The 108417-nt window shown below is 67.1% G+C and carries 116 protein-coding genes (2 of these 116 only partly in view); 54 read left to right on the top strand and 62 right to left on the bottom strand.

Annotation, left to right across the window (positions count from 1 at the left end):
* The 5 genes from impA to ACI766_RS02855 all read left to right on the top strand — a co-directional run.
* Positions 1-1998, top strand: partial view of an ImpA family metalloprotease gene (gene impA, locus ACI766_RS02875; protein WP_031628469.1) — the 3' portion only. The gene continues 774 nt to the left of window position 1, outside the view; the window shows 1998 of its 2772 coding nt (coding positions 775-2772); its start codon lies beyond the left edge, outside the window; the stop codon is at positions 1996-1998.
* Between the two features lie 190 nt (positions 1999-2188).
* A complete protein-coding gene (locus ACI766_RS02870) occupies positions 2189-2803 on the top strand; it encodes a DMP19 family protein (protein ID WP_014602422.1) in 615 nt (204 codons plus the stop codon).
* Positions 2793-3140: an SMI1/KNR4 family protein gene (locus tag ACI766_RS02865; protein ID WP_003113222.1), complete on the top strand. Its 348-nt coding sequence runs from the start codon at positions 2793-2795 to the stop codon at positions 3138-3140. The genes ACI766_RS02870 and ACI766_RS02865 overlap by 11 nt, the downstream gene beginning before the upstream one ends.
* A gap of 13 nt (positions 3141-3153) precedes the next feature.
* Entirely contained in the window at positions 3154-3624 is a 471-nt protein-coding gene (locus ACI766_RS02860; protein WP_003099612.1) for a hypothetical protein, read from the top strand.
* A 15-nt stretch (positions 3625-3639) separates the two neighbouring features.
* Positions 3640-4098: a DUF6985 domain-containing protein gene (locus ACI766_RS02855; protein ID WP_003084991.1), complete on the top strand. Its 459-nt coding sequence runs from the start codon at positions 3640-3642 to the stop codon at positions 4096-4098.
* A gap of 9 nt (positions 4099-4107) precedes the next feature.
* Here the strand turns inward: ACI766_RS02855 and ACI766_RS02850 are convergent, their stop codons facing one another.
* On the bottom strand, positions 4108-4266 hold the full coding sequence (locus ACI766_RS02850; protein ID WP_003084988.1) for a YqaE/Pmp3 family membrane protein: 159 nt from the start codon (positions 4264-4266) through the stop codon (positions 4108-4110).
* A 187-nt stretch (positions 4267-4453) separates the two neighbouring features.
* Between ACI766_RS02850 and ACI766_RS02845 the strand changes: the two genes are divergently transcribed.
* Positions 4454-4969 carry a hypothetical protein gene (locus ACI766_RS02845; protein WP_015649720.1) on the top strand — a complete coding sequence of 172 codons (516 nt, stop codon included), beginning with the start codon at positions 4454-4456 and terminating at the stop codon, positions 4967-4969.
* Here ACI766_RS02845 and ACI766_RS02840 read toward each other — a convergent pair.
* Entirely contained in the window at positions 4959-5297 is a 339-nt protein-coding gene (locus ACI766_RS02840) for a carboxymuconolactone decarboxylase family protein (protein ID WP_003084980.1), read from the bottom strand. The genes ACI766_RS02845 and ACI766_RS02840 overlap by 11 nt on opposite strands.
* A 117-nt stretch (positions 5298-5414) precedes the next feature.
* Here ACI766_RS02840 and ACI766_RS02835 point away from each other — a divergent pair, with 117 nt between their 5' ends.
* The 3 genes from ACI766_RS02835 to ACI766_RS02825 all read left to right on the top strand — a co-directional run bounded on the left by ACI766_RS02835 (position 5415) and on the right by ACI766_RS02825 (position 7660).
* Positions 5415-6326: an AraC family transcriptional regulator gene (locus ACI766_RS02835; protein WP_003113225.1), complete on the top strand. Its 912-nt coding sequence runs from the start codon at positions 5415-5417 to the stop codon at positions 6324-6326.
* A 177-nt stretch (positions 6327-6503) separates the two neighbouring features.
* Positions 6504-6857 carry a DUF805 domain-containing protein gene (locus tag ACI766_RS02830; protein ID WP_003084974.1) on the top strand — a complete coding sequence of 118 codons (354 nt, stop codon included), beginning with the start codon at positions 6504-6506 and terminating at the stop codon, positions 6855-6857.
* 128 nt (positions 6858-6985) lie between these two features.
* On the top strand, positions 6986-7660 hold the full coding sequence (locus ACI766_RS02825; RefSeq protein WP_003101612.1) for an HAD family hydrolase: 675 nt from the start codon (positions 6986-6988) through the stop codon (positions 7658-7660).
* Position 7661: 1 nt separating this feature from the next.
* Here ACI766_RS02825 and ACI766_RS02820 read toward each other — a convergent pair whose 3' ends face one another.
* Positions 7662-8816 carry a hypothetical protein gene (locus ACI766_RS02820; RefSeq protein ID WP_003121810.1) on the bottom strand — a complete coding sequence of 385 codons (1155 nt, stop codon included), beginning with the start codon at positions 8814-8816 and terminating at the stop codon, positions 7662-7664.
* A gap of 25 nt (positions 8817-8841) precedes the next feature.
* Positions 8842-9330 (bottom strand): M48 family metallopeptidase, encoded by a 489-nt coding sequence (locus tag ACI766_RS02815; protein ID WP_003084971.1) that lies wholly within the window; start codon positions 9328-9330, stop codon positions 8842-8844.
* Positions 9331-9442: 112 nt separating this feature from the next.
* Between ACI766_RS02815 and ACI766_RS02810 the strand changes: the two genes are divergently transcribed.
* A complete protein-coding gene (locus tag ACI766_RS02810; protein ID WP_033974064.1) occupies positions 9443-10621 on the top strand; it encodes an NAD(P)/FAD-dependent oxidoreductase in 1179 nt (392 codons plus the stop codon).
* On the opposite strand, the gene ACI766_RS02805 is transcribed toward ACI766_RS02810, so the two are convergent.
* Complete coding sequence (locus ACI766_RS02805; RefSeq protein ID WP_003101607.1) at positions 10618-11385, bottom strand: class I SAM-dependent methyltransferase; 768 nt, start codon at positions 11383-11385, stop codon at positions 10618-10620. The two genes, ACI766_RS02810 and ACI766_RS02805, sit on opposite strands and share 4 nt — an antisense overlap.
* Before the next feature lie 229 nt (positions 11386-11614).
* On the opposite strand from ACI766_RS02805, the gene ACI766_RS02800 reads away from it, so the two are divergent.
* A complete protein-coding gene (locus tag ACI766_RS02800; RefSeq protein WP_003101606.1) occupies positions 11615-12040 on the top strand; it encodes a YybH family protein in 426 nt (141 codons plus the stop codon).
* 1 nt (position 12041) lies between these two features.
* On the opposite strand, the gene ACI766_RS02795 is transcribed toward ACI766_RS02800, so the two are convergent.
* The 6 genes from ACI766_RS02795 to epd all read right to left on the bottom strand — a co-directional run bounded on the left by ACI766_RS02795 (position 12042) and on the right by epd (position 16778).
* A complete protein-coding gene (locus ACI766_RS02795) occupies positions 12042-12524 on the bottom strand; it encodes a hypothetical protein (protein ID WP_003113228.1) in 483 nt (160 codons plus the stop codon).
* Positions 12525-12589: 65 nt separating this feature from the next.
* Positions 12590-13654 (bottom strand): class II fructose-bisphosphate aldolase, encoded by a 1065-nt coding sequence (fba, locus tag ACI766_RS02790; protein ID WP_003084964.1) that lies wholly within the window; start codon positions 13652-13654, stop codon positions 12590-12592.
* Positions 13655-13773: 119 nt separating this feature from the next.
* Complete coding sequence (locus tag ACI766_RS02785; RefSeq protein ID WP_003113229.1) at positions 13774-14115, bottom strand: MliC family protein; 342 nt, start codon at positions 14113-14115, stop codon at positions 13774-13776.
* A gap of 159 nt (positions 14116-14274) precedes the next feature.
* On the bottom strand, positions 14275-14475 hold the full coding sequence (locus tag ACI766_RS02780; RefSeq protein ID WP_003084961.1) for a hypothetical protein: 201 nt from the start codon (positions 14473-14475) through the stop codon (positions 14275-14277).
* Between the two features lie 72 nt (positions 14476-14547).
* Positions 14548-15711 carry a phosphoglycerate kinase gene (locus tag ACI766_RS02775; RefSeq protein WP_003101603.1) on the bottom strand — a complete coding sequence of 388 codons (1164 nt, stop codon included), beginning with the start codon at positions 15709-15711 and terminating at the stop codon, positions 14548-14550.
* A 5-nt stretch (positions 15712-15716) separates the two neighbouring features.
* Entirely contained in the window at positions 15717-16778 is a 1062-nt protein-coding gene (gene epd, locus ACI766_RS02770) for an erythrose-4-phosphate dehydrogenase (protein WP_003084958.1), read from the bottom strand.
* Between the two features lie 214 nt (positions 16779-16992).
* Here epd and otnI point away from each other — a divergent pair, with 214 nt between their 5' ends.
* On the top strand, positions 16993-17790 hold the full coding sequence (gene otnI / locus ACI766_RS02765; protein ID WP_023086822.1) for a 2-oxo-tetronate isomerase: 798 nt from the start codon (positions 16993-16995) through the stop codon (positions 17788-17790).
* On the opposite strand, the gene ACI766_RS02760 is transcribed toward otnI, so the two are convergent.
* Together ACI766_RS02760 and tkt are read right to left on the bottom strand one after the other, a co-directional pair.
* Positions 17771-18835 carry a hypothetical protein gene (locus ACI766_RS02760; protein ID WP_003101600.1) on the bottom strand — a complete coding sequence of 355 codons (1065 nt, stop codon included), beginning with the start codon at positions 18833-18835 and terminating at the stop codon, positions 17771-17773. The genes otnI and ACI766_RS02760 overlap by 20 nt on opposite strands.
* A complete protein-coding gene (gene tkt / locus ACI766_RS02755) occupies positions 18835-20832 on the bottom strand; it encodes a transketolase (RefSeq protein WP_003110216.1) in 1998 nt (665 codons plus the stop codon). The genes ACI766_RS02760 and tkt overlap by 1 nt, the downstream gene beginning before the upstream one ends.
* A 246-nt stretch (positions 20833-21078) precedes the next feature.
* On the opposite strand from tkt, the gene ACI766_RS02750 reads away from it, so the two are divergent.
* Together ACI766_RS02750 and metK are read left to right on the top strand one after the other, a co-directional pair.
* The gene (locus ACI766_RS02750) at positions 21079-22080 is read left to right on the top strand and encodes an ArsR/SmtB family transcription factor (RefSeq protein WP_003113231.1); all 1002 of its coding nucleotides are present in this window, start codon (positions 21079-21081) and stop codon (positions 22078-22080) included.
* Between the two features lie 15 nt (positions 22081-22095).
* Complete coding sequence (metK, locus tag ACI766_RS02745) at positions 22096-23286, top strand: methionine adenosyltransferase (protein WP_003084948.1); 1191 nt, start codon at positions 22096-22098, stop codon at positions 23284-23286.
* A gap of 55 nt (positions 23287-23341) precedes the next feature.
* Here the strand turns inward: metK and ACI766_RS02740 are convergent, their stop codons facing one another.
* A complete protein-coding gene (locus tag ACI766_RS02740) occupies positions 23342-24646 on the bottom strand; it encodes a ferric reductase-like transmembrane domain-containing protein (protein WP_023113357.1) in 1305 nt (434 codons plus the stop codon).
* Between the two features lie 204 nt (positions 24647-24850).
* Here ACI766_RS02740 and ACI766_RS02735 point away from each other — a divergent pair, with 204 nt between their 5' ends.
* A complete protein-coding gene (locus ACI766_RS02735; RefSeq protein ID WP_003101593.1) occupies positions 24851-25594 on the top strand; it encodes a metallophosphoesterase in 744 nt (247 codons plus the stop codon).
* 3 nt (positions 25595-25597) lie between these two features.
* Here the strand turns inward: ACI766_RS02735 and ACI766_RS02730 are convergent, their stop codons facing one another.
* The gene (locus tag ACI766_RS02730; RefSeq protein WP_003101591.1) at positions 25598-26566 is read right to left on the bottom strand and encodes an alpha/beta hydrolase family esterase; all 969 of its coding nucleotides are present in this window, start codon (positions 26564-26566) and stop codon (positions 25598-25600) included.
* A gap of 249 nt (positions 26567-26815) precedes the next feature.
* On the opposite strand from ACI766_RS02730, the gene ACI766_RS02725 reads away from it, so the two are divergent.
* Positions 26816-27235 (top strand): DUF1090 domain-containing protein, encoded by a 420-nt coding sequence (locus ACI766_RS02725; RefSeq protein ID WP_003101589.1) that lies wholly within the window; start codon positions 26816-26818, stop codon positions 27233-27235.
* A 191-nt stretch (positions 27236-27426) separates the two neighbouring features.
* On the opposite strand, the gene ACI766_RS02720 is transcribed toward ACI766_RS02725, so the two are convergent.
* The 3 genes from ACI766_RS02720 to ACI766_RS02710 form a co-directional block, all read right to left on the bottom strand.
* Entirely contained in the window at positions 27427-27885 is a 459-nt protein-coding gene (locus ACI766_RS02720; protein ID WP_003110213.1) for a c-type cytochrome, read from the bottom strand.
* 112 nt (positions 27886-27997) lie between these two features.
* Positions 27998-28384 (bottom strand): MAPEG family protein, encoded by a 387-nt coding sequence (locus ACI766_RS02715; RefSeq protein ID WP_003101585.1) that lies wholly within the window; start codon positions 28382-28384, stop codon positions 27998-28000.
* Between the two features lie 69 nt (positions 28385-28453).
* Positions 28454-29284, bottom strand: coding sequence for a DMT family transporter (locus ACI766_RS02710; protein WP_003101583.1), 831 nt, complete (start codon positions 29282-29284; stop codon positions 28454-28456).
* A 228-nt stretch (positions 29285-29512) separates the two neighbouring features.
* On the opposite strand from ACI766_RS02710, the gene ACI766_RS02705 reads away from it, so the two are divergent.
* The 3 genes from ACI766_RS02705 to ACI766_RS02695 all read left to right on the top strand — a co-directional run bounded on the left by ACI766_RS02705 (position 29513) and on the right by ACI766_RS02695 (position 31747).
* The gene (locus tag ACI766_RS02705; RefSeq protein ID WP_003113232.1) at positions 29513-30022 is read left to right on the top strand and encodes a disulfide bond formation protein B; all 510 of its coding nucleotides are present in this window, start codon (positions 29513-29515) and stop codon (positions 30020-30022) included.
* 87 nt (positions 30023-30109) lie between these two features.
* On the top strand, positions 30110-30718 hold the full coding sequence (locus ACI766_RS02700; RefSeq protein WP_003084923.1) for a LemA family protein: 609 nt from the start codon (positions 30110-30112) through the stop codon (positions 30716-30718).
* A gap of 3 nt (positions 30719-30721) precedes the next feature.
* Positions 30722-31747, top strand: a complete 1026-nt coding sequence (locus ACI766_RS02695) for a TPM domain-containing protein (protein ID WP_004352197.1) — start codon at positions 30722-30724, stop codon at positions 31745-31747.
* Between the two features lie 138 nt (positions 31748-31885).
* Here the strand turns inward: ACI766_RS02695 and ACI766_RS02690 are convergent, their stop codons facing one another.
* From ACI766_RS02690 to ACI766_RS02680, 3 genes are all read right to left on the bottom strand, one after another.
* Positions 31886-32440, bottom strand: a complete 555-nt coding sequence (locus ACI766_RS02690; protein ID WP_003084911.1) for a helix-turn-helix domain-containing protein — start codon at positions 32438-32440, stop codon at positions 31886-31888.
* A 17-nt stretch (positions 32441-32457) separates the two neighbouring features.
* Positions 32458-33747 (bottom strand): NAD(P)/FAD-dependent oxidoreductase, encoded by a 1290-nt coding sequence (locus ACI766_RS02685; protein WP_023119542.1) that lies wholly within the window; start codon positions 33745-33747, stop codon positions 32458-32460.
* Positions 33748-34084: 337 nt separating this feature from the next.
* Complete coding sequence (locus ACI766_RS02680) at positions 34085-35575, bottom strand: helix-turn-helix transcriptional regulator (RefSeq protein ID WP_003121801.1); 1491 nt, start codon at positions 35573-35575, stop codon at positions 34085-34087.
* Between the two features lie 285 nt (positions 35576-35860).
* Between ACI766_RS02680 and ACI766_RS02675 the strand changes: the two genes are divergently transcribed.
* The gene (locus tag ACI766_RS02675; protein WP_003084903.1) at positions 35861-36124 is read left to right on the top strand and encodes a hypothetical protein; all 264 of its coding nucleotides are present in this window, start codon (positions 35861-35863) and stop codon (positions 36122-36124) included.
* A gap of 74 nt (positions 36125-36198) precedes the next feature.
* Here ACI766_RS02675 and ACI766_RS02670 read toward each other — a convergent pair whose 3' ends face one another.
* The 4 genes from ACI766_RS02670 to ACI766_RS02655 are packed head-to-tail and all read right to left on the bottom strand — an operon-like array spanning position 36199 to position 39023.
* Positions 36199-36915, bottom strand: a complete 717-nt coding sequence (locus ACI766_RS02670; protein ID WP_003084901.1) for a type 1 glutamine amidotransferase — start codon at positions 36913-36915, stop codon at positions 36199-36201.
* The gene (locus ACI766_RS02665) at positions 36915-38096 is read right to left on the bottom strand and encodes an aspartate aminotransferase family protein (RefSeq protein WP_003459342.1); all 1182 of its coding nucleotides are present in this window, start codon (positions 38094-38096) and stop codon (positions 36915-36917) included. Before ACI766_RS02665 ends, ACI766_RS02670 begins: the two co-directional genes overlap by 1 nt.
* Positions 38089-38325, bottom strand: a complete 237-nt coding sequence (locus ACI766_RS02660) for a hypothetical protein (RefSeq protein ID WP_003113233.1) — start codon at positions 38323-38325, stop codon at positions 38089-38091. Before ACI766_RS02660 ends, ACI766_RS02665 begins: the two co-directional genes overlap by 8 nt.
* Entirely contained in the window at positions 38322-39023 is a 702-nt protein-coding gene (locus tag ACI766_RS02655; protein ID WP_003160865.1) for an MOSC domain-containing protein, read from the bottom strand. The genes ACI766_RS02660 and ACI766_RS02655 overlap by 4 nt, the downstream gene beginning before the upstream one ends.
* Positions 39024-39124: 101 nt before the next feature.
* Between ACI766_RS02655 and ACI766_RS02650 the strand changes: the two genes are divergently transcribed.
* From ACI766_RS02650 to ACI766_RS02640, 3 genes are all read left to right on the top strand, one after another.
* Positions 39125-40003, top strand: coding sequence for a LysR family transcriptional regulator (locus ACI766_RS02650; protein ID WP_003084893.1), 879 nt, complete (start codon positions 39125-39127; stop codon positions 40001-40003).
* Positions 40004-40356: 353 nt separating this feature from the next.
* Positions 40357-41040, top strand: coding sequence for a transcriptional regulator Dnr (dnr, locus tag ACI766_RS02645; protein ID WP_003113234.1), 684 nt, complete (start codon positions 40357-40359; stop codon positions 41038-41040).
* 83 nt (positions 41041-41123) lie between these two features.
* Entirely contained in the window at positions 41124-41318 is a 195-nt protein-coding gene (locus ACI766_RS02640; protein ID WP_003113235.1) for a hypothetical protein, read from the top strand.
* 6 nt (positions 41319-41324) lie between these two features.
* Here ACI766_RS02640 and ACI766_RS02635 read toward each other — a convergent pair whose 3' ends face one another.
* The 6 genes from ACI766_RS02635 to nirQ form a co-directional block, all read right to left on the bottom strand.
* A complete protein-coding gene (locus tag ACI766_RS02635) occupies positions 41325-43163 on the bottom strand; it encodes a nitric oxide reductase activation protein NorD (RefSeq protein WP_014602419.1) in 1839 nt (612 codons plus the stop codon).
* 1 nt (position 43164) lies between these two features.
* Positions 43165-44562, bottom strand: a complete 1398-nt coding sequence (gene norB / locus ACI766_RS02630) for a nitric-oxide reductase subunit NorB (protein ID WP_003084883.1) — start codon at positions 44560-44562, stop codon at positions 43165-43167.
* Positions 44562-45002 (bottom strand): nitric oxide reductase subunit NorC, encoded by a 441-nt coding sequence (gene norC / locus ACI766_RS02625; RefSeq protein WP_003084881.1) that lies wholly within the window; start codon positions 45000-45002, stop codon positions 44562-44564. The genes norB and norC overlap by 1 nt, the downstream gene beginning before the upstream one ends.
* 89 nt (positions 45003-45091) lie before the next feature.
* Positions 45092-45349: a cytochrome C oxidase subunit IV family protein gene (locus ACI766_RS02620; protein WP_023086920.1), complete on the bottom strand. Its 258-nt coding sequence runs from the start codon at positions 45347-45349 to the stop codon at positions 45092-45094.
* A gap of 7 nt (positions 45350-45356) precedes the next feature.
* Positions 45357-45884, bottom strand: a complete 528-nt coding sequence (locus tag ACI766_RS02615; protein ID WP_003118864.1) for a cytochrome c oxidase subunit 3 — start codon at positions 45882-45884, stop codon at positions 45357-45359.
* Positions 45885-45918: 34 nt separating this feature from the next.
* Positions 45919-46701, bottom strand: a complete 783-nt coding sequence (gene nirQ / locus ACI766_RS02610; RefSeq protein ID WP_003113240.1) for a transcriptional regulator NirQ — start codon at positions 46699-46701, stop codon at positions 45919-45921.
* Positions 46702-46916: 215 nt separating this feature from the next.
* Between nirQ and nirS the strand changes: the two genes are divergently transcribed.
* From nirS to nirN, 11 genes are read left to right on the top strand one after another with little or no spacing between them, the layout of a single operon-like run.
* Positions 46917-48623, top strand: coding sequence for a nitrite reductase (nirS, locus tag ACI766_RS02605; protein WP_003111532.1), 1707 nt, complete (start codon positions 46917-46919; stop codon positions 48621-48623).
* A 50-nt stretch (positions 48624-48673) separates the two neighbouring features.
* Complete coding sequence (gene nirM / locus ACI766_RS02600) at positions 48674-48988, top strand: cytochrome C-551 (protein ID WP_003084872.1); 315 nt, start codon at positions 48674-48676, stop codon at positions 48986-48988.
* The gene (nirC, locus tag ACI766_RS02595; RefSeq protein ID WP_003084870.1) at positions 48985-49344 is read left to right on the top strand and encodes a cytochrome c55X; all 360 of its coding nucleotides are present in this window, start codon (positions 48985-48987) and stop codon (positions 49342-49344) included. The genes nirM and nirC overlap by 4 nt, the downstream gene beginning before the upstream one ends.
* Positions 49341-50519: a heme d1 biosynthesis protein NirF gene (nirF, locus tag ACI766_RS02590; RefSeq protein ID WP_003084866.1), complete on the top strand. Its 1179-nt coding sequence runs from the start codon at positions 49341-49343 to the stop codon at positions 50517-50519. Before nirC ends, nirF begins: the two co-directional genes overlap by 4 nt.
* Positions 50520-50527: 8 nt before the next feature.
* Positions 50528-50980 carry an AsnC family transcriptional regulator gene (locus tag ACI766_RS02585; protein ID WP_003084864.1) on the top strand — a complete coding sequence of 151 codons (453 nt, stop codon included), beginning with the start codon at positions 50528-50530 and terminating at the stop codon, positions 50978-50980.
* Positions 50977-51501 (top strand): Lrp/AsnC family transcriptional regulator, encoded by a 525-nt coding sequence (locus tag ACI766_RS02580; RefSeq protein WP_003111534.1) that lies wholly within the window; start codon positions 50977-50979, stop codon positions 51499-51501. The genes ACI766_RS02585 and ACI766_RS02580 overlap by 4 nt, the downstream gene beginning before the upstream one ends.
* Entirely contained in the window at positions 51494-51937 is a 444-nt protein-coding gene (locus ACI766_RS02575; protein WP_003084860.1) for an Lrp/AsnC family transcriptional regulator, read from the top strand. The genes ACI766_RS02580 and ACI766_RS02575 overlap by 8 nt, the downstream gene beginning before the upstream one ends.
* Complete coding sequence (locus tag ACI766_RS02570) at positions 51912-52427, top strand: Lrp/AsnC family transcriptional regulator (protein ID WP_003084858.1); 516 nt, start codon at positions 51912-51914, stop codon at positions 52425-52427. The genes ACI766_RS02575 and ACI766_RS02570 overlap by 26 nt, the downstream gene beginning before the upstream one ends.
* The gene (gene nirJ, locus ACI766_RS02565) at positions 52421-53584 is read left to right on the top strand and encodes a heme d1 biosynthesis radical SAM protein NirJ (RefSeq protein ID WP_003113242.1); all 1164 of its coding nucleotides are present in this window, start codon (positions 52421-52423) and stop codon (positions 53582-53584) included. The genes ACI766_RS02570 and nirJ overlap by 7 nt, the downstream gene beginning before the upstream one ends.
* A 10-nt stretch (positions 53585-53594) precedes the next feature.
* Complete coding sequence (gene cobA / locus ACI766_RS02560; protein ID WP_003113243.1) at positions 53595-54434, top strand: uroporphyrinogen-III C-methyltransferase; 840 nt, start codon at positions 53595-53597, stop codon at positions 54432-54434.
* Entirely contained in the window at positions 54425-55906 is a 1482-nt protein-coding gene (gene nirN / locus ACI766_RS02555) for a dihydro-heme d1 dehydrogenase (protein WP_003113244.1), read from the top strand. The genes cobA and nirN overlap by 10 nt, the downstream gene beginning before the upstream one ends.
* A gap of 330 nt (positions 55907-56236) precedes the next feature.
* Here the strand turns inward: nirN and ACI766_RS02550 are convergent, their stop codons facing one another.
* From ACI766_RS02550 to bioB, 9 genes are all read right to left on the bottom strand, one after another.
* On the bottom strand, positions 56237-58015 hold the full coding sequence (locus tag ACI766_RS02550) for an acyl-CoA dehydrogenase C-terminal domain-containing protein (protein ID WP_003103344.1): 1779 nt from the start codon (positions 58013-58015) through the stop codon (positions 56237-56239).
* A gap of 272 nt (positions 58016-58287) precedes the next feature.
* Entirely contained in the window at positions 58288-60084 is a 1797-nt protein-coding gene (locus ACI766_RS02545; RefSeq protein ID WP_003103343.1) for an acyl-CoA dehydrogenase C-terminal domain-containing protein, read from the bottom strand.
* 212 nt (positions 60085-60296) lie between these two features.
* Complete coding sequence (locus ACI766_RS02540) at positions 60297-62102, bottom strand: phenylacyl-CoA dehydrogenase (protein WP_003103341.1); 1806 nt, start codon at positions 62100-62102, stop codon at positions 60297-60299.
* A 339-nt stretch (positions 62103-62441) separates the two neighbouring features.
* Positions 62442-62672, bottom strand: a complete 231-nt coding sequence (locus ACI766_RS02535) for a hypothetical protein (protein WP_003113246.1) — start codon at positions 62670-62672, stop codon at positions 62442-62444.
* A 108-nt stretch (positions 62673-62780) separates the two neighbouring features.
* A complete protein-coding gene (gene bioD, locus ACI766_RS02530; RefSeq protein WP_023086919.1) occupies positions 62781-63467 on the bottom strand; it encodes a dethiobiotin synthase in 687 nt (228 codons plus the stop codon).
* 3 nt (positions 63468-63470) lie between these two features.
* On the bottom strand, positions 63471-64295 hold the full coding sequence (bioC, locus tag ACI766_RS02525; RefSeq protein ID WP_003113247.1) for a malonyl-ACP O-methyltransferase BioC: 825 nt from the start codon (positions 64293-64295) through the stop codon (positions 63471-63473).
* Positions 64288-65010, bottom strand: coding sequence for an alpha/beta fold hydrolase (locus tag ACI766_RS02520; RefSeq protein ID WP_003117932.1), 723 nt, complete (start codon positions 65008-65010; stop codon positions 64288-64290). Before ACI766_RS02520 ends, bioC begins: the two co-directional genes overlap by 8 nt.
* Positions 65003-66208: an 8-amino-7-oxononanoate synthase gene (gene bioF, locus ACI766_RS02515; RefSeq protein ID WP_003084826.1), complete on the bottom strand. Its 1206-nt coding sequence runs from the start codon at positions 66206-66208 to the stop codon at positions 65003-65005. Before bioF ends, ACI766_RS02520 begins: the two co-directional genes overlap by 8 nt.
* 105 nt (positions 66209-66313) lie before the next feature.
* Positions 66314-67372: a biotin synthase BioB gene (gene bioB / locus ACI766_RS02510; RefSeq protein ID WP_003103330.1), complete on the bottom strand. Its 1059-nt coding sequence runs from the start codon at positions 67370-67372 to the stop codon at positions 66314-66316.
* A 565-nt stretch (positions 67373-67937) separates the two neighbouring features.
* On the opposite strand from bioB, the gene ACI766_RS02505 reads away from it, so the two are divergent.
* The 3 genes from ACI766_RS02505 to ACI766_RS02495 all read left to right on the top strand — a co-directional run bounded on the left by ACI766_RS02505 (position 67938) and on the right by ACI766_RS02495 (position 70741).
* Positions 67938-68639: a molecular chaperone gene (locus tag ACI766_RS02505; RefSeq protein ID WP_003118852.1), complete on the top strand. Its 702-nt coding sequence runs from the start codon at positions 67938-67940 to the stop codon at positions 68637-68639.
* A gap of 15 nt (positions 68640-68654) precedes the next feature.
* Positions 68655-69662, top strand: a complete 1008-nt coding sequence (locus ACI766_RS02500; protein ID WP_003118851.1) for a fimbrial protein — start codon at positions 68655-68657, stop codon at positions 69660-69662.
* Between the two features lie 77 nt (positions 69663-69739).
* On the top strand, positions 69740-70741 hold the full coding sequence (locus ACI766_RS02495; RefSeq protein ID WP_003117930.1) for a fimbrial protein: 1002 nt from the start codon (positions 69740-69742) through the stop codon (positions 70739-70741).
* A gap of 46 nt (positions 70742-70787) precedes the next feature.
* On the opposite strand, the gene ACI766_RS02490 is transcribed toward ACI766_RS02495, so the two are convergent.
* The 5 genes from ACI766_RS02490 to ACI766_RS02470 all read right to left on the bottom strand — a co-directional run bounded on the left by ACI766_RS02490 (position 70788) and on the right by ACI766_RS02470 (position 75105).
* Positions 70788-71765: a biotin-dependent carboxyltransferase family protein gene (locus ACI766_RS02490; RefSeq protein ID WP_003084819.1), complete on the bottom strand. Its 978-nt coding sequence runs from the start codon at positions 71763-71765 to the stop codon at positions 70788-70790.
* Complete coding sequence (locus ACI766_RS02485; protein ID WP_003117928.1) at positions 71755-72633, bottom strand: 5-oxoprolinase subunit B family protein; 879 nt, start codon at positions 72631-72633, stop codon at positions 71755-71757. Before ACI766_RS02485 ends, ACI766_RS02490 begins: the two co-directional genes overlap by 11 nt.
* 1 nt (position 72634) lies before the next feature.
* Positions 72635-74011 (bottom strand): acetyl-CoA carboxylase biotin carboxylase subunit, encoded by a 1377-nt coding sequence (locus tag ACI766_RS02480; RefSeq protein WP_003113254.1) that lies wholly within the window; start codon positions 74009-74011, stop codon positions 72635-72637.
* Between the two features lie 10 nt (positions 74012-74021).
* Positions 74022-74270 carry an acetyl-CoA carboxylase gene (locus ACI766_RS02475; protein WP_003084813.1) on the bottom strand — a complete coding sequence of 83 codons (249 nt, stop codon included), beginning with the start codon at positions 74268-74270 and terminating at the stop codon, positions 74022-74024.
* A gap of 76 nt (positions 74271-74346) precedes the next feature.
* Positions 74347-75105, bottom strand: coding sequence for a 5-oxoprolinase subunit PxpA (locus ACI766_RS02470; RefSeq protein WP_003103315.1), 759 nt, complete (start codon positions 75103-75105; stop codon positions 74347-74349).
* A gap of 117 nt (positions 75106-75222) precedes the next feature.
* On the opposite strand from ACI766_RS02470, the gene ACI766_RS02465 reads away from it, so the two are divergent.
* The 7 genes from ACI766_RS02465 (at position 75223) to rarD (ending at position 80683) form a co-directional block, all read left to right on the top strand.
* Positions 75223-76149: a LysR family transcriptional regulator gene (locus tag ACI766_RS02465; RefSeq protein ID WP_003118849.1), complete on the top strand. Its 927-nt coding sequence runs from the start codon at positions 75223-75225 to the stop codon at positions 76147-76149.
* A gap of 53 nt (positions 76150-76202) precedes the next feature.
* A complete protein-coding gene (locus ACI766_RS02460) occupies positions 76203-76496 on the top strand; it encodes a hypothetical protein (RefSeq protein WP_023086814.1) in 294 nt (97 codons plus the stop codon).
* A gap of 138 nt (positions 76497-76634) precedes the next feature.
* A complete protein-coding gene (locus ACI766_RS02455) occupies positions 76635-77360 on the top strand; it encodes a ComF family protein (RefSeq protein WP_003117927.1) in 726 nt (241 codons plus the stop codon).
* Between the two features lie 41 nt (positions 77361-77401).
* Entirely contained in the window at positions 77402-77722 is a 321-nt protein-coding gene (locus tag ACI766_RS02450) for a YfiM family lipoprotein (protein WP_003103307.1), read from the top strand.
* Between the two features lie 67 nt (positions 77723-77789).
* Positions 77790-78548, top strand: a complete 759-nt coding sequence (locus ACI766_RS02445; RefSeq protein WP_003103305.1) for a TOBE domain-containing protein — start codon at positions 77790-77792, stop codon at positions 78546-78548.
* Between the two features lie 61 nt (positions 78549-78609).
* The gene (locus tag ACI766_RS02440; RefSeq protein ID WP_003084794.1) at positions 78610-79584 is read left to right on the top strand and encodes a serine/threonine protein kinase; all 975 of its coding nucleotides are present in this window, start codon (positions 78610-78612) and stop codon (positions 79582-79584) included.
* 202 nt (positions 79585-79786) lie between these two features.
* Positions 79787-80683, top strand: a complete 897-nt coding sequence (gene rarD, locus ACI766_RS02435; protein WP_003103301.1) for an EamA family transporter RarD — start codon at positions 79787-79789, stop codon at positions 80681-80683.
* 689 nt (positions 80684-81372) lie between these two features.
* On the opposite strand, the gene ACI766_RS02430 is transcribed toward rarD, so the two are convergent.
* Both ACI766_RS02430 and ACI766_RS02425 read right to left on the bottom strand, forming a co-directional pair.
* Positions 81373-81888, bottom strand: a complete 516-nt coding sequence (locus ACI766_RS02430; RefSeq protein WP_003084789.1) for a glycine cleavage system protein R — start codon at positions 81886-81888, stop codon at positions 81373-81375.
* 31 nt (positions 81889-81919) lie between these two features.
* Complete coding sequence (locus ACI766_RS02425) at positions 81920-82363, bottom strand: GNAT family N-acetyltransferase (protein ID WP_003105215.1); 444 nt, start codon at positions 82361-82363, stop codon at positions 81920-81922.
* 305 nt (positions 82364-82668) lie between these two features.
* Between ACI766_RS02425 and ACI766_RS02420 the strand changes: the two genes are divergently transcribed.
* Positions 82669-84846, top strand: a complete 2178-nt coding sequence (locus ACI766_RS02420; RefSeq protein ID WP_003105217.1) for a malate synthase G — start codon at positions 82669-82671, stop codon at positions 84844-84846.
* A 47-nt stretch (positions 84847-84893) separates the two neighbouring features.
* Here ACI766_RS02420 and ACI766_RS02415 read toward each other — a convergent pair whose 3' ends face one another.
* Positions 84894-85337 carry a hypothetical protein gene (locus ACI766_RS02415; protein WP_003105223.1) on the bottom strand — a complete coding sequence of 148 codons (444 nt, stop codon included), beginning with the start codon at positions 85335-85337 and terminating at the stop codon, positions 84894-84896.
* Between the two features lie 42 nt (positions 85338-85379).
* The gene (pcaD, locus tag ACI766_RS02410; protein ID WP_003105224.1) at positions 85380-86177 is read right to left on the bottom strand and encodes a 3-oxoadipate enol-lactonase; all 798 of its coding nucleotides are present in this window, start codon (positions 86175-86177) and stop codon (positions 85380-85382) included.
* Between the two features lie 103 nt (positions 86178-86280).
* Between pcaD and ACI766_RS02405 the strand changes: the two genes are divergently transcribed.
* A complete protein-coding gene (locus tag ACI766_RS02405; protein ID WP_003160882.1) occupies positions 86281-87231 on the top strand; it encodes a LysR family transcriptional regulator in 951 nt (316 codons plus the stop codon).
* 78 nt (positions 87232-87309) lie between these two features.
* Here the strand turns inward: ACI766_RS02405 and ACI766_RS02400 are convergent, their stop codons facing one another.
* On the bottom strand, positions 87310-87786 hold the full coding sequence (locus ACI766_RS02400) for a GNAT family N-acetyltransferase (protein ID WP_003084777.1): 477 nt from the start codon (positions 87784-87786) through the stop codon (positions 87310-87312).
* An 87-nt stretch (positions 87787-87873) separates the two neighbouring features.
* Between ACI766_RS02400 and ACI766_RS02395 the strand changes: the two genes are divergently transcribed.
* The gene (locus ACI766_RS02395; protein WP_003105226.1) at positions 87874-88800 is read left to right on the top strand and encodes a LysR substrate-binding domain-containing protein; all 927 of its coding nucleotides are present in this window, start codon (positions 87874-87876) and stop codon (positions 88798-88800) included.
* 347 nt (positions 88801-89147) lie between these two features.
* A complete protein-coding gene (locus ACI766_RS02390; protein ID WP_015502241.1) occupies positions 89148-90875 on the top strand; it encodes an NCS1 family nucleobase:cation symporter-1 in 1728 nt (575 codons plus the stop codon).
* Between the two features lie 33 nt (positions 90876-90908).
* Here ACI766_RS02390 and ACI766_RS02385 read toward each other — a convergent pair whose 3' ends face one another.
* The 3 genes from ACI766_RS02385 to ACI766_RS02375 all read right to left on the bottom strand — a co-directional run bounded on the left by ACI766_RS02385 (position 90909) and on the right by ACI766_RS02375 (position 92821).
* Positions 90909-91478: a TetR/AcrR family transcriptional regulator gene (locus ACI766_RS02385; RefSeq protein WP_003084771.1), complete on the bottom strand. Its 570-nt coding sequence runs from the start codon at positions 91476-91478 to the stop codon at positions 90909-90911.
* A 49-nt stretch (positions 91479-91527) separates the two neighbouring features.
* The gene (locus ACI766_RS02380) at positions 91528-91932 is read right to left on the bottom strand and encodes a PaaI family thioesterase (protein WP_079278406.1); all 405 of its coding nucleotides are present in this window, start codon (positions 91930-91932) and stop codon (positions 91528-91530) included.
* Positions 91933-92071: 139 nt separating this feature from the next.
* Positions 92072-92821 (bottom strand): glutathione S-transferase family protein, encoded by a 750-nt coding sequence (locus ACI766_RS02375; RefSeq protein ID WP_003121781.1) that lies wholly within the window; start codon positions 92819-92821, stop codon positions 92072-92074.
* Positions 92822-92989: 168 nt separating this feature from the next.
* Between ACI766_RS02375 and ACI766_RS02370 the strand changes: the two genes are divergently transcribed.
* From ACI766_RS02370 to ACI766_RS02360, 3 genes are all read left to right on the top strand, one after another.
* Complete coding sequence (locus tag ACI766_RS02370) at positions 92990-93508, top strand: RNA polymerase sigma factor (protein WP_003084762.1); 519 nt, start codon at positions 92990-92992, stop codon at positions 93506-93508.
* Positions 93505-94476 carry a FecR domain-containing protein gene (locus tag ACI766_RS02365; protein WP_003113263.1) on the top strand — a complete coding sequence of 324 codons (972 nt, stop codon included), beginning with the start codon at positions 93505-93507 and terminating at the stop codon, positions 94474-94476. The genes ACI766_RS02370 and ACI766_RS02365 overlap by 4 nt, the downstream gene beginning before the upstream one ends.
* A gap of 103 nt (positions 94477-94579) precedes the next feature.
* Positions 94580-96994, top strand: a complete 2415-nt coding sequence (locus ACI766_RS02360) for a TonB-dependent siderophore receptor (RefSeq protein WP_412828489.1) — start codon at positions 94580-94582, stop codon at positions 96992-96994.
* A gap of 172 nt (positions 96995-97166) precedes the next feature.
* Here the strand turns inward: ACI766_RS02360 and ACI766_RS02355 are convergent, their stop codons facing one another.
* Positions 97167-98024, bottom strand: coding sequence for a PP2C family serine/threonine-protein phosphatase (locus ACI766_RS02355; protein WP_003121779.1), 858 nt, complete (start codon positions 98022-98024; stop codon positions 97167-97169).
* 85 nt (positions 98025-98109) lie between these two features.
* On the opposite strand from ACI766_RS02355, the gene ACI766_RS02350 reads away from it, so the two are divergent.
* Positions 98110-99060, top strand: coding sequence for a lyase (locus ACI766_RS02350; RefSeq protein WP_034010517.1), 951 nt, complete (start codon positions 98110-98112; stop codon positions 99058-99060).
* 18 nt (positions 99061-99078) lie between these two features.
* Entirely contained in the window at positions 99079-99699 is a 621-nt protein-coding gene (locus ACI766_RS02345) for a glutathione S-transferase (RefSeq protein WP_003113265.1), read from the top strand.
* Here ACI766_RS02345 and ACI766_RS02340 read toward each other — a convergent pair.
* From ACI766_RS02340 to ACI766_RS02315, 6 genes are all read right to left on the bottom strand, one after another.
* The gene (locus tag ACI766_RS02340) at positions 99662-99847 is read right to left on the bottom strand and encodes a hypothetical protein (RefSeq protein ID WP_003084739.1); all 186 of its coding nucleotides are present in this window, start codon (positions 99845-99847) and stop codon (positions 99662-99664) included. The genes ACI766_RS02345 and ACI766_RS02340 overlap by 38 nt on opposite strands.
* On the bottom strand, positions 99844-100146 hold the full coding sequence (locus ACI766_RS02335) for a hypothetical protein (RefSeq protein ID WP_003084737.1): 303 nt from the start codon (positions 100144-100146) through the stop codon (positions 99844-99846). Before ACI766_RS02335 ends, ACI766_RS02340 begins: the two co-directional genes overlap by 4 nt.
* 49 nt (positions 100147-100195) lie before the next feature.
* The gene (gene creD, locus ACI766_RS02330; RefSeq protein ID WP_003099944.1) at positions 100196-101554 is read right to left on the bottom strand and encodes a cell envelope integrity protein CreD; all 1359 of its coding nucleotides are present in this window, start codon (positions 101552-101554) and stop codon (positions 100196-100198) included.
* Between the two features lie 102 nt (positions 101555-101656).
* Complete coding sequence (creC, locus tag ACI766_RS02325) at positions 101657-103081, bottom strand: two-component system sensor histidine kinase CreC (protein WP_003123892.1); 1425 nt, start codon at positions 103079-103081, stop codon at positions 101657-101659.
* On the bottom strand, positions 103081-103770 hold the full coding sequence (gene creB / locus ACI766_RS02320) for a two-component system response regulator CreB (protein ID WP_003084734.1): 690 nt from the start codon (positions 103768-103770) through the stop codon (positions 103081-103083). The genes creC and creB overlap by 1 nt, the downstream gene beginning before the upstream one ends.
* 84 nt (positions 103771-103854) lie before the next feature.
* On the bottom strand, positions 103855-104364 hold the full coding sequence (locus ACI766_RS02315; RefSeq protein WP_003084733.1) for an ATP-dependent zinc protease: 510 nt from the start codon (positions 104362-104364) through the stop codon (positions 103855-103857).
* A gap of 142 nt (positions 104365-104506) precedes the next feature.
* Between ACI766_RS02315 and ACI766_RS02310 the strand changes: the two genes are divergently transcribed.
* Positions 104507-105394 (top strand): acyltransferase, encoded by an 888-nt coding sequence (locus tag ACI766_RS02310; protein WP_003099939.1) that lies wholly within the window; start codon positions 104507-104509, stop codon positions 105392-105394.
* 314 nt (positions 105395-105708) lie between these two features.
* On the opposite strand, the gene ACI766_RS02305 is transcribed toward ACI766_RS02310, so the two are convergent.
* Both ACI766_RS02305 and clpG read right to left on the bottom strand, forming a co-directional pair.
* A complete protein-coding gene (locus ACI766_RS02305; protein WP_003084725.1) occupies positions 105709-106287 on the bottom strand; it encodes a DUF2780 domain-containing protein in 579 nt (192 codons plus the stop codon).
* Between the two features lie 101 nt (positions 106288-106388).
* Positions 106389-108417, bottom strand: partial view of an AAA family protein disaggregase ClpG gene (gene clpG, locus ACI766_RS02300; protein WP_003117917.1) — the 3' portion only. The gene runs 770 nt beyond the window's last position; the window shows 2029 of its 2799 coding nt (coding positions 771-2799); its start codon lies off the right edge, out of view; the stop codon is at positions 106389-106391.

The following is a 108417-nucleotide window of genomic DNA, read 5'->3' as shown; positions in this document are numbered from 1 at the left end:
ACCGGCCAGCAGATCCTCGCCGGCCTGGGCCTGCAGGAAGGCCCCTACGGCGGCAACTACTGGGACAAGGACAGGGTGCCATCCAGCCGCACCCGGACGCGTTCGGTCGAGCTGGGCGGCGCCTATGGCCAGGACCCGGCGCTGGTGCAGCAGATCGTCGACGGTAGCTGGCGCACGGACTACGACTGGTCGAAATGCACCTCCTACGTCGGTCGCACCACCTGCGACGACGTGCCGGGACTGAGCGACTTCAGCAAGCGCGTCGATGTATTGAAAGGCGCCCTCGACGCCTACAACCAGAAGGCGCAGAACCTCTTCGCCCTGCCCGGCACCACCTCGCTGCGGCTCTGGCTGCTGTGGGCCGACGCGGTGCGGCAGAACATCCGCTACCCGATGGACAAGGCCGCCGACACGGCGCGCTTCCAGGAAACCTTCGTCGCCGACGCCATCGTCGGCTACGTGCGCGAGGCCGGCGCGGCGCAGAAGGAACTGGGCAGCTACGCCGGCCAGCGCCAACAGTCGATGCCGGTATCGGGCTCGGAGGAAACCCTGACCCTCACCTTGCCGTCGGCCCAGGGCTTCACCGCCATCGGCCGCATGGCGGCGCCGGGCAAGCGCCTGAGCATTCGCATCGAAGACGCTGGCCAGGCCAGCCTGGCGGTCGGCCTGAACACCCAGCGCATCGGCTCGACGCGGCTGTGGAATACCCGCCAGTATGACCGCCCGCGCTTCCTCAAGAGCCCGGACATCAAGCTCCAGGCAAACCAGTCGGTGGCGCTGGTATCGCCCTACGGCGGCCTGTTGCAACTGGTCTACAGCGGCGCCACGCCGGGTCAGACGGTAACCGTCAAGGTAACCGGCGCGGCCAGCCAGCCGTTCCTCGACATCCAGCCGGGCGAGGACAGCAGCCAGGCGATTGCCGACTTCATCCAGGCGCTGGACGCCGACAAGGCCGACTGGCTGGAGATCCGCAGCGGCTCGGTGGAGGTCCACGCCAAGGTGGAGAAGGTCCGTGGCTCGATCGACAAGGACTATGGCGGCGACGTCCAGCGCTTCATCCGTGAGTTGAACGAGGTGTTCATCGACGACGCCTACACCCTGGCCGGCTTCGCCATTCCCAACCAGGCGAAGACTCCGGCAATCCAGCAGGAATGCGCGGCGCGCGGCTGGGACTGCGACAGCGAGACCCTACACAAGCTGCCCGGCACCCAGCACATCAACGTCGACCAGTACGCCCAGTGCGGCGGCGGTTGCAGCGGCAACCCCTACGACCAGACCTGGGGCCTGAACCCGCGTGGCTGGGGCGAAAGCCATGAGCTGGGCCACAACCTGCAAGTGAATCGACTGAAGGTCTACGGCGGGCGCTCGGGCGAAATCTCCAACCAGATATTCCCGTTGCACAAGGACTGGCGCGTGCTCCGCGAGTTCGGGCAGAACCTCGACGATACGCGGGTCAACTACCGCAACGCCTACAACCTGATCGTCGCCGGACGCGCCGAGGCCGATCCGCTGGCAGGCGTATACAAGCGCCTGTGGGAAGACCCGGGCACCTACGCGCTGAACGGCGAGCGGATGGCCTTCTATACCCAGTGGGTGCACTACTGGGCCGACCTGAAGAACGATCCGCTGCAGGGTTGGGACATCTGGACCCTGCTCTACCTGCACCAGCGCCAGGTGGACAAGTCCGACTGGGACGCCAACAAGGCCGCTCTCGGCTACGGCACCTACGCCCAGCGCCCGGGAAACAGCGGCGATGCCAGCAGCACGGACGGCAACGACAACCTGTTGCTCGGCCTGTCCTGGCTGACCCAGCGCGACCAGCGGCCAACCTTCGCGCTATGGGGCATCCGTACCTCGGCAGCGGCCCAGGCGCAGGTGGCGGCCTACGGTTTCGCCGAGCAGCCGGCGTTCTTCTATGCCAACAACCGGACCAACGAATACAGCACGGTGAAGCTTCTGGACATGAGCCAGGGGTCGCCGGCGTGGCCGTTTCCGTGAGTCGTAGCTGAGGGGGCTGGCGCGGGGTGATGCTTCTCGCTCCGCGCCGGTCCTCATGCCCCTCTCCCCGAAGGGAGAGAGGGTCGGTCATGCCAGCGGGCAATGCCGTGCCAGGCTGGCAAGCCAAACTGTCGTTCAAGCTGAACGATCCTGCGCAATAATGAGCCCCTTCCACCAGCAAGGACCGCTCATGACCGACCGCCTTCCCTGCCGCGCCTGCGGCCATCTCATTCTCCCGACCACGGCGGCGAGAAACGACGGACTGTGCATGCCCTGCAAGGGCGGCTACCGGCAGAACATCGAGGATGGCAAGCACTTCCACGCGGAGCGACGGCGCTACCTGGCGAGTCCGCAGGCGCTGTACTGGAGCGCGCTGGTGAATCGCGTCTACGATGGCCGCGAGGGATTCGCCGGGCTGTCGCCGGCCGAACGGAGCTACTACGCAGTGAGCGTGCTCAGCGGCGAAGTGCACAACGGCGGCTTCGACCAGTACTTCGGCAACTCCTCCGGCGACCAGTACCAGGCGGCGCGCGCGGGTCTTCGCGAATTGGAGGCGGAGGACGCCCTGGCCCTGCTGGAGCGAGCCGCCGCCCTGCTGTTCGGCGACGGTCCGGTGCCAGTCTCCCAGGCCGAACGCCAATTGCGCATGCCGACCTGGGCCGATGAACCCGACCGCGACTGCGAAGCGGCCCTGGATGCGCTGGACACGCGCTTCTACGCCCTGGCCGACGCGCTGGGCGAACGCCTGCTGGCCCATGCCCGCCACCATGCATTGTTCGCCCTGGACGAGCCCGATGAAGCCTGAATTGGATGCCCTAGAGGCCTGGCTCGGACGACCGCTGCCGGCTGCCTTCGTCGCCGCTCTGGAGCAGCACGGCGGCCGCCTCGTCGAGCCGGGCCTGCTGCTCTACGCCGCCGACGAGTTGCTGGAACGCAACCGGGCCTTCGAAACCTCTCTCTACTGCCCCGGCTACCTGGCCATAGGCGACGACAGCGGCGGCCGCGCCGTGGTGATGGCCCTGGACGATCACCGGCAGGCGCTGTTCCTGGTCGACCATGGCGCGATGACGCCGGACTGCTTCGAACCCCTGGCACCCAGCCTGGAGGCCTGGCTGGAAGCCGGGCCCTGCCTGCCCGAATGACGGAGAAACGCCCATGATTCCTTTCGGCCTCAGCCCCGAACAATTCCGCGAGCGCTACCGCCGCGACCTGCAACGCGCCGCGCCGGGCGTGATCCAGCGCCTGCGCGAGCTGCTCCGGCAACCCCTGGAGGAAGGACTGCGCGACGGCGAGATCCAACTGTTCCTCGGCGAGGACGGACGCGACGCAGCGGAAGCGTGGTTGTACCTGAATGGCGCCAGCAACCGGGTGGACGCCAGCGACCCGCGCCTGTTTCCCGGCAAGGCGCTGGACCTGGCGCTCGGCCTGGGACATGCCCCGGATTTCGACGAAGCCTATTTCGCCGACGGCTTCGGCGGCGTCGATCTGCTCGCCGATACGCTGCAAGCCTGGTTCGCCGAGTGCTGGTGGAAGGCCGGCGGCTGGGCCTGGCCGATCCCGCTGTGGCTGCACGTACACGATGGCTTCGGCGACGGCCGTGGCATCGCCCTCACCGAACGCTGCTGAACAGGGAGACCACGCATGGAACTGATCCGCAACCTGGACGATGCGAACATGGGCGAAGTGTATTGGCGCCTGTACCGGCGCTACATCAGCCTGTTCATCGAGAACGAGGCCGACGACGCCTACGCCTGGCGCTGCGCCCGAGCCCTCGACGAACTGGATGACGCCGTGGTCGAGCGGCTTTGTGCCGCCAGCCTGCGCTACCGCGCCGCGCGCCTGGAGCGGCTGGGCGAGTCTGCGGAGGAAGTCGCGCCGGCGCGCGGGGTGCTGGAACGGATCGAGCCGGGCGAGCTGATCGTGCCCGACCCGGAACAGGGCGACGAAGCGGTGATCCACCTGTCGCTGAACTGCGAATGGGACCGCGAACACGGTATGGAATGGATCGTCCGGGGCGGCGAGGTGCTCTATGTCGGCCCCTTCCACGGCGAAGACCCGTGGCGGGACTTCACCGTGAAGGAACCATGGAACTACGCCTGAGCAGGGGCCTCAACGCTTGGCGATGATGTACACCGCGTGGACGATGCCCGGGATGTAGCCGAGCAGGGTGAGCAGGATGTTCAGCCAGAAGGCGCCGCCGAAGCCGACTTGCAGGAACACGCCCAGCGGCGGCAGGAGGATGGCGATGAGGATGCGGATCAGGTCCATGAACGGAACTCCTTGGTCCAGGGTCGATACGGTGTCCGGCGCGTGAGCCGGCGTTTTTTCGCGTCACCCTATGACTGACTCCCGCCATTCGCGGAGGGTTCAACCGCAACGGTACTCGCCGCCTGTCACGCGCAGCGGTACGCTTGAGCCTACGCTCATGCGAGCGGACAACCCGCAAGGAACATCCATGTCCGACCTGCCCCCGCGTCCCGCCTTCTGGCCGTACCTGCCGGGCTACGCCCTGTTGCTGCTTTCGGTGCTGCTCTGCGCCAGCGGCAGCTACCGTTTCGTCACCCCGATGGCGCTCGCCGACGGCGTCGACCTGGTCTACCTCAGCCAGGGCCTGGCGCTGCTACCGCTGGGTACCGGGCTGGTCGGCCTGCTCGCGGGCTTCCTCCTGCATGTCCGCGGGCGCTGGCTCGGCGCGCTGCTGGCGCTGCTGCCGGCGACGCTGATCTGCGCCTGGAACCTGTACAACTATGCCGCCCACGGCGACGAGGCGTTGTCGCCGAGTTTCGCCCAGTACACCCAGGCGCTGCTCGGCCTGCTGTTGCTCGGTGGCATGCTGAGCCTGGTCGACCTGCTCCATGGCAGGCCCTCGACGCTGCTACGCAAGGGCCTGCTGGGGCTGGGCTGGCTGGCCCTGGTGGCCTGGCTGGGGTTGCTGTTCTACCTGCAGCGCCTGTACGGCCTCACTTTTTGAACTGGTCGTAGGCTTCCAGCGCGCGCAGCGAATAGACATAGGCGGCGCCGGCATTCAGGGAGATGGCGGTAGCCAGGGTCTGGGCGATTTCCGCCTCGCTGGCGCCGGCCTTCAGCGCGGCCTCGGTGTGCACGCCGATGCAACCGTCGCAACGGGTGGTAATGGCCACGGCGATGGAGATCAGTTCGCGGGTCTTGGCATCCAGGGCGCCCTCGGCGCTGGCTTCCTCCAGCGCGCCATAGGCGGCGAGCATCTTCGGGTGTTGCTTGCCCAGGGCACCGAAGGCTTTTTTCACGGCGGGGACGAACTCGGTCCAGTTGTTCAGCATGGTGATATTCTCCGTTGCTTTCGCGCCGGGAGTGGCGCGTCGGGTTACCAGTCTCGACCAGTCTGGACCGCGCCGCCTGCCCATGCGTCTCTACTTTCGACCTGATCGGCTCATCCCATGGACCCACTCGACCGGCTCATCCAGCTCGCCAACCTGCAGGGCCGCCTCGACCAGCGCTGCCAGCTACAGGGCAGCTGGGCGCTGGAGCACCCGCAAGCGGTGCCCGGCGAGGCGACCTTCCATATCGTCATGGCCGGCACCTGCTATTGCGAATTCCTCGATGGCGGTCGCCTCGACCTGCATCCCGGCGACCTGATTCTGTTGCCACGCGGCACCCCGCACCTCCTGCGCAGCGACAGCCCGGCGCAACCCTGCGAACCCACCGTAGAGCACCGCGGCAGCATCCCGCTGTACCAGTTGAACGGCCCCGGCGAGGCCCTCGACATGCTTTGCGGCAGCTACCGCTATCACGCCGGTGCCAGCCTGTTCGGCGCGCTACCCGAGCGCCTGCTGGTGCATATGGACGAGTCGACCCAGCAGCCCCTGCGCGCGCTGATCGGGTTGATGCGCGAGGAAGCCGAGAGCACCCGCAGCGGCGCCCGCTCGATCATCGACGCGCTGGCCACCGCGCTGTTCGCCCTGGCCCTGCGCGCCTACCTGGACCGCCAACCGCTGGGCGACGGCCTGTTCGGCCTGCTGGGCGACGCCCGCCTGGGACGAGCCCTGCGGGCCATGCTGGAACGCCCGGAGCATGCCTGGACCCTGGAACAGCTTGCCCAGCAGGCGGCGATGTCGCGGGCCAGTTTCGTCCGCGCCTTCTCCGCCCTCGGCGGAACCTCGCCGTGGAACCTGCTGACCCGCATCCGCATGGAGAAGGCTCGCGGCCTGCTGCGACAAACGCAGAAGAGCCTGCTGGATATCGCCGCCGAGACCGGCTACCAGTCGGAGGCGGCGTTTTCCCGCAATTTCCGCCAGGCCTTCGGCGAATCGCCGGGCCGTTTCCGCCGCCAGGCCGACTCCGCTCGCTGAAAGCGCTACCGGCGCACATTTCGGCGATCCGCTGCTATGCAATGTGAATGATTTTCGCAACATCCTGTACGAATTCACTGACAGTACGGCTACACTGTGCTTTCCCGGCAAGGAGGCGCGGGGGTACTTGTCGCGGCACCCACTCTCCCGCTTTACCAGTACGCCCAGGAGGCAAACATGGAATGGTTTCTGAAATGCGTGAAGGAACACTACTTCGACTTCAACGGGCGTGCCCGTCGCAAGGAATACTGGATGTTCACCCTGGTGAACATCATCATCTCCGTCGCGCTGAGCGTCGTGCTCGGCCTGATCAGTGAAAAGCTCCTGCCGATCGCCAATCTCTACTCGCTCGCCGTGCTGCTGCCGGCCCTGGGCGTCACCGCCCGGCGTCTGCACGACATCAACAAGAGCGGCTGGTGGATGCTGATCGCGCTGATCCCGATCGTCGGCCTGTACCTGATCTACCTGCTGGCCAAGGACAGCGACGCCGGCCAGAACCAGTACGGCCAGAACCCGAAGGGCATCGCCTGATTCCTTCCCGCCGGGCCGCACGGCCCGGCGTTCTCCCTCTCCCTGTTTCCCTTCCCGCCCCTGACCGGGGTTAGAATGCCTCGCTCCCACTCCGGCGCCCTGCGCCAACGCCCGCAGCGAGGTAGCCCATGCCCCACCCCATCGACGCACTGATTTCCGACTGCGACGGCGTCCTGGTCGACAGCGAGGTCATCGCCGAGCGCGTGATGTACGAGGCGCTCAGCGCCTACGCGCCGCTGGAGGAGCTGCAGCGCCTGCTGGAAGGCACCTTCGGCCTGACCAGCCGCGACATCCTCGATCGCGTCGAGAAGCACTTCGGCCTGCGCATCCCCGACAGCTTCAACCGCGAGGTGCGCCAGCGCAGCGAGGAGATGGTCGCCCAGGTCCAACCCATTCCCGGCGCACGCGAGGCGCTGCTGGCCCTGGACCTGCCCGTCGCGGTGGCCTCCAACAGCCGCCGCCACAGCCTGGAGCGCTCGCTGGCGCGCGCCGGGCTCAGCGAACTGATCGGCGAACGCCTGGCCAGCGCCGATATGGTCGCCCTGCCCAAGCCCGCACCCGACGTCTACCTGCACGCCGCCAGCCTGCTCGGCGTCGCCCCCGAGCGTTGCCTGGTGGTGGAAGACAGCAGCACCGGCACCCGCGCCGCCCTCGCCGCGGGGATGCGGGTGATCGGCTTCGTCGGCGCCGGGCACATTCCCGCCGGGCACGCCGAGGTACTGCGCGAGCTGGGCGCCATCGCCATCGTCGAGCACATGCGCGAACTGCCGGAGACGGTGGCGCGCTTGCGCCGGACAGTCTGAGTCAGGGCTGCCCGCAGAGGGTTGCGAACAAGGCTCCCGTTCCCGTCAGCACGAAGAAGGTCCAGTGGAAGGGCACGGCAAGATTCAAGCGCTGGATCGCCGCGACTATCCGGCAAACGCTCCCCAGAACAGCCAAGAGAATCCGCATCAGCGCCTCTCCCAACGTTCTCGCCGAGCAAAAGACTCGGAGCAGGCAATGCAAAAGCGTGCAAAGAAGCAGCGCAAGCAGGGCAACGAGCCACAGCACAAGCTTGCCGATGGCGCTTCTCCACTCCTCGTAGAAGAAATCGACCATGGAGTCGACCGCCCGTAGCACCCTGCTGTTGGCACTGGGATTCGCCGGTTTCACTCCGTCCGCCCAGATGAGCCGCTGGATGAATTGATAGAACAGCTTGTCGCTTGGTTGGGAAATGGACAATGCGTCGATCATTGCGCGCAGTACCAGGCGCGCCTGCATCCCCAGGAAGATCATGTATGGACCGCTGAAGGCAACGATGAAAACGACGCCCCAATACAGTTTCAGATAGGCGGGCAGGTTGTCGACAAACTCGAAATAGCCCTGCCTGTCAGCCCCCAGGGTAATGATGAGCGTGGCGATGACCGCAATGAGCGCAGCCAACAGCGTGACCAGACGAGCAAGATCCCGGGGAGGCAGAAAGAATCGCAGCATCACTGCGCCGTCGATATCCTTCGCGGCCTTCGAATTCACCTCCTTCCAGAGGCGCCAGTTCTCCACCAGATCGCCCGCCAGGCAGCGGAGGTTACTGCCATAGGCCTGGTACCGCAGCCGGAACCATTGCCGTTCGTAGAGGGAAAGCTGGACGTAGCGACTGCTCTCGGCGGAGCGCTCGAAGCCTCCCAGGCTCTCCACATTGCGACAGCGCGTATCGACGACGATATCGCCTATCCGTAGCGCAGCGATCAGAAAGGGGAACAGATAGAAAGGCAGCAGACTCCTGACTTCGTAGAGGTACTGTCCGGAGTGGCAATACAAGTCCCAGAACATCGTGATCAACACGAAGAAGAAATACAGCAGGGGAACCCAGTAGTCCCTGTGTTTCAGCAATTGAAAGAATGGCGCCCGGATAAAGATCCGGTAGTGATCTCCCACGTCCTCATAAAGATCCTGCACCGAACGTTGCGAAGCGCTTCCCATCGAGAATTCATCCTTGTAACAGCCGCTAGAGACTCTTCCAGGTCAGGTACACCCGCAGGTCGAACTCCAGTTGGTGATAGTCCGGCAGCATGTACTGGCAGAGCTGGTAGAACGCCTTGTTGTGCTCGCTTTCCTTCAGGTGGGCGAGTTCGTGGACGACGATCATCCGCAGGAACTCCGGGGCGGCGTCCTTGAACAGGGAAGCCACGCGGATTTCCTTCTTCGCCTTGAGCTTGCCGCCCTGCACCCGCGAGATCGCGGTGTGCAGGCCGAGGGCACGCTGGACCACGTCGAGCTTGTTGTCGTAGAGCACCTTGTCCAGGCCCGGCGCGTTGCGCAGGTGTTCCTGCTTGAGGTTCATGGTGTAGGCGTACAGCGCCTTGTCGCTCTGCACATCGTGACGCCCCGGGTAGCGGCGCTCGAGGTACTCGCCCAGGCGGTTCTCGGCGATCAGCTGGCGGACCTGGTCCTGCAGCGATGCGGGATAGGCCTGGAGGTACTTGAGGGGGATCATGCACGGGTCCGGCGGTTCGCGGAAAACGCCCAGTGTACCGCGTCGGGAGCTCCGGCGGCCGACCGCCGCTTCGGGTAAGATGCGCGCCGTTTCCGATGAGCGGAGTGGGACAGTGGCAAGTACAGATGTGCTGATCGTTGGCGCCGGGGCGGCCGGGCTGATGTGTGCGATGACGGCGGCCGGACGCGGGCGCCGCGTGCGGGTACTCGACCACGCCAACAAGGCCGGCAAGAAGATCCTCATGTCCGGCGGCGGGCGCTGCAATTTCACCAACCTGTACACCGAGCCGGCCAACTTCCTTTCGCGCAATCCGCACTTCTGCAAGTCGGCGCTGGCCCGCTACACCCAGTGGGACTTCATCGGCCTGGTGGCCAAGCACCAGGTGCCGTACCACGAGAAGAAACTCGGCCAGCTGTTCTGCGACAACAAGTCCAGCGACATCCTCGAGATGCTGCTGCGCGAATGCGCCGAGGCCGGAGCGGAAATCCTGCTGGACACCTCGATCGAAGAGATCGCCCGCGACGACGCCGGCTACCACCTGCGTACCAGCGCCGGCGAGATGCGCTGCGAGTCGCTGGTGATCGCCAGCGGCGGCCTGTCGATCCCGACCCTCGGCGCTAGCGGTTTCGGCTACCAGGTGGCGCGCCAGTTCGGCCACGAGGTGCTGCCGACCCGCGCCGGCCTGGTGCCGTTCACCATCACCGACCAGCTGAAGGAGCTGTGCGCCGAGCTTTCCGGCACCTCCGTGGATTGCCGGGTGAGCTGCAACGGCCAAGCGTTCCGCGAGAACCTGCTGTTCACCCATCGCGGCCTCAGCGGCCCGGCGATGTTGCAGATTTCCTCCTACTGGCAACCGGGCGATACCCTGGAAATCGACCTGCTGCCGGACCACGACGCCAGCGAATGGCTGGCGCAGCAACAGCGCGAGCGTCCCAACAGCGAGCTGAAGACCCTGCTCGCCGAGTTGTTCACCAAGAAGCTCGCCGGACTGCTGGCCGACCGCTGGTTCGTCTCCAAGCCGATGAAACAGTACACCCCGACCGAACTGGCGGGTATCGCCGGGCAGCTTTCGGCCTGGCGGGTCACGCCCTCGGGCACCGAGGGCTACCGCACCGCGGAAGTGACCCTGGGCGGGGTGAGCACCGACGAAGTGTCGTCGAAGACCATGGAGTCGCAGCGCTCGCCGGGGCTGTATTTCGTCGGCGAAGTACTGGACGTCAGCGGCCACCTCGGCGGCTTCAACTTCCAGTGGGCCTGGGCCTCGGGTTATGCGGCGGGGCAGTACGCCTAGCGCGCCTCGGCCAGATAGGCCTCGGTGCGATAGGGCAGCGCTACCTGCTCCCTCCCCTTGAGCGCCGGATGGCTGGCGACCAGCTCGCGCAATTGCGCCGCCACGGCGTTCTTTTCCGTCTCCGGCAAGGCGGCGATGAAGCTCACCGAAAGGAAGCGCGAGACGATCACCTGCTCCGGCGGGCCGACATGCTCGTAGGCGAAGGTGGACAAGCGCAGCGGTCCGAAGGGCGCGCGCTCGAACGGCCGACGCCAGTCGCCCTTGTAGAAGCGCGGCGCGTCGCCTTCGTAGGGGGTGATGATGCGAGTGATCTCGGCGACCCAATCCAGCGACTCGTCACGCACGTTCCACACCAGCCCCAGCCTGCCTTCCGCCGTCAGCACGCGGCGCATTTCCTCCAGCGCCTCCACGGTGGCGAACCAATGGAAGGCCTGTGCGCACACCAGGGCGTCGGCGAAGCCGTTGGCCAGCGGAATCGACTGGGCGCTACCGGCCAGCGCCTGGACCTGCGGCAAGGCTTCGGCAAGCTGGGCGCGCATCGCATCCACCGGTTCCACCGCGACCACTCGCGCGCCGGTACGGGCCAGCAGGCGGGTGAACTTGCCGGTGCCGGCGCCGAGGTCCACCGCGACGGTCTGCGGACGCAGGCCAAGGGCATCGCGCAACCAGTCGGAGAGCGCTTCCGGATACTCGGGCCGGCCCTGGGCGTAACGCTGGGCCTCGGCGCTGAAACCTTGCTGGGCGGCGCTGTGTACGGACGACATGAGGGACCTCCTGGGCGGCAGGGAAAGCCCGAGGTATAGCACAGCGGTTTTCCCACGAATTCCAGACGAACGGTTCAAAGCCTTGCGCGGCGTGGCTCGCAGCCATTGGTCAGGGGCTTCGTGGACCTCTCGGGGAAGAGGCTATTGTCGATCCGAAGGCCCACCCGACGACCAGGGTAAAAGCATCCCGGCACACGCCGGCGTCCCCCGCCACAACCAGGAGTCAGCCATGAGCAGCGAAGTCAGCGCCATCCGCCAATTGATCGAAGACTGGCGAGCCGCCGTCCGCGCCAGCGACGTTCCGCGCATCGTCTCGTACTACGCGGAGGACATCGTCGCCTTCGACGCCATCCTGCAATTGCAATTCAAGGGGCGCGACGCCTACCAGAAGCACTGGCAGGCCTGCACCGAGATGTGCAAAGGACCGATGACCTTCGATATCGCCGAACTGCAGATCCATGCCGACCCGCAGGTCGCCTTCGCCCACTACCTCTGCCACTGCGGCGGCACCGGCCCGGACGGCCAGCCGCACTCCTCGTGGATGCGGGTCAGCGCCGGCTACCGCAAGCACGGCGACGGCTGGAAGGTGATCCACGAGCATTTCTCGGCGCCGTTCGACATGGACGGCAAGGCGCTGTTCGACCTGCAGCCCTGACTCAGCGCCGCGCGGCGGTCGCCGCCGGGTCGACGCAGCGTTTCACTGCGCGAGGGCTGAGCAGCGAGCAAGGCTTGCCGACCAGGTAGCTGCGGTAGACCTTCAGCAGCATAGCCTGGCTGTAGCGGCAACCCTTGCCGCTCTTGCGCAGGCAGGGGCTCTCGAACTCGAAGCGACCGTTGACCGGCTCGGCCAGTTGGATGCGCAACGCCGGCCAGGTGGAGCGTTGCGGCGCCGGCGGGGTTTCCAGTTGGCGGCCGTCGCGCACCACCAGTTCGCCGCCGGCCTCTGCATAGTCGAAGACGAACAGCAGGGTGCGCGAAGTCTTGGTCGTGCAGTCGCTGCGCGCCAGGCAATCCTGCGGGTCGGCGGGATCGCGCGCTACGCTCGGCGACGCGGCCTCCTCGACGTCGCGGGACGGCGCGTGCAGGCCAGCGCAACCGGCCAGCAGCAGGAACGGCAGGGTCAGGAGCCAGCGGCGCATCGGATTTCCCCGGGGCGGATGTGCAAGAGCCCCGACCAGCGGGGCTCCCGTTCGAACGAAGGCGCTTAGTTGACCTTCGGATCCAGCTCGCCGCGAGCGTAGCGCTGGAACATGCCTTCCAGGGAGATCGGCTTGATCTTGGAAGCGTTGCCGGCGGTGCCGAAGGCTTCGTAGCGAGCGATGCAGATGTCGCGCATGGCCTCGACGGTCTTGGAGAAGTATTTGCGCGGGTCGAACTCGCTCGGGTTCTGCGCCAGGAAGCGGCGGATGGCACCGGTGGAAGCCAGGCGCAGGTCGGTGTCGATGTTCACCTTGCGCACGCCGTACTTGATGCCCTCGACGATTTCCTCGACCGGCACGCCGTAGGTCTCTTTGATCTCGCCGCCGTACTCGTTGATGATCGCCAGCCAGTCCTGCGGTACCGAGGAAGAGCCGTGCATCACCAGGTGGGTGTCCGGGATGCGCGCGTGGATTTCCTTGATGCGCTGGATCGACAGGGTGTCCCCGGTCGGCGGCTTGGTGAACTTGTAGGCGCCGTGGCTGGTGCCGATGGCGATGGCCAGGGCGTCGACCTTGGTCTTCTTCACGAAGTCGGCGGCTTCTTCCGGATCGGTCAGCAACTGGCTGTGGTCCAGCACGCCTTCCGCGCCGACGCCGTCTTCCTCGCCGGCCATGCCGGTTTCCAGGGAACCCAGGCAGCCCAGCTCGCCTTCCACGGACACGCCGCAGGCATGGGCGAACGCCACGGTCTGCTGGGTCACGCGGACGTTGTAGTCGTAGTCGGCAGGGGTCTTGCCGTCTTCACGCAGGGAGCCGTCCATCATCACCGAGCTGAAGCCCAGCTGGATGGAACGCTGGCAGACGTCGGGACTGGTGCCGTGATCCTGGTGCATGACCACCGGGATGTGCGGGAATTCTTCGATCGCGGCGAGGATCAGGTGGCGCAGGAAGGGCGCGCCGGCGTATTTGCGAGCACCGGCGGAAGCCTGGACGATCACGGGCGAATCGGTCTTGTCGGCCGCTTCCATGATGGCGCGCATCTGCTCGAGGTTGTTGACGTTGAAGGCCGGCACGCCGTAGCCGAATTCGGCGGCGTGATCCAGCATCTGGCGCATGCTGATGAGTGCCATGGTTCTCGTATCTCCCAATCGCGGGGTCGTTCAGTGATTCAGAAGCCTGCCGCAGGGGCAGGCCCGGTTCAAGTTCCTTGCGAGGAGCGGTCGCGGCGCCGCGCCCCTGCCGGCGCGACTCAGCGCGCCTTGCAACCGCGACCGATGAGGTCGTCGGTTTCGACCCAGTACACCAGGCCTTCGTCGTTCTCCAGGTGGAAGCCCAGGCGTCCGTCGCTATAGAAAGCGCCGACGGCCGCAGGTTCCTGCTCCAAGTGGTGGACCACGTCGTCCTCGTCCTTCAGGCGCAGGTCGACGATGTTCTTGCTGCCGTCGATATAGCGCCATTCGATCACCGCCTTGCTGTCGCAGGTCCAGCGGGTCCAGTCCTTGCCGCCCGGCTTGCCGGAGGAAGCGGAGCAGCCGGCCAGCAGCGCCGCGGCGGCGAAGCCGCCGAACAGGGCGATACGCGAGTAGTTCATGTCCATCCTCCATCCGTGCGGAACGCTCCACCGCACCTCGCCGGGCCGCAAGCGGCCCGCGCGGCGGCCGGCTGGCCTTGCCTGTCACAGGAAAGGCGCAATGCTACTGCGTACGCTGGCGAATCCCCAGCCCTTTCCGTAGAAACTGGCAGAAAAGCACTACGGGCATTCCACCGGCTTTTGTCCGGCGGTCGGATCGCCGCTGCTCTGCTGCTCGACCCGCTGGCGGTTCTGCTCGGTCGGCACCATCACGTCCGGCGGACTGATCACCTCGCAGGTGCTCGGGCGTCGACCGCCATCGCCGCTACAGGCGGCCAGGCCCAGGCAGAACATCAGGAGTGGCAAGGTTACGGAACGCATGGGGCACCTCCTTTTTTCGTCGTCCTCAAAGGTGTGACCCCCGAGGACGGCGAATGGTTTGCCCCGTCTGCGTCAGCCCTTGGCGCGCTGCTCCAGGATTTCCACGGCCGGCAGGACCTTGCCCTCGACGAACTCGAGGAACGCGCCGCCACCGGTGGAAATATAGGAGATCCGCTCGGCGATGCCGTACTTGTCGATCGCCGCCAGGGTATCGCCGCCGCCGGCGATGGAGAACGCCGCGCTATCGGCGATGGCATTGGCCAGGGTACGGGTGCCCTCGCCGAACTGGTCGAACTCGAACACCCCGACCGGACCGTTCCACAGGATGGTCTTCGAGGTCTTCAGCAGCTCGGCGAACTGCGCGGCGGTCTGCGGGCCGATGTCGAGGATCATGTCGTCGTCGGCGACCTCGGCGATGGCCTTGACGGTCGCCACGGCGCTCTCGGCGAATTCCTTGGCCACCACCACGTCCACCGGCAGCGGCACCTTGACCTTGGCGGCGATGGCCTTGGCGGTCTCGACCAGGTCGGCCTCGTACAGCGACTTGCCGACCTTGTGTCCGGCCGCGGCGAGGAAGGTGTTGGCGATGCCGCCGCCGACGATCAGCTGGTCGCAGATGCCGGCCAGGCTGTTCAGCACGTCGAGCTTGGTGGAAACCTTGGAGCCGGCGACGATCGCCGCCATCGGCCGCGCCGGGTTGTCCAGCGCCTTGCCCAGCGCGTCCAGTTCGGCGGCCAGCAGCGGGCCGGCGGCGGCGACCTTGGCGAACCTGGCCACGCCGTGGGTCGACCCCTCGGCGCGGTGGGCGGTACCGAAGGCATCCATCACGAACACGTCGCACAGCGCGGCGTACTTCTGCGCCAGCTCGTCAGCGTTCTTCTTCTCGCCCTTGTTGAAGCGCACGTTCTCGAACAGCACCAGGTCGCCCGCCTTGACCTCGACGCCGTCGAGGTAGTCGGCCAGCAGCGGCACTTCGCGGCCCAGGGCCTTGGACAGGTACTCGGCCACCGGCTTCAGGCTGTTCTCGGCGGAGAACTCGCCCTCGGTCGGACGGCCCAGGTGCGAGCAGACCATCACCGCCGCGCCCTTCTCCAGGGCCAGCTTGAGGGTCGGCAGGGCGGCCTTGATCCGTGCATCGCTCTGCACCTGGCCGTCCTTCACGGGCACGTTGAGGTCCTCGCGGATCAGCACGCGCTTACCTTTGAGGTCGAGGTCAGTCATCTTCAACACGGTCATGACAATCAGTCCTTGGGTACTTGTTGATCAGGCACGGCGGCGCGCAGGTAGTGTCCGGCGACGTCGAGCATACGGTTGGCGAATCCCCATTCGTTGTCGAACCAGGCCAGCAAGTTGACCAGGCGAGGCCCGGAAACGCGGGTCTGGCTGCCATCGACGATGGCCGAATGGGGGTCGTGGTTGAAATCGCAACTGGCGTGCGGCAGCTCGGTATAAGCCAGCAGTCCGCGCAGCGGGCCGCTTTCGGCAGCCTCGCGAAGCACCCGGTTGATCTCGGCGGCGGAGGTGTCGCGGGAAGTCTGCAGGGTGATGTCCAGCGCCGAGACGTTCACCGTGGGCACGCGTATGGCTTTGGCCTGGATGCGCCCGGCAAGTTCCGGCAACAGGCGTTCGATGCCGCGCGCCAGACCGGTGGACACCGGGATCACCGACTGGAACGCCGAACGGGTACGGCGCAGGTCCTCATGGTGGTAGGCGTCGATCACCGGCTGGTCGTTCATCGCCGAGTGGATGGTGGTGATCGACACGTATTCCAGGCCGATCGCCTCGTTCAGCAGCTTGAGCAGCGGCACCCCGCAATTGGTCGTGCAGGAGGCGTTGGAGACCAGCGTTTCGCGGCCGCTGAGGTCCTGCTGGTTGACCCCATAGACGATGGTGGCGTCGATGTCCGCCTCGCTCGCCATCGGCTGCGAGAACAGCACCCGCGGCGCGCCGGCGCGGAGGAAACGCTCGGCCTGGGCGCGGTTGGTGTACTGGCCGGAGCACTCCAGCACCAGGTCGACCCGCAGCGCCTGCCAGTCGATGGCCTCCGGAGTCGGGCTGCGCAGCACCTTCACGCAATCGCCGTTGATGTGCAGGCAGTCGCCGTCGACCTTCACTTCGCCGGGAAAGCGGCCATGGGTGGAGTCGAAGCGGGTCAGGTACTCGACGCTGGCCTGGTCGGCCAGGTCGTTCAGCGCGACGATCTCGAAGCCCAGTTGCTCCGGGCGCTCGTGCAGCGCGCGCAGGACGCAGCGGCCGATACGGCCATAGCCATTGAGCGCGACGCGAAAAGGCGGGGTGGACATCGGCAGGGATAGCTCCGGCAAGGGGCCAGTGAAAGGCGCCAATTATGCGGGGGATGGGCCCGCCTGGGAACCGTCCGCGACCCGCGCGGCGCGGCGTGCGCCGCGGCGACGGCTCGCGTGCAGGCGCTGAAACGATTCATGCGACACCTGGCTGGCGCGACCGCGTTCCGTTGTGCAAGGCTCGCCCGCATCCACCGACCGCCAGGAGCGCCAGATGCCCCGCTTCGCCGCCAACCTCAGCATGCTCTACCCCCGCCACGACTTCCTCGAACGCTTCGCCGCCGCCGCCGCGGACGGCTTCGAGGGCGTGGAGTACCTGTTCCCCTATGCCTACCCTGCGGCCGAACTGAAGGCCCGGCTGGACGACCACGGCCTGCGCCAGGTGCTGTTCAATGCCGCACCCGGCGACTGGGACAGGGGCGAGCGCGGCCTGGCCAGCCTGCCGGGGCGCGAGGCCGAATTCCGCCGCGCCATCGCCCAGGCCATCGACTATGCCCAGGTCCTCGGCAACCGCCACATCCATGTCATGGCCGGACTGCTGCCGGCCGGCGCCGACCGCATCCGCCACCGCGAGACCTACCTCGACAACCTCGCCCATGCCGCCCGCGAAGCCGCCGGCGCCGGGCTGACGGTGCTCATAGAGCCGATCAACAACCGCGACATGCCGGGCTTCTTCCTCACCCGCCAGGACGACGCCCAGGCCATCTGCCGCGAGGTCGGCGCGGACAACCTGCAGGTACAGTTCGACTGCTACCACTGCCAGATCGTCGAGGGCGACCTGGCCACCACCCTGCGTCGCGACATCGGCAATATCGGCCACGTCCAGATCGCCGGGGTACCCGACCGCCACGAGCCGGATGACGACAACGAAGTGAACTACCCCTACCTGTTCGAGCTACTCGACCGGCTCGGCTACCAGGGCTGGATCGGCTGCGAGTACCGTCCGCGCGGCGACACCTCGGCAGGCCTGGAATGGCTGCGGCGCTGGCGCGCTACTCGACGCGACGGATGATCGGCTCCAGCGCGTCCAGACGCTCGCGGGCGGCCAGCCAGTCGCGCACTTCCGCGCACCACTGTTCTTCCTTCAGCACCGCGCGGGCACGGGTCAGCACTCGCGGCCAGGGACGGTCGTCGAACAGGCGCAGCAGCACCTGGTTGAGCTGTTCGCTATCCAGCGGCCGGCGTCCACGGCGCACCGGCGCGTCGACCCGCTGCGCCAGCGATTGCAGCACCCGTTCGCGCTGCGCCGTATCCACCGGCATCGGCTGCTCGTCGTAGGCACAGAGCACCAGGATCTCCGGCGCGACGTTCTCCAGCAGGCCGGCGCGCAGCCGGCAGTGGCCATCGAGGATCACGCAGGCATCCAGGCAGTTCAGGCGCAGCGCCAGCACCGGCGGCAGCTCGCCTTCGCGGGCCTTCTTGCGCCACCACTTGACCCGCCCCTCGTCATCCTCGACCCGGCGCAGGGCGATCAGGGCGTCGTTGTCGCGCCCCCACCAGTCGAGCCACTGCACCCAGTCGTCGTCGAGGACCTTCTCCAGGCTGTAGAAGCGCCAGTCCGGCAACAGTGCGTCGCGCCCGACGCTGCGGTAGCGCCAGCGTTCCAGCACCCGTTCGCGCGGATCGTGGCTCTGCGGTGGCTGCCAGGCGGGCACCTGCTCGGCGAGCGACAGGCGCAGCAACCAGCGCCCGGCCTCCAGGCAACTGCCCGGGCTGGTACGCAGGGTCTCGACGAAATAGCGGCTCCAGGCCTTGTAGCGGGCCTCGCCGCGCAGGCCGCGCAACGCTTCCAGGGTCGGCGAGTCGATGGGCGGCACGCTGGCCTGCGCCGGGCTCGCCGCGACCAGGCTCTTCACCAGCCAGATGCCATCGTGGTACGGCAACTGGGTGGCCCAGAGCAGCGGCTGATCGCCACGCATCAGGCGAATGCGGGCCTGGCCGCCGGATTGCAGATGAAGGAAAGAGGGCGCCCGATGGGCGCCCTCCACCTGGACCGCGAGGCCCAGCCATTCGCCATTGGCGGGGCTTTCGAGGTCCCGCCAGTAGAGCGTGTGCATCAGTCTTCCAGCAGCTCCTCGGCCACCGCCAGGACGTTGTCCAGGGTGAAGCCGAAGTGCTCGAACAGCGCCGGGGCCGGCGCCGACTCGCCGAAGCTGGTCATGCCGATGATGCGCCCGTCGAGACCGACGTACTTGTACCAGTAGTCGGCATGGGCGGCCTCGATGGCGATGCGCGCGCCGACTTCCACCGGCAGCACGGACTGCTTGTAGGACTCGTCCTGCTGCTCGTAGACGCTGGTGCATGGCATCGATACCACACGGACCTTGCGGCCCTGCTCGCTGAGCTTGTCGTAGGCCTGCACGGCCAGGCCGACTTCCGAACCGGTGGCGATCAGGATCAGTTCCGGCTCGCCTTCGCAGTCCTTCAGCACGTAGCCGCCGCGGGCGATGTCGGCCACCTGGGCGACGTCGCGCGCCTGGTGCGGCAGGTTCTGGCGGGAGAAGATCAGCGCGGACGGACCGTCGGCACGCTCGATGGCATGCTTCCAGGCCACCGCCGACTCGACCGCGTCGGCCGGGCGCCAGGTGTCCAGGTTCGGGGTCAGGCGCAGGCTGGCCAGTTGTTCGATCGGCTGGTGGGTCGGGCCGTCCTCGCCGAGGCCGATGGAGTCGTGGGTGAACACGTAGAGCACGCGCTGCTTCATCAGTGCGGACATGCGCACGGCGTTGCGCGCGTATTCCATGAAGATCAGGAAGGTCGCACCGTAGGGAATGAAGCCGCCGTGCAGGGCGACGCCATTCATGATCGCGCTCATGCCGAATTCGCGCACGCCGTAGAACACGTAGTTGCCGGCGGCGTCGTCGGCGCTGACGCCCTTGCAGCCCTTCCACAAGGTCAGGTTGGAGCCGGCCAGGTCGGCGGAACCGCCGAGCAGCTCCGGCAGCAGCGGGCCGAAAGCGTTCAGCGCGTTCTGGCTGGCCTTGCGGCTGGCGATGGTCTCACCCTTGTTGGCAACATCGGCGACGTAGGCCGCGGCCTTCTCGGCGAAGTCGGCCGGCAGCTCGCCCTTCAGGCGGCGCAGCAATTCGGCGGCCAGTTCCGGATGGGCAGCCTGGTAGGCGGCGAAACGCTTGTTCCACTCGGCTTCCTGGGCGGCGCCGGTTTCCTTGGCGTCCCACTCGGCGTAGATCTGCGCCGGGATCTCGAACGGAGCGTGCTCCCAGCCCAGCGCGGCGCGGGTCGCGGCGATCTCGTCGGCGCCCAGCGGCGCGCCGTGGCACTCTTCCTTGCCCTGCTTGTTCGGCGAGCCGAAACCGATCACGGTCTTGCAGCAGATCAGGGTCGGCTGGTCGCTCTTGCGCGCGGTATCGATGGCGGTCTTGATCTCGTCGGCGTCATGCCCGTCGACGTTGCGGATCACTTGCCAGCCATAGGCCTCGAAGCGCTTCGGGGTGTCGTCGGTGAACCAGCCGTGGACCTCGCCGTCGATGGAAATGCCGTTGTCGTCGTAGAAGGCGATCAGCTTGTTCAGGCGCAGGGTGCCGGCCAGCGAGGCGACCTCATGGGAAATGCCTTCCATCATGCAGCCGTCGCCGAGGAAGGCGTAGGTGTAGTGGTCGACCACCGCGTGGCCGTCGCGGTTGAACTGGGCGGCCAGGACCTTCTCCGCCAGCGCCATGCCCACCGCATTGGCGATGCCCTGGCCGAGCGGACCGGTGGTGGTCTCGACGCCGGCGGTGTAGCCGTACTCCGGGTGGCCCGGGGTGCGCGAGTTGAGCTGGCGGAAGTTCTTCAGGTCCTCGATGCCGAGGTCGTACCCGGTGAGGTGCAGCAGGGAGTAGATCAGCATCGAGCCGTGGCCGTTGGACAGCACGAAGCGGTCGCGGTTGGCCCACTGCGGGTTGCTCGGGTTGTGCTGCATGTAGTCGCGCCAGAGGACCTCGGCGATATCGGCCATGCCCATCGGGGCGCCCGGGTGGCCGCTGTTGGCTTTCTGCACGGCATCCATGCTCAGTGCACGGATGGCATTGGCTCGCTCACGACGGCTGGGCATCGCAATTCTCCTACGGGGGTTGCTGGTCGGAAGACCAGGAGTGAAAAAAAGGGCGCCATTTTCGCCCACCGAAGGCCCAAGGGGCAATGACAGATCGGCAGGGGGACAGTATGTCGCTGCCGACCGGTTTTGCCAGAAGCCTGGCGCAGCCGGATTGCAATTGCGCGACGGCCACCCGTCATCAATATCAAAAATTTTTGATACAGGCATTGCCGGGGTTCGGACCCGGTACTAGACTGCGCCTCCATGAGCCTTCGCGTGCCTTCGATACGACCAGACGACTACGACCCGCTCGCCGCGCTGTGCAAGGCGGCTGGCGACTCGCTGCGACTGAATGTGTTGCGCGCCCTGGCCAACGATTCGTTCGGCGTGCTGGAGCTGGCGCAGATCTTCGCCATCGGCCAGTCGGGCATGAGCCACCACCTCAAGGTGCTGGCCCAGGCCGGGCTGGTGGCGACGCGCCGCGAGGGCAACGCGATCTTCTACCGACGTTCGCTGCCCCTGGCCGAACGCACCGGCGGCGCGCTGCACGCGGCGCTGCTGGAGGAAGTGGACGAACGGGCGCTACCCGACGACGTGCGGGCGCGGATCGATGCCGTGCACGCCCAGCGCGCGGCGGTCAGCCAGGACTTCTTCGCCCGCGCGGCGGACAAGTTCCAGGCCCAGCAGGACCTGATCGCAGGACTGCCGCAATACCGTGAGAGCGTGTTGGCCTTGCTCGACGCACTGGCCTTCGCCCCCGGCGCCACGGCGCTGGAGGTCGGCCCGGGGGACGGCGGATTCCTGCCGGAACTCGCCAGGCGTTTCCGCCAGGTCACGGCGCTGGACAACAGCGCGGCGATGCTGGAACTGGCGCGCCAGCGCTGCAAGGAAGAAGGATTGGGCAACGTCCGCCTGGAATTGGCCGATGCCCTGCAGGACGCCGCCGAACCGGCCGATTGCGTGGTGCTGAACATGGTCCTGCACCACTTCGCCGCGCCGGCGGAGGCGCTGAAACAGTTGGCCCGCCTGGTCCATCCGGGCGGCAGCCTGCTGGTGACGGACTTGTGCCGGCACAACCAGGGCTGGGCCAGGGAGGCCTGCGGCGACCTCTGGTTGGGTTTCGAACAGGAGGACCTGGCCCAGTGGGCCGACGCCGCAGGGCTCACGCCCGGCGAGAGTCTTTACATTGGTTTACGCAATGGCTTCCAGATCCAGGTCCGGCACTTCGCCAGGGATGCATCCGAAAGCCGCCTCACCCACCGGTAATGTAGGAACCGATTGATGAGCGAATATTCCGTTTTCACCTCCGAGTCCGTGTCCGAAGGCCATCCGGACAAGATCGCGGACCAGATCTCCGACGCGGTGCTGGACGCCATCATCGCCAAGGACAAGTACGCTCGCGTGGCATGCGAAACCCTGGTCAAGACCGGCGTGGCGATCATCGCCGGTGAAGTCACCACCTCCGCCTGGGTCGACCTGGAAGAGCTGGTGCGCAAGGTCATCATCGACATCGGCTACGACAGCTCCGACGTCGGCTTCGATGGCGCCACCTGCGGCGTGCTGAACATCATCGGCAAGCAGTCGGTGGACATCAACCAGGGCGTCGACCGGGCCAAGCCGGAAGACCAGGGCGCCGGCGACCAGGGCCTGATGTTCGGCTACGCCAGCAACGAGACCGACGTGCTGATGCCGGCGCCGATCTGTTTCTCCCACCGCCTGGTCGAGCGCCAGGCCGAGGCGCGCAAGTCCGGCCTGCTGCCATGGCTGCGCCCGGACGCCAAGTCCCAGGTGACCTGCCGCTACGAAGGCGGCAAGGTGGTCGGCATCGATGCGGTGGTGCTGTCCACCCAGCACAACCCGGAAGTCTCCTATAACGACCTGCGCGACGGCGTGATGGAGCTGATCATCAAGCAGGTGCTGCCGGCCGAGCTGCTGCACAAGGACACCCAGTTCCACATCAACCCGACCGGCAACTTCGTGATCGGCGGCCCGGTCGGCGACTGCGGCCTGACCGGACGCAAGATCATCGTCGACTCCTACGGCGGCATGGCCCGCCACGGCGGCGGCGCGTTCTCCGGCAAGGACCCGTCCAAGGTCGACCGCTCCGCCGCCTACGCCGGCCGCTACGTGGCGAAGAACATCGTCGCCGCCGGCCTCGCCGAGCGTTGCGAGATCCAGGTTTCCTACGCCATCGGCGTGGCCCAGCCGACCTCGATCTCGATCAACACCTTCGGCACCGGCAAGGTCAGCGACGAGAAGATCGTGCAACTGGTCCGCGAGCACTTCGACCTGCGCCCGTACGCGATCACCAAGATGCTCGACCTGCTCCACCCGATGTACCAGCCGACCGCGGCCTACGGCCACTTCGGTCGTCATCCGTTCGAGCTGACCGTGGACGGCGATACCTTCACCGCGTTCACCTGGGAGAAGACCGACAAGGCCGCTCTCCTGCGCGACGCCGCCGGCCTCTGAGCGACCGCGCGATAAAAAGCCCCGCTTCGGCGGGGCTTTTTCGTTTCCGGCAGGCTCAGCGCATGCGGAAGGCTTCCTGGTGGAACAGCCGCAGCGGCATGCCCTGCCGGCGCAGATCGCGGCGCAGGCTGTCGGCCAGCCCCTGCGGACCGCAGAACCAGACGCTCGGCCAGCGTCCTTCGGCGTTCTTCAGCACGCCCAGTTGCGCCGCCTGCGGCTTGCCCTGCTCGTCGCTATAGCGGATGTGCAGGGTCACGCTGGGCAGGTGTTCGCAAAGCTCGCGCAAGCGCCCGGCGAACAGCGCTTCCTGGGAATTGCGCACGCAATAGTGCAGCTCCACCGATGGCGCGCTTTCCGGCGCGGCCTGCAGCGACTCCAGCCAGGCGATGAACGGCGTCACGCCGATCCCGGCGGCGACCCAGACCTGCCGCCCGGCCAAGCCACGGCGGAAGTCGAAGCAGCCGTATGGCCCCTCCACCTCGACCCTGGCGCCGACCTCCAGGTTGTCCTGCAGGCGCCGGGTGTAGTCGCCCAACGCCTTGATGCTGAAGCGCACCTCGCCGCAGCCGAGGTCGGCGCTGGCGATGGTGAACGGATGGGCACCCTCCAGGCGGTCGCAGGTGAGAAAGGCGAACTGCCCGGCCCTGTGCGACCAGTCGCCCTGCAGCCGGCAGGTCACCTCGAGCAGGCTTTCGCCGTGCCGCTCGACGGCGGTGACCACGCCCGCATGGCGACGCGTGCGACCGATCCGCCCGCTCAGAGACAACAGTGCGCAGGCCGAACCGAGCAGTGCGCAGGCCGCCACCAGCCAGCCGGCCGGCTGGCTCCAGTAGCTGGCCGGGGCGAGCACCACGGAATGGAAGGCCAGTACCAGGTAGACCAGGGCCAACGCCTTGTGCACATAACGCCAGAGGTGATACGGGAAGCGCTGCCAGAGAGTGACCAGCAGCATCCCGCCGAGAATCCACGCCGACCATTCACCCAACTCCTTGGCCGAGCCACGGAAGACATCGAGGAAGGTTTCCACCCGCGGGCCTTTCACCGGTTTGCCGACGATACCCGCCAGCCAGGGGCCGGCCAACTCCAGCAGGTAGTGCAACAGGCCGAGGACGATGGCCAGGATGCCCGCCCACTTGTGCAGGCGGTACATGCGGTCGAGCCCGTCCAGCGGCTTCTCCAGCCAGACCGGACGCACCGCCAGCAGCATGATCAACGTCATCAGGGCGAAGGACACTACCCCGGTAAGCAGGATCGCCTGCTTGCGCACCACCCAGATGTCCAGGCTCGCCGGCGGATCGACGGCCAGCGTCAGGCCCCAGGCCGCCAGCGCGGCGGCGAGAACTCCCCATAACAGTTTCATTGGCACCACTCCCCGACAGAACGCGCGAATCGCTGGAATGAACCCTGCGCGTCCAGTCTTAATTGTCCCTTAACTTCATGGGGGAATTAGCGAGGCCAGCGAGGTTTTCCCGCACAGCCATGACCTGCGTCAATCGTTGTCGGCCTTCAACCCCGGGGTGGGCGGAGCTATGCTGGTCCGCCGCGCCTACCGCCGAGCCGTGCCATGAAGATCCGCCTGCTGTCCGACCTCCACCACGAACATTTCGACGGGCGACGCCAACTGCCAGAGGTCGAGGCCGACGTGGTGGTGCTGGCCGGCGATATCCACAGCCACCTGGAAGGCCTGCACTGGGCCCGCGAGACCTTCGCCGACAGCGAGATCGTCTACGTCGCCGGCAACCATGAGTTCTACTCCTCGGAAATGACCGACCTGACCCAGGCGATGCGCAATATCGCCCGGGCGCTGGAGATCCACTTCCTGGAAAACGACGAAGCGCGGATCGGCCCGGCGCGCTTCCTCGGCGCCACCCTGTGGACCGACTTCCAGCTCTATGGCGCGGACGGCTATGCACCCGCCCATGAGCTGGCCCTGCAATCGATGCCGGACTTCAGCTGCATCGACTGGTTCGGTGGCGACTTCACCCCCGAGCAGAGCATCGCCCTGCACCAGGCCTCGCGCGACTGGCTCGCCGAACAGCTGGCGCGGCCCCACGACGGCCCGACGCTGGTGGTCAGCCACCACGCGCCCAGTGCCCTGTCGATCCCGCCGCAGTTCGTCGGCAACCCACTGTCGCCAGCCTTCGCTTCCAACCTCGACGAACTGGTGGCGCAGGCCGACTACTGGCTGCACGGTCACGTCCACGACGCCCTCGACTACCGCATCGGCCGGGCACGGGTGCTGGCCAATCCGGGCGGCTATCCCCACGAGAGAGGCGGGTTCCGTCCGGAATTCGTCTTCGAGGTCTGAGCCTCAGCGCGGCAACTGGCTGAAGAAGCGCCAGATTTCCACTGGCGCGTCCAGTTCCGGGTCGCTCTTGCCGAGAATCCGCGGGAAGCGATAGTCCGGCTGCGCCAGCACGTGGCCGCCGCCATGCACGCTGAGCAGCTCCACCGGCGGATGGCCGTCTTCCTGCCAGCGCTGGCGCTCGGTCCAGACCGGGCCGGGACGGGTCAGCGGCGCCACGTCCGGCGGCGCTGCGATGCCGTTCAGGCCGGCCCACCAGCGTGCCGAGTCCAGGGTCGAGCGTACCGCGCCCCGGTCGCCGAAGCCGAACAGGCTGACCTTGCCGCCGAGATAGGGATTGATCGGATCGCGCGTGCCGTTGATCAGCAACGCCGCGGTCGGCCGCTCGACCGGCCGACAGGCATCGTTCCCCGTGGTCGGCAGGCTCGCCGCCACCGCTGCGATCGCCGCCGGCAACCCCGGCGCTTCGGCGGCCAGGCGGAAAGCCATCTGGCCGCCATTGGAGTAGCCGGCGACATATACCCGCTGCGAATCGACGCGGTATTCCTGGGCCAGCCGCGCCACCAGCGCGCGGAGGAAAGCCACGTCATCGACGTCACGCAGCCGCGCCGAATAGCTGGCGGCCTTGCGGCAATCGTTCCAGTGGCCCTCGAAGCCGTCCGGGTAGGCCACCAGGAAACCTTCTTGCGCCGCCAGCCGGTCGAAGCCGTAGCCGCTGATGCGGCGCATCTGCGCGCCGTCGCCCCGTGAGCCGTGCAGCACCACCAGCAACGGCGCTCCCTCGGACACGCCCGGCGGCACGTAGAGCAGGTAATGCCGGCGCAGGCCCGCGACCTTCAGACTCGAGTCCTCGCTGTGGCCGGCCAGCGCGGGGGGGCGCAGGGCCTCGTCCTGCAACCACCACCAGGCGCCGGCGAGCAGCGCCAGGACCAGCAGCAGGATAAGCGTGCGAACCAGGCGGATCAGCGTACGCATCGCGGTTCTCCCGTTCTCGGTGTCTTCGGACAACGTTAGGCCGGGTTGTGCCGGAATGCCCGAACCATGGCCCTTCTCCAGAGACCCCGGGGCGGCGTACTTTGCTCCCGGACAACCACAACCGTGCCGTTTGCTGGCACACTTGCGCCTTTGTCACGCCGGCTGCCGCCTGCCTCATCCGCCTGCCAGGACGCTCGGCCGAGCCGTCGTCCGGCAACCGCACCGGCCGTTCGATCAAGGAGCCAACCGATGTCCATTCGTCCTTCACTGCCGCTGGCCGGGCTGCTGCTCGCCGTCGCCCTGCCGCTCTCTGCCGCCCAGCCGGGCGCCGCCAAAGGCGCCCCACTCAGCGGTTGCGCCGCCAAGCAGGCCGCCATCGAGGCGAAGCTGGAAACGGCCCGCTCGTTCGCCAACGAAGGCCAGGTGGCCGGCTTGGAAAAGGCCCTCTCCGAGGTCAAGGAACACTGCACCGAAGCCGGCCTGCTGAGGGAGAACAAGCAGAAGGTGATCGACAGCGAGCGCGAGGTCAGCGAACGCGAGAAGGATTTGCGCAAGGCCATGGGCAAGGGCGATCCGGAGAAGATCGAGAAACGCAAGGCCAAGCTGGCCGAGGCCCGCGCCGAACTGGAAGAGGCCAAGAAAGGCCTGGAACAGGCCCAGGCGCAGTAGGACACCAGGTACCGCCCTACGCCTCGCGCCTCCCACGCAAGGCGTATGACGCCCATGGTGTTATCCGCCATCCGCGCCGCAGCGGGACACCAGGTGCCGCCCAGCGCTGCCGCAACGGCGGATGAGCGCCAGCGCTCATTCGCCCTACCCCTCGCGCCTTCCAGGCACGGCGTATGACGCCCGGTCCGGCCTCAGAGCGCGCGGAATTTCTTGTGGCAGGCTTCGCAGGCGTCTTCCACCGCGGCGAAGTCCTTGCGTACGCCATCCGGGGTCGGCGTGGCCTGGCGGGTGTTGTCCTGAAGACGGTTCATCGCGTCGATGAAGACCTGGGTGGCGGCCTTGAACTCCTGCTGGCGCTGCCAGACCTCGTCCTTGGCGCGGGTGTCCTCGCCCTCCTCGCCGGCCTTGGGACTGGGGAAGTACTGCCAGGGCTGGTCGGCCAGTTGGTGCAACTTCGCCGATCCGGCGCGGAACTTCTCCGCGTCGAAGGGCAGGCGTCCGCGGAGCATCCCGCCCATGTCCTCGCTGGTCCGTAGCATTTCCTTGAAGATCGCCTGGCGCTTGGCCTCGGGCGAATTGGGATCCATACGGTGACAGCCGCTCAGGGCGACGCCGGCCAGCAGCACGACGAGCAGGGACTTCAGCTTCATGGCAAGGCTCTTTTTTCAGGGTCGATCACGGAAGCCGCGGATTATCCGCCGCCACCGCCGATTGATCCAGAGCCGCGCGCCCGCACTGCGGCCATAGGCCGCAGCGGGCTGCTCAGGCGGAAACCACGAAGAACGCGGCGATGAGCAGCATGCCGACGAACCAGACCAGCGAGCGCAACGGCCCCCAGTCGGCGAGGTAGCAGATGACGTAGAGCAGGCGACTGGTGATCCAGGCAATGGCCAGGCTATCCAGGGTCGCCTGCGAAGCGTTGCCGACCAGATGGGCGATGATCACCGCCGCGGCGAACGCCGGGGTCACTTCGAAAGCGTTCAACTGGGCGTTGTTGGCACGCCGGCGAAAGCCTTCGAGCGAACCGAGGAACGCCCGCGGGTCGGCGTTGGCCCGACCGCCGTAGCCCTCCCCGCCGAACTTGGCGATGGAGGTACAGACGTAAGGCAGGAAGATCGCGATCAGCACGCACCAGAAAGCGATGGTCATGGCAGTTCCTTGTAGTTGTGGAACTGCAACTCAAGCTGGCGCCGCTCGTTCTGTAAAGGCACAGCCCCTTCAGAGCTTCATCAGCAGCATTCCGGCCAGCACCAGGCCGCACGCCAGCAGGCGTGGCAGTCCGAACGGCTCGTTGAGGAAGCGCATGCCGAACAGCACCGCCAGCAGCACGCTGGTCTCGCGCAACGCTGCCGCTTCGGCGATCGACCCCAGCTGCATGGCCCACAGCACCAGGCCGTAGCTGGCCAGCACGCAGACCCCGACCGCCAGGCCGAGCTTCCACTCCAGCGCCCAGAAGCGGGCGAAGGCGCGGGTTCGCGCGCCGACGGCGATCAGCGGGAACGGCAGGCCGGAAAGCAGCGTCAGCCAGACCAGGTAGTCAAGCGCCAACGGCCAGCGCTTCAAGGCGTTGCCGTCGCTCCAGGTGTAGCCGCCGATGCACAGGCCGATCAGCAGCACCACCGGCAGGGTCCGCCAGGGCAGCCGCGAACCGCCGCCGCCCCAGAGCAGGCAAAGCATGCCGAAGGGGATCAACAGGATGCCGAGGATCTGCCGGCCGCTGAGCTGCTCGCCGCCGAACGCCAGGGTCAGGCCCAGCACCACCAGCGGCGACAGCCCGCGCATCAGCGGATAGACCAGGCCCAGGTCGCCGACCTTGTAGGCCTCGATCAACAGTACCCGGTAGAGCAGTTGCAGGACGGTGGCGCCGAGCAGCCAGGGCCAGACTTCGGCCGGCGGCAGGCTGACGAAGGGCAACAGCAGGATGGCGCAGAGCACGCCGACCACGTCCATGCAGGCGACCACCAGCAAGCGGTCGCTGCTGAACTTGACCAGGGTGTTCCAGGTGGCGTGGAGAACGGCGGCGCATAGCACCAGGCTGGTGGCTAGCATGACGGGCCTTATTGGTATAGACCAGTATAGTCTATCCCGGCGGAGGCTCCAAATGCTCGCCTCGTTGCGGCGTTTTTCCCTGAAAGCTCCTACGAAAGCGGAGAAACATGCAGCAGACATCGTTACGTCAAACGGCTTAATCTTCGGACAATCCTGATGGACTACCATCGGCCAGCGCCGCACAGTGCCGGCCCGGCCTCCCTTATCAACGACACAGGAATCCCTGCCTTGAGCGCTCTCCTCAAGCCCCTCGACAATCGCTTGTTCTGGCCCGCGGTCGCCATCGGCGGCCTGCTGATCCTCGCTTTCGTCCTCTACCTCCAGCACGTGCGCGGCTTCGCGCCCTGCTCGCTGTGCATCTTCATTCGCCTGGACGTGCTCGGCCTGGTGCTCGCCGGGATCGTCGGCAGCCTCGCCCCGCGTTCGCGGATCGCCGGCGGCATCGCCGCGCTGGGCATGCTCGCCGCCAGCCTGGGCGGGATCTACCACGCCTGGTCGCTGGTCGCGGAAGAGAAACTGGCTGCCCAGGGCATGGGCAGTTGCAAGATGTTCATGGGCTTCCCCGAATGGATACCGCTGGATACCTGGCTGCCGCAGGTCTTCCAGCCCGAGGGGCTGTGCGGCGAAGTGGTCTGGACCCTGCTCGGCCAGTCCATGGCGGTCTGGTCGCTGGCGCTGTTCGTGTTCTGCCTGCTGGTCCTGGCGGCCAAGCTGGCGTTCGGCCGCCGCACCGCCTGACAGCGCCGATATCCGTGCCGGCACAAGGAACGTGCTGGCCATTGGCTGGTCTACAATCGAGCTTTCTCAACCCGGATGAGTACCACCATGCCTCGATTCCTCAGAAATGCCCTCCTTCCCGTCCTCGCCCTGCTGCTCAGCGGCTGCGGCTACAACGCCATGCAGGCCGGCGACGAACAGGTGAAAGCCGCCTGGTCGGAAGTGCTCAACCAGTACCAGCGGCGCGCCGACCTGGTGCCCAACCTGGTCAGCACGGTGAAGGGCTATGCCTCCCATGAGGCGTCGGTCCTGACCCAGGTCACCGAGGCCCGGGCCAAGGTCGGCAGCGTGCAACTGAACGCCGACCAACTGGACGACGAGCAGGCCGTGCAGCGCTTCCAGAAGGCCCAGGGCGAACTGAGCTCGGCGCTTTCGCGCCTGCTGGTAGTCACCGAGAACTACCCGCAACTGAAGGCCGATGGCCTGTTCAAGGACCTGCTGACCCAACTGGAAGGCACCGAGAACCGCATCGCCGTCGCTCGCGGCCGCTACGTCAAGTCGGTACAGGAATACAACGTGCTGCTGCGCCAGTTCCCCGGCGTGATCACCGCCAAGCTGTTCGGCTACAAGCCCAAGGCGAACTTCAGCGTGGAAAACGAAGCGGCCATCTCCACCGCGCCGAAAGTCGATTTCGGCAACCCGCAACCGGCGCAGTAAGCCATGCGCCGGCTGCTACTGGGCGCCGGGCTGCTGCTCGCCAGCCTGGTCGCCTGGGCCGATGTGCCACCGATACCCGCGTTGACGGCGCGGGTCACCGACCTCACCGCGACCCTTTCCGGCGACCAGCGCCAGCACCTGGAGCAACAGCTCGCCGCCCTGGAAGCCAAGAGCGGCGCGCAGCTCGCGGTGCTGCTGGTCCCGACCACCGGCGACGATTCCATCGAGGAGTACGCGGTGCGTACCTTCGAGAAATGGAAGCTGGGCCAGAAGAAGGTCGACGACGGCGTCCTGCTGCTGGTGGCGAAGAACGACCGCACCCTGCGCATCGAGGTCGGCTACGGCCTGGAAGGGGCCATCACCGACGTCCAGGCCGGACGGATCATCAGCGAGCGGATCACGCCGCAGTTCCGCCAGGGCAATTTCTATGGCGGAATCCAGGCCGGCGTGGACAGCCTGGTGCAACTGATCGATGCCGAGAAGAACCCGGAAAGCGCTACCGCCAGCGCTCCCGTCGACGCCTTGCCGGCAGTTCCCGAGGCCACGCCGCCGCGGGCCCTGCCGCCACCGGTCGACGAGGGTGAGGTGTATGACAGCGCCCCGCCGGAGCCGAAAAAGAAGAGCGGCCTGAGCGGACAGCTCTGGGGCAACCCGGTCTACCTCGGTGTCTATGTGGCGGTCCTGCTCGCCGTGGCCCTACTCGGACGCCTGCTGCCGTTGCAGTGGATGCGGCGGCGCAGCATCGGCCGCTTCCTGCTTTGCAGCGCGGCGGTCGCCGGCCTGGCCTGGCTGTTGAGCATGGGCCTGTGGCAGAACGTCGACCGCGCGGCGGACGACAGTCTCGGCGTACTGGCCCCGACCCTGTTCATCTACGCCCTGTTCCTGCTTCCCGGCGAAGTGCTGATGGCCATCCTCAGCGCCATCCTCAATAGTCGCGGCGGCGGTGGGGGAGGCGGCAGCGGCGGTGGCAGCATCTTCCGCGGTGGCGGCGGCTCCAGCGGCGGCGGCGGCGCCTCCGGACGCTGGTGACGAAAAGCCCGAGGCCTGTGCCTCGGGCTTTTTTCATCGGTCGGCGACGGTTCTCGCCGATGCCGGAAGTCTTCGCGCAACGGGCGACGCCAGCCTTTCCCCGGCGTTATCCGGCAAACGACAGGGTAACTCGCCTCGTCAGGCGTATACCCAGAGCACCCTGACCGGCGCCTGGCTGCGGTTGGCATAGCGGCTGCGCATATGGCTGGGAATCTGGAAACCGTCGCCGGCCTGCAGGCGCAGCTCCTCGTCCTCCAGCCACAGGGTCAGCTCGCCTTCGAGCACGTAGCCGCCCTGCTCCGAGCTGTCCAGCAGGTCGCGCTCGCCGCTGTCGGCACCCGCTTCAAGGCAGGTTTCGAGCATGAAGAAGGCACCGCCAAGACGCGGCGACACCAGGTTGTCGCTGGCGCCACGAGCGTAGGCCAGGGTCCGACGCTCGCCCGGACGGGTCACCCAGGGCGAGGCCTGGGTCTTCGGCGAGCAGAAGAAGTAGGTCGCCGGCACCCCGAGCACCTGGCTGATGGCGACCAGGTCGTCCACCGCCGGCCGCGACAGGCCGCGCTCGACCTGGGAGACGAAGCCCACCGAACGGCGAATGCCGTCGGCCAGCGCCTGCAGGGTGATGCCCTTGCGCTTGCGCAATTCGCGCACCAGGCTGGCGATCTCCGCCAGGTCGTCGGCTACTTCGCTCATCTCGGCTCCGGGCCCTCTCAGAACAGGTCGCGCAAACGGTAATACGCTTTGCCCAGGGCTTCCAGCGGCGCGGCGAAGCGCTGGCCACCGGGAAACTTCGGATTGCGCAGACGCTGGTAGAGCGCCAGGGTCTCGTCGTCGCCGAGCAGCGCGTCGCTGACCGCCCTGGCCGCCGCCAGACTCGGCAGCACGCCGTGGCCGGAGTAGCCTTGCAGCCAGTAGCGGTTGCCCTGCCGGCCGATGTCCGGGGTGCGCCGCATGCTGCAGTCGATATGCCCGCCCCAGGCGTATTCCAGCGCCACCCCGCGCAACTGCGGGAACACCCGTTCGAGATAGGGCCGGGTGGCGGCGCGGATGTCGCTGGGCATGCCGCCCAGGTAGGTGCAGCCGCCGCCGAACAGCAGGCGGTGGTCCGGGGTCAGGCGGAAGTAGTCGAGGACGAACTGGTTGTCGGTCACGCAGCAGTTGCGCGGCAGCAACGACTTCGCCCGTTCCTCGCCGAGCGGCTCAGTGGCGACCTGATAGGTGCCCACCGGCAGCATCCGTTGCGACAGCTCGCTGTCCAGCCCGTCGATGTAGGCGTTGCAGGCCAGCACCAGCGCCGCGCAGCGGATCTCGCCGTGCTCGGTACGGACCCGGTAGCCGTCGCCCTCCTCGCGATAGTTCAGGGCCCGGGTCCGCTCGTGGATACGCCCGCCGGCGCGCTCGATGGCGGCGGCCAGGCCGAACGCCAGCTTGAGCGGATTCAGGTGTGCGGCGTGGGGATCGTAGAGACCGGCAAGGTAGCGCTCGCTGGCGATCCATTCGGGCAACTCGTCCTTCGCCACGAAGCGTAGCCCCTCGTAGCCCCAGCGACGGTTGGCCTCGGCCTGCCAGTCGTAGAGCAGGCCGACCCGGCGCGGCAGGATCGCCGTCCATAGGTGGCCGACCCGGTAGTCGCAGTCGAAGCCATGTCGCTGCGGCAACTCGCGCATCTCGCCGGCCGCCCAGAGCATGCCGTCCCAGAGACGGCGTGCGCCTTCGTAGCCGAGGTCGGCCTCCAGCGGCGGCAGGTCGCTGGACCAGCCGGGCAGCGCCTGCCCGCCGTTGCGCCCGGAGGCCGCCCAGGCGATCCGGCTGGCTTCGATGACGCATACCTGGCTCCCGCCTTCGACCAGCCGCAGCGCCGTGTGCAAGCCGCTGAAACCGGCGCCGACCACCAGCACCTCGCAGTCGAGGTCGCCCTCCAGGGACTGGCGCGGCTGGATCAGTTCGGGATTGACGGCGGCGTAGTAAGTGCCGACATGCTCGTTGGATTGCAGGAACATCGCGACCTCCGTGAAATTATATTGGTTATTTTTCATGAAAAATAACACTTAAAATTTCACGACACCAGTCCCGAGCATTCGCAAACGGCCGGCAGGATGCCGTCGCGCACCAGCAGAGGCAGAGGGGCAAATATTCGAAAGGAGGCGGGAAGCCCCCCGCCAGAGCGAAACTGGCGAGGGGAACAGACGTGCGGACGGCGCGGCTCGCGCCGCGGAGAAAAGGTGCACGACCACGGGCGGGGGCATGCCGGGCGTGCTGCGCCAGTGTCGGCGCCGACGGGAGCGGGCGACAGGTACGAATGCACCAGCCGCCCTGGTGCATTCGTACCCTCTTCGTTTATTTGCGCCCGTTGCCGTTGCGCGGCTCCGGCGCGAATCCGCGTTCGCGTGCCCAGACGATGGCCTCGCCACGGCTGTGGACATCGAGCTTGGCGTAGATGGTCGCCACGTGGTTGCGCACGGTGTTCGGCGCCAGGCCCAGTTCCTTGGCGATCTCCTTGTCCGCCAGGCCCTGGCAGATGAGGTCGAACACCTCGCGCTCGCGCGCAGTCAGGTCGGCCAGTTCGGCGCCGGTGCCCGGCGCGTTGGCGCGGCGAACGTTGGCGAGCTTTTCGATCAGGGTGCGGCTGAACCAGGAAGCGTCCTGCATCACCGTCTCGATGGCGTGCACCAGCTCCATTTCGGTGCGCCGCCGGTCGCTGATGTCCAGCAAGGCCACCAGCACGCAGTCCTGCTCGTTGAGGCTCACCGCCTCGGCCGAGACCAGGCAGTCCAGGCCGTTGCGATCCTTGTGCTGCAGGCGCAGCTGGACGTTGCGCACGCTGCCGCTCTGCGCCAGCAGCTCGCCCAGGCGCTCGGCGCCGCCGTCCTGCCACAGCCCGCAGGCGACGGTGGACTCGCCGAGCAGTTCCTCGGCCTGGTAGCCGAAGGTTTCGCTGAAGGCCTGGTTGATGTCCAGCACCTGCAGGTCGTCGCCGCACAGCACCAGGCTCGGCACCGGTGCCATGCGGAAGGCCTTGGCGAAGCGCTCCTCGCTCTTGCGCAGGGCCTCCTCGGCCTTCTTCCGCGGTTCGAGATCGGTGAAGGTGAAGAGCATGCAGGCCTCCTCGCCGACCTCTATCGGCTGCCCGGCGACCACCACGCACTTGCGTCCGCCCTCCGCCACCCGCAGGCTCGCCTCCATCTGCGGGATGGTCTCGCCGGCGCCCAGACGCTCCACCGCCAGTTCGCGGCGCTCGGCCTGGTCGAGTACGTCCAGCTCGTACACCGAACGGCCGATCACCTGGTCGCGGGCATAGCCGGTCATTTCCAGGAAACCGACATTGACCTTCACGTAGCGGTAGTCGCTGAGCCGGCAGATCACCGCCGGCGCCGGGTTGGCATTGAAGGTCTTCTCGAAGCGCTGCTCGGCGCTGGCCCACTCGGTGGCGTCGTGGAGGATCAGCACCAGGCAGTCGGGCTTGTCCTCGGGGGTGGTCAGCACCAACCCGCGCACGCGGTGCACCCAGCGGGTGTCCTCGTCGGCGGCGGGAAACACTTCCACCACCACGTCGCTGAAGCACTCGCCAGCCACCAGGCGCTCGGCCGGGTACTGCCCCTCCTGCAGCGGATGATTGTTGCGGTAGCGCAGGCGAAAGCGTTCGCGATACTCGCCGGTATCGGCGCCCAGGCCTTCCAGCGAATCGACGCCGTGCATCGCCAGGGCCGCCTCGTTGGCCCAGAGGATGCGCTGGTCCGGCTCGATCAGGATCACCCCTTCGGTAAGGCCGGCGATGATCTGCTGCAACTGGCGGCGGTCGGTCTGGGTACGCAGTACCTGGTCGTTCATGCTGTTCCTCTTGGATGGAGCGATTTTCCGGGGGCAGCAAGGATGCCCGCCCGCCCTGACCGCGCACGCGTGACGATTGCACTAGCGGTGCTAGTGCATTTGCATCGCGAAACGATAGCGGAGGCACCCCTACCCTGGCGATACAGGAAGCAATGTCCGGGCGGGAAGCCCAGACGCCGCGCCGGCCGGGAGGCTACGCCGCCCCTCGGTCCCGAGGTCGTCGACGCATCCACCCGACTCGCCCTGCACGAGAAGAAAGCCCCATCCCCTTGCATGAGCGACGCGATGAGCAAGAACAAGCACCCCGATCTCGGCGAGATCCAGCGCAGCCTGAACCAGGCGCTGGAAGGCTACGACTGCCAGTGCCGGATGCACTACGACGGCACCGTCAGTATCAATGTCGCCGCCCGAGAGCACGACGAAACCTTCACCTTCGTCGGCATCCAGCCCGGCGAGCTGGACAACCCCACCCGCCTGCACCTGTTCGCCGAAAGCCTGCGTCGCGACCTGGCACTACTGGAGCCCTGGTTGGGAAAGCACGCAGCCTAGAATAAAAAAAGCGCCCCACAGGACCAAAACGACGTCCGGAGGCGCATGCGAGGACAGAGGAATCTTTCTGGCGATCAGGCCCGGCGTGCGATCTCCGCCGGCCGATGCGCCAGGTAATCGAGCAACAGGAACAGCACCGGCGCCACCTCGCGGCAATGCGCGACACCCTGGCGGATCCTCCCGGCGCTCTGCACCGCCCCTTCCCGTTGCAGGTCCTGCGGGCAGGCATCGAGCAGCGCCTCGATGCTCTCCGCGGTGCTTTCCAGGTGACATTGCAGGCCGATAGCCTGCTCGTTCCAGATGAAGCCCTGGTTTGCGCAGGCAGCCGAACCATAGAGCGGCACGCTGCCGGCCGGCAGGTCGAAGGTCTCGCCGTGCCAGTGGAACGCCATCAGCCGTTCCGGCAGGCGCTCGCCCAGCGGCGAGCCCAGCGCCTGGCTGTACCTGTGCAGCGGCCACCAGCCGATCTCCGCCTGGCGTCCCGGGCGTACCGCAGCCCCCAGCGCCTGGGCCAGCAGCTGCGCGCCGAGGCAGATGCCGAGGACCTTCTTGCCGGCATCCAGCGCCGCGCGGATCAAACGCTTCTCCGCCACCAGCCAGGGATATTGCGCTTCGTCGTGGACGCTCATCGGCCCGCCCATCACCACCAGCAGGTCGAAGCTGTCCAGCGCAGGCAGGTGGGCGTCGGCGTAGAGGTAGCAGACGTGCTCGTGCTCGCAGTGGCGGCCGATCCAGTCGCCGATCCGCGCGCTGCCTTCGAAGGGAACGTGTTGCAATACCAGGGCGCGCATCAGGCCACCTCCTCGTGTCGGTTGGCGACCCGGGCCAGGGCCCGTTCCAGTCGCCGCAGCATTTCGTCGACGTTGGCCCGGCTCACCGTCAGCGCCGGGGAAAAACGCAGGCAGTGCGGCTGCGGCGCGTTGATCAGCAGGCCTTCGCCGAACGCCGCGCGAACCACCGCCGGCGCGCGCTGGCCGATCAGCGGCAGCCCCCAGAACAGTCCCTGGCCGCGCAGCGGACCATGCCCATAGCGACGCGCGACACGGGCCAGGCCATCGCGCAGGTGAGTGCCCTGCTCGCGCACCTGCTCCAGGAAACCCGGCTCCAGCACGGTATTCAGTACCGCCAGCCCGGCAGCGGTCATCAACGCGTTGCCGTGGTGGGTGCCAAGCTGGTCGCCCGGTTCGAAGCAGCAGGCGTTGCCACGCGCCAGCAGCGCCGACAGCGGCACCCCGGCGCCGAGGCCCTTGCCGAGGGTAACGATGTCGGCGCGTACCCCGTACAGTTCCTCCGCCAGCAGCGCGCCGCAGCGGCCGATGCCGGTCTGCACCTCGTCGAGGATCAACAGGACGCCGCGCTGCCGGCACAGCCGCTCGATGCCACGCAGGTAGTCGAGGGTCGCCGGGATCACCCCGGCATCGCCCTGCACCGGCTCCAGCATCACCGCCACCGTCTCTTCGTCGATGGCCGCGGCCATGGCGTCGAGGTCGTTGAACGGCACCCTGGCAAATCCCTCCAGGCCATGCTGCGCCGGCTTGCCACAAGCCGTCAGGGTGCCCGGGGTGCGTCCATGGATGCTGTTGACAGTGCTGACGATCCGTTGCGCGCCGCCGCGATGCAGGCGGCCCCACTTGCGCGCCAGGGCGATGGCCGCTTCGTTGGCCTCGGCGCCGCTGGTGAGGAAGTAGGCCTGGTCGCTGCCGGTCGCCAGGCACAGGCGCTGCGCCAATGCCAGCACCGGCCGGTTGAGCAGGCAGGGGCCGGCGCTGACCAGCTCCCGCGCCTGCCGGGCCAGGGCCTGGACCAGCACGCTGGGACTGTGGCCAAGGCAGTTCACCGCCAGGCCCTGGGTGAAGTCGAGGAAGGCGCGTCCGTCGCTGTCCCACAGCCACGAGCCCTGGCCACGGACGAACACCTGTTCGGGCCGTTCCTGGGTGCGCATCAGGCGCAGGCTATCCAGCGCATCAGCCATCTTTCAGTTCCTCGGTCATGTACTCCACCGCCAGCAGGCGCACGCCCTGTGGCCCCTGCTCCAGCAGCCGACGCTTTTCCCGGCGCGTTTCGAAGCGCAGTTCGAAGCCGTCGCCGGCGGGGAAGCGCTGGCGCATCAGCTCGCGCACCTCGGCAAAGCGCGCGGCGCTCACCGTCATGCTGGCCAACAGCCGGCCGGACTGGCTCAGGGTGATCAGGTAGTCGCTCAAGAGGCATGCTCCCGGTAATCCGACGGCCCGCGCAGGCGCGGCCCCCAGTCTTCCACCACGCCGCTGGACAGGCGTTTCGCCGCTGTCTTGCGCCAACGCTGGGAGAGCGCGTCGCAGGCCATCATCTGGCGCAACCCGAGAGGCTCCAGGGGATCGCCGAAATACCACTGCAATAGGCGGGCGACGGTCAGTTCGGGGTAATGCCGCTGGACCAGCTTCAGCTGGTCCCCGGGAGTCACCATGCCGCTGCGCAGGACCCGATAGAACCAGCCGCAGCGGCCGCCGCTCTGCAATTCGTCGGGCAGCTCGGGAAGATTCCAGCGCTGGCCCTGGCGATAGCAGGGCGAACGCGGCTGGCTGACTTCCAGCAGGGCATCGCCCCAATGGAACTGGTCGCCGATGCAGACCTCGGCTTCGGTGATGCCGTAGGTCGAGATGTTCTCGCCGAACGCCGGCAGTTGCCAGCGGTTCAGCGGGTGGCGCTTGCGCCAGTAGCGGTAGTGCTCGGCGGGATAGTGATGGAGAGCGCGCTCGAGGCCGCCGTGGTGGCGGATGTCGGCCTGTTCGTCGCCGGGCAGGCCATCGTGGCCCAGCCAGAACTCCTGCTCGACCGGCAGCTTGTCGATCGCGCTGACCAATCCGCCCCAGGTTTCTTCGACTTTACCTATGAAAACACCGTTTACGACTATCTGCTCCATTGCTCCGCGACCACCCGATGTACCGCCAATGCAGCTAGACTAGTGCCTCACGCGGGACCCACTCCATTTCGATTTTCCAGTTTCATCGATAAGAACAGCTTATGGATTTTCGCCAACTCCGCTATTTCGTCGCGCTCTACGAAGAAGGCCACGTCGGCCGCGCCGCCGAACGCCTGGCCCTGTCGCAACCGGCCCTCTCGCAGCAGATCCGCCAGTTGGAGCAGAACCTCGACGTCTCGCTGTTCCAGCGCAGCGGCAAGCGCCTGCTGCCGACCGTCGCCGCCCACACCCTGTACAACCATGCGGTACCGCTGCTGGAGGGATTGGAAAGGGCCCGCGAGGCGATGCGCGTATTCCGCGGGCAGACCCCGCGCAGCCTGGCGATCGGCGTACTGCAGACGGTCAACGCCAGCCTGGTGCCGTACATGGTCGAACGCCTGCATGCCGCGCAGCCGCACCTGCGGGTGCAGATCTACGAACTGTCGGGAATCGACATCGAGCGGCGCCTGCTCACCGGCAACCTGGACATCGGCATCGGTTTCCTGCCGCCGCGCCAGCCGGGCCTGCACAGCGTCGAGCTGTACGAGGACGAATTGCAGCTGGTGATCCCCGAGGAACACCCGTTGAAGGAATTCAGGAAGGTGTCCCTGGCCCAGGCCGCGGAGTTGCCGATGCTGCTGCTCGGCGAGGAGTTCCGTGCGCGCCAGATCTGGCAGGAGCAACTCGCCGCGATCGGCCGGCGGCCGCGGGTGCAGGCGGAACTGAACCACATGAGCGGGATTCTCGACAGCCTGCCGCAGACCCGCTTCGCCACCGTTCTACCGGGCAAGGCACGGCAGATGCACTCGAACCAGCGGCTGCTGTGGAAACCGCTCAGCGAACCGCGCATCCCGCTGAAGGTCGGCCTGGTCTACCGCGACGCGCAACGCCAGCACGCCAGCGTCGAGCTGCTGCGCTCGCTGCTGGAAGGCGTGGTCTGAGCGACGCGGTTTTCCTCGGGCAATAAAAAACCCCGCCTTTTGGGCGGGGTTTTGCAGACCTCTATCCTGACATCCGTGCTACGCCACCATCCATGGTGGATTCCCTGAGTTTCCGTATTGTCTTTGGCGCTTCCTGCGCAATGTCCTGACGGTTTGAAGATTACGCATCTCCGCGAGGGGGAGAAAGCAGCCAAAACCACCGCCGTTTGTAAGCCTTGGCTTACACGCTGTAATAGTTCCGCTCGCCGGACCGACGGCAACACCCAGCCGCCGGGAGCTTGCCGTGCGTCAAGATGATCTGCGCCGGGCCCGCTACAGTGGCCAGTCCCCTCATCATCGCGAGCCTTCCCAGCATGGAATTCCAGCGCGTCCACCAGCAGTTGCTGCAAAGCCACCACCTGTTCGAACCGCTTTCTCCCGTCCAGCTCCAGGAACTGCTCGCCAGCAGCGACCTGGTCAACCTCGACAAGGGCGCCTACGTGTTCCGCCAGGGCGAGCCGGCGCACGCCTTCTACTACCTGATTTCCGGCTGCGTGAAGATCTACCGGCTGACCCCGGAAGGCCAGGAGAAGATTCTCGAAGTGACCAACGAACGCAACACCTTCGCCGAGGCGATGATGTTCATGGACACCCCGAACTACGTGGCCACCGCCCAGGCCGTGGTGCCCAGCCAGCTGTTCCGTTTCTCCAACAAGGCCTACCTGCGCCAGTTGCAGGACAACACCCCGTTGGCCCTGGCCCTGCTGGCCAAGCTCAGCACCCGCCTGCACCAGCGCATCGACGAGATCGAGACGCTTTCCCTGAAGAACGCCACCCACCGCGTGGTGCGCTACCTGCTGACCCTCGCCGCCCACGCGCCGGGGGAGAACTGCCGGGTGGAAATCCCGGTGGCCAAGCAACTGGTGGCCGGTCACCTGTCGATCCAGCCGGAAACCTTCTCGCGAATCATGCACCGCCTCGGCGACGAGGGCATCATCCACCTCGACGGCCGCGAAATCAGCATCCTCGACCGCGAACGCCTGGAGTGCTTCGAGTGAACAGCGCCGCCGCTTGATCGCGGTCAAGCGCGCCACGGCCCGTCCGCCGGCAAGCTGGCGGGGTCGAGCCCGCGAGAACGCCCATGCGCCAATGCCTGTATTGCCTCCATGAAACCGAAGGCGCGGAAAGCGCCTGCGAACAGTGCGGCATGCCGCTGCCCAGCGCTTCCCAGCACCAGCTCCAGGGTCGCCGGCAGCGGCGCTTCGCCTGGTTCTGCGTCGGGCTGGCGCTGTTCTGCCTGGGCATGATGCTCTGGTTGCCGCGCGATGCTCCCTGAGGCATCTCAGCGGCGCAGGCGCCGATAGAGCTGGAGCAGGCGCTCGGGCAACTGCCCGGCGCGCTCGACCAGCGCGAAGCCGTCGGCGCCGAACAGGTAGGGCAGGTAGTCCGCCGCCTCCTTGTCGATGGTGATGCAGAAGGGCACCAGTCCCTGGCTGCGCGCCTCGATCACCGCCTGGCGGGTGTCCTCGATGCCGTAGCGGCCCTCGTAGCGGTCCAGGTCGTTGGGCTTGCCGTCGCTCAACAGCAACAGCAGGCGACGCTTCTGCGGCTGCCCGCCGAGCACCTGGCTGGCCCGGCGGATCGCCGCGCCCATCCGCGTGTAGTAGCCCGGCGAGAGCGCCAGCACGCGACCGCGGACCTCGCCGCCGTAGCCTTCGTCGAAGTCCTTCAGCACCTGCCAGCGCACCTGCTGCCGGCGCACCGAGGAAAACCCGTACAGCGCGAAGGGGTCGCCCAGCGCCTGCAACGCCTCGCCGAACAGCAGCAGGCTGTCGACGATGCTGTCGATCACTCGCCGCTGGTCGTCGAGGTAGGCTTCGGTGGACATCGACAGGTCCGCCAGCAACAGGCAGGCGAGGTCGCGCCGGCGCGGCCGCTGTTCGAGGAACAGGCCTGGCTGGGTGGAACCGCCGCGGCGCCGCTCGACCTGGAAGTCGAGCCAGGCATCGAGGTCGATCTCGTCGCCTTGCGGCTGCTGGCGCAGGCGTTGGCGGCCGTCGCGCAGGCAGGCGAACTGGCGGCGCAGATGCAGCGCGGTCTTCTCCAGGTGCGCCGGCAGGCTGGCGCTGGTCGCGCCGCGCGGCCGCATCGGTTGCAGCAGCACGTGGTCGCTCAGCAGGCGCTGCTGCCGATAGTCCCACTCGGGCAGCTTCAGCCCGGGGCCGAGCGGCAGGTCATCGTAGTCGGCGGCCGGCAGGTCGAGATCCAGGCGCAGGCCGCCGCCCTTCTGCGTGCGCTGGCGCGACAGCGACAGGTAGTCGAGGTCTTCGGCGACGCGCGCGCCGTCCGGGTCGTCCTCGTCGTCGCTACAGCGGTCCAGGGCCAGGTGCTCCGACCAACTGAGCAGGCTTTCCAGGCGGAACAGCAGCAGGTTGCGCTCGCTGTCGCGCTCCTCGACGCGCTCGGCGCGCTTGCGCGCTCCGCTGCGGGCGACCTGGCGCTTGCCGGCGCCGGCGGCCGCTTCCTCGCCGTCCTCCGGGCTGGCGGAAGGCGTCCAGCGCTCGCCGGGATACAGCCACAGCGGCACCGGCCAGGGCGCCCGCTCGACTCGCGGGAAGCGCTCGACGCTGCCCGGCTCGGCAAGCGCGCGGCGCAGGGCGATTTCCAGTTCGGCGTCTGCCGCCGGGCAATCGTCCAGCGACGGGCGCTGGCGCAGATGCGCGGCGACCAGCCGGGCGTAGCGCGGGCGCAGCGCCGGATAGGCATCGAGCAACTGCCGCGCCCAGCGCTGGTTGTCCTGGGCCCAGTGCCGCAGCGGCCCGGCGCTGGCCGCCAGCAGCGCCAGCCAGCGATACAGTTCGCGGTTCAGCTCGGCCTGCGGATAGACCGCGAGGGATTCCGGCAGGCGCAGGCTGTCGCCGTTGAACCAGGACACCGGGGCCTGCTCGCAGGTCCCGGCGACCCGCTGCAACCAGGTGCGGCGTAGCAGCAGGCGGCGCGCCGGGGTCGCCTCGAGGGCTACCCCCGGTGCGCCGCCGAGCGCCCGGAAGAGCATGCCGAGCGGACGCCGCATGCTCTCCAGGGTCACCCGCGCCGCCTCGAACTCGCCGCTGGCATGGCGGGTGATGAAGCGGTGCCAGTGGGCGCCGACCCATTCCTCCAGCTCGACGGCGAAGGCCATCTCAGGCGGCCGCCTTGCCGCGCCGGAAGCTCAGCAGGTAGGCGACCAGGCCGATGAGGAACACCACCCCGGCGCCTTCGCGCAGCCAGTAGAAGATCGCCAGCTGGTCCTGGGTGGCCATGAAGGTCATCGCCGCGCCGTCCGCCGGCATCCGTTGCAGCCAGACCTGCAGCACCCCGGCCGCGGAGAGGAACAGGGTGATGAACACCATCGCCACGGTCATCAGCCAGAAGCCCCACATCTCCAGGACCTGCGAGCGGTTGTCCATCGCCTCGCCGATCCCGCGCAGGCGCGGCATGGCGTAGGAGATGATGGTCATCACGATCATCGCGTAGGCGCCATAGAAGGCCATGTGGCCGTGGGCGGCGGTGAGCTGGGTGCCGTGGGTGTAGTAGTTGACCGGCGCCAGGGTATGCATGAAGCCCCACACTCCCGCGCCGAGGAAGGCCATCACCGTGGTGCCCATGGCCCACAGCGCGACCGCGCGGTTCGGATAGTCGCGGCGGCGGCGGTTGATGGTGTTGAAGGCGAACAGCACCATGGCGAAGAACGGCAGCGGCTCCAGCGCCGAGAATACCGAGCCGAGCCACAGCCAGTAGCCGGGCACGCCGATCCAGAAGTAGTGGTGGCCGGTGCCGATGATGCCGCTGATCAGCGCCATGGCGATGATCACGTAGAGCCACTTCTCGATCACCTCGCGGTCGACCCCGGTGATCTTCACCAGCACGAAGGCGAGGATCGCACCCATGATCAGTTCCCACACGCCTTCCACCCACAGGTGCACCACCCACCACCAGTAGAACTTGTCGCGGGTGAGGTTTTCCGGGTTGTAGAAGGAGAACAGGAACAGCAGGGCGAGGCCGATCAGGCCGGTCATCAGGACCATGCTGATGGCGGTCTTGCGCCCGCGCAGCACGGTCATGCCGACGTTGAACAGGAAGCCCAGGGCGACGATCACGATGCCCGCCTTGCTGATGGTCGGCTGTTCGAGGAACTCGCGGCCCATGGTCGGCCACAGTTCGTTGCCGGTGAGCCTGGCCAGGCCGGCGTAGGGCACCAGCAGGTAGCCGAGGATGGTCAGCACGCCGGCGGCGGCGAATACCCAGAACAGGATCCAGGCCAGCTTCGGGCTGTACAGCTCGCAGTCGCTCTCCTCCGGCACCAGGTAGTAGGCAGCGCCCATGAAGCCGAACAGCAGCCAGACGATCAGCAGGTTGGTGTGCACCATGCGCGCGACGTTGAAGGGGATCGCCGGGAACAGGAAGTCGCCGACCACGTACTGCAGGCCCATGATCAGGCCGAACAGGATCTGCCCGACGAAGAGGATCAGGGCGAACACGAAGTAGGGTTTGGCGACCGCCTGCGAGGCGAATTTCAGGGAGCCATTGGGCGACATCATCAACCCTCCTTGTTCGGCGGCCATTGGTTGGTATCGATCTTCGAGCTCCACTTGAGGAACTCGGCCAGGTCGTCGACCTGGCCCTCGCTGAGATGGAACTGCGGCATGGCGCGGCGGCCCGGCACGTTCAGCGGCTGGATCTTCATCCAGGCCTGGAGGAAGGTGTTGAAGCCCTCCTCGCCGCCACGGCGTCCGACCACGTTGCCCAGCTCCGGCGCGAAGTAGGCGCCCTCGCCGAGCAGGGTGTGGCAGCCGACGCAGTTGTTCTGTTCCCAGACCAGCTTGCCGCGCACCACCGCGGCGCTCATCGCGGCCTCGTTGGTGCGCTCGGGCAGGGTCTTCTCGGTGTGGTAGGTCAGGGCCAGGAACAGCAGGATGAAGAACACACTCCCGCCGAAATAGATGTTCCTGGCCATGCCTTTGGTAAAGGTCTCGGACATGCGGCCTCCTGGAATGGGTGGTGCGGCGATTCTAGGAAGCGGCGGCGGCGAACCCGCTTGATGGCAATCAAGATTCCCGAACGATTTACTCAGTTATTCATCCGCGCCAGGTACAGCGCAGCGCCCACCGCCAGGGCCATCAGCAGCGGCCAGGCCAGCAGCAGGCGGCGCCATAGCGCCGGGGCATGGGCCAGCTCCATGAAGCGCTCGCCGATCAGCCAACCCTTGGCCACCGCGCAGGCCAGCACCGCCGCCAGCAGCCAGGGAGAGTAGCCGGCGCCACCCAGCAGCACACCGGTCACGGCCAGCGCCAGCAACGCCAGCCAGCAGAGGGTCAGGGTTCGCATCGGCACCTCATTGCAGGACGTAGACCAGCGGGAACAGCAGCACCCAGACCAGGTCGACCATGTGCCAGTAGAGCACTCCCGACTCCAGTCCCGAGCAAGCCTGCGGCGTATAACACCGGCGCCAGCAGGCCTGCGCCAGCCAGCCGAGGATCAGCAGGCCGAGCAGGACGTGGAGGAAATGGAAGCCGGTCAGGCACCAGTAGAGGGTGAAGAAAGTGTCGTGCTCGATGTCCAGGCCGAGATCGGCGAGCCGCCCGTACTCGTGCAGCTTCAGGCCGACGTAGACCAGCGCCAGCAGCAGCGCCGCCAGCAACCAGCCGCTCGCCTGGCGCGGCCGTCCGCGGCGCACCGCATGCACCGCCAGCGCGGCGAGCCAGCCGGAGCTGAGCAGGGCCACGGTCAGCAACAGGCCCCAGCGGCTATCCAGTTGCTCCCGGCCGGCACGGAACAGCTCCGGCTGCCAGGCCTGGGCGCCGGCGAACGCCAGCAGCAGCAGGCTGAACACGCTGAGTTCGGCGAGGATGAAGAACCACATCGCCAGGTCGCCGGGCAGGCGCCGCTCGACGGTATCAGGCGACATGGAGATCGACGATGTCCATCAGCGCCGCCACCGTCGCCGGGTCGTCCGAGAGCGGTTCGGCCAGCGCCACCCGGCACGCCTCGCGCGGGTCCATGCCGTCGCCGATGAGGCGCGCGGCGAAGATCAGCAGGCGGGTCGAGGCGACTTCCTCCAGGTCGTGCTGCTCCAGCCGCCGCAGCGCCTGGCCCAACTGCACCAGGCGCTGCGCCAGGGTCTCGGCACAACCGCTCTCGCCGACCAGGATGCGTGCCTCCTGCTGCGCCGCCGGGTAGTCGAAGCGCAACGCGACGAAACGCTGCCGGGTGCTGGGCTTCAGGCCCTTGAGCAGGTTCTGGTAGCCGGGGTTGTAGGACACCACCAGCATGAACGAAGGCGGCGCCTGCAACGTCTCGCCGGTGCGCTCCAGGTACAGCTCGCGGCGGTCGTCGGCCAGCGGGTGGATGGCGACCGTGGTGTCCTGGCGCGCCTCCACCACTTCGTCCAGGTAGCAGATACCGCCTTCGCGCACCGCGCGGGTCAGCGGGCCGTCCTGCCACCAGGTGCCGTCGGCGCCGATCAGATGGCGGCCGAGCAGGTCGGCGGCGCCCAGGTCGTCGTGGCAGGCGACGCTGTACAGCGGCAGTTCCAGGCGCCGCGCCATGTACTGGACGAAGCGGGTCTTGCCGCAACCGGTGGGGCCCTTGAGCAATACCGGCAGGCCGTGCCGCCAGGCGCGCTCGAAGACTTCGATCTCATGGCCGGTGGCCTCGTAGAAGGGTGTCGCGTCCCGCATGTCCTACTCCTGCGCTAGGGATTAGGACCGCACGCTATTCACAGTTGGAAGGTGCCACAAGCGCAAAGCAACGCAATCTTGATTCCGGTCAAGCAAGGGTAAAGACCCTGCTTTCTATGATCCTTTCGCGCCATGAATTCCCGGGAGTTCCCGACGCAGCCACCCCCAAAACACTGCTAAGGGAGCGCCTCGCAGGGCTCCTGAGGAGATAGACCATGCCATTTGGCAAGCCACTGGTGGGCACCTTGCTCGCCTCGCTGACGCTGCTGGGCCTGGCCACCGCTCACGCCAAGGACGACATGAAAGCCGCCGAGCAATACCAGGGTGCCGCTTCCGCCGTCGATCCCGCTCACGTGGTGCGCACCAACGGTGCCCCCGACATGAGTGAAAGCGAGTTCAACGAGGCCAAGCAGATCTACTTCCAACGCTGCGCCGGTTGCCACGGCGTCCTGCGCAAGGGCGCCACCGGCAAGCCGCTGACCCCGGACATCACCCAGCAACGCGGCCAGCAATACCTGGAAGCGCTGATCACCTACGGCACCCCGCTGGGCATGCCGAACTGGGGCAGCTCCGGCGAGCTGAGCAAGGAACAGATCACCCTGATGGCCAAGTACATCCAGCACACCCCGCCGCAACCGCCGGAGTGGGGCATGCCGGAGATGCGCGAATCGTGGAAGGTGCTGGTGAAGCCGGAGGACCGGCCGAAGAAACAGCTCAACGACCTCGACCTGCCCAACCTGTTCTCGGTGACCCTGCGCGACGCCGGGCAGATCGCCCTGGTCGACGGCGACAGCAAAAAGATCGTCAAGGTCATCGATACCGGCTATGCCGTGCATATCTCGCGGATGTCCGCTTCCGGCCGCTACCTGCTGGTGATCGGCCGCGACGCGCGGATCGACATGATCGACCTGTGGGCCAAGGAGCCGACCAAGGTCGCCGAGATCAAGATCGGCATCGAGGCGCGCTCGGTGGAAAGCTCCAAGTTCAAGGGCTACGAGGACCGCTACACCATCGCCGGCGCCTACTGGCCGCCGCAGTTCGCGATCATGGACGGCGAGACCCTGGAACCGAAGCAGATCGTCTCCACCCGCGGCATGACCGTAGACACCCAGACCTACCACCCGGAACCGCGCGTGGCGGCGATCATCGCCTCCCACGAGCACCCCGAGTTCATCGTCAACGTGAAGGAGACCGGCAAGGTCCTGCTGGTCAACTACAAGGATATCGACAACCTCACCGTCACCAGCATCGGTGCGGCGCCGTTCCTCCACGACGGCGGCTGGGACAGCAGCCACCGCTACTTCATGACCGCCGCCAACAACTCCAACAAGGTTGCCGTGATCGACTCCAAGGACCGTCGCCTGTCGGCCCTGGTCGACGTCGGCAAGACCCCGCACCCGGGGCGTGGCGCCAACTTCGTGCATCCCAAGTACGGCCCGGTGTGGAGCACCAGCCACCTGGGCGACGGCAGCATCTCGCTGATCGGCACCGATCCGAAGAACCATCCGCAGTACGCCTGGAAGAAAGTCGCCGAACTACAGGGCCAGGGCGGCGGCTCGCTGTTCATCAAGACCCATCCGAAGTCCTCGCACCTCTACGTCGACACCACCTTCAACCCCGACGCCAGGATCAGCCAGAGCGTCGCGGTGTTCGACCTGAAGAACCTCGACGCCAAGTACCAGGTGCTGCCGATCGCCGAATGGGCCGATCTCGGCGAAGGCGCCAAGCGGGTGGTGCAGCCCGAGTACAACAAGCGCGGCGATGAAGTCTGGTTCTCGGTGTGGAACGGCAAGAACGACAGCTCCGCGCTGGTGGTGGTGGACGACAAGACCCTGAAGCTCAAGGCCGTGGTCAAGGACCCGCGGCTGATCACCCCGACCGGTAAGTTCAACGTCTACAACACCCAGCACGACGTGTACTGAGACCCGCGTGCGGGGCACGCCCCGCACGCTCCCCCCTACGAGGAACCGTGATGAAACCGTACGCACTGCTTTCGCTGCTCGCCACCGGCACCCTGCTCGCCCAGGGCGCCTGGGCCGAAGACCCCGAAGTGCTGTTCAAGAACAAGGGCTGCGTGGCCTGCCATGCCATCGACACCAAGATGGTCGGCCCGGCCTACAAGGACGTCGCCGCCAAGTTCGCCGGCCAGGCCGGCGCCGAAGCGGAACTCGCGCAGCGGATCAAGAACGGCAGCCAGGGCGTCTGGGGCCCGATCCCGATGCCGCCGAACGCGGTCAGCGACGACGAGGCGCAGACCCTGGCGAAGTGGGTCCTGTCGCAGAAATGAACGCCCCTCCGGACTTCCGGCGCGCCGCCAGCCACGCCTTGTGGCTGGCCCTCGCGCTGACGTTCGCCTGTCCTCTTCCGGGCCTGGCCGACGAGCATCCCGATGCCCGTCGCCAGGCCCAGTTGCGTCACCTGCTGTTGCAGGACTGCGGCTCCTGCCACGGCCTGCGCCTGACCGGCGGCCTCGGCCCGGCGCTGACCCCCGAGGCCCTGCGCGGCAAGCCGCGCGAATCGCTGGTCGCCACCGTGCTCATGGGCCGTCCGCAAACCCCGATGCCCCCCTGGGCCGGCCTGCTCAGCGAAGACGACGCCGGCTGGCTGGTGGACCGCCTGATCGAAGGAGAGATCGCCCCATGAACCTGCGTCCCCTCGCGCCGCTTTTCCTCGCCCTGCTCGCCGGCTGTAGCCAGCAGCCGCCCTTGCGCGGCAGCGGCGACCTCGGCGTGCTGATCGAACGCGCCGACGGCAGCGTGCAGATCCTCGACGGCACGGCGAAGACCTCGCTGGCGCGGGTCGAAGGCCTCGGCGACCTGTCCCACGCCTCCCTGGTGTTCTCCCGCGACCAGCGCTACGCCTACGTATTCGGTCGCGACGGCGGCCTGACCAAGCTCGACCTGCTGGCCCAGCGCATCGACAAGCGCCTGATCCAGGGCGGCAACAGCATCGGCGGAGCGATCAGCCAGGACGGTCGGCTGGTCGCGGTATCCAACTACGAGCCGGGCGGGGTCAAGGTGTTCGACAGCCGCACCCTGGAGCTGGTCGCCGAGATTCCCGCCACCCGCCTCCCCGGCCAGGACAGGAACTCCCGGGTGGTCGGCCTGGTCGACGCGCCCGGGCAGCGCTTCGTGTTCAGCCTGTTCGACAGCGGCGAGATCTGGATCGCCGACTTCAGCCAGGGCGACACGCCGCACCTGACCCGCTTCCGCGATATCGGCAAGCAACCCTACGACGCCCTCATCAGCCCCGACGGGCGCTACTACATGGCCGGGCTGTTCGGCGAGGACGGCATGGCCCAGCTCGACCTCTGGCACCCGGAGCGCGGCGTCAGGCGCGTACTCGGCGACTACGGCCGCGGCCAACGCAAGCTGCCGGTGTACAAGATGCCGCACCTGGAGGGCTGGACCATCGCCAGCGACCAGGCCTTCGTCCCGGCGGTCGGCCATCACCAGGTGCTGGTGCTCGACGCGCGCGACTGGAAGCAGACCGACGCCATCGACGTCGCCGGCCAGCCGGTGTTCGTCATGACTCGACCGGACGACCGGCAGATCTGGGTCAACTTCGCCTACCCGGACAACGACAAGGTGCAGGTCATCGACAGCGAGACCCACGAAGTGATCGAAACCCTGCGCCCTGGCCCCGGCGTACTGCACATGGAATTCAGCGGGCGCGGCGACCAGGTCTGGATCTCGGTGCGCGACGCCGACCAGTTGCAGGTCTGGGACCCGTACCGCCTGAAGCGCATCGGCAGCCTTCCGGCCCGCAGCCCGAGCGGCATCTTCTTCAGCCACCGCGCCCAGCACATCGGACTCTAGGAGGCACCATGGACGACCTCTCCCGCCGCCTCCTCGCCCGCTACCAGAAAGGCCTGCCGATCTGCGCGGAACCCTATCGGCGGATGGCCGAGACCCTGGGTTGCAGCGAAGCCGAGGTGCTCGAACGGCTGCGTCGCCTGGAAGCCGACGGCGCGTTGTCGCGGGTCGGCCCGGTGCTCCGCCACCAACGCGCCGGGGCCAGCACCCTGGCTGCCCTGGCGGTGCCCGAGGAGCGTCTGCAACGGGTCGCCGAGCGCATCAGCCAGTACGCCGAGGTCAACCACAACTACCAGCGCGAACACCGCTACAACCTGTGGTTCGTGCTCACCGCCGGCGACCGCGCGCAACTCGACCGGGTACTGGCGGAGATCGCCGCCGACACCGGCCTGCAACCCCTCGACCTGCCGATGCAGGAAGCCTACTGCATCGACCTCGCGTTTCCCCTGGAGGCCAGCCGATGAACCCCGTCGAACCCCTCGCCGCGCCGCAGCGGCAACACCTGCGCTACCTGCTGGAACAGGGCCTGCCGCTGGCCAGCCGGCCCTACCGGGTGCTCGCCGAACGCATCGGCGCCGGCGAAGACGAAGTGCTGGAACAGGTCCGCCGCTGGGACGAAGACGGCCTGTTCCGCCGCTTCGGAGTGATCCTCCACCACCGCGCCCTGGGCTATACCGCCAACGCCATGCTGGTGCTGGACGTCGCCGACGCGGAGGTCGACGCCGTCGGCCGCGCCCTCGCCCACGAAACGATCGTCTCGCTCTGTTACCGCCGCCCGCGTCGCCTGCCGATGTGGCCATACAACCTGTTTTGCATGATCCACGGCCGCGAGCGCGGCGAAGTGGAACGCCAGATCGAGGCCCTGCTGGAGCGCCACGCCCTGCGCCAGACACCGCACCGCTGGCTGTTCAGCCTGCGCGCCTACAAGCAGTGCGGCGGCCGCTACACCGCGCCGCCGGCCGACCTGGAGCGCCGCCATGGATGAGTTCGACCGGCGCCTGCTGAACCGCCTGCAACACGGCCTGCCGCTGGAGCCGCATCCCTACGCGCTGCTCGCCGCCGAGCTGGATTGCCGCGAGGAAGACATCCTGCGCCGCCTGGACGACCTGCTCGACGACGGCACCCTGACCCGCTTCGGTCCGCTGTTCGATATCGAGCCCCTCGGCGGTGCCTTCACCCTGGCCGCCATGAGCGTGCCGGAGGCGCGTTTCGAAGAGATCGCCGCGCTGCTCGCTGGCTGGCCGCAGGTCGCCCACAACTACCGTCGCGAGCACGCCCTGAACATGTGGCTGGTGGTCGCCTGCGACAGCCCGGCGGAGGTCGCCGAGACTCTCGCACGGCTGGAGCGCGAGAGCGGGCTGGCGGTACTCGACCTGCCCAAGGAGGCGACCTACCATGTCGGCCTGCATTTCCCCCTCTGACGCCCTGCTCGCCCGCCGCCTGATCGAACTGACCCAGGCCGGCCTGCCGCTGGTCGCCGACCCTTGGGCGTGGATCGCCGCGCAACTGCGGCTGAGCGAGGCGGAGACCCTGGCGCTGCTGAAGCGCCTGCGCGACGCCGGGGTGATCCGGCGCATCGCCGCGGTGCCCAACCACTATCGCCTTGGCTACCGGCACAACGGCATGACCGTCTGGGACGTCGCCGACGAACGCATCGAACGCCTCGGCCGGCTGGTCGGCGGGCTGTCCTTCGTCAGCCATTGCTACCGGCGCCCGCGCCATCTGCCGCAGTGGCGCTACAACCTGTTCGCCATGGTTCACGGCCGCAGCGAAGCGGAGATCGAAGGCTATCGCCAGCAGATCCGCCTGCTGCTCGGCGAGGACTGTCGCGCCGACGAGATGCTGGTGAGCAGCCGCATCCTGAAGAAGACCGGCCTGCGCCTGGCGCAGAAGGAGGAACGTCCATGCTGAGGATCAGCCATTACCTGCGCAGCCTCACCGAGGACGCGCCGACGCCGCGCCGCGCCGGCGGCAGGCGCGCCCCGGTGGTGATCTGGAACCTGCTGCGGCGCTGCAACCTGACCTGCAAGCACTGTTACTCCACCTCCGCCGACAGCGACTTCCGTGGCGAGCTGGAGACCGCGGAAATCCTTCGCGGCATCGACGACCTGCGCGCCGCCGGAGTGCGCGTGCTGATCCTCTCCGGCGGCGAGCCGCTGATGCACCCGGACCTCTTCGAGATCGCCGCCCATGCGCGCCAGGCCGGGATGTTCGTGGCGCTGTCGAGCAACGGTACGCTGATCGACGAAGGCAACATCCAGCGCGTCGCCGAGGCCCGCTTCGACTACGTCGGCATCAGCCTCGACGGCCTGCGCGAGACCCACGACCGCTTCCGCCAGAAGCAGGGCAGCTTCGACGCCGCGCTGGCGGCCATGCGCCTGTGCCGCGAGGCGGATATCCGCGTCGGCATGCGCACCACCCTGACCGAGGAGAACGCCGCGCAACTACCGGCACTGCTCGACCTGATGCGCGAACTCGACGTGCAGAAGTTCTACCTCTCGCACCTCAACTACAGTGGCCGCGGCCGCCGCAGCCGCGCCCTCGACGCCCACCACCGGCGCACCCGCGAGGCCCTCGCGCTGCTCTTCGAACGGGCCGACCAGGACATCCGGCAGGGGCGCGACAGCGACTTCGTCACCGGCAACAACGACGCCGACGCGATCCTTCTCCTCGACTGGCTCAAGCGCCGCCGCCCGCAGCAACTGGCGCGTCTCTGCGAGCTGCTGCTGGACTGGGGCGGCAACGCCTCGGGCGAGGGCATCGCCAACATCGACAACACCGGCGAGGTGCATCCGGACAGCTACTGGTGGCACCACAGCGTCGGCAACATCCGCCATCAGCGCTTCGCCGACTTCTGGTTCGAGCGCCCCGACCCGCTGCTCCTGCAACTGCGCCAGCGCCCGCGACCGGTGGTCGGGCGCTGCAGCCAATGCCGCTGGCTGGACATCTGCAACGGCAACACCCGCACCCGCGCCTGGGCCGGCGGAGAACTCTGGGGCGAAGACCCCGGCTGCTACCTCAGCGATCAGGAAATCGGCCTCGAGCGCATCGCGCTGCACGCCGTCTAAGGAAAGCCTCATGAACACTACCGTGATTCCGCCGTCCCTCCTCGATGTCGATTTCCCTGCCGGCAGCGTCGCCCTGGTCGGCGCCGGCCCCGGCGATCCGGGCCTGCTCACCCTGCGCGCCTGGGCCCTGCTGCAACAGGCCGAGGTGGTGGTCTACGACCGCCTGGTCGCCCGCGAGCTGATCGCCCTTCTGCCGGAAAGCTGCCAGCGCATCTACGTCGGCAAGCGCTGCGGCCACCACAGCCTGCCGCAGGAAGAAATCAACGAGCTGCTGGTGCGCCTGGCCCGGCAGCAACGCCGGGTGGTCCGCCTGAAAGGCGGCGACCCGTTCATCTTCGGTCGCGGCGCCGAGGAGCTGGAGCGCCTGCTCGAAGCCGGCGTCGACTGCCAGGTGGTCCCCGGCGTCACCGCCGCCTCCGGTTGCAGTACCTACGCCGGCATCCCGCTGACCCACCGCGACCTCGCCCAGTCCTGCACCTTCGTCACCGGCCACCTGCAGAACGACGGCCGCCTCGACCTCGACTGGGCCGGCCTGGCGCGTGGCAAGCAGACCCTGGTGTTCTACATGGGCCTGGGCAACCTCGCCGAGATCGCCGCGCGCCTGGTCGAGCACGGCCTCGCCAGCGACACCCCGGCGGCGCTGGTCAGCCAGGGCACCCAGGCGGGCCAGCAGGTGACCCGCGGCGCCCTTGCCGAGCTGCCGGCGCTGGCGCGACGCTACCAGTTGAAGCCGCCGACGCTGATCGTCGTCGGCCAGGTGGTCGCGCTCTTCGCCGAGCGCGCGATGGCGCATCCGTCATACCTGGGCGCCGGCTCGCCGGTCAGCCGCGAGGCCGTCGCATGCGCCTGATCGGCCTCGCCCTCGGCCTGCTCCTCGGCGCCCTCGCACAGGCCGGCGAAGCGCCGGGGGAAGCGCTCTACCGCCAGCACTGCCAGGCCTGCCACGGCGCCGGGCGGCTCGGCGGCAGCGGCCCGACCCTGCTCCCGGAAAGCCTTTCGCGGCTGAAGCCGGCGCAGGCCCGCGAGGTGATCCTGCACGGTCGTCCGGCAACCCAGATGGCCGGCTTTGCCGGTCAATTGGACGACGCCGCGGCGGACGCCCTGGTCGCCTATCTCTACCAGGCGCCGCCGCGCGAACCGCAGTGGAGCGCCGAGGACATCCGGGCCAGCCAGGTTCAGCCGCATCCCCTCGCCACCCTGCCGTCCAGGCCCCGCTTCGAGGCCGACCCGCTGAACCTGTTCGTGGTGGTGGAGTCCGGCGACCACCACGTGACCATCCTCGACGGCGATCGCTTCGAGCCCATCGCCCGCTTCCCCTCGCGCTACGCCCTGCACGGAGGTCCGAAGTTCTCCCCGGACGGGCGCCTGGTGTACTTCGCCTCGCGCGACGGCTGGGTAACCCTCTACGACCTGTACAACCTGAAGGTGGTCGCCGAGGTCCGCGCCGGCCTCAACACGCGCAACCTGGCGGTCAGCGACGACGGGCGCTGGGTCCTGGTGGGCAACTACCTGCCCGGCAACCTGGTGCTGCTGGACGCCCGCGACCTGTCCCTGGTGCAGGTCATCCCGGCGGCCGACGCCCAGGGCCAGGCCTCGCGGGTCAGCGCGGTATACACGGCACCGCCGCGACACAGCTTCGTGGTCGCCCTGAAGGACGTCCACGAGCTGTGGGAGCTGCCCTATGCCAACGGCAAGCCGGTCGCGCCGAAACGGTTGGCGGTGGCCGACTACCTCGACGACTTCTCCTTCAGCCCCGACTACCGCTACCTGCTGGGCAGCTCGCGGCAGGCCAGGGGCGGCGAGGTGATCGAGCTGGACAGCGGCGCGCGGGTCGCCTCGATCCCGCTGTCGGGCATGCCGCACCTCGGCTCGGGCATCTACTGGAAGCGCGACGGGCGCTGGGTGTTCGCTACGCCGAACATCAGCCGCGGGGTGATCTCGGTGATCGACCTGCAAAACTGGAAGCCGTTGAAGGAAATCGTCACCGACGGCCCCGGCTTCTTCATGCGCAGCCATGCCGACTCGCCCTACGCCTGGACCGATACCTTCCTTGGCAAGAAACACGACGAGATCCTGCTGATCGACAAGCAGACCCTGGAAATCGCCCATCGCCTGCGCCCCAGCCCGGGCAAGGTGGCCGGCCACGTCGAGTTCACCCGCGACGGCCGCTACGCCCTGCTCAGCGTCTGGGACCGCGACGGCGCGCTGGTGGTCTACGACGCGCACAGCCTGGAGGAAGTGAAGCGACTGCCGATGAACAAGCCGTCGGGCAAGTACAACGTCGGCAACAAGATCGGCTATGCGGAGGGAACCTCGCACTGAGGCGGTCGAGACGCCATCAACGGATATCCCCGTATCCTCCGCGACGGACCGCGACAACCCTGTCCCCTCACGGCGCGAGAAAAACCACGGGAATGGCGGATAACCGCAAGCGGTTATTCGCCCTACCGCCCACCCTGCGCGAGGAGCCGTAGGGCGCATAACGCCAACGGCGTTATCCGCCGCTCACCCTGTCCCATCACGGCCCCGAGAAAACCCTGGGAATGGCGGATAGCCGCAAGCGGATATCCCCCCACCCGTCCCGCGCGCCGAGCCCCCGGCGCCCAGAAAAAAGCCCCGCATCGCGGGGCTTTCCGTCTCAGGCGCCAGGCCTCAGAACTGCTCGGCGTCCAGCAGGTACAGCGACTCGCTGCCGGCGCGCACGGAGGCGCTCAGGGAATGGATGCGCGGCAGCAGGCGGGCGAAGTAGAAGCGCGCGGTACCCAGCTTGCTGGCGTAGAAGTCGTCCTCGCCCTGCTTGGCCAGCGCGGTGCGCGCCATCAATGCCCACATGTAGGCATAGGCGGTGTAGCCGAACACATGCAGGTATTCGACCGACGCCGCGCCGATCTCGTTGGGATTGCCCTTGGCGCGGTCGAGCAGCCAGGCGGTCAGCTCTTCCAGGTTCTCCACGGCGGCCGCCAGCGGCTTGCTGAACTCGCCCAGGGCCTCGTCGGCGGAAGCGACGAAGGCCTTGATCTCGTCGGTGAAGTGACGGGAGAAGGCGCCGCCGCTGCCGATCACCTTGCGCCCCACCAGGTCGAGCGCCTGAATGCCATTGGTGCCTTCGTAGATCTGCGTGATGCGACAGTCGCGCACCAGTTGCTCCTGGCCCCATTCGCGGATGAAGCCGTGGCCACCGAAGATCTGCTGGCCATGGATGGTGGTTTCCAGCCCCATGTCGGTGAGGAATGCCTTGGCCACCGGGGTCAGCAGCGCCACCAGCTCTTCCGCGCGCTTGCGGGTGACCGCGTCTTCGCTGTACTTGGCGGTGTCCAGCTGCATCGCGACGTAGCTGGAGAAGGCGCGGCCGCCTTCGTTCAGCGCCTTCATGGTGAGCAGCATGCGACGCACGTCGGGGTGCACGATGATCGGGTCGGCGGCCTTGTCCTTGGCCACCGGGCCGGTCGGCGCGCGGCTCTGGATACGCTCGCGGGCATATTCGATGGCGCTCTGGTAGGAGCGCTCGCCGGTGGCCAGGCCCTGGATGCCGACGCCAAGGCGCTCGTAGTTCATCATGGTGAACATCGCCGCCAGGCCCTTGTTGACCTCGCCCACCAGCCAACCGGTAGCGCCGTCGAAGTTCATCACGCAGGTGGCCGAGGCCTTGATCCCCATCTTGTGCTCGATGGAGCCGCAACCCAGGCTGTTCTTCTCGCCCAGCGAACCGTCGGCGTTGACCAGCACCTTCGGTACCAGGAACAGCGAGATGCCCTTCGGCCCGGCCGGGGCGTCGGGCAGCTTGGCCAGCACCAGGTGGATGATGTTCTCGGTCAGGTCATGCTCGCCGCCGGTGATGAAGATCTTGGTCCCGCTGATCTTGTAGGAGCCGTCGGCCTGCGGCTCGGCCCTGGTGCGGATGATGCCCAGGTCGGTGCCGGCATGCGGCTCGGTCAGGCACATGGAACCGGCCCAGATACCGGCGTACATGTTCGGCAGGTACTTGTCCTTCAGTTCGTCGCTGGCATGGGCATTGAGCGCCAGGCAGGCGCCGGCGGTCAGCATCGGATACAGGCCGAACGACAGGTTGGCCGAGTTGACCAGTTCCTCGACCTGCGCCGAGATCACCTTGGGCATACCCATGCCGCCGTAGGTCGGATCACCGCCGACGCCGACCCAGCCGCCTTCGGCGTAGGTCCGGTAGGCCTCGGGGAAGCCGGCCGGGGTGCTCACCGCGCCAGCGTTCCACTGGCAGCCTTCCTCGTCGCCCGGACGGTTCAGCGGGGCGATGGTACCGGCGGTGACCTTGCCGGCCTCTTCGAGGATCGCCGCGGCGGTCTCGGCGTCGACCACTTCGGCCAGCGCCGGCAGTTGCGCCCAGAGCCGGGAGACCTCGAACACCTCATTGAGGACGAAGCGCATGTCGCGCAGCGGAGCTTTGTAATCAGCCATGTGGGGAATCCTCGATCGTACCGATCGCCGGCCGGGGGCCAGCGGCAACAAAATGGAGGCACGAAAGGCGTGCCGCGGCCGAGTCTACACCACCAACATTTCGGACTTGTAGCGTCACGTCGTGACCTGAAAGTCTATATCGGTCTTCTATGCGACAGGCATGAGAAAGCCCGCTTTTCGCGGGCTCGAGCGAGTTCGCCGGGAGTCCGACGGGCCCGGCGGGTGCGGGAGAAACCGGGGGAAGAAGCGCCGCGCCCCTGCCCCGGCAGCCGCTAGAGCGAAAACTGCTCCGCCGACAGGCTCATCAGGCCCGCCGCGCCGGCCTGGATCGCCGCGGCGTGCGCCGCAGTGCGCGGCAGCAGGCGACTGAAGTAGAAGTCGGCGGTGGCCAGCTTGGCTTCGTAGAACGCGGCCTCGCCGCTGCCGGCATCCAGCTTCTCGCGCGCCACCAGGGCGATGCGCAACCAGAAATAGGCCAGGGTCACGTAGCCGGAGAACATCAGGTAGTCCACCGAGGCGGCGCCCACTTCGTCGGCATTCTTCATCGCCGCCAGGCCCACCTGCTGGGTCAGTTCGCCCCACTGCGCGTTCAGCGCCGCCAGTTGCGCGACCTGTCCCTTCAGTTGCGGATGCTCGGCCTGGGCCTGGCACAACTGGTGGACCAGTTTGGTGAAACCGCGCAACAGCTTGCCCTGGCTGCCCAGTACCTTGCGGCCGAGCAGGTCGAGGGCCTGGATGCCGTTGGTGCCTTCGTAGATCTGTGCGATGCGGCAATCGCGGACCAACTGCTCCATGCCCCACTCGCGGATGTAGCCGTGGCCGCCGTAGACCTGCATGCCGAGGTTGGTCACCTCCTGCCCGGTCTCGGTCATGAAGGCCTTGCAGATCGGTGTCAGGAAGGCCAGCAGGTCGGCGGCCCGCTCGCGCTCGGCGGCGTCCTGCGACAGGTGCTCGGTGTCGAGCAACTGGGCGGTGAAGTAGGCCAGCGCGCGGTTGCCTTCGTTGAACGCCTTCATGGTCAGCAGCATGCGCCGCACGTCGGGGTGCACGATGATCGGGTCGGCCGGCTTGTCCGGCGCCTTCGGCCCGGTCAGCGAGCGCATCTGCAAGCGCTCCCGGGCGTAGCGCACGGCGCCCTGGTAACTGGTCTCGCCAAGGCACAGGCCCTGCATGCCGGTGCCCAGGCGGGCGTGGTTCATCATGGTGAACATGCAGTGCAGGCCCTTGTTCGGCTCGCCGATCAGGTAGCCGGTGGCGCCGTCGAAGTTCATCACACAGGTGGCCGAGGCCTTGATCCCCATCTTGTGCTCGATGGAGCCACAGGAGACCGCATTGCGCGCGCCCACGTTACCTTCGGCGTCGGGAAGGAACTTCGGCACGATGAACAGCGAGATACCCTTGGTCCCGGCCGGCGCATCGGGAAGCTTGGCCAGCACCAGGTGGACGATGTTCTCGCTCAGGTCGTGCTCGCCGGCGGAGATGAAGATCTTCGTCCCGCTGATCGCATGGCTGCCGTCGGCGTTCGGCACCGCGCGGGTCTTGATGATGCCCAGGTCGGTGCCGCAGTGCGGCTCGGTCAGGCACATGGTGCCGGTCCAGGTGCCGGCGGTCATCCGCGCCAGGTAGAGGTCCTTCTGCGCCTGGCTGCCGTGGGCGTGGATCGCCGACATGGCGCCGCGGGTCAGGCCCGGGTACATGCCCCAGGAGACATTGCTGGCGCCGATCATCTCGCTGAGCAGCAGACCCAGCGAGTGCGGCAGGCCCTGGCCGCCGTACGCGGGATCGCTGGCGACACCGTTCCAGCCACCCTCGACGTACTGTGCATAGGCTTCCTTGAAACCCTTGGGCGTGGTCACCACGCCGTTGTCGAAGTGGCAGCCCTCTTCGTCGCCGGAGCGGTTCAGCGGCGCCAGAACCTGTTCGCAGAATTTCGACCCTTCATCGAGGATCGCCGCCACCATGTCCGGGGTCGCGTCGCTGGCGCCGAGCGCCTGGTAGCGCCCATGGAAGTCGAATACCTCATCGATCAGGAAGCGCATGTCGCGCAGCGGAGCCTTGTATTCCGGCATCTCTGTTCTCCTCGGCAGGGGCGCCCCACAGGCGCGAATCCCTCGAAGCTACTGCGCCGGGCGGGCGCCTACAATCACGCTGCGGACGCTGAATGCAACGCCATAACCCCGAGGTCGGAAGGCCAGGATGCAGCGGATCGCAGGCATGAAAAAGCCCGCCGAAGGGCGGGCTCTTTCTCACCTGGGGAACGGGCCGCCAGCGGCCCGTGCCATCAGTAACCGAGGGCGAAATCTTCCTCGGCCATCTCCATCAGGTTGCTGGCGCCGGACAGCATGGCGGCGACGTGGGCGCGGGTACGCGGCAGGATGCGCTGGAAGTAGAAGCGCGCGGTCTGCAGCTTGGCCTTGTAGAAGGCTTCCTCGCCGGTGCCGGCGGCCAGCTTCTCGGCGGCCAGGCGCGCCATGTCGGCCCAGAAGTAGGCCAGGCAGGCGTAGCCGGAGTACATCAGGTAGTCCACCGAAGCGGCGCCGACTTCCTCGCGATCCTTCATGGCGGCCATGCCGACCTTCATGGTCAGGTCGCCCCACTCCTTGTTCAGCTGCGCCAGCGGAGCGACGAATTCCTTGACGGCTTCGTTGGCTTCGTTGGCCTGGCAGAACTTGTGCACGATCTTGGTGAAGCCCTTCAGCGCCTCGCCCTGGGTCATCAGCACCTTGCGACCCAGCAGGTCGAGGGCCTGAACGCCGGTGGTGCCTTCGTACAGCATCGAGATGCGGCTGTCGCGGACGTTCTGCTCCATGCCGTGCTCGGCGATGAAACCGTGGCCACCGAAGATCTGCACGCCGTGGTTGGCGGACTCGAAGCCGACTTCGGTCATGAACGCCTTGGCGATCGGCGTGAGGAAGGCCAGCATCGAGTCGGCGGCTTTCTTCTGCTCTTCGTCCTGGCTGCGCTGGACGATGTCGACCTGCTTGGCGGCGAAGTACAGCATCGCGCGGTTGCCTTCGGCGAAGGCCTTCATGGTCAGCAGCATGCGGCGCACGTCAGGATGCACGATGATCGGGTCGGCGGGCTTCTCGGGCGCCTTCGGACCGGTCAGCGAGCGCATCTGCAGACGCTCGCGAGCATAGGCGATGCCGCCCTGGAAACCGACTTCGGCATGGGCCAGGCCTTGCAGCGCGGTACCCAGGCGAGCGGTGTTCATGAAGGTGAACATGCAGTTCAGGCCCTTGTTCGGCGGGCCGATCAGGAAGCCGGTGGCGGCGTCGAAGTTCATCACGCAGGTGGCGTTGCCGTGGATGCCCATCTTGTGCTCGATGGAACCGCAGGAAACCGCGTTGCGCTCGCCGGCGTTGCCTTCGGCGTTGGGCAGGAACTTCGGCACGATGAACAGCGAGATGCCCTTGGTGCCCTGCGGGGCGTCGGGCAGGCGGGCCAGGACGATATGGACGATGTTGTCGGCCATGTCGTGCTCGCCGGCGGAGATGAAGATCTTGGTGCCGGTGACCTTGTAGCTACCGTCGGCCTGCGGCTCGGCCTTGGTGCGCAGCATGCCCAGGTCGGTGCCGCAGTGCGGCTCGGTCAGGCACATGGTGCCGGTCCACTCGCCGGAGACCAGCTTGGTCAGGTAGGTTGCCTGCTGCTCGGCGGTGCCGTGGGCATGCAGGGTGTTCATGGCGCCGTGGGACAGGCCCGGGTACATGCCCCAGGACCAGTTGGCCTGGCCGACCATCTCGCTGATGGCCAGGCCGAGGGATTCCGGCAGACCCTGGCCGCCGTGCTCGACGTCATGGGCCAGGCTCGGCCAGCCGCCTTCGACGAACTGCTGGTAGGCCTCCTTGAAGCCGGTCGGGGTCTTCACGCCGTCGGCGCTCCAGGTGCAGCCTTCCAGGTCGCCGACGCGGTTCAGCGGAGCGATCACCTGTTCGCAGAACTTCGCACCTTCCTCGAGGATGGCGTTGACCATGTCGGGAGTCGCGTCTTCGGCGCCCGGCAGGCTCTGGTAGTGCGCTTCGTAGCCCAGCAGCTCGTCGCGAACGAAACGGATATCACGCAAGGGGGCCTTGTAATCAGGCATAGCAGTCAACCTCTACGAAGGGTTCTGGTTAATCGGCGACCGGACGGATGTCCAGAGTCTGCGGTCGCAGTGCGGGATCGCTCCCGGTCGCCTTGCCGGACGCACTCATGCGTCCCGGCTCTCAAACAGGCGTTTGAAACATACGTTTACGCCAATCCCTTGTCAAGCATCCGAACCGACCGCTCGGTCATGCCCGAAATCACTGGCAGCCACGTCCTTCCAAAGCACTTTCGTCTCTCTCAGTAAAGCCCATGGCGAAGCGCCCGGCAGGCTTCAGGGGCCGCCGGGTGACAGTCGGAAAAGGAAGGGTCGGGGCGGCCGCTGCCGGCCGCCAGGAAGTCAGGCGTGGGTATCGATCAGGGTACCGAGGGTCTCGTCGGCTACCTCGATGACCCGGGCGCCGCTCTGCGCCTCGAGCTTGCCGCGGGTCAGTTCGACCATCTGCTCGGCCTGGGCCGAACGGGCCTCCACGGTATTGCGGGCGATCTCGCTGCCGGCCTGGGCGACGCGGGCGCTGCCCGACTGCACCGCGTTGAGACCACTGACGAAAGCGTTGCCGGAAATTTCCACCCTCTACTCCTGGGGACGCGCACGCGCCACTGCGATAGCAAGTGGCTTCTATTCAAGCAGACTTGGCCGGCGCTGGGTACCGCCCGTTGGTTATGGACGGCCCGCTGTTTATAGCCCGATACCCAGGGGCCGCAGGTCGAGGTGCGCGGCCACGGCCGCGGGAGTGGCTTCCTCCAGGCGCGGTACCCGACCCAGGCAGGGCGCCGGCAGGCGTTCGGCGAGGGTCGCCAGGTTCTCTTCCAGGCGCGAGGTAGGCGGGTCGACGACGTTGGCCACCCAGCCGGCCAGCGCCAGGCCGTCGCCCAGGATCGCCTCGGCGCTGAGCAGCGCATGGTTGATACAGCCCAGGCGCACGCCGACCACCAGCACCACCGGCAGCGCCAGCAGGCGCGCCAGGTCGGACAGGTTCTCGCGGCCCAGCAACGGCACGCGCCATCCGCCGGCGCCCTCCACCAGGGTGAAGTCGGCCTGTAGCGCCAGCACCTCGCGCACCGCCTCGTGCAAGCGTGCGGCGCTCAGTTCGACGCCAGCCTCGCGCGCCGCCAGGTGCGGGGCGATGGCCGGTGCGAAGGCCAGCGGGTTGACCTGCTCGTAGGCCAGCGCCAGCGAGCACTGGCCGAGCAACACCAACGCGTCGCCATTGCGCAGGCCTTGCGCCGTGGGCTCGCAGCCGGAGGCCACCGGCTTCGCCGCGGCGGTGCTCAGGCCGGCACTCCGGGCCGCGTGGAGCAGGCCGGCGGCGATGGTGGTCTTGCCGATCTCGGTGTCGGTACCGGTGACGAAGAACGCCGGCATGGTTCAGGAATCCTTGCGCAGCACGCCGAAGACGACGCGGTAGGTAGCGGGCAGCCCCTCGGGCTGGCGGAAACGCTCGTAGGCGGCGACCAGCGCGCGGATGCGCTGGCGCCCGGTCAGGCCGTCGGGCCGCCCGGGGTTGAGGTTGTGCGCGCCCAGGGCCTTGAGTTCGTGGGTCAGGCTGCGCAGGTCGGGGAAATGCAGGAGCCGGTCCTCGTGGCGCAGGGTCAGCGGCAGCAGGCCGCTGCCGGCCGCGTGTTGCAGGTAGTCGGCGAAGGCGCGGAAGCGATTGACGTGGACGAAGCCGTCCACCACCCGCCAACTGTCGCGCAACTCGCCCAGGGTACCGACGCACAGGCTGCTGAACGCCAGCACGCCGCCCGGCCGCAGGACCCGCCGCGCCTCGGCCAGGACCGCCGGGAGGTCGGCGCACCACTGGATCGCCAGGCTGGAGAACAGCAGGTCGCAACTGCCGTCGCGCAACGGCAGCCTCTCGGCGTCGCCGCCGATGAAATGGCTGGCGCCGCCGCGCGCGCGGGCATGCCGCAGCATGCCTTCGGCGATATCCACGGCTAGGCCCTCGGCCGCACCGAAGCGTCGTTCCAGGGCCCGGCTGAAATAACCGGTGCCGCAGCCGAGATCGACCCAGCGGCGCGGCGAGAAGCCTTCCGGCAATGCCGACAGCAGGCTCTCACCGACGCCGCGCTGGAGTTCGGCCACCGCGTCGTAGCTGGCCGCCGCGCGGGAAAACGACGCGGCGACCTGGCGCTTGTCGGGCAGCGCGGCAACGCCATGGGGCGCCAGCAGCGGCGAGGAATCGTCAGGCATCGTCACCCTCGCGAAGGAATCTCAGGATTGCGCCGGCCACCTCGTCCGGGCATTCCAGCGGCAGGCCGTGACTGGCCGCCAGGGTCGAGACCTCGACGTCCGGCAGCCACTCGAGCAGGGCCTCGGCGGCGGCCAGCGGCACCAGCGCATCGGCTTCGGCGAACAGGTGCAATTGCGGCCCGCGGAAGTTTTCCAGGGCGGCCCGGGTATCCAGTTGGCCGAGCAACTGCAGGCCGGCGACCAGCGCCTCGCGCTCCAGTTGCGGCAGCGCCACCTGCAGTTGCCGCGCCAGGGTCCGAGGGTCGCGCGCACCCTGGCTGACCAGCAGGGTGAAACGCTTGCGGGTCAGGTGCGGTTCGAGCAGGAAAGCCTCGAAGAAGTCCTCGAAGGTTTCCGCCGGCATCGCGTTCGGCCAGTCCTCGCGCACGCGGAAGCACGGATTGCTGGCCAGGGTCAGCAGTCCCCGGCAATCGTCGCCGCGGCGCGCCGCCAGTTCGCCGGCGAGCATGCCTCCCAGCGACCAGCCGGCCAGCCAGCTATCGCGCGGCAGGTTATCGTCGAGTTCGTCGAGCCAGTCGGCGGCGGCGTCCAGCGACGGCAGCGGCTCGATCAACACGTTCAGGTGCGGCTCGCGCTCGTGCAGCGCGTCGCGCAGCGGTTCCAGCGGTGCGCTGCCCAGGCCCCAGCCCGGCAACAGGATCAGGTGGTCACGCATCGTCTCCCTCCTCGGCTTCGATCTCTGCCAGAAGGCTAGACGACAGCTGTCGCCAGCTTTCGCCGAGGGCTTCGAGCAAGCGGTCGACCTGCGCTTCGCTGTGCGCGGCGGACAGCGTGACGCGCAGCCGCGCGCTGTTGGCCGGCACGGTTGGCGGGCGGATCGCGCCGACCATGATGCCACGGGCTCGAAGCATGCCGGCCAGGGCCACGGCCTGGCGGCTGCCGCCGACCAGGATCGGCTGGATCGGCGTGAAGCTGTCCATCAGGGTCAGGCCAAGCGCCTCGGCGCCATGGCGGAAACGGGCGATCAGCGCCGCCAGGTGTTGCCGCCGCCAGCTTTCGCGGCGCAGCAGCTCCAGGCTCTTCAGGGTGGCGCAGGCCACCGCTGGCGGCTGGCTGGTGGTGTAGATGTAGGGCCGGGCGTACTGGATCAGGGTCTCGATCAGTTCCTCGCTGCCCGCTACGAAGGCGCCGGCGGTACCGAAACCCTTGCCGAGGGTGCCGATCAGCACCGGCACCTGCTCCTGGCCGAGGCCGAAATGTTCGACGATCCCGCCGCCGCTGGCGCCCAGCGGGCCGAAGCCATGCGCGTCGTCGACCATCAGCCAGGCGCCGCGGGCCTGCGCGACGGCGGCCAGGGCCGGCAGGTCGGCGAGATTGCCGTCCATGCTGAAGACCCCGTCGGTGACCACCAGGGTATTGCCCTCGGCCTTGTCCAGGCGCGCGGCGAGGCTTGCCGGGTCGTTGTGCAGGTAGCGCGAGAAACGCGCGCCGGAGAGCAATCCGGCATCCAGCAGCGAAGCGTGGTTGAGGCGGTCCTCCAGCACCGTGTCGCCCTTGCCGACCAGCGCGGTCACCGCGCCGAGATTGGCCATGTAGCCGGTGGAGAACAGCAGCGCACGGGGCCGCCCGGTGAATTCGGCGAGGGCCAGCTCCAGTTCGTGGTGCGGGCCGCTGTGGCCGACCACCAGGTGCGAGGCGCCACCGCCCACGCCCCAGCGCTCGGCGCCGGCGCGCAGCGCGGCGATCACCTCGGGATGGTTGGCCAGGCCGAGGTAGTCGTTGGAACAGAAGGCCAGAAGCGGCTGGCCGTCGACCACGACGTCCGGGCCCTGGGCCGACTCCAGCAGCGGCCGCTGGCGGTAGAGGTCTTCCGCGCGCCGGCTGGCGAGGCGGGAAGCGAGATCGAAGGACATGGCAGGTCGCTCGTGTTGCTGGACGGACGCAGGCGCACCCGTCCACGCAGGGCCGACATCAGCGGCTGCAACGAAGGGACGGCGGCGCCCTCCCTTCCAGTATGGTCAGGCGGAAGCGGCGTTATAGAACAGCTTCGATTCGCGTTGTTCCACCAACGCCTGCTCGATGGCGGCCTGGTGCACTTCGTCGGCGTGCTCTTCGCGCTCTTCCGGCTTGATGCCGAGACGGGCGAACAACTGCATGTCCTTTTCGGCCTGCGGGTTCTTCGTGGTCAGCAGCTTTTCGCCGTAGAAGATCGAGTTGGCCCCGGCCATGAAGGCCAGCGCCTGCATCTGCTCGTTCATCTGCTCGCGGCCGGCGGACAGGCGCACGTGGGACTTCGGCATCATGATCCGGGCCACCGCCAGGGTGCGGATGAAGTCGAAGGGATCGACGTCCTTCTCTTCCGCCAGGGGCGTGCCCTTGACCTTCACCAGCATGTTGATCGGCACCGACTCCGGGTGCTCCGGCAGGTTCGCCAGTTGGATCAGCAGGCCGGCGCGGTCGTCCACCGACTCGCCCATGCCGAGGATGCCGCCGGAGCAGATCTTCATCCCCGCCTCGCGCACGTAGGCCAGGGTCTGCAGGCGCTCGCTGTAGGTGCGGGTGGTGATGATGTTGCCGTAGAACTCCGGCGAGGTATCCAGGTTGTGGTTGTAGTAGTCGAGGCCGGCGTCCGCCAGCGCCTGGGTCTGTTCCTGGGTCAGGCGACCGAGGGTCATGCAGGTCTCCAGGCCGAGCTTCTTCACGCCCTTGACCATCTCCAGGACGTAGGGCATGTCCTTGGCCGACGGGTGCTTCCAGGCAGCGCCCATGCAGAAGCGGGTCGAACCGATGGCCTTGGCCTCGGCCGCCGCCTCGAGGACCTTCTGCACCTCCATCAGCTTCTCCTTGTCCAGGCCGGTGTTGTAGTGGCCGGACTGCGGGCAGTACTTGCAGTCCTCGGGGCAGGCGCCGGTCTTGATCGACAGCAGCGTCGAGACCTGCACGCGGTTCGGGTCGAAGTGCGCGCGATGCACCGTCTGCGCCTGGAACAGCAGGTCGTTGAACGGTTGCTCGAACAGGGCACGGACTTCGGCGAGGGACCAGTCGTGACGGGTGGCGACGGAAGCGGTTGCACTCATGGGGAAGATTCCTTCGACGCTTGTATGGCGCCTTTTGTCGGGGAGCCCCGGCACGCCGGGGGTCAGGCTCAAGGGCATCATAAGTGGCTGTATGACGCTGTCAACCCAACCCAGGGCACAGGACTACATCTGATCAATATTTGATCATTCATGTAGAAGCCAGTAGTCATCGACTGCTCCAATCGGCCTCGTCCTCTATGTGGCATTCGGCTCCCTAGAAGAAACGGCGCAACTACCTCGGAAAACTACAAGTAATGCTTAGGATATTTCCTACAAGAAATAGGAAATATCTTATTTATATATTCCCTGGCAGGTTTCTAACATGGAGAAACATTGAATCTCTTGCCACCCTAGCGGTGCGCAACGAAAACAAGTTATCCAGACTTGAACCATGAACGCAACCAACCACCCTAAATATAGCCATTCAAAGCGCAGCGGAAGTATAACGAAAAATATATTCGACCCTTCCGACCAACCACTTTCCAAAACACGATACGGGTTTCATTCGGGCACATTCAGGAATATGAATGGAAAGCGCCTCTTCCAGGTCCGAAGTTGGCTTCGGATGGTTCTTGCATCGATATTCGCCTGGCTGTGCATGTCCGCCCATGCCGATCTCTCGTTCGACGGCCAGAACCGTTTCGTGATGAAAGGCAAGCGCCTGCCGATCACGCTGGTCAACGAGGGCAAGGAGCCGGCCCTGGCGGAAATCTCCCTGGATTGGGGTACCGACGGCAAGGGGCAGGCGCTGCCCTTCGCCGTGTCCAGGCCGCTGCTCCGCCTGGGCGCCGGCCAGCGGGCCAAGGTGGAGGTGCTCTACCAGGGCCAGGGCCTGCCCACCGACCGCGAGACCTACCTGCTGTTGAGCGTGCTGGACGTGCCGCACGCGCCCAGTACTCCCGAGACCCTGCAGATCGCCCTACGCCATCGCTTCAAGCTGTTCTATCGGCCGCCCCTGGAAGCCACCGTCGAGCAGGCGAACGAGGGCGTGACGTGGACGCTCGGCACCAGCGGCAATCCGAAGGCACACAATCCTTCGCCCTACCACATCACCTTCAGCCAGTTGGAGTTCCTCGACGCATCGGAGCGGAGCTGCGGCGAAGCCATCGAACACCTGATGCTGGCGCCCTTCTCCAATCACCAGTTCGACATCGCCGCCTGCCATCCCGACAAAGTGCGTTACGCGATCGTCAGCGACGGAGGGAACCTCCACCCTTATCACGGCGCATTGAAATCAGGCGTAGAGACCAACGCCAAACACCCATGAGGCCCGGAATACACCATGAATGCAATTACCCGAACACTACTTGTGGGAATGCTGGTTGCGTTGGCGCAGAAAGGTTATGCGCTGACCTGCGAAAGAGCGGACAACAAGGCAACGATCGACTATGTCAACATCGACACGAGCATCGCCGTGCCTTCGGCTCTGCCCAAGGACACCGTGCTCTGGCGCTCTCCAACCTACGATTTCTCCGTCAGGTGTTACCAGGAGCGCGAAAACACCGGACCTGAGGACGTCTATTTCTATCTCAGTCCGGACGGCCAGGGCGCATTGGGCTCGGACCTGGAGGTGGGCATCAACCTGAACGGCGAGGACCTCCGTTGTTCCTCGCTCCCCGGCTGCCGGCAGAAGATAGGCATGCATTTCGATGGTTGCTGGACAGGAGGACGGGGGGGATGCGAAGGCATGGCTCAGACCAAGCAGGTCCGTTTCCAGATCTTCCTCTCCAAACTCGCCGCCCCCACTCCCGGCAAGGAAGGTCCCATCACGGGCGTAAACTCCTACGCACTGTTCCAGTTCGATGGAGTGGGAGGCATCAACAACCTGGGGGGCCGGAACCTACGTATGTATGCCCTTGGCATGAACAACCTCCGCTACGTCGCCTGCACCTCCACGCTAAGCATTTCTCCAAAGACCCTCAACTTCCAGATACTGCAATCGCAATTTGCCGCACAGAATCTGGTCATCAAAGAACTTCCCTTCAGCATCACCGCCAATAAGAGCTGCAACAGCGCCTATGGCCTGAACGCTATGTTCATTCCCGCCAGCAATACCACCCTGTCGAGCACGGATACGTTGCTGGCCAAGGACAATCCAACAGTGGGCATCAGGCTCCTCAATGAGGATCGCAGCGTCATCAGTATCGGTAAGGAGTTCGAGTTCATTCCCTACGCCCCAACCCAGACGACGGTGACGAAGAACTTTCTCGCCCAACTGAGGTGGATGACGAGCAGACCCATTCTAGGCCCGTTCAACGCCACCGCCGCGATAGAGGTCTATTACAAGTGACCGCTAGGCCGCACCTGCAACAGGCGCGGCATGCTCTGCAAAAACAAGAATCGATTAACAACCTGCAGAAGAACCCCATGAATGCCTTCATCCGTTACATGCTTGTCGCAATGCTGCTCGTCCTGTCGCAGAAAAGCTTCGCCTTGATGTGCTGGAAATCGGACAACAAGCAAACCGAAGATTATGTCTACATCGATACGAGCATCGCTGTTCCATCGGTCCTCCCCAAGGACACCGTACTCTGGCGGTCTCCGAACTACTCCATATCGATCACTTGCTTCCAGGATCGCGACTGGGGGCCAGAGCAGGTCTATTTCTACCTGAGTCCAACCGGTCAGGGCGCGCTGGGTTCGGACCTGGAGGTGGGCATCAACCTGAACGGCGAAGACCTGCGCTGCTCGACACTCGACAAGTGCCGAAAGGAGATCGGCATGCACTTCGATGGTTGCTGGACGGGACGAGGTTGCGAAGGCAGGGCGAAGAAGATGACCGTCAACTTCAACTTCTTTCTCTCCAAGCGGGCAGGTCCCAGTACCGGTAAGGAAGGTCCTATCACAGGGGTAAACGCCTACCCGATTTTCCAGTTCGATGGCGAGAGCGCTATCAATAACATAGGGGGGTACAACTTCCGCATGACCCTCCACGGCTTGAATAACCTTCGCTACGTCGCCTGCGCGTCCACAATCAGCCTTTCTCCGAAAACCGTCGACTTCCAAAGCCTGCAGGCCTATTTCGCCAGCCGGGACCAGATCCTCAAGGAACTTCCGTTCAGCGTCACCGCCAATAAGAACTGCAGCAGCGCCTATGGCCTGAACGCGATGTTCCTCCCCTCCGGCAACACCTCCCTGTGGGGTTCGGACACTCTTTTGGATAACAACAACAAGTCCGTGGGAATCCGACTTCTCAAGCAGGAAGACCGCAGCATCATCGATATCGGCAAGGAGTTCGTACTGGTGCCCAATAGCCAGAACCAATTGGTGGTCATAAGAAACTTCCTCGCCCAGGTGAGGTGGATGACGGGCACTCCAACGCCAGGCCCCTTCAACGCCACCGCCGCGATAGAGGTCTACTACAAGTGACCGCCCGGGGCCGCTTCGCAGACCGAAGCGGCCCGGTATCGACGACTCAGCGCAGGAAGAAGTGCTGGAGTCGTTGCACTTGCCAGTTGTAACGGCGACGCGCCTCGAGACCTTCCTCCAGGCTGACGGCGACGAAACGCGCCTTCTGGTTCGGTTGCATCTGCGCCAGCCGGTTCAGGTCGGGGCTGATCACCGTGCCCAGCGTGGCATATCCCCCACCGGACACCGCATCGCGATGCAGGACGATGGGTTCGAGCCCGCCCGGTACCTGGATCGAGCCGATGGGATAGCAGGCGTCGACGATGTTGGACGGGTCCGAGCCTGCGCCGAATGGCTGTTCGCGCGGCTCGAACCGGAGCGCCGTGCCGCCCTTGAAGCGGTAGCCGGTGCGGTCCGCCTCCGAACCGACGGTCCAGGTCTCGGCGAAGAAACGCTCGACCGCGTCGGGGGTCAGGCGATGGACGTAGAGTCCGGGAACTACCCGCAAGCTCACCTCGCCGCCGACCTCCACCTGCAGCGAACGCGGCAGCGCCAAGCCCTCCACGGCAGAGGGCGAGGCAGGCCCCAGGGGCAGCAGGTCGCCCTCCGCCAGCCGTCGTCCCTGCAAGCCACCGATCGCCCCCAGACCGTAGGTCGAACGGCTGCCCAGCACCTCGGGCACCGCGATGCCGCCGTCGATGGCGAGATAGCCACGGGCGCCGGCACGGATGAAATCGAACCCCAGGACCTGGCCGGCGCGAACCCGGAAGGAAGTATCCAGCGGCATCTCCGCGCCCTCCAGACGAGGCGTCATGCGCGCCCCGCACACGGCCACCAGGGCGTCGCGCTGGAACTCCAGCTGCGGCCCCAGCAACGCGCACTCCAACACGGCGGCGGTCGGTGCGTTGCCCACCAGCAAGTTGGCAGCGCGCAGGGCATACTGGTCGAGCGCGCCGGACGGCGGGATGCCCAGGTGATAGTGGCCTTCGCGGCCGGCGTCCTGCACCGAGGTGGCGAGGCCGGGCTTGAGCACCTTAATCGACATGCAGTACCTCCTGCAGATGTTGCGTGCAGCCTCGCGGATCGGCGAGGAACGCGTCGAGATCGAAACTCACCGGACGGATGCGCAGGTCGAATGTGCCCGATTCGACTTCGGCCGCCATGCGCTCGTACTCGGTCCGCTCGATGGGGCGGAACTGGACGATGTCGCCAGCGCGGAAGAACACCATAGATTCCTCGAGATAGGGCAGGCCCTGGCGGGGATCGAAGATCGGCGCCGGAGTCACGCCGAACATCTGATAGCCGCCGGCACCGCGCACCGAATAGATGCAGCCGAAGCAACCGCCGTGGCCGAGGGTCAGCTTCGGCGTGTCGATGCGCGGACGCAGGTACTTGGGCACCTGCAACTGCCGTTCGCGCTCGACCATCTGGTACATGAACGGCAGGCCGGCGACGAAACCGACCATCGAGACGAACCACGGCGTGCCGCTGTGCGCCTGGATGAACGCCTGCACGTCGGCGTAGCCGTTGATCCGCGCGGCGTACTCGAGGTCGGTGGAGTCCGGGTCCTGGTGACGGTCGCGGAAGCGCATCAGGGTCTCGTGGGTCCAGGGATCGTTGTACAACACCGGCACTTCGACGATACGCGTCTCGATGCTGCGCGCGGCGACCGCCTCGGCTTCCAGGCCGCGCACGGTCTCCAGCAGCGCCTGCGGGGCCAGCCGGTCGGGGTCGAAGCGGACCTGGAACGAGGCGTTGGCCAGGCACACGTCGAGCACCCCGGGCAATTGCAGGGCCTCGATCGCGCGGGTGATCGCCATGCCGCGAAAGAAGGCTTCCAGCGACATGGCTTCGGCGACCTCGGCGAACAGGTGCTCGTCGCCGCCGAAGCTGTAGCGGATGTTGGCGTGCATCTCAAACCTCCTGCGCGGCGGCGGTCCGCTCGGCGAGCCAGGTTTCCAGGGTAGCGGTATCGAACTGCGCGGCCTGTACCCGCGCATCGGCGAGCAGCCAGCGGTGCAGCGGCAGGGTAGTGGCCATGCCGGCCAGCACGGTGCGCTCCAGCGCCTGGCGCGCGCGGGCGAACGCTTCGTCGCGGTCGCGACCATGGACGATCAGCTTGGCCAGCAACGAATCGTAGTACGGCGGCACCCGGTAGCCGGGATACAGGTGGCTGTCCACTCGCACGCCCTCGCCCTGCGGCCATTCCAGGCGCTCCACGGTGCCGGGGCTGGGGAAGAAATTGCGCGCCGGGTCTTCGGCGTTGATCCGCATCTCCAGCGCCGCGCCGTTCAGGCGAATGTCCTCCTGGCGCCAGGGCAGCGCCTCGCCGGCGGCGATGCGCAGCATGGCCTGGACCAGGTCGATGCCGGTGACCATCTCGCTGACCGGATGCTCGACCTGGATACGGGTGTTCATCTCGATGAAGAAGAACTCGCCGCTGTGCGCGTCGAACAGGTATTCCAGGGTGCCCGCGCCACGATAGCCGAGACTCTGCGCCAGGCGCACCGCGCTCTCGCAGAGGGCCTGGCGCTGCGCGCCGTCCAGCGCCGCCGAAGGTGCCTCCTCGAAGACCTTCTGGCGCCGCCGCTGCAGCGAGCATTCGCGTTCGAACAGATGCACCGCGCGCTCGCCATCGCCGAGGATCTGCACTTCGATGTGCCGTGCCTGGCGGATGAAGCGCTCCAGGTACACCGCCGGCGAACCGAAGGCGGCCTGCGCCTCGCGCTGGGCGATGGGGAATTCCCGACGCAGTTCGTCGGCGTCGTGGGCGATACGGATGCCACGCCCGCCGCCGCCGGCGGAGGCCTTGACCAGCAGCGGATAGCCGACCTCTTCGGCGCAAGCCAGCGCCGCGTCGAGGTCGCCCAGCTCGCCGGGCGAGCCCGGCACCACCGGCACCCCGGCGGCCATCGCGGTACGCCGCGCCTCGGCCTTGTCGCCCATGCGGCGGATGGTCTGCGCCTCCGGACCGACGAAGACCAGGCCGGCCGCCTGCACCGCTTCGGCGAAGGCGGGGTTCTCGGAGAGGAAACCGTAGCCGGGATGGATCGAGTCGGCACCGGTTTCCCGCGCCGCCATGAGAATCGCCTCGATATCCAGGTAGCTCCGGTCGGCCCGCGCAGGGCCGATCAGGCGTACCTCATCGGCCAGCCGCGCGGCCAGCGAATCGCGATCCGCCTCGCTGCACACCGCTACCGTGGGAATGCCCAGTGCCTGCGCGGCGCGGATGATGCGCACGGCGATCTCGCCGCGATTGGCCACCAGCAGCTTGTTCAGTCGCTTGTGCATGGCATCCTCCTCAGGTAGCGCTGGCGATCACCGCCAGCACCTGGCCCGGCTCGATGGCCTCGCCATCTTCCACGTGGAACGCCTGGAGTATGCCGGCCTGCCCGGCCTGCACTTCGGAAAACTGCTTCATCACCTCTATCAGCCCGATCACGCTGCCGGCCTCGACCGCCTGCCCGACCTCCGCGTAGGGCGGCGCGTCGGGGCTGGCCTTGCGATAGAAGGTGCCGGGCAAGGGGGACTGCACGTTATGTTCGGCCATGACGAATCCTCATTATTCGAACGTTGTAGGAAATGGCAGAAAAGCTTGTCGCGAGGCTCGCCGAGGCGAGCGGTGCTCAACGCGGCGCCTTGATGCGGATGCCGGCGCCCTCCAGGCGCGCACGGGTGCTGGCGACCAGCTCCAGGGCACCGGGGGTATCGCTGTGGATGCACACCGAGTCGAAGGCGATGTCGAGGTCCTCGCCCTCGACGGTGCGCACCTTGCCCTCGCGGCAGGCGCGCAGGACCTTGTCGGCGACCTGCTGCGGATCGAGGGCGGCGACCCGCCGGGTGAAGACGATGGAGCCGCTGCGGTCGTAGTCGCGGTCGGCGTAGAACTCGCGCACCAGCGGCTGGCCCAGTTCCCGGCCGATGCGCCAGGTGGCCGAACCGGGCATGCAATAGAGCAGCAGTTCCGGTTCCAGGCGTTGCAGGGTCTCGACGAACAGGCGCGCGGCGACCTCGTCCCGCGCCAGGTGCATGTAGAGCGCGCCGTGGGGCTTGACGTGTTGCAGCGACAGGCCCTGCAGCCGGGCGAATTCGCGCAGTGCGCCAAGCTGGTAGAGCATGTCGTTGACCAGCTCGATGGCCGGCGCGGCGATGTGCCGACGCCCGAAGCCGACCAGGTCGCGGAAGCCCGGATGGGCGCCGATGGCCACGCCATGCTCGGCGGCCATCTCCACGGTGCGGCGCATGCTGCTCGGGTCGCCGGCATGGAAACCGGTGGCGATGTTGGCGCTGCTGATCAGCGGCATGATCGCCGCGTCCACGCCATCGCCGATGGTCCATGGGCCGAAGCCTTCGCCCATGTCGGAATTGAGGTCGACTTCAGTCATTGCCCGCAGGCCTCATCTGTCTTGTTGTTGGATGGAGCCACGGTAAAAGCCGGGAAAGGTATTGGGTAGATTTATTATTCGATAGACTGGTTTCTGAAAAACAGATACCTCCTCCGGATGCTCCCCATGGCCCTGACCCTCCGCCAGGTTCGCTACTTCATCGCCACCGCCGAGTTCGGCCAGATATCCCAGGCCGCCATCCACCTGAACATCTCGCAGTCGGCGGTGACCAGCGCGATCCAGGAACTGGAGGGCATGCTCGGCGTCGCCCTGTTCACCCGCACGGCCCAGGGCATGAACCTGACCGACAGCGGCCGGCACTTCCTCAACCACGCCTATTCGATCCAGCGCAGCGTCGACGACGCGCTCAACAGCCCGCAACCGGACACCCGGGTCGAAGGCACCCTGAAGGTCGCCGCCAGCTATACCGTGATGGGCTATTTCCTCCCCCACCACCTGCAACGCCTGGCGCAGTGGTACCCGGAACTGGAGCTACAACTGTTCGAGGACGAGCGCGCCAGCATCGAGCGCGGCCTCCTCGACGGTCGCTACGACATCGCCGTGCTGCTCACCGGCAATCTCACCGAGCCCGGGATCGCCGCCGAAACCCTGTTCAACTCCGAGCGCCGGTTGTGGCTGCCCAGCCGCCATCCGCTGGGCGAGAAGGCCGACCTGGGCCTTGCCGACGTGGCCGGCGAGCCCTACATCATGCTCACCGTCGACGAGGCCGGGCAGAGCGCGCTGCGCTACTGGCAACAGAGCGGACACCGGCCACAGGTGATCCTCCATACCAGTTCGGTGGAAGCGGTGCGCAGCATGGTCGCCAACGGCTCCGGCGTGGCCATCCTCTCCGACCTGGTGTACCGGCCCTGGTCGCTGGAAGGCAAACGCATCGAGACGCTATCGCTGGTCGACCCGGTGCCGTCGATGAGCGTCGGCCTGGCCTGGCGCCGCGACACCGAAGCGAGCGCCGGGATGCGCGCGTTCCGCGAATACTTCCGCCAGTCGTTCCTCGCTCCGCAGCAAAGCAGCAGCCGGCGCTGAACCCGGCGGCTAATCTCTGATCCAACGCTGGGAACACTCAGGACAGGACACTCATGGGTACAGAAGGCTTTTTCGACGGACTGGGCGAGATGCTGGGCAGGGCGATCCGCTTCGTGGTGGACCTGCTCTCCGGCCTGCTGGGCGGCATCTGGGGCGCCATGGACGACTTCCTCCACGGCCTGGCCAGGGCCATCGGCATGGACGCATCGCTGTTCAGCTTCGTCTTCCTGGTGCTCGGCCTGTTGCTGCTCTACAGCGGTATACGCGCCTTCTTGCGCCGCTCGATAGTCGGCGGGGTGATCTGGACGGTGCTCGGCCTGATCGTCATGAGCTGGCTCATCCACTGATCCACGTGTCGGCCGTTTCCGCAAGGAGCGAAGGAAGGTTTCGGTTATCCACAGGCGAGTTCCGAACCCGCTGGCAACGGCTGGTCGGCGGCGCGCGCCTGCGGTTGCATGGTGCGACATCCGCCAGGAAGTCCCGCCATGTCGTTCCCGCTTCGTCCTCTCACGCGCTGGCTTTTGCCGCCGCCGGCCTGCCTGCTCTGCGCCGCCCGCAGCGACCAGCCGGCCCGCCCGCTGTGCCGCGCCTGTGCCGCCGACCTGCCCTGGTCGCGCCAGCAGTGCCGGCGCTGCGCCCTACCCCTGCCGCTGGACGGCCAGGTGTGCGGCGAGTGCCTGCGCCGCCCGCCGGCCTATGAACAGGCGATCGCGCCCTGGCGCTACGCCTTTCCGCTCGACAGCCTGATCAACCGCTTCAAGCACCAGGCGGCCTGGCCGCTGGGGCGGCTGCTCGGCGAGTTGCTGGCGGAACACCTGCGGCAACGCTACGCCGAAGGCCTGCCGCGCCCGGCACGCCTGCTGCCGGTCCCGCTGGCGCCTCGGCGCGAACGTCGTCGCGGCTTCAACCAGGCGCAACAGCTCGCTGAGCGACTGGCTGGCGAGCTGGACCTGCGCTGCGATCCGCACAGCCTGCGGCGAGTGCTGGATACTCCGGCCCAGCAGGGGCTGGACGCGACGGTGCGGCGGCGCAACCTGCGCCACGCCTTCGCCCTGGCGCCCGCCAGCGATGTTCGCGGGCTGCACCTGGCACTGGTGGACGACGTGCTCACCACCGGGGCCACCGCCGAGCGCCTTTCCCGCCTGTTGCGCCGGGCGGGCGCCGCGCGGGTCGACGTCTACTGCCTGGCGCGCACGCCGAAGCCCGGCTGAGCTGGGCTAAACTGCCGCGCAACCGATACGGGAGAGGATCCATGCGCGCACTGCTGGTCGCGGCCTGCCTGTTGCTCGGCGGTTGCAGCCATTTCGCCGAAGACGACTGGCTGGGCGAAGACAAGGCCCTGCATTTCGCCAGTTCCGCGGCCCTTGCCGCGGCGGGCATGCAGATGGCCCACGACCGCGGCCTGCGCGGCGCTCGCCAGGCACGCTTCGGCCTGAGCTTCTCGCTCGCCTTCGGCGTCGGCAAGGAGTTCTACGACAGCCGTTCCGCCGGCAGCGGCTGGAGCTGGAAGGACCTCGCCTGGGACCTGGCCGGCGCCGCCGCCGGCTACGGTCTCTACCAGGCCGCCGAGTGACGCCCTTGCGTTTTGCCCATGGCTGTTGGAGCCTTCGCCGTATACGTCCGCTCATAGCGAAGCCTCCATGTCCGCACTCTCCACTCTCGCCCAGCACGTCACCCGTCGCCCGCAACGCATCGCCCTGCTCGCGCAGATCGCCGAACTGGGCTCCATCACCCGTGCGGCGAAGGCCGTGGGCATCAGCTACAAGGGCGCCTGGGACGCCATCGACGAACTGAACAACCTGGCCGAGCGTCCGCTGGTCGAGCGTAGCGTCGGCGGCAAGGGCGGCGGCGGCGCCCGGCTGACCGCCGAGGGCGAACGCCTGCTGGCTCTCTACCGGCGCCTGGAAGCCTTGCAAGCGCAGGTGTTGCAGGCCGCGGAAGACGCCGAGGACCTCAACCTGATCGGCCGCCTGATGCTCCGCACCAGCGCACGCAACCAATTGCACGGGCGGGTCCTGTCGATCCATGGCGAAGGCTTCCACGACCGCATCGCCATCGAGCTGCCAGGCCAGCAACGCATCGAGGCGCTGATCACCCGCGCCAGCACCGAGCAACTCGAACTCGGTCGCGGCCGCCCGGTACTGGCGCTGATCAAGGCCGGCTGGCTGGACGTCGGGCTGGAACCGCGCGAGGACCAGCCGAACCAGTTGCAAGGCACCCTGGAGGAAATCCTCGCGGCCAAGGCCGGTCCCAGCGAGGTGCGCATCGCCCTGGGCAGCGGTCTTACCCTCTGCGCGCTGCTGTCCGGCGAACGCCTGGCCAGCCTGGGGCTGAAGAAGGGCCAGAAGGTGATCGCCTCCTTCGATCCAGCCCAGGTCCTGCTCGGCACGCCGCTGTGAACCTGCCGGCCCGCGCCGGCTTGCGTACACTAGGGGTCTTTCGAGCCTTGGATGCCCCGTCATGTCCCATCCCTTCGACCAACTGACCCCCGACCTCGTCCTGGATGCCGTGGAAAGCCTCGGCTATCTCAGCGACGCACGGGTGCTGGCGCTCAACAGCTACGAAAACCGCGTGTACCAGGTCGGCATCGAGGACGGCGAGCCGCTGATCGCCAAGTTCTACCGACCGGACCGCTGGAGCGACGCGGCGATCCGCGAGGAGCACGCCTTCTCCGCCGAGCTGGCGGAATGCGAGGTGCCGGTGGTGGCGCCGCTGTCGCGCGACGGCGAAAGCCTGTTCGCATTCTCCGGCTTCCGCTTCGCCCTGTTCCCGCGGCGCGGCGGGCGCGCGCCCGAGCCGGGCAATCTCGACCAGCTCTACCGCCTCGGCCAGTTGCTCGGCCGCCTGCACGCGGTCGGCGCCACGCGGCCGTTCGAGCACCGCGAGGCGCTCGCTGTGGATAACTTCGGCCACGCCTCGCTGGCCACCCTGCTGGAAGGCAATTTCATCCCCAGGAGCCTGCTGCCGGCCTACGAGTCGGTCGCCCGCGACCTGCTGAAACGCCTCGACGCCCTGTTCGCCGAGGTGCCCTACCAGCCGATCCGCCTGCACGGCGACTGCCATCCGGGCAACCTGCTGTGCCGCGACGAGGTCTACCATATGGTCGATCTCGACGACTGCCGCATGGGCCCGGCCCTCCAGGACCTGTGGATGATGCTCGCCGGCGAGCGCCACGAACGCCTGGCGCAGATTGCCGAACTGGTCGACGGCTACAACGAGTTCCACGACTTCGACCCGCGCCAGCTACCGCTGCTCGAAGGCCTGCGCAGCCTCCGCCTGATGCACTACAGCGCCTGGCTCGCGCGGCGCTGGGACGACCCGGCGTTCCCGCCGAGCTTCCCCTGGTTCGGCAGCGAACGTTACTGGGGCGAGCAGGTGCTGGTGCTGCGCGAACAACTGGCGGCGCTGGACGAGGAACCGCTGCGACTGTTCTGAGCCTCCTGCGGACGGGGCGAATGGCGCGCGGCGCTATCCGTCCCGCCGCGGGGCAGGCGAGGGAACGGCAAGTGTGCCGGTGCTTTTCCGCGGGAACTGTGCGCAGACAAGCTCGCCACCCCCCTACTAGAATTCACAGGTCATCCGCGCGTGCATACCGTGCACGGCCATTCTTACCTGCCTGACGTTTCAAGGATTCTCCATGGCGACCGCCAACCTCCGTCGGGGCTATGTCCTCGGCCTGACGGCTTATGTGATCTGGGGACTGTTCCCGCTCTACTTCAAACTGCTCGAACGCATTCCCGCGGTGGAAATCATCGTCCAGCGCGCGGTCTGGTCGGCCCTGTTCGGCGCCGTCCTGCTGCTGTTCTGGAAGCACCCGGGCTGGTGGCGCGAGCTGCGCCAGAATCCGCAGCGCTTCGTCGTGCTGGCCGCCAGCGGACTGCTGATCGCCAGCAACTGGATGACCTATGTCTGGGCGGTGAACAACGGCCACATGCTGGAAGCCAGCCTGGGCTACTACATCAATCCGCTGATCAACGTGATGCTCGGCATGTTGCTGCTCAAGGAACGCCTGCGTCCCCTGCAATGGCTGGCGGTGGCCCTGGCTTCGCTGGGCGTGGCGCAGCAGGTCTGGCAACTCGGCAGCCTGCCCTGGGTGTCGCTGGTGCTGGCCCTGACCTTCGGCTTCTACGGCCTGATCCGCAAAAAGGCGCCGGTCGCCGCGCTGCCCGGACTGGTGGTGGAAACCTGGCTGCTGCTGCCGCTGGCGCTGGTCTGGTTGCTGTTTTTCGCCGACGGGCCGACCAGCGAAACGGCTTTCTGGAGCACCCCGGAAGCCCTGTGGGTGGTCGCCGCGGGCCCGGTGACGCTGGTTCCGCTGGTCTGCTTCAACGCTGCGGCAAGGCACCTGCCCTACGCCACCCTGGGCTTCCTGCAATACCTGGCGCCGACGCTGGTCCTGCTACAGGCGATCCTGCTGTTCGGCGAGCATCTGGACTCCAGCCGCCTGACCGCCTTCGCTTTCATCTGGCTCGCCCTGGCCGTCTACAGCTTCGACGCCTGGCGCAGCCTGCGCCGCCTTCCCCAGCCGGGCTGACGTTATCCCCAGGCTTGCGGAACTCCGCAAGCCTGGCGAAAAAACACGCACTCCTTCCTATCCCCCGCCAATACTGACGCTCAGCGATCCACCCCAGGCTTTTCCACAGGATCATGCACGCACTTTGTGCATAGACCTGCCTTCTCCTCTCCGCAGGCACGTGGATAACTCTTCGGAAGAGGCCCTGCAAAGCGCCTGATCAGTCTTTGAGCATACCGCTGCATGCCAGGCTTACCAAGGGTTACAACGATATACACAAGGCTTATCCACAAAGCTGCCCAAGGCTTTTGTGAGCAACTGTGGATGAACCGGAAAAGCCATCGATCAAAAAACGTACGGATACCTGTAATACCGATGAATAAAGGCCTGCATGGATTTTTCCCCGGCTTACCCACAGACTGCTCCACGTTATTTGTGCACAGGGGCAACGATAGCGGCGAAGGTTAATCCACAAGCAAAAGCGCAAGAGAGGCTGCTCAGAAAACGACCAAACCCTTGTATCGCCCATGGATAAAGGCCTGCAAGGTTATCCACACAGAATACCCACAGGCTGGTCCACCTGGTTTGGGAATAACCGCAACGCAGCTGGTCAAAAAACGCGCTACGACCTCCAAGCCTCGCGGCGCCTGGGCTTCAGGGTTTCACCCAAGGCTTTTCCACAGGCCCGTCCCCGGCTTTCCTGAACAACTTCAGGACGCGTCCAGCACCAATTCCACCATCAGGTCGTCGGCCAGGTCTTCCAGTCGCTCGCGCAGGGTGTCCAGCGACAGGGTCAGCGGCACCGCCAGCAGCGCATCGGCATGGAACAGCGGTTCGCTGCTCATCGGCGCCGGGCGCACTTCGGTGGACAGGCTCTCCAGGTTCACCCCGTGCTCGGCCAGCAGCCGGGTGATGTCACGCACGATACCGGGGCGGTCGTTGCCCACCAGGTCGAGGTGGATAGGCTTCCAGTTGCATACCGGCTCGATCCCGCTTTCCGCCAGGAGCACGCGGATACCGTGGCTGGACAGGCCCTGTAGCCCTTCCACCAGTTCGTCGTAGCCTTCCGCCGGCACGGCCACCCGCAGTATCCCGGCGAACTGCCCGGCCATCCGCGACATGCGGCTTTCCAGCCAGTTGCCGCCGTGGGAGGCGATGCATTGGGCGATGCGCTCGACCAGGCCGGGATGGTCGGTGGCGATCACGGTCAGGACCAGGTGATCCATGAGCTTGCCTCCTGCTGGGACGAATGGGAGTTCAGAGCTGCAGCCAGTAAGTGTAGAACTGTTCGTCACGGACATAGCCGAGGCGCTCGTAGAGCGACTGCCCGGCGTGGTTGGTCTTCGCCGTCTCCAGTTGCAGGCCGCAGGCGCCCATGCTTTCGGCGAAACCCCGGGCCTGGTTCATCAGGGCCTCGCCGACACCCCGGCGACGCGCCTCCGGGCGGACGTAGAGATCGCTGAGCAGCCACGAAGGTCGTAGCGCCAGGGAGGCGAACAGCGGATAGAGTTGGACGAAGCCCAGCGCCCGCGCCTCGGCATCCCTGGCCAGGAACAGGGTCGAATCGCCCTGGCGCAGGCGCTCGGCGAGGAATGCGCGAACCTGCTCTTCCGGCGCCGGCACTTCGTAGAAGTCGAGGTAGGCGGAAAACAGCGGAACCAGGTCGGCGAGATCGGCGAGGGATGCGGCATGGACGGGCATGGCGAGGCTCCTGGGGCGATTCCGGAGTATAGGCAAGGCGCTCGCAGCGCAGTGAAACATCCTGCGACGCCGCGCCGCAGTTGGGCTCGCGATAAATCGTGTACTGTTTTTAGATTTATCTGGAACAAAGTACAGTTTTTTTGCGAACATTGAGCCTGGCCAACGTGACCGTGAAGCGTCATCCAGTCGTAACGCGACGCGTAACCACTGATTTTTCCCGCAGCATCATGTAGTATGCCGCGGCTCGGACTACAAGGCCGTGCGGCCCGGGTCCAGAGCTGGTCTAGAGCAGAGTGAGGCAAACAATGACTGAACGCGTTCAAGTCGGTGGCCTGCAGGTCGCCAAAGTCCTGTTCGACTTCGTGAACAACGAAGCCATCCCCGGAACCGGCGTCTCTGCCGACACGTTCTGGACCGGTGCGGAGGCCGTGATCAACGACCTGGCGCCGAAGAATAAAGCCCTGCTCGCCAAGCGCGACGAACTCCAGGCCAAGATCGACGGCTGGCACCAGGCTCGCGCCGGCCAGGCCCACGACGCCGCTGCCTACAAGGCCTTCCTCGAGGAAATCGGCTACCTGCTGCCCGAGGCGGAAGACTTCCAGGCCGGCACCCAGAACGTCGACGACGAGATCGCCCGCATGGCCGGCCCGCAGCTGGTGGTGCCGGTGATGAATGCGCGCTTCGCCCTCAACGCCTCCAACGCCCGCTGGGGCTCGCTGTACGACGCACTCTACGGCACCGACGTGATCAGCGAAGAAGGCGGCGCCGAGAAAGGCAAGGGCTACAACAAGGTTCGCGGCGACAAGGTCATCGCCTTCGCTCGCGCCTTCCTCGACGAGGCCGCGCCGCTGGAGTCCGGCTCCCATGTCGACGCCACTTCCTACAGCGTGAAGAACGGCGCGCTGGTCGTCGCGCTGAAGAACGGCAGCGAAACCGGCCTGAAGAATGCTGGCCAGTTCCTTGCCTTCCAGGGCGACGCCGCCAAGCCGCAAGCGGTACTGCTCAAGCACAACGGCCTGCACTTCGAAATCCAGATCGACCCGAGCAGCCCGGTCGGCCAGACCGATGCCGCAGGCGTGAAGGACGTGCTGATGGAAGCCGCCCTCACCACCATCATGGACTGCGAGGACTCGGTCGCCGCGGTCGACGCCGACGACAAGGTAGTGATCTACCGCAACTGGCTGGGCCTGATGAAAGGCGACCTGGCCGAGGAAGTCAGCAAGGGCGGCAGCACCTTCACCCGCACCATGAACCCGGACCGCGTCTACACCAGGGCCGACGGTTCCGAACTGACCCTGCACGGCCGCTCGCTGCTGTTCGTGCGCAACGTCGGCCACCTGATGACCAACGATGCGATCCTCGACAAGGACGGCAACGAAGTGCCGGAAGGCATCCAGGACGGTCTGTTCACCAGCCTGATCGCCATTCATGACCTGAACGGCAACACCAGCCGCAAGAACAGCCGCACCGGCAGCGTGTATATCGTCAAGCCGAAGATGCACGGTCCGGAAGAAGCCGCCTTCACCAACGAGCTGTTCGGCCGCGTCGAGGACGTCCTCGGCCTGCCGCGCAACACCCTGAAGGTCGGCATCATGGACGAGGAGCGCCGCACCACCGTGAACCTGAAGGCCTGCATCAAGGCGGCCAAGGATCGCGTGGTGTTCATCAACACCGGCTTCCTCGACCGCACCGGCGACGAGATCCACACCTCCATGGAAGCCGGCGCCGTGGTGCGCAAGGGCGCCATGAAGTCGGAGAAGTGGATCGGCGCCTACGAGAACAACAACGTCGACGTCGGCCTGGCCACCGGCCTGCAAGGCAAGGCGCAGATCGGCAAGGGCATGTGGGCCATGCCCGACCTGATGGCCGCCATGCTCGAGCAGAAGATCGGCCATCCGCTGGCCGGCGCCAACACCGCCTGGGTCCCGTCGCCGACCGCCGCGACCCTGCACGCCCTGCATTACCACAAGGTCGACGTGTTCGCCCGCCAGGCCGAGCTGGCCAAGCGCACCCCGGCCTCGGTGGACGACATCCTGACCATTCCGCTGGCGCCGAACACCAACTGGACCGCGGAAGAGATCAAGAACGAGGTGGACAACAACGCCCAGGGCATCCTCGGCTATGTCGTCCGCTGGATCGACCAGGGCGTCGGCTGCTCCAAGGTGCCGGACATCAACGACGTCGGTCTGATGGAAGACCGCGCCACCCTGCGCATCTCCAGCCAACTGCTGGCCAACTGGCTGCGTCACGGCGTGATCAGCCAGGAGCAGGTGGTCGAGAGCCTCAAGCGCATGGCCGTGGTGGTCGACCGGCAGAACGCCAGCGACCCGTCCTACCGGCCGATGGCGCCGAACTTCGACGACAACGTCGCGTTCCAGGCCGCCCTGGAGCTGGTGGTGGAAGGCACCCGGCAGCCGAACGGCTATACCGAGCCGGTCCTGCATCGCCGCCGCCGTGAGTTCAAGGCGAAGAACGGGCTGTAGGCCGTTCGCCGCAGCGCAACGAAAAGCCGCCCCGAGGGGCGGCTTTTTCATTTCTTCGGGTAGCCATGCACACGCTCCCAACAGTCGTCGCGCAGCTCCTCGGCGTGGCTACGGATGCTGTCCCAACCGTTCTGCCGCAGCGCCTCCCGGGCCTCTCGACGTACCGCCTGCCATCCGGGGTGGGCATAGATGTCGAAGTCGAAGCAGCCCAGCGCTTCCTCGGGCAGCTCGTTGCACAGCGCCCAGACACGCCTCAAGGCATCGCGAAAACTCCCGGCCTGGTGACCCGGACAGCCTTCGAGCCACTCGTGCAACGGCACGACCTTCTCCGACCAGGTAGAGCAGCCCGGGCAACTGCCGATGGTCTCTCTCTGCATGGCACCGTCAAGGGCCAGGAAATCGAGCGCCAGGAACGCCTCTGCGCTGAGCAGGACCCATCGATGCTCATCCTGCCCGTACCACGTCCAGATGAAACTGCCCGGCTCGTTCATGTCGGCTCCTGCGCCGAGGGAAAAGGCGCGACGATAGCGTAATCAGTCTGCGCCGAGAAAGCTCAGCACCGCGCCTTCGAACGCCTGCGGGAACTCGACGTTCGACAGGTGCACCGCCGGCAGCGTAACCAGCCTGGCCCCGGCAATCGACGCGGCGATCAGCTCGCCGTGGCTGGCGGCGGTGACCGTGTCGTACGCCCCTGCGATCACCAGGGTCGGCCGCTCGATCCGCGCCAGTTGCGCGCGCAGGTCGGTATCGCGCACCGCCGCGAAGGAGCCGGCCAGGCCGTGCCGGTTGGTGGCCATGAGCATCGCCCGGAAGCGCTCGACGACGGGCTCGGCGCGCTCCAGCAGCGCCGGCGGAAACCAGTTGCCGAGGAAACCCGCGGCGGTCTCGCTCATGTCCTCGGCCTGCAGCACCGCGGCGATGCGCTCGTCCCACTGCGCCGCCGGGCCGAGCCAGGCCGAGGTGTTGGCCAGCACCAGCCGCTCGATCCGCTGCGGCGCATGCAGCGCCAGCCACTGGCCGACGATCCCGCCCAGGGACAGGCCGAGGAAATGCGCGCGCCGTACCTCCAGCGCGTCGAGCAGCTCCAGTACGTCCTCGCCCAGCCGGGCCAGGGTGTAGGGCCCCGGCGGCACGCTGGAGGCGCCATGGCCGCGGGCGTCGTAGCGCAGGACGCGGAAGTGCCGGGTCAGTGCCGGGAGTTGCGCATCCCACATGTGCAGGGTGGTGCCGATGGAGTTGGAGAGCGCCAGCAGCGGTTTCTCTGCCGCACCATCCAGGCGATAGGCGAGGCTGGCGCCGTCGCTGGTAGCGAGAAAAGACAGGTTGCCCATGGGAGCCTCCGGGGTCAGGGTGATTGCCATGCACGCCAGGCTAGTTGCGACGGTCCCTGGGAAAAACTACAAAGAATGGAACGACTCTGTCAGGGAAGCTGACATGCACGACTTCACCCTCCACGACCTCCAATGCTTCGACGCGGTGGTCGACGCCGGCGGCTTCCAGGCCGCCGCACAGCGCCTGCACCGCTCCCATCCGGCGGTGTTCGCCGCCGTTGCCCGGCTGGAGCGCCAGCTCGGCCTGGTGCTGCTGGAACGGGGCGGCTACCGGGTCGGCCTGACCGCCGCCGGTCGCTCCTTCCACCAGCGTGCCCAGGCCCTGCTCTACGAACTGGAAGGGCTGCGTGGCCACGCCGCGCACCTGGCCCAGGGCGAGGAAAGCGAGCTGCGCGTGGTACTGGGCGACCTCTGCCCGCCGCGCCCGGCCCTGGCGCTGCTCGCAGGGTTCTTCGGCAGCCAGCCGCAGACCCGCCTGCAATTGCTGTTCGAAACCGTCAGCGGCCCGCTGGAGCGCCTGCTGGACGGCGAGGCCGACCTGATCCTGCATCGCGTGGACAAGTCCGACCCACGCCTGGAATGGCTCGACCTGTGCAGGGTCGGGCTGGTCCCGGTCATCGCGCCGGGCCTGCTCGGCGATCCTCCGCCGCGACCGGTGCGCCCGGAACAACTGCGCCCCTTCGCCCAGTGTGTGATGCGCGACAGCGCCCGCCATTCTCCGCCGACGGACTATTTCATGCTCGCCGGCGCGCGACAGTGCAGCGTGCCGGACCAGCGAACGAAGAAAGAGGTGATCCTCCAGGGCCTCGGCTGGGGGCACCTGCCGGACTTCCTGGTCGACGAGGAACTGGCCGACGGCCGCCTGCTCGCTCTGGCCGGGCCGCATCTGCCAGGACGCAGCGAAGAGGTGGTGGCGGCGCGCCGGCGCGATCGCGCGCAGGGCCCGGTAGCGGAACGCCTGTGGGCGTTCCTGCGGGACAACGCTACAGCGCTACGGGAGAGCGGCATGGATACCGGTGGCGATGACTCGGCAGGCGCCAGGCGTCCTCGGTGAGAAACTGGCGGATATCGCCAGGCGCTATTCGCCCTACCCCCACGCACTCCCCCGGCATCAACGCCGGCTTGCCGCCAGCTACTCCGCCATCTTGCGCAACGCCTCGCCATCCAGCCGGTAGCGCACCCACTCGTCCTGCGGCAGCGCGCCGATGGAGCGGTAGAAGTCGATGGCCGGCTGGTTCCAGTCCAGCACGCTCCACTCCAGGCGTCCGCAGTCGTTGGCCACGGCCTCGCGGGCCAGCTCGCGGAGCAGCCGGCGACCGGCGCCGACGCCACGGTACTCAGGGGTGACGTAGAGGTCTTCGAGGTAGATGCCGTTGCGCCCCAGCCAGGTCGAGTAGCTGTAGAAATACACCGCATAGCCGATCGGCCGGCCTTCGCTCAGGCACATCAGCGCGCGGGTCGGCGAGCCTTCGGCGAACAGGCTGCGGCGGATGCCTTCGACATCGGTGACCACCTCATGGCGGGCGCGCTCGTAGTCGGCCAGTTCGATGATGAAGGCAAGGATCTGTTCGGCGTCGGCCGGTACGGCGGGACGGATTTCGAGAGTCATGGGCAACCTTCCGGTGGGGGATCCGGCCATCCTAGTGCGCCTGCTAAGATGCATGAAGTGCATTCTTATCATCGGCAACTGAATAACATGCATCCCCTGCTGCGCCGTCTCGATCTCAACCTCCTGCTTGTCTTCGACGCCCTGTATCGCCACCGCAACGTCGGCACCGCAGCCAGCGAACTGGCGATCAGCGCCTCGGCCTTCAGCCATGCGCTGGGGCGCCTGCGCCAGGGGCTGGACGACGAACTGTTCCTGCGCCAGGGCAATCGCATGCAGCCGACCCAGCGTGCCGAGCACCTGGCCGCTGCGGTGGCCGCCGCCCTGCGCGCCCTCGGCGAGGGGCTGGAAGAGTGGCGGCCGTTCGTACCGGGACAGAGCCAGCGCACCTTCGTCTTCGCCGCCACCGACTACACCGCTTTCGCCCTGCTTCCGCCGCTGATGAACCGCCTGCAGCACAGCGCGCCCGGAGTGCGCCTGCGCCTGGTCAATGCGGAACGCAAGCTGTCGGTGGAGGCCCTGGCCAGCGGGCGGATCGATTTCGCCCTCGGCTACGACGAGGAACACGAGCGCCTGCCCGAAGGCATCCAGGCCCATGACTGGTTCGCCGACCGCTACGTGGTGGTAGCGCGGCGCGACCACCCACGCCTCGCCGGGGCGCCGACGCTGGAGGGCTACCTGGCCGAACGGCATGCGGTGGTGACGCCGTGGAACGAGGACAGCGGGGTGATCGACCGGCTGCTGGCCCGCTCCGGCCTGCGTCGCGAAGTGGCGGTGCAACTGCCGACGGTGCTGGCGGCGCTGTTCCTGGCAGGCTCCACCGATTTCCTGCTCACCGCTCCGCGACATGCCGCACGGGCCCTGGCGGAAGCCGCCGGCCTCGCCCTGTATCCCGCTCCGTTCGACATTCCGCCCTACGTGCTGCGGCTCTACAGCCACGTCCAGCATGTCGGGCGTGACGCCCATGCGTGGATGATCGGGCAGTTGAAGGGCCTGGATATTTCCCGGACGGGCTGAGCTTCGCGCCGCGCACCGTCGACGGGCGCAGCGGTAACACTGGGCACAATTATTGTGCACAATTTTCCCAATGCGACCTCCTGGCGTCCCGCTTTTTTTCCCTCTCCCTCGTCCGTCCGCATAAGCCTATGAATCGGTTCGAAATTCTTACCTGATCGAAGCGACAGCTTTTTCCCAAGCGGTTTCAGGGGCTTGCCGCCGAAAGGCCGGTTTCCGCAGAGCGCGGAAAATTCGGTCGAGGATCGGTTGGCACATAACTGGCTTAAATCTTCGAAATTCTTGTATACAAAAACAACAGACGAACCCGACCTCGCGCCGAGTTCTTCCGACTGCCGGAGGAGACCGCCATGTCCAGCACCCCGAAGCCGCCCGCCTCGCCCCGCGAGTTTTCTCCCTCGCTGCTCGACCTCGGCACCCTGGAAAGCCTCGACAGCCTGCCGCGCGCCGGTCAGCGGAGCGCGGAGTTCTCCGCCTCACTGCTCGACCTGGGCACTCCGGCCAGTCTCGACTGCCTGCCACGCGCCGGGCTGCGCGCAGCGGAGTTCTCGGCGGCGCGCCTGGACCTGGGCACTCCCGCCAGTCTCGATTGCCTGCCCCGCGCCAGCCATCACGCCGGCTCCGAACTGCCGCCGCTGAGCCCGCGCCTGTACAGCGCCGATCTCGCCCCGACCAAGGCCGAAGGGCGCCGCTGGGGACGCTACAGCCTGTTCGCGCTGTGGACCAACGACGTGCACAATATCGCCAACTACTCCTTCGCCATCGGCCTCTTCGCCCTCGGCATGAGCGGCGCGCAGATCCTCGCCGCGCTGGCCCTGGGCGCGCTGATGGTCTACGGGCTGATGAACCTGTCCGGCTACATGGGCCAGAAGACCGGGCTGCCCTACCCGGTGATGTGCCGCATCGCCTTCGGCATCCACGGCGCGCAACTCCCCGCGCTGATCCGCGCGGTGATCGCCATCGCCTGGTTCGGCATCCAGACCTATCTCGCCTCCATCGTCCTGCGCGTGCTGCTGACGGCGATCTGGCCGGGGCTCGCAGCCTACGACCAGGACGCCATCCTCGGCCTGTCGAGCCTGGGCTGGGCGACCTTCGTCGCCATCTGGTGCGTGCAACTGCTGATCTTCGCCTACGGCATGGAGATGGTGCGTCGCTACGAATCCTTCGCCGGACCGGTGATCCTGCTCACCGTCGCCGCCCTCGCCGCCTGGATGTACCTGCGCGCCGGCGCCTCCATCGCCTGGTCCAGCGGCGAACCCATGAGCGGTTCGCAGATGTGGTTGAAGATCTTCGGCGGTGCGGCGTTCTGGGTGACCCTGTACGGCACCATGATCCTGAACTTCTGCGACTTCGCCCGCGGCTGCCCGGACCGCCGCACCATCAGCGTCGGCAACTTCTGGGGGCTGCCGGTGAACATCCTGCTGTTCGGCCTGTTCGCGGTGGTCCTCGCCGGCGCCCAGTTCAGGATCGACGGCCAGCTCATCCAGAGCCCCACCGACATCGTCGCCGCGATCCCCGACACCCTCTTCCTGGTGCTGGCCAGCCTGGCGCTGCTGATCGTCACCGTGGCGGTGAACATCATGGCCAACTTCGTCGCCCCGGCCTACGTACTCACCAACCTGGCGCCGAACCTGCTGAACTTCCGCCGCGCCGGGCTGATCAGCGCGACCATCGCGGTGCTGATCCTGCCCTGGCACCTGTACAACAGCCCCGGGGTGATCCTCTACTTCCTCGGCGGCCTCGGCGCGCTGCTCGGCCCGCTGTACGGGATCATCATGGTCGACTACTACCTGGTGCGGAAAGGCCGGGTGAACCTGCCGGAGCTGTACACCGAAAGCCGCGCCGGCGCCTATCACTACGCGCGAGGGGTGAACCCGCGGGCCATCGCCGCGTTCGTCCCGGCGGCGATCATCTCCACCCTGCTGGCATTGTTGCCGGCATTCGCCGAGCTATCGCCGTTCTCCTGGTTCTTCGGCGCCGGCCTGGCCGGCCTGATCCACTACGCCCTGGCCAAGCGCCGCACGGCCTACCGCGAAGTTTCCGGCGAAGCGATCGCGGTGGACAGCGTGCAGCACTGACGGATACCTGGCCGGCCTGGGCGCGACACCCGCCTAGGCCGGCAGTAGCGCCTGCAATTCTTCCTCGATTGCATCCAGCGCCTGGAACGACCGCTCGACGCGGGCCACCGCGACCGCCCCCTCCAGCGCCGCGAGGATCAGCCAGGCACGCGAGGCGGCGAGCTTTTCCGCCAGTCCGTCGGCGCGCAACGCACGCTCGATGCTGGCGTGCCAGGCGCGGAGCGCCCGGCGGCATTCAGCGTGCACCGGGGCCAGCTCGGCGTCGATGCTCAGGCTGGTGGAAAGCACCGGGCAGGCCTCTTCGAAACGCGAATGCTCCAGCCAGCCACGCAGGGTCGCGGTGAACTGGCGGAGGACGTTGCGCGCATGGGGGGCCTGGGTCCCGGCGCGGTCGAGGAAGGACGCCACCTCGTCGGCGACGAAGCCGATCGCGGCGCTGGCGATCTGCGGCTTGCCCTCGGGGAAATAGTGATAGAGCGAGCCTTTCGGCGCCTCGGCGCGAGCGATGATGTCGCTCAGCCCGGTGCCGAAATACCCGCGGCTGGCCAGCAGCGAGGCGGTGGCATGGACGATCCGTTCGGCGGCATTGGACTTCTTCGGCAAACCTGACTCCCCAACTCACGGCAGACGACCGGGCAAGCATGCCCGAGCCTCAGGGCAGATGAAACACGCCGCTGGCGCTGGCCACCAGGCGCTCGCCGCTGTGCAGCCGGGCCGAGGCGAAGGCCATGCGCTGGCCGAGCTTGTCGACCCGGGTATGCACCTCCAGCCAGTCGCCGACCCGCGCGACCCCGCAGAAGTCCAGGCGCAGGCCGACGGTGACCATCGGCTGCGGCGGTTCGCGGGAGAACGCCATGGCGTAGCCGAGGCCAACGTCGGCCAGGGTCGAGAGCAGGCCGCCGTGGGCGGTGCCACCGTGGTTGCAATGCTTTTCGTCGATGCGCAGCGCCACCACCCACCGGCGCTGGGCGTCCTGCCGGCAGAAGAAAGGACCGAGCAGGTCGAGCAACGGACTGCTGCGGAACAGCGGCTGGAATCCTTCGGGGACGTTCATCACGGTGCGGCCTCCGTTTTATATAGACTGGTCTATATAAAATATGCCCGGACGCTGGATCCACCAGCGTCGCGAAGGTCTTATCGAGGCGCTGAATGGCGCTTCATCAGGACGGCGCCCTGGGCGCCGCCCGCACTCCCTCTCAGCGGCTCATCGGACCGCGCACCGGCCGCTCGCGGGCGTGGCTGGTCGCGCTGAGCGGCGCGCCGGCCTCGCGCAGCGCCTGGCGCTGTTCGGCGACCGGGGTCTGCGCGGTGGCCTTCTCGAAACGCGCCAGATGCTGGAAGGCCGGCAGGGCGAAAGCGTCAGCCAACAGGCGCGCCAGGCGCGGCCAGCGCTCGCCGTCGACCTGGTAGCGCGCCAACTGGGCATTGCGGAACAGGCAGGCGACGGCGACATCGGCGATGGACAGCTCGCCGCACAGCCAGCCGCTCGGCGGGATCCGCCCTTCCAGGTAATTGCAGATCGACGGCAGGTCTTCGTCGTAGGTGCGTTGCAGGATCGCCTGGTCGGGTTCGCGCTGCCAGATGCCGCGGTTGATCACCAACTGGTGGAACAACTGCCAGATGATCACCTGGCCCAGCCGCGAATCGGCGTACTCCTCCAGCCAGCGGGCCTGGGCGCGCTGGCCGATGTCGGCGGGATACAGGCTCGGCTGCGGGTAGCGCTCCTCCAGGTACTGGCAGATCACGCTGGAATCGTTGAGGACGAAGTCACCGTCCACCAGCACCGGTATCTGGCGCAACGGACTGAGGCGCTCGAAGGCCTCGTCGCCGAAGAACGGCACGATGGGGTCGATGCGGTAGGCGATGCCTTTCAGTTCCAGCAGCACCAGCACCTTGCGCACATAGGGGGACAGATAGGAACCGATGATCAGCAAAGGTTCGGCCACGGCGAGACTCCTGTTCTTGTTATGGGAACACCGATCCTCCGGCAAACCAGCGGGACGACTCAAGTGGCTTCCCGACGGACGCCAATTGCAGGGATAGTCGCACTTTGCGATCATTTGCGAATAATTCTCGTTTTTCCATTCAATCCCGTTTCGGGATGGGGAGCGGTCGTGTCGGCGGGTGACGTCAGCAACAGCGAATTCGTGGGTAGCCTGTACCGGGACCACCGCGGCTGGCTGCTTGCCTGGCTGAACCGCAACCTCGGCTGCCGCCAGCGCGCCGAAGACCTCAGCCAGGACACCTTCGTTCGCCTCCTCGGCCGCCCGGAGCTGCCCGGCCTGCGCGAACCGCGCGCGTTCCTGGCGAAGGTGGCGCGCGGTCTGATGATCGACCACTTCCGCCGCGCCGCCCTTGAACAGGCCTATCTCGCCGAACTGGCGCTGGTTCCGGAAGCGGAGCAGCCTTCGGCCGAAGAGCAGTACCTGATTCTCGAGGACCTCCGCGAGATCGATCGCCTGCTTGGCACGCTGTCGCTGAAGGCGCGTAGCGCGTTTCTCTATAGCCGCCTGGACGGCATGCCCCACGCGGAGATCGCCGAGCGTCTCGGAGTCTCGGTGCCGCGCGTGCGCCAATACCTGGCCCAGGGTCTGCGCCAGTGCTACATCGCCCTCTACGGAGAGCCCCGGTGAGCGCCGACGATCGTCATTCGCCGGTACGCGCGCGGGTGCTCGACGAAGCCATCGCCTGGCAATTGCTGCTCGACTCCGGCGAAGCCCATCCCGACGATCACCGCGCCTTCCACCGCTGGTACGCGGCGCATCCCGAACACGAACGCGCCTGGGAACAGCTCGGCGGCCTCGACCGGCACCTGGCGAGAGCCGCCAACGGGCCGGCACGCAACGCCCTGCTGTCCGGCAACGCACGCTTCAAGCGCCGCCTGCGCCGGCTCGGCGGCAGCGCCCTGGGGCTAGTGCTGGCGCTAGGCGTCGGGCTCGGCGTGGCCAACCGCTACGTCCCGGTCCGCTACCTGCTGGCCGATGCCTACAGCGCCACCGGCGAGCAGCGCGAGCTGACCCTCCCGGATGCCACTCATGTGCGCCTGAACAGCCGCAGCGCCATCGACGTCCGCTTCGACGGCGAACGCCGCCAGGTCGTGCTACTGGCCGGCGAGATCCTGGTGGAAACCGCCCATGGCGACCCGCGCCCCTTCGTGGTCAGCAGCGCCGATGGCGACATGCGCGCCCTCGGCACGCGCTTCCTGGTGCGCCGCGAGGAACCCGGCACGCGCCTCACCGTGTTGCAGTCGGCGGTGGCCGCGCGCGCGGAAACGCTCAGCGAAGAGCGTGTGATCAAGGAAGGCCAGCAGGTGCTGATCCTGCCGCAAGGCCTGCAGGCCAGCGAAGCGGCCCCGGCCCTGGCCGGCGCCTGGGCACAAGGCATGCTGGTGGTGGAGAACGCCCGGCTGGCCGACCTGGTGGCGGAACTGGGGCGCTATTCGCCGGCGCTGCTGCAGGTCGACCCGAGCATCGCCGACCTGCGCGTCACCGGCAGTTTCCCGCTGAAGGACACCCGCCTCGCCCTTCAGGCTTTGGAGCCGAGCCTGCCGGTGCGCAGCGTGAGGCACAACGCCTGGTGGTTCGAAGTGGTGCCACGCTGAACCGAACGGGCCGGCGAAAAATTTTTCCCGCCGGCCCTATCACTTTTTCCGACTCGTCCGGCAAGGAGGCATTGAGACTCGTTTCCATCCAGGAGCCCCGCACATGCCCCGCCCGACGTTCCGTCCCGGCCTGCTCGCCCTAGCCATCGCCCTCGCCGTTCCCGCACCGTTCCTCCACGCCGCCCCGGCCGAACAGGCCAGCGTGCGCGACTACCGCATCGCCGCCGGGCCGCTGGCAGGCACCCTGAACCGCATCGCGGCCCAGGCCGGCCTGGTCCTCACCCTGGATCCGGCGCTCGCCGAAGGACGCAGCGCCCACGCCGTGCAAGGTCGCTTCGACGCGCCCGGCGCATTGCGCGAAGCGCTCAAGGGCAGCGGCCTGGAACTGGTGGAAAATGCCGGCGGCACCTACAGCCTGCGCAAGGTGCCGGAAGACACCCTGTCGCTGCAGGCGATGACGGTCAGCGGCGCCGAGGAAGACCCACTGGGGCCGACCAGCGGCTACGTGGCCAAGCGCAGCATGACCGGCACCAAGACCGATACGCCGATCCTCGAGACCCCGCGTTCGATCTCGGTGGCGACCCGCCAGCAGATGACCGACCGCGCCGTGCACAACCTCGACGACGCGGTGCGCTACATGCCCGGCGTCGTCGCCAGCAGTTTCGGCAGCGACTCCCGTTCCGACTGGTTGAAGGTGCGCGGCTTCAAGCCGACCCAGTTCCTCGATGGATTGCCGATGGCGACAGGCTCATACAACAACCCGAAGCTGGAGACCTGGAATCTGGAGCGCCTCGCCCTGCTCCGCGGCCCGGCCTCCTCGGTCTACGGCCAGACCCCGCCCGGCGGCATGCTCGACATGGTCAGCCTGCGCCCGCAGGGCATCGCCAGCCATGAACTGAAGGCCGAGATCGGCAACTACAACCACAAGCAGGTCAGCTTCGACAGCACCGGCCCGATCGACGACGAGGGGCGCTTTCTCTATCGCCTCTCCGGCGTGGTGCGCGACAGCAACACTCAGGTCGACCATATCGACGACAAGCGCTACAACATCGCCCCGAGCCTGACCTGGAACATCGACGACGATACCCGGCTGACCTTCCTCAGCCAATTCAACCGCGACGATACAGCCGCCACCAGCCAATTCTTGCCGTTACGCGGGACCAAATACGATGCTCCATTCGGAAAGATTTCCCATCACAAAAACCTCGGCGATCCGGACTGGGACTTCTACGACCGCACCTACTATTGGTTGGGCTACTCCTTCGAACGGCGCATCAACGATGTCTGGCAGTTCCGCCAGAACCTGCGCTACCTGCGCAACGACCTGTCGTTCCAGACGCTTACGCCAACCAGCAGTATCGATGCGGCCAGCGCCGACGGCACCTTACAGCGCATGACGACCTCGGTGGACGAGGACATCAGTCAGTTCGTGGTAGATAACAATTTCCAGGCTGACTTCGAGACCGGTGCGCTGCGCCATACTCTCCTGCTGGGTATCGATCACAACCGCACCCGCACCGACTACACCTCGATCTACAACTTCACCGGTGTGCCGCCGACCAACGTCAACAACCCGATCTATGGTCAGCCAATTCCCAAGCCATCGCGCTCTAGTGCGTTCTATGACTACCGACAGAAGACTTATCAGACCGGGCTCTACGTCCAGGATCAGATCGCCCTCGACAACTGGCGCCTGACCCTCGGCGGCCGCGAGGACTGGGTACATGCCGGCGCCACGTTCTACAATCAGAACGATGCCACCAACACCAGCCGCGACAAGAAATTCAGCGGTAACGCAGCTCTGAGCTACATCTTCGACAACGGCCTGGCGCCCTACCTTTCCTATGCGGAGTCATTCCAGCCAAGCACCGGCGCCGACGATATAGGCTCCAACAAGATGTTCAAACCCACCGAAGGCAAACAATGGGAACTGGGCGTCAAGTATCAACCCGTAGGCTCCGATTCGCTGTTCACCGCAGCCGTCTACGACCTACGCCAGGAGAACGTGAGGGTCACCGACAACGTCAATGGGACACCCACTACCTCGCAGGCTGGCGAGGTTAAGGTCACCGGCTTGGAGCTGGAAGCCACCAGCAACGTCACAGACAATCTGAAAGTGATCGGCTCCTATAGCTACGCCGACACCGAAGTGAAAAAAGGCCAGTACGCAGGCAACCGCCTGCAACAGGCGCCGCGCAACCAGGCCTCGCTATGGGCCGACTACACCTGGCACGAGGGTGCGCTGAACGGTTTCAGCTTGGGTGCCGGCGCCCGCTACGTAGGCTCGACCTACGGCGACCAGGCCAACACCTACGACGGCTACGCCGGCTCGTACACCCTGTACGACGCCGCCGTGCGCTACGACCTGGGCCAATTGAACGGCAGCCTGAAAGGCGTCAGCGTGGCGGTCAATGCCAACAATCTGTTCAACAAGGACTACCTGGCGTCCTGCGACGGCTACTACTGCTACTACGGCGACCAGCGCAGCGTGGTGGGCAGCGTCAGCTACAAGTGGTAAGCGACGCGTCACAGGTGCGCAACGGCGGATAACCGCTTCGCGGTTATCCGCCCTACCGCAGAACGTACCTTCCGGGCACCGGATGCCCTCCTCCCGCCTGTGGGAGAGGGCCGGGATATCGGTAGCCGGCGCATCGGGGAGGACCTGCATTCCGGGCGCCGGAGATCGTCGTTCACTCCGCGATCCGACCCCACAGCGCGCTGGCGTCGTCGTGGATCTTGAAACGCGGGAAAGCCAGGGCCTGGTCGTCGCCCTGTTCGATCTCGCGCAACTCGTCGAGCATGGCGCTCACTCCGACGTCCTCGAGGCGCCGCAGCAACTGTTCGTCGGTATAGCGGCGGAAAGGCTCGACCAGCCGGTCGAAGCCGTCGGTCATCAGCACGAAGGAACGCAACGCGGCGAGCGGCAAGGTCTCGCGCTGCACCTGGCCGAGCCAGCGGTCGCTGATGTCCAGCGCCCAGTAGCCCTCGGGCTTGTTCATCAGCAGGCGGTTCTGCCGCACGCGCGGGCGGCTGGCCTTGAACAGTTCGGCGTGATCCCACTGCGGATGTTCCTCGCGCATCCGGCAGAAATGCGCCAGGGATTGCCGATCCAGTTCGTGTAGGGCCGAATCGCCGAAGCTGCGTACCTGGCCGTCGGCGCCTTCGACGAGAATCCGGCTGTCGCCGATGTTGAGCAGTTCGATTTCTCCGCCGCGAATCCGCAGCAGGCTCAGGCAGGCCGCCGGCATGTCTTCGAGGTCGTGCCAGTCGCGGCCGCTCTGGGCGCGGAAGTCGCCCTGGATATCGTTGAGCAGGCGCCGCAGCAGGGTCTCGCTGGATTGCTCGGGCTCGACTTCCAGCAGCAACCGCAGGTGCCGGTCCACCGCCTGGGCCAGCCAGCGCGCGTCGCTTTCCACGCCCAGCACGCTGCGACCGATGCTGGTGGCACCGTCGATCACCCAGGCGGCCTGCGCCGTGCAGCCCAGCGCATCGTCGTTCACCGCGCCCCCCGCGCGGCATTCCGCCCCGAGTATTTCCACTGTGGCCATTCGCAGTTCCTCCTATGCTCAATGCGCTGCCAGAATAGCAAGACAGAGCCTTTCCACGTTCCGCTCGTCGTTCCGGGAGAACCGTATGCGTCACCTGCCCTACCCGCTGCTGGGCCTGTTCCTGGCCCTGTCGTCGACCGGCGCCGCCCTGGCCGGCGAACAGTACTACCCGCTGGACAAGGGCTCCGCGCCCTACGCGGTCGCGCCCAGTGCACAGGGTGCGGTCTGGTACGGCGCGGACGGCGGGCATTCGCTGGGGCGCCTCGACCCGACCAGTGGCGAGAGCGTGCAGGTGCCGCTCGGCGAAGGCGCGCGGCCGCGAGCCATCGTCAGCGACGAGAGCGGCAACGCCTGGGTGCTCGACAGCGGCCTCAACGCCATCCTTCGCATCGGCGGCGAGCGCCTGGGCAGCGAACGTTTCCCGCTACCGGCCAAGGCCGCGCCGGCCGGGCTCGAGTCCGCGGTATTCGACGACGACGGGCGCCTCTGGTTCACCGGCAGCCGCGGCTTCCACGGTCGCCTCGACCCAGCCAGGCGCCTGGTGGAGGTCTGGCCCTCGCCCCAGGGCAAGGCGGCGAACGGCATCTGCGTCACCCCGGACGGCGAGGTCTGGTACGCGCAGGACGACGCGCTGGTGCATGTCGATCCGCTCGACGGCAGCGCCGAGCGGTTGCCCGCGCCTGAAGGCACGAAGGCCTTGCGCGGGATCGGCGCCGACTCCATCGGCAGGCTCTGGGCCAGCGACAGCGGTGGCGCCCGGCTGTACCGCTACGATCCCAGCGATGCCTCGTGGCAGAGCTGGCCGCTGCCGGACAGCCAGGCCCGCCCGGACAGCCTGCGGGTCGACGCCATGGACCGTGTCTGGCTGCACGACGCCGCCAGCGGGGCGCTCTTGCGTTTCGACAGTGGGCAGGCGACATTCCGCGTCCTGCCCAGCGACCGGCCGGCGCCCGGCAACGCCCTGCTCGGCGGTCGCCCCGGAGAAACCTGGAGCGCCGAGCCTGCCGCCGATCGTCTGCGCGTCGTCCGCGACTGATCCTTCCAAGGAGCCCGCATGAGCGCTACCCATACGCTGTTCTACGCCGCCGCCTCGCCCTTCGTGCGCAAGGTCCTGGTCCTGCTCCACGAAACCGGCCAACGCGAGCGCGTGGCGCTCGAGGAAGTCACGCCGACGCCGGTCGCGCCCATCCGGCAGCTCAACGCCAGCAACCCGGCCGGCAAGATTCCCGCCCTGCGCCTGCCGGACGGCCAGGTGCTGCACGACAGCCGGGTGATCTGCGACTACTTCGACCAGCAGCACGTCGGCGAACCGCTGATCCCCCGCGAAGGCAGCGCCCGCTGGCGACGCCTGACCATCGCCTCGCTGGCGGACGCCGTCCTCGACGCCGCGGTGCTGTCCCGCTACGAAACCTTCGTCCGCCCCGAGGAGAAGCGCTGGGACACCTGGCTCGAAGCACAGCGGGAAAAGATCGGGCGGTCCCTGGCGTGGCTGGAGGGCGACTGCATCGCCGAACTGCAGGCGCGCTTCGACATCGCCGCCATCGGCGTCGCCTGCGCCCTGGGCTATCTCGACCTGCGCCAGCCGGAGTGGGACTGGCGCGGCCGCTACCCGCGACTCGCCGCCTGGTTCGCCGAAGTCAGCCAGCGCCCGTCGATGCAGGCCACCCGCGCCTGACCCCGAGGCCCGCCGACGCCTGCTGCCGCCGCAGGCGCTCGGCGCGTTGCAGCCAGGCCGCCGAGGGGCCGGGGAACAGCAGGCCGATCCGCGCCGCCAGGCGCTCGCCGTCGCGACGGTCGTCGCGCAGGCCGACATAGCCGTTCATTTCCAGCACACCAGGCGGAACAGCAGCAGGCCCAGCAACAGCGCGCTCTGTCCGAGCCCCATGCAAAGCTCCAGGAAGGAGCGCACGTGCGGATTGCCGGCGGCGCCCTCGATGCCGCTGAGGCCTTCCCAGAATCCGTCCGGCATCAGCACCAGCATGGCGTGGGCCAGGGGCTTGCCGCTGGCGATCCAGTACTCGATCAGGCCGAACTTGCCGAAGAACAGCAGAAAGATCAGGATCACGCCGCTGACCAGCAGGCCGAGGGCGGCACAGAGGGTGAACTCGAAGAACAGGCGCATGCTTTTCCTCCTTGGAAATCGGCGGCGGCCGGCGCCGCCGCCTTCGTCGTCAGGCCCTGGCGGGTACCGCCGGGAAGTCCTTGCGGCCGACCCCGTACCAGTCCAGGCGGCGGGTCAGCACCATCACCGCGGCAAGCACCGCGAACAGCAGCAGCGAGCCCATCAGCAAGGCGTAGTCCTCCGCGCTCAGCAAGCCGTAGAGCAGGCCGTACAGCCCTGCCAGGCCGGCGCTGAAGCCCAGCCCTCGGGCCACGCTGCGCAGGACGAAGCACAGGTAGAAGCCGATCAGGCCGACGCAGGCTCCGGCGGAGACCAGGTAGGCCAGCTCGAAGCCGACGTGCTCGGCCAGCGACAGCAGCAGCAGGTAGAAGAACGCCAGCGCCAGGCCGACCAGCGCGTACTGGACCGGGTGTACCGCCAGGCGCTTGAGCACCTCGAAGAGGAAGAAGCCGGCGAAGGTCAGGGTGATGAACAGCAGCGCGTACTTGATCGCGCGGTCGGCCTTCAGGTACTGGTCCACCGGATCGACCAGGCCGACGCCGAAGGCGCGCGCCTGGAAGCCGTCGCAACGCTGCTCCTCCACGCAACTGCGCAGCGCCTCTTCCATGTTGGTGGCGAAGAAGCTGGTCTGCCAGCGCGCGGTGAAGCCCTGGGCGGTGATCTCCCGCTCGCTGGGCAGGAACTCGCCGCCGAAGCTCGGGTGCGGCCAGTCGGCCTTCAGGATGACCTGGCTGTCGCGGCCCACCGGCACGATGTCCAGCCGCTCGCTGCCGAGCAACGACAGGTCGAAGGCGTACTCCAGGCGCTGCGCCTGGCGCCCGTCGACGCCTTGCAGCGGTGCGTGCACACCGCTGCCGAGCAGGCCGACCCGGCTACCCGGCTCGAAGTCGACGCTGGCACCGTTGAGGGACAGGCGCAGGGCATTCTCGATGCCGCGGATGTCGCTGATGCCCATCGCCAGGAACGGCGTTTCGAACTGGTAGTCCTCCAGGTCTTCTTCGATGCCATAGTGCGCAGGCACCTGGAAGTAGCCGGCAACCTTGTTGTCGACGTGGTACAGGCGCGCCTGGTAGATGCCACGGTAGCGCAGCTCGGTGCGCATCTGCCCGTCGAGGGCGAAGCGGTCGGGCAGGAAGTACAGCTCGCCGCGCTGCTCGCGCTCCTGCAACACGCGCTTCTCGGTCTTCTCCTCGGTGACCCACTCGCGCACCGTCCTGCGGTACGGCACCACCAGCAGCGGGCCGGTGAGGCGCTGGCTGTAGCTGGAGCTGCGGGCGATATCCTGCAGCACGCCGTCACGAACCTCCTGGCGATCGCGGATCAGGCCGTCGATCATCAACAGGGGAATCAGCAATAGCAGGATGAGTAGGGCGATGGCGCCGAGCTTGTAGGCCAGCGTGCGGTTCATGGGGGGACTCTCCGTCGGGGTGATGGCGGAAAGTCTGCGGCGCCGCGATGGCGGGCTTCGGGTCGCCGTGTGGAGAGTCGATGGAGTTTCCGTGGAGGCGCCTCAGCCGCGCGGCAGCCAGAGCAGCGCCTCGACGCCGTCGTCGCGGTTGCCGACCTGCAACCGGCCGCCATGCAGTTGCGCCACCTCGGCGACGAAGTTCAGTCCCAGCCCGGTGCTCTTGCGCCCGCTGGCCGGGCGCGGCAGCGAGTAGAAGCGTTCGGTGAGGCGCGCCAGGGCGTAGTCGGGAATCGCCGGCCCCTGGTTGAACAGGCGCAAGGCGATACCCTCGCCGTCGACCTCGGCGAGCAGGCGAAGGATGCCGCCGGGCGGGGTGAAGTCGAGGGCGTTGTCGAGCAGGTTGGCCAGCGCCTGGCGCAGCAGGAACTGCTCGCCGCGAACCTCGCAGGGACCTTCCAGGCGGTTCTCCACCCGCAATCGCTGGCGCTGGATACGCGCCGCCTGGCCTTCCAGCAGGGACGCGGCGATCTCCCGCAGGTCGACCTTGCCGACCTCCTCCAGGCCTTGCCGCTGCTCCACCTGGGCCAGGCTCAGCAGGCGCTCGATCAGTTGTTGCAGGCGCTCGCTCTCGCCGGCGATGTTGCCGACGAAGCGCGCCCGCTGCTCGGCCGGCATCTCGCCGTCGAGCAACTCGGCGGCGCCACGGATCGCCGCCAATGGGCTCTTCAGTTCGTGGGTCAGGGTATGCACGTAGCGCTCGACGTAGTCCTTGCCTTCCAGTTGCGTGCGCATGCGTTCCACCGCGTCAGCCAGTTGCGCCATCTCGCCGCCGCGATAGCGCGGCAGCTCGGCGCGGCGCCCCTCGCTGACCGCCTGTGCGTACTGGGTGAGGCGCCGCAGCGCGCCGCTGAGCCACCAGGAGAGCAGGCCGCCGACCAGCAGCCCGAGGGCGATCAGCCCGGCACCGAGCCAGGCCAGGCGCCGCTGCGAGCGGTCGATGTAGGGTTGCAGGCTGCTGTTCGGCTTGGCCACCGAAACCACCCCGATGATCTTCCCGCCATCCTTGATCGGCGCCGCCACGTACATCACCGAGGAATCCGGGTCGTCCGGGTCTTCGCGGCTGGAGCGCGCGCCGTACTGGCCCCGGAGCGTCAGGTAGACGTCGTTCCAGCGCGAATAGTCCTGGCCGACGGCCACCCCGGCGGAGTCCAGCAGCACCTTGCCGCTGGCGTCGGTGACGTAGATGCGGTGGTTCACCGCCTCCTTGCGCAAGCCCCAGATATCCGCCTGCGGCACCCGCTTGCCGTAGTCCTCGAGCATCTCCGGCAGGTCGCTCTGTGCCAGGGTGCCGTTCTTCACGTCCTGGCGGAGGATCTCGGCGAGCAGGTTGGCGGTGTCCACCAGGGTTTCCTCGGTGGACTGGCGCACGCCGGGGCGCACTTCGTCCATCACCGTGCTCAGCACGAAGTAGCCGGTGAGACCGACGAACAGGAAGTAGACCAGGAAGATCCGAACGCCGAGCGGCATCAGGCGTGGTCCGGGCTGTAGCTGTAGCCCAGGCCGCGATGGGTCTGGATCGCTTCGCCGCGTTCGTTCACCTGACGCAGCTTGGCGCGCAGACTCTTGATGTGGCTGTCGATGTTGCGCTCGTAGCCGGCCTCGCTGGCGACGCCGAGGGCGTCGAGCAACTGCTCGCGGCTGAATACCCGCTCGGGCTGCCCGAGCAGCGTCTGCAACAGGCGGAACTCGTGGCGGGTGAGGTTGAGCGGGGTGTCGCGGTAGTGGATCCGCACGCGCTCCTCGTCGACCTGGAACGGCCCGCTCGGCGCGGCCCCTTCCAGCGCCGCCGGGCGCGGCGCCATGCGCTTGAGGATGGCCTTGACCCGAGCCGCCACCTCGCGCGGGCTGAACGGCTTGACCACGTAGTCGTCGGCGCCGATCTCCAGGCCGACCACGCGGTCGATCTCGGCATCGCGCGCGGTGAGGAAGATCACCGGCACCTCGGAGAACCGCCGCAGGCGCTTGCAGGCCTCGAAACCGCTGATGTCCGGCAGACCGACGTCGAGGATCAGCAGATCCGCCGGCTGGCGCTCCTGCAACGCCAGCGCCTCGCCGGCGAGGGTCACCCAGGTGGTGGCGAAGCCTTCGGCCTGCAGGGCGTAGAGCAGGGTGTCGGCAATCGCGGCTTCATCTTCGACGATCAGGATATGCGGCATGGCGTGACGGCGGCTGACGGGAATGCCGGAACGGTGCCGCAAGCCGGCGCGCGCGTCAATCGCGCCGCCGGTGGCGTAGGACGCTTACTTGCAGGTGGGCTTGTCGGCGACGAAGCGCTCGGAGGGATCGACCGCGACGTGGAATTTGCGCAAGCCCTTGGTGCCCATCAGGAACGGATAGTTGAAGGCGCTGCGGTCGGTGAGGTTGACCTCGATGGTCTTCATCGCTCCGCCCAGGCAGACCTGCAGGTCGATCACCGGGCGTTCGCTCAGGCGGTCCTCATCCTCGTCCTCGCCGTTGCGGTTGTCGGCGCGGTTCTTGATCTTGCCGATGCGCGCCAGCTTGTGCTCGAACACCGAGCCGTCGGCCTCCTTGGTGGCCAGCCGGAAGCGCACCCACTCCTCGCCGTCGCGCTGGAACAACTCGATGTCCTTGGCCGACAGCGAGGAGGTGTAGGCGCCGGTGTCCATCTTCGCCTGCAGGGTGCGGTCCAGCTCCGGCAGGGAGACCCATTCGTAGCGGCCGTAGAGGTTGGGTTCGGCGGCGAGGACCGGCAGGGCGAACAGCGAGAGCAAGGCAAGGGCACGCTTCACGCGGGCATCTCCTGAAGTGATACGAGGTCCACATAGGACTAGCACGGCGCGGTTTCGTTCGCCACGCCGGCGGCTTGGGCGGCGCGGCGCGGATGCGTATGATGGGCCGCGTCGACCCACACCCAGGACAGGGAAACCAACCATGCGGGAACTGTTGACCGGCCTGACCAGCAGCCTTCTGCTGCTTCTCAACACGCTGATCCTGATCGGCCCGATGATGCTGATCGCACTGCTCAAGCTGGTGCTCCCCGGCCAGCGCCTGAAGGACCTCTGCTCCAGGGGCGTGATGTGGATCGCCGAGACCTGGGCGGAGATCGACAAGTGGATCTTCGCCACCTGCACGCCGACGGTCTGGGACGTGCGCGGCGCCGGCGACCTGCGCCAGGACACCTCGTACCTGGTGGTGAGCAACCACCAGTCCTGGGTCGACATCCCCGCGTTGATCCAGGTGTTCAACCGGCGCACCCCTTACTTCAAGTTCTTCCTCAAGAAGGAGCTGATCTGGGTGCCCTTCCTCGGCCTGGCCTGGTGGGCGCTGGAGTATCCGTTCATGAAGCGCTATTCCAAGGCCTTCCTGGAGAAGCACCCGGAACTCAAGGGCAAGGACCTGGAGATCACCAAGGCCGCCTGCGAGAAGTTCAAGCGCATCCCGGTGACCGTGGTGAACTACCTGGAAGGCACGCGTTTCAGCGAGCAGAAGAAGGCCCGGCAACAGTCGCCCTATCGCCACCTGCTCAAGCCCAAGGCCGGCGGGGTGGCCTTCGTCCTCGCCGCGCTGGGCGAGCAACTGGACGCCCTGCTCGACGTCACCGTGGTCTACCCGAGCGACAAGGTGCCGGGATTCTGGGACCTGCTCTGCGGACGGGTGCCGAAGGTGATCGTCGACATCCAGACCCGCCCGATCGATCCCGCCCTGTGGCAGGGCGACTACGAGAACGACCCGGTGTTCCGCCAGTACGTGCAGGAATGGGTCTCGCGCATGTGGGAAGAAAAGGACGAACGCATCGCCCGCTTGCGGCAACTGCGCTGAAGTACCGGCCGAAACACACCCATCTCGTAGGGCGAATAACCGCAACGCGGTTATCCGCCGTTTCCACGGCGGGCGGATAACGCCGGGGGCGTTATTCGCCCTACCGGTGCAGGCAACGAATACCCGGGGGTCGCACCCACCTCGTAGGGCGAATAACCGCAACGCGGTTATCCGCCGTTTCCATGGCGCGGCGGCGGATAACGCCGGGGGCGTTATTCGCCCTACCGGTGCGGGCAACGAATATCCGGGCGCCGCACCCACTTCGTAGGGCGAATAACCGCAGCGCGGTTATCCGCCGATCCGCTGGCGGCAGATCAGAGCAGCGACGAGCCGCCCGCCTTGCTCACTCCCCAGAGATTGCTCAGGCTGCCCAGCAGCTCGCTGTTGGCGCCCTGCTTGCCGAAGTAGTCGACCAGCACCTGGGCGAACTTCTCGGTCATCCCGCTATCCATGCCCAGGGTGCCGAAGGCCTTGTTCACGTCGCCCATGCTGTCCGCATTGCCGAGCAGCGAACCGAGGCCCTTGCTGTCGCCGCCGCTCTTGCCGAGCACGTTGCCGAGCCCGCCGAGACCGGCCAGGGCGTTGTTGCCGGCCAGCTTGTCGAGGCCGGGGATAGTCTTAACCAGTTGCGAATAATCGTTGCCGGCCAACTGGTTCTTGGCCAGGCCGAGCAGGGCGCCGGTACCGCCGACCGCCTGCTCCTGGCTGACCCCGAGCTGGCCGGTGAGTGCGCCGAGCAGACCGCTGGTCTGCGGGGTGGTGGCTACCTGGGCGGAGTCGCCCTGGGATGCCCCGGCGACCGCCTTGGCGGCATCCCCGAGATTGAAGGCGAACGCGGAGGCGGCGCTGAGCAGCAGGGCCGCGGCCAGGGTAGCGTGGGTGGTGACGCGCATCGGCAATTCCTCATGAGATATCGAACGCCCCGGCCGCATTCGCAGGCCGGGGTGAGATTTCGACCGGCCGGCCGGTGCCTTGTTCCCCAACCTTGGTCGGGTCACTTGGCCTTCGGCTTGTCGGCCTTGCCCTTGGCGGCGGCGCCTTTCTTCGCCGCCGGCTTCCTCGCCGCCGTCGCGCGGCCCTTGGGCGTCTCGCCGGCGCCGGATTTCTTGCGTGCCGCCGGCTTCGGCGCGGCGCCCTTGCGGTAGCCGACGCCGTCCTTGGCGTCGTAGAAGAAGGTGACCGTCTCGCCCTCTTTCACCTCGCCCTTGAGCATCGCCGTGGCCAGGCGCGTCTCCAGTTGCTGGCGGATCTGCCGCTTCAGCTCGCGGGCGCCGAACTCCGGCTGGTAGGCCTCTTCGGCGAGGTGGCCGACCAGGCTGTCGTCGATGTGCAGGTAGATGTCCTGAGCGTGCGCGGCGCGCTTCACCCGCTCCAGTTGCAGGCGCACGATGTCCTCGATCTGCGCCTTGCTCAGCGACTCGAAGACGATCACCTCGTCGAGGCGGTTGAGGAATTCCGGGCGGAAATGTCCGCGCAAGGTAGTCATCAGTTCGCGCTTGAGCTTCTCCGGCGGCTGGGCGAACTCGCCGGCCTGGGCGTTCTTCATGATCAGCTCGGAGCCGAGGTTGCTGGTGGCGATGATGATGGTGTTGGTGAAGTCCACCACGCGCCCCTTGCCGTCGGTCAGGCGGCCGTCGTCGAACACCTGCAGGAGGATGTTGTTGACGTCGGCGTGGGCCTTCTCGATCTCATCGAGCAGGATCACGCTGTACGGCCGCCGGCGCACCCGCTCGGTGAGCTGGCCGCCCTCGTCGTAGCCGACGTAGCCCGGCGGCGCACCGATCAGCCGGGACACCGCGTGGCGCTCCATGTATTCGCTCATGTCGATGCGGATCATCGCGTCTTCGTCGCCGAACACCACCTCGGCCAAGGCCTTGGCCAGCTCGGTCTTGCCCACCCCGGTCGGGCCGAGGAACAGGAAGGTGGCGATCGGCCGGCTGCCCTGGCGCAGCCCGGCGCGGGCCAGGCGCACGGCGTCGCTGACCGCGGTGATCGCTTCCTGCTGGCCGATCACCCGCTGGTGCAGGCGCTCTTCCATCTGCAGGAGCTTCTCGCGCTCCTCGGCGGTCAGTTCGGTGACCGGGATGCCGGTGAGCCTGGAGATGATCTCGGCGATGTCCTCGACCCGCACCTCCTCGGTCTTCGACCCCTGGGTCTGCTGCCAGCGCTCGGTGATCTGCTCGAGGTGTTCCTTGCGTTCCTGGATGCGTTTCTCGAAGACCTTCGCCTCGTCGTACCACTTGCGGCTGGCGGCGTAGTCCTGCTCGCGCTTGAGCTGCGCCAGCTCGGCCTCCAGTTCCTGGATCTCGGCCGGCCGCGAGGTGCTGGCGATGCGCACGCGGGCGGCGGCCTGGTCGATCAGGTCGATGGCCTTGTCCGGCAGGAAGCGGTTGCCGATGTAGCGATCGGACAGCTCGGCGGCGGCGACGAAGGCCTCGTCGCGGATGGTCACCTTGTGGTGGCCTTCGAGCTTGTCGCGCAGGCCACGGAGGATGGAGATGGTCTGCTCCACCGTCGGCTCGGGGACGAACACCGGCTGGAAGCGCCGCTCCAGCGCGGCGTCCTTCTCGATGTACTTCTGGTACTCGTTGAGGGTGGTGGCGCCGATCAGGTTCATCTCGCCACGCGCCATCGCCGGCTTCAGCACGTTGGCCACGTCCAGCCCGCCTTCGCCGCCGCCCTGGCCGGCACCGACGATGGTGTGCACCTCGTCGATGAACAGGATGATCTCGCTCTGCGCCGCCTGCAGTTCGTCCATCACCTGCTTGAGGCGTTCCTCGAACTCGCCGCGGTACTTGGCGCCGGCGACCATGGCGTTGATGTTCAGTTCGACCAGGCGCTTGTCGCGCAGCACCTCCGGCACCTCGCCCTGGACCATGCGCTGGGCCAGGCCTTCGACGATGGCGGTCTTGCCGACGCCGGGCTCGCCGATCAGCACCGGGTTGTTCTTCTTGCGCCGGGCGAGAACCTCGATGGTGGTCTCGACTTCCTTCGAGCGGCCGATCACCGGATCGAGCTTGCCT

Origin of the sequence: Pseudomonas sp. DL (genome assembly GCF_047199225.1) — a bacterium.
GTDB lineage: Bacteria > Pseudomonadota > Gammaproteobacteria > Pseudomonadales > Pseudomonadaceae > Pseudomonas > Pseudomonas aeruginosa.
Note: the sequence above shows the minus strand (reverse complement) of the source record. Positions and strands in the feature narration are given on the sequence as shown.

Bases quoted from the DNA above. Each gene is read 5' to 3' on its own strand.
- ACI766_RS02870 (WP_014602422.1), top strand. From the start codon at position 2,189: ATGACCGACCGCCTTCCCTGCCGCGCCTGCGGCCATCTCATTCTCCCG.
- ACI766_RS02865 (WP_003113222.1), top strand. From the start codon at position 2,793: ATGAAGCCTGAATTGGATGCCCTAGAGGCCTGGCTCGGACGACCGCTG.
- ACI766_RS02860 (WP_003099612.1), top strand. From the start codon at position 3,154: ATGATTCCTTTCGGCCTCAGCCCCGAACAATTCCGCGAGCGCTACCGC.
- ACI766_RS02855 (WP_003084991.1), top strand. From the start codon at position 3,640: ATGGAACTGATCCGCAACCTGGACGATGCGAACATGGGCGAAGTGTAT.
- ACI766_RS02850 (WP_003084988.1), bottom strand. From the start codon at position 4,266: ATGGACCTGATCCGCATCCTCATCGCCATCCTCCTGCCGCCGCTGGGC.
- ACI766_RS02845 (WP_015649720.1), top strand. From the start codon at position 4,454: ATGTCCGACCTGCCCCCGCGTCCCGCCTTCTGGCCGTACCTGCCGGGC.
- ACI766_RS02840 (WP_003084980.1), bottom strand. From the start codon at position 5,297: ATGCTGAACAACTGGACCGAGTTCGTCCCCGCCGTGAAAAAAGCCTTC.
- ACI766_RS02835 (WP_003113225.1), top strand. From the start codon at position 5,415: ATGGACCCACTCGACCGGCTCATCCAGCTCGCCAACCTGCAGGGCCGC.
- ACI766_RS02830 (WP_003084974.1), top strand. From the start codon at position 6,504: ATGGAATGGTTTCTGAAATGCGTGAAGGAACACTACTTCGACTTCAAC.
- ACI766_RS02825 (WP_003101612.1), top strand. From the start codon at position 6,986: ATGCCCCACCCCATCGACGCACTGATTTCCGACTGCGACGGCGTCCTG.
- ACI766_RS02820 (WP_003121810.1), bottom strand. From the start codon at position 8,816: ATGGGAAGCGCTTCGCAACGTTCGGTGCAGGATCTTTATGAGGACGTG.
- ACI766_RS02815 (WP_003084971.1), bottom strand. From the start codon at position 9,330: ATGATCCCCCTCAAGTACCTCCAGGCCTATCCCGCATCGCTGCAGGAC.
- ACI766_RS02805 (WP_003101607.1), bottom strand. From the start codon at position 11,385: ATGTCGTCCGTACACAGCGCCGCCCAGCAAGGTTTCAGCGCCGAGGCC.
- ACI766_RS02800 (WP_003101606.1), top strand. From the start codon at position 11,615: ATGAGCAGCGAAGTCAGCGCCATCCGCCAATTGATCGAAGACTGGCGA.
- ACI766_RS02795 (WP_003113228.1), bottom strand. From the start codon at position 12,524: ATGCGCCGCTGGCTCCTGACCCTGCCGTTCCTGCTGCTGGCCGGTTGC.
- fba (WP_003084964.1), bottom strand. From the start codon at position 13,654: ATGGCACTCATCAGCATGCGCCAGATGCTGGATCACGCCGCCGAATTC.
- ACI766_RS02785 (WP_003113229.1), bottom strand. From the start codon at position 14,115: ATGAACTACTCGCGTATCGCCCTGTTCGGCGGCTTCGCCGCCGCGGCG.
- ACI766_RS02780 (WP_003084961.1), bottom strand. From the start codon at position 14,475: ATGCGTTCCGTAACCTTGCCACTCCTGATGTTCTGCCTGGGCCTGGCC.
- ACI766_RS02775 (WP_003101603.1), bottom strand. From the start codon at position 15,711: ATGACCGTGTTGAAGATGACTGACCTCGACCTCAAAGGTAAGCGCGTG.
- epd (WP_003084958.1), bottom strand. From the start codon at position 16,778: ATGTCCACCCCGCCTTTTCGCGTCGCGCTCAATGGCTATGGCCGTATC.
- otnI (WP_023086822.1), top strand. From the start codon at position 16,993: ATGCCCCGCTTCGCCGCCAACCTCAGCATGCTCTACCCCCGCCACGAC.
- ACI766_RS02760 (WP_003101600.1), bottom strand. From the start codon at position 18,835: ATGCACACGCTCTACTGGCGGGACCTCGAAAGCCCCGCCAATGGCGAA.
- tkt (WP_003110216.1), bottom strand. From the start codon at position 20,832: ATGCCCAGCCGTCGTGAGCGAGCCAATGCCATCCGTGCACTGAGCATG.
- ACI766_RS02750 (WP_003113231.1), top strand. From the start codon at position 21,079: ATGAGCCTTCGCGTGCCTTCGATACGACCAGACGACTACGACCCGCTC.
- metK (WP_003084948.1), top strand. From the start codon at position 22,096: ATGAGCGAATATTCCGTTTTCACCTCCGAGTCCGTGTCCGAAGGCCAT.
- ACI766_RS02740 (WP_023113357.1), bottom strand. From the start codon at position 24,646: ATGAAACTGTTATGGGGAGTTCTCGCCGCCGCGCTGGCGGCCTGGGGC.
- ACI766_RS02735 (WP_003101593.1), top strand. From the start codon at position 24,851: ATGAAGATCCGCCTGCTGTCCGACCTCCACCACGAACATTTCGACGGG.
- ACI766_RS02730 (WP_003101591.1), bottom strand. From the start codon at position 26,566: ATGCGTACGCTGATCCGCCTGGTTCGCACGCTTATCCTGCTGCTGGTC.
- ACI766_RS02725 (WP_003101589.1), top strand. From the start codon at position 26,816: ATGTCCATTCGTCCTTCACTGCCGCTGGCCGGGCTGCTGCTCGCCGTC.
- ACI766_RS02720 (WP_003110213.1), bottom strand. From the start codon at position 27,885: ATGAAGCTGAAGTCCCTGCTCGTCGTGCTGCTGGCCGGCGTCGCCCTG.
- ACI766_RS02715 (WP_003101585.1), bottom strand. From the start codon at position 28,384: ATGACCATCGCTTTCTGGTGCGTGCTGATCGCGATCTTCCTGCCTTAC.
- ACI766_RS02710 (WP_003101583.1), bottom strand. From the start codon at position 29,284: ATGCTAGCCACCAGCCTGGTGCTATGCGCCGCCGTTCTCCACGCCACC.
- ACI766_RS02700 (WP_003084923.1), top strand. From the start codon at position 30,110: ATGCCTCGATTCCTCAGAAATGCCCTCCTTCCCGTCCTCGCCCTGCTG.
- ACI766_RS02695 (WP_004352197.1), top strand. From the start codon at position 30,722: ATGCGCCGGCTGCTACTGGGCGCCGGGCTGCTGCTCGCCAGCCTGGTC.
- ACI766_RS02690 (WP_003084911.1), bottom strand. From the start codon at position 32,440: ATGAGCGAAGTAGCCGACGACCTGGCGGAGATCGCCAGCCTGGTGCGC.
- ACI766_RS02685 (WP_023119542.1), bottom strand. From the start codon at position 33,747: ATGTTCCTGCAATCCAACGAGCATGTCGGCACTTACTACGCCGCCGTC.
- ACI766_RS02680 (WP_003121801.1), bottom strand. From the start codon at position 35,575: ATGAACGACCAGGTACTGCGTACCCAGACCGACCGCCGCCAGTTGCAG.
- ACI766_RS02675 (WP_003084903.1), top strand. From the start codon at position 35,861: ATGAGCAAGAACAAGCACCCCGATCTCGGCGAGATCCAGCGCAGCCTG.
- ACI766_RS02670 (WP_003084901.1), bottom strand. From the start codon at position 36,915: ATGCGCGCCCTGGTATTGCAACACGTTCCCTTCGAAGGCAGCGCGCGG.
- ACI766_RS02665 (WP_003459342.1), bottom strand. From the start codon at position 38,096: ATGGCTGATGCGCTGGATAGCCTGCGCCTGATGCGCACCCAGGAACGG.
- ACI766_RS02655 (WP_003160865.1), bottom strand. From the start codon at position 39,023: ATGGAGCAGATAGTCGTAAACGGTGTTTTCATAGGTAAAGTCGAAGAA.
- ACI766_RS02650 (WP_003084893.1), top strand. From the start codon at position 39,125: ATGGATTTTCGCCAACTCCGCTATTTCGTCGCGCTCTACGAAGAAGGC.
- dnr (WP_003113234.1), top strand. From the start codon at position 40,357: ATGGAATTCCAGCGCGTCCACCAGCAGTTGCTGCAAAGCCACCACCTG.
- ACI766_RS02640 (WP_003113235.1), top strand. From the start codon at position 41,124: ATGCGCCAATGCCTGTATTGCCTCCATGAAACCGAAGGCGCGGAAAGC.
- ACI766_RS02635 (WP_014602419.1), bottom strand. From the start codon at position 43,163: ATGGCCTTCGCCGTCGAGCTGGAGGAATGGGTCGGCGCCCACTGGCAC.
- norB (WP_003084883.1), bottom strand. From the start codon at position 44,562: ATGATGTCGCCCAATGGCTCCCTGAAATTCGCCTCGCAGGCGGTCGCC.
- norC (WP_003084881.1), bottom strand. From the start codon at position 45,002: ATGTCCGAGACCTTTACCAAAGGCATGGCCAGGAACATCTATTTCGGC.
- ACI766_RS02620 (WP_023086920.1), bottom strand. From the start codon at position 45,349: ATGCGAACCCTGACCCTCTGCTGGCTGGCGTTGCTGGCGCTGGCCGTG.
- ACI766_RS02615 (WP_003118864.1), bottom strand. From the start codon at position 45,884: ATGTGGTTCTTCATCCTCGCCGAACTCAGCGTGTTCAGCCTGCTGCTG.
- nirQ (WP_003113240.1), bottom strand. From the start codon at position 46,701: ATGCGGGACGCGACACCCTTCTACGAGGCCACCGGCCATGAGATCGAA.
- nirS (WP_003111532.1), top strand. From the start codon at position 46,917: ATGCCATTTGGCAAGCCACTGGTGGGCACCTTGCTCGCCTCGCTGACG.
- nirM (WP_003084872.1), top strand. From the start codon at position 48,674: ATGAAACCGTACGCACTGCTTTCGCTGCTCGCCACCGGCACCCTGCTC.
- nirC (WP_003084870.1), top strand. From the start codon at position 48,985: ATGAACGCCCCTCCGGACTTCCGGCGCGCCGCCAGCCACGCCTTGTGG.
- nirF (WP_003084866.1), top strand. From the start codon at position 49,341: ATGAACCTGCGTCCCCTCGCGCCGCTTTTCCTCGCCCTGCTCGCCGGC.
- ACI766_RS02585 (WP_003084864.1), top strand. From the start codon at position 50,528: ATGGACGACCTCTCCCGCCGCCTCCTCGCCCGCTACCAGAAAGGCCTG.
- ACI766_RS02580 (WP_003111534.1), top strand. From the start codon at position 50,977: ATGAACCCCGTCGAACCCCTCGCCGCGCCGCAGCGGCAACACCTGCGC.
- ACI766_RS02575 (WP_003084860.1), top strand. From the start codon at position 51,494: ATGGATGAGTTCGACCGGCGCCTGCTGAACCGCCTGCAACACGGCCTG.
- ACI766_RS02570 (WP_003084858.1), top strand. From the start codon at position 51,912: ATGTCGGCCTGCATTTCCCCCTCTGACGCCCTGCTCGCCCGCCGCCTG.
- nirJ (WP_003113242.1), top strand. From the start codon at position 52,421: ATGCTGAGGATCAGCCATTACCTGCGCAGCCTCACCGAGGACGCGCCG.
- cobA (WP_003113243.1), top strand. From the start codon at position 53,595: ATGAACACTACCGTGATTCCGCCGTCCCTCCTCGATGTCGATTTCCCT.
- nirN (WP_003113244.1), top strand. From the start codon at position 54,425: ATGCGCCTGATCGGCCTCGCCCTCGGCCTGCTCCTCGGCGCCCTCGCA.
- ACI766_RS02550 (WP_003103344.1), bottom strand. From the start codon at position 58,015: ATGGCTGATTACAAAGCTCCGCTGCGCGACATGCGCTTCGTCCTCAAT.
- ACI766_RS02545 (WP_003103343.1), bottom strand. From the start codon at position 60,084: ATGCCGGAATACAAGGCTCCGCTGCGCGACATGCGCTTCCTGATCGAT.
- ACI766_RS02540 (WP_003103341.1), bottom strand. From the start codon at position 62,102: ATGCCTGATTACAAGGCCCCCTTGCGTGATATCCGTTTCGTTCGCGAC.
- bioD (WP_023086919.1), bottom strand. From the start codon at position 63,467: ATGCCGGCGTTCTTCGTCACCGGTACCGACACCGAGATCGGCAAGACC.
- bioC (WP_003113247.1), bottom strand. From the start codon at position 64,295: ATGCCTGACGATTCCTCGCCGCTGCTGGCGCCCCATGGCGTTGCCGCG.
- ACI766_RS02520 (WP_003117932.1), bottom strand. From the start codon at position 65,010: ATGCGTGACCACCTGATCCTGTTGCCGGGCTGGGGCCTGGGCAGCGCA.
- bioF (WP_003084826.1), bottom strand. From the start codon at position 66,208: ATGTCCTTCGATCTCGCTTCCCGCCTCGCCAGCCGGCGCGCGGAAGAC.
- bioB (WP_003103330.1), bottom strand. From the start codon at position 67,372: ATGAGTGCAACCGCTTCCGTCGCCACCCGTCACGACTGGTCCCTCGCC.
- ACI766_RS02505 (WP_003118852.1), top strand. From the start codon at position 67,938: ATGGTTCTTGCATCGATATTCGCCTGGCTGTGCATGTCCGCCCATGCC.
- ACI766_RS02500 (WP_003118851.1), top strand. From the start codon at position 68,655: ATGAATGCAATTACCCGAACACTACTTGTGGGAATGCTGGTTGCGTTG.
- ACI766_RS02495 (WP_003117930.1), top strand. From the start codon at position 69,740: ATGAATGCCTTCATCCGTTACATGCTTGTCGCAATGCTGCTCGTCCTG.
- ACI766_RS02490 (WP_003084819.1), bottom strand. From the start codon at position 71,765: ATGTCGATTAAGGTGCTCAAGCCCGGCCTCGCCACCTCGGTGCAGGAC.
- ACI766_RS02485 (WP_003117928.1), bottom strand. From the start codon at position 72,633: ATGCACGCCAACATCCGCTACAGCTTCGGCGGCGACGAGCACCTGTTC.
- ACI766_RS02480 (WP_003113254.1), bottom strand. From the start codon at position 74,011: ATGCACAAGCGACTGAACAAGCTGCTGGTGGCCAATCGCGGCGAGATC.
- ACI766_RS02475 (WP_003084813.1), bottom strand. From the start codon at position 74,270: ATGGCCGAACATAACGTGCAGTCCCCCTTGCCCGGCACCTTCTATCGC.
- ACI766_RS02470 (WP_003103315.1), bottom strand. From the start codon at position 75,105: ATGACTGAAGTCGACCTCAATTCCGACATGGGCGAAGGCTTCGGCCCA.
- ACI766_RS02465 (WP_003118849.1), top strand. From the start codon at position 75,223: ATGCTCCCCATGGCCCTGACCCTCCGCCAGGTTCGCTACTTCATCGCC.
- ACI766_RS02460 (WP_023086814.1), top strand. From the start codon at position 76,203: ATGGGTACAGAAGGCTTTTTCGACGGACTGGGCGAGATGCTGGGCAGG.
- ACI766_RS02455 (WP_003117927.1), top strand. From the start codon at position 76,635: ATGTCGTTCCCGCTTCGTCCTCTCACGCGCTGGCTTTTGCCGCCGCCG.
- ACI766_RS02450 (WP_003103307.1), top strand. From the start codon at position 77,402: ATGCGCGCACTGCTGGTCGCGGCCTGCCTGTTGCTCGGCGGTTGCAGC.
- ACI766_RS02445 (WP_003103305.1), top strand. From the start codon at position 77,790: ATGTCCGCACTCTCCACTCTCGCCCAGCACGTCACCCGTCGCCCGCAA.
- ACI766_RS02440 (WP_003084794.1), top strand. From the start codon at position 78,610: ATGTCCCATCCCTTCGACCAACTGACCCCCGACCTCGTCCTGGATGCC.
- rarD (WP_003103301.1), top strand. From the start codon at position 79,787: ATGGCGACCGCCAACCTCCGTCGGGGCTATGTCCTCGGCCTGACGGCT.
- ACI766_RS02430 (WP_003084789.1), bottom strand. From the start codon at position 81,888: ATGGATCACCTGGTCCTGACCGTGATCGCCACCGACCATCCCGGCCTG.
- ACI766_RS02425 (WP_003105215.1), bottom strand. From the start codon at position 82,363: ATGCCCGTCCATGCCGCATCCCTCGCCGATCTCGCCGACCTGGTTCCG.
- ACI766_RS02420 (WP_003105217.1), top strand. From the start codon at position 82,669: ATGACTGAACGCGTTCAAGTCGGTGGCCTGCAGGTCGCCAAAGTCCTG.
- ACI766_RS02415 (WP_003105223.1), bottom strand. From the start codon at position 85,337: ATGAACGAGCCGGGCAGTTTCATCTGGACGTGGTACGGGCAGGATGAG.
- pcaD (WP_003105224.1), bottom strand. From the start codon at position 86,177: ATGGGCAACCTGTCTTTTCTCGCTACCAGCGACGGCGCCAGCCTCGCC.
- ACI766_RS02405 (WP_003160882.1), top strand. From the start codon at position 86,281: ATGCACGACTTCACCCTCCACGACCTCCAATGCTTCGACGCGGTGGTC.
- ACI766_RS02400 (WP_003084777.1), bottom strand. From the start codon at position 87,786: ATGACTCTCGAAATCCGTCCCGCCGTACCGGCCGACGCCGAACAGATC.
- ACI766_RS02395 (WP_003105226.1), top strand. From the start codon at position 87,874: ATGCATCCCCTGCTGCGCCGTCTCGATCTCAACCTCCTGCTTGTCTTC.
- ACI766_RS02390 (WP_015502241.1), top strand. From the start codon at position 89,148: ATGTCCAGCACCCCGAAGCCGCCCGCCTCGCCCCGCGAGTTTTCTCCC.
- ACI766_RS02360 (WP_412828489.1), top strand. From the start codon at position 94,580: ATGCCCCGCCCGACGTTCCGTCCCGGCCTGCTCGCCCTAGCCATCGCC.
- ACI766_RS02355 (WP_003121779.1), bottom strand. From the start codon at position 98,024: ATGGCCACAGTGGAAATACTCGGGGCGGAATGCCGCGCGGGGGGCGCG.
- ACI766_RS02350 (WP_034010517.1), top strand. From the start codon at position 98,110: ATGCGTCACCTGCCCTACCCGCTGCTGGGCCTGTTCCTGGCCCTGTCG.
- ACI766_RS02345 (WP_003113265.1), top strand. From the start codon at position 99,079: ATGAGCGCTACCCATACGCTGTTCTACGCCGCCGCCTCGCCCTTCGTG.
- ACI766_RS02340 (WP_003084739.1), bottom strand. From the start codon at position 99,847: ATGAACGGCTATGTCGGCCTGCGCGACGACCGTCGCGACGGCGAGCGC.
- ACI766_RS02335 (WP_003084737.1), bottom strand. From the start codon at position 100,146: ATGCGCCTGTTCTTCGAGTTCACCCTCTGTGCCGCCCTCGGCCTGCTG.
- creD (WP_003099944.1), bottom strand. From the start codon at position 101,554: ATGAACCGCACGCTGGCCTACAAGCTCGGCGCCATCGCCCTACTCATC.
- creC (WP_003123892.1), bottom strand. From the start codon at position 103,081: ATGCCGCTCGGCGTTCGGATCTTCCTGGTCTACTTCCTGTTCGTCGGT.
- creB (WP_003084734.1), bottom strand. From the start codon at position 103,770: ATGCCGCATATCCTGATCGTCGAAGATGAAGCCGCGATTGCCGACACC.
- ACI766_RS02310 (WP_003099939.1), top strand. From the start codon at position 104,507: ATGCGGGAACTGTTGACCGGCCTGACCAGCAGCCTTCTGCTGCTTCTC.
- ACI766_RS02305 (WP_003084725.1), bottom strand. From the start codon at position 106,287: ATGCGCGTCACCACCCACGCTACCCTGGCCGCGGCCCTGCTGCTCAGC.